This is a genomic window from Arthrobacter sp. E44 (assembly GCF_041877125.1).
Taxonomy (GTDB): Bacteria; Actinomycetota; Actinomycetes; order Actinomycetales; family Micrococcaceae; genus Arthrobacter.
This window is the reverse complement of record NZ_JBHDJA010000005.1, coordinates 114,675-208,187: the sequence shown is the minus strand read 5'-3', so window position 1 is coordinate 208,187 and position 93,513 is coordinate 114,675. Positions and strand designations below refer to the sequence as shown.

The window sequence follows — 93,513 nt, the reverse complement described above, 5'->3', positions numbered from 1 at the left end:
AGACACAACCACAACCACCGGAAATAACGGCGACCACGGCTGCACAAAATTTGAAACCAGCCAAAAACACCATGCACACCACGGGGTGGCGGCACAGCACAATCAACCAATCACATTACATAATCGGTATCAACAAACTTGGCACACTATTGAGTTCTCAAACAACAGACACACCCGGCACCACCCAAACCAACGTTCAGGATCGCTCCGGAGCAACTTTTCAAACTTACCCGATCCGGCCCGGCTTTGCAAACCACGTTCCCGCGTCCAAAACCACCAGAATCAGCCCCCACCCACACAGCACGCCACAAAAGCGAACCATTTCCAGGCCGTTCAAAAAAGGGGGGTTGGCCGCTATCTTTCCGCTTCAGCGGCGGCGACTCAGAAAACAATACCCCCACACAACCCCCACCGCAAATCGGCCGTTTCATCCGCAGGATCCGCGGAATCCAGGGGCAGGAAGGGTCATTGGCGCACCCAGGCCGCGCGCCGCCGTCGTAATTCCCCTGTGTGGTCTCCGGCACAGGTGGCGTACCCCGCCGTCTATGCCCACGACCAAGTAGCCCTCCCAGGGGAAACACGTAGTGATTACTCGAGCCGTTGGAAACGGTTCGAACCTAAAGTGATGACTGGAGCTGGCGGCGAAGGTGTTCGCCCGAGACCACGAACGCCTCCCCCAGCCGCCGCCAGCTCCGCACATGACACGGGAACAGGAAAGACGTCCGGCCAGAGCGAACCTCAAGATTGCGGCAATTAGTCCCGATATCGGACAGAGTGCCTTTCGCGTCATCCCTGACGTTCCTAGAGTGTCACTACGGCAATGGCCAGGGGACCGTCCCCAATGGACCAAGCCAAGGGGGACATATGGGCGCAGGTATTCCGAACGCCAACGCGGAAGCCTCCGTCGTGCCGCGTGCGAGGGGTGGAGTTCCTCTTCCTGCCCCGCCGAGGAAGCCCTTGGCAAGACCTCGCGCCATCCAGCAGAATTCCGCTTCCATGCGCAGGGAACATGAAGTACAGCGGCTGATCCGTGACCTCGGCGCCCTCGCAGCCTCGCATAGTCCCCAGACCCCCTAGGACCAAGTCCCGTACGACGCTTCCAACGCGATGGAGGCTGATAAGACCTGCCCGTCCGCCGTGTCCCGGTTCCAAAGACCCTGTTTCCCCACTTTCGCCCGCCCTAGTCTGGCGTCATCGATCACATCAAGGAGGCATTCATGCGCACAGCAGAACCAATGACCGACACCGAGCGGATCCATCGTCTCTCCGAGAACCTCCTGACTCAGTTGTCGAGGGGCAGGGAATGGGCCACGCCGGGCGTCCAGGCTGCGCTCCAGAGAGCAGTGGCCGGGCTGGATACTGGCATTGAGACTGCCTCCCCGCGCCTCCAAGCCATGTTGCGGCGGCTGGCGGATGAGCTGGCCGGAGGAGTAGAGACTCTCACGCCCCGGGTGCAGGAACAGCTGAAGCGCGTCGGCCCGAAAGTGTCTGTGCCGGCGCCAGTACAGACACGACGGCCCGCCGCCAAGGTGTGGTTGTGGATTCTCGGGCTCGCTGCCCTGGCGGCAGGGGCGGCCGTCTGGCGCTCGGCCCAGGCGTCAAAGCAGAAGCCAGCCCCGTCGAGTGAGCAGGAAGCCGGCGGCAACGATCCTAATGTCGACGCGGACCTGACCCCGGGACGAATGTAGGAGCGCCTGTTGGGGAGCCCGCAGGCGAAACCTCCGCGGGCCGCGAGGCGGGTGCCGAGGGCAACGGGTCACTGCCCACACGGACCAAGGTCGCCGGGGATGACCCTCTAACGAGACGAGCCGCGGATGTTCCCACCAGAACAGGAAGCATCCACGGCTCGTCCCTGGGGTAACTACTGACGCCAGCGCGAACGTGAATCTGTAGCCGACGGTTTGCAGGTGTACGTGGCTCCCTTGGCACTCAGCCCGACTGCACCCGCGGGTGAACAAAAAGCACCGGGTGTAACGCCCCCTGCCGGGGCGGGTGCCTGAGCAGGTCCCTGTGCGGCCTTCTGCGCCGCAGCCGCTTGCTCGGCGGCTGCCCTTGCAGCTGCGTCCCGTGCGGCTTGATCCGCTGCGGCTTTTGCCGCGGCAGCCTGGTCGGCCGCGGCCTTGTCGGCGGCCGCCTTGTCTGCAATAGCTTTGTCCGCAGCAGCCTTATTAGCTGCAGCCTTCGCGGCTGCTGCCTGTTCCGCAGCGGCCTTATCAGCCTCAGCCTTTTCGCTGGTGGCTTTCTCCGCGGCAACGTCGTCCAGGCTCTTGACGCCCAAGTGCACTGTGGATCCCTTTTCCGCCTGCGCACCGTTGGCAGGATCCTGGGTAACCACCTGCCAATTGCTCTTGACGATGATCGACTTACCCTTGACGCTGTCCACGGCCTCAACCTTGAAACCAAGCTTTTCCAACTGGTCCTTGGCCTTGTCCAGGGTCAGGTTCACCACGGCCGGGACCACGACTGTCTCCGTTGTTTGCGAAACGGCCGTTGCCGTTGCCGTTGCTGTCGGCTGCGTAGCCGCCTGCTTGCCGCCGCAACCGGTCAGCATGAGACCGGCCAGCACGGCAAGGGCCAGCGTCTTCTTCAACCTGCCAACTGCAGGAACTGTACTTGCTTTCACTTTTCCCCCTAGGAATGCGTGTGATGGTGATGAAAATTTCGCCCGGGTATTCCGGGAAAGACTGGCTTACTCGCAGGCGACACCGTCGGAGTCGCGATCCAGCGCGGGGCGGTAGCCCGGCTGGCCGGCGTAGATCGGTGCAGCTCCTGCGGCCCTCGCCGCACTGCAGTTCGCGTAGTAGGCAGCAGCAGGTGCCGGAGCAGGCGCAGCAGGTGCCGGAGCGGCCGGGGCCGGTGCAGGCGCAACGGCCGCCGGCGCGGGAACCGGGGCAACAGGCGCAGGTGCCGGCGCAACTGCCGCAGGTGCAGGTTCAGCCGCAACAGGGGCCGGAGCCGCAGCCTGCTGGTTTGTCGGGGCCAACTGGCCAGCGCAGTCGCCCAGGATCCGGGCCATAGCGTCGTGTTCGGCCTGGGTGACCCACAGCGAGTACGTCGCCTTCACGGAGATCTGGCGCGCCACGTACTCGCACCGGAAGCCCTTGTTCGGTGGCAGCCAGGTGGCCGCGTCGCCGTCGCCCTTCTTGATGTTGGTGGGCCCATCGGTGGCCTGCAGGTTCAGCGGGTCATTCGCAAACGCCGTCCGCTGTTCCGGGGTCAGCTGCTGGGCGCCCTTTTGCCACGCATCGCTGAGCGCCACTACGTGATCGATCTGCACGGCGCTGCTGGTGCCGGAGCCCCGAACAAAGCTGATGGTGGTGCCCGTGTAGGGATCCGCGAGGGTGCCGGACTGCACCTTGCACGGCACACTGTTCGTGTACGTGATGCCGGTGAGGTCGCGCTTGAGGATGTCGTTGCGGGTATCGCAGCCGTTGCGGTCAACGTCCGCCCACGCTTGGCCGAACCGCGCCCTGTCATACCCCGTCTTTGGGGCCCGGCCCTTGATGGGAAGGGTCGCCAGCACATCCATTGCTTTGGTGGCATAGGCCGGCTGCGCGTTCGGCGCCGTGGCAGTGACGCCGGCGGCAAGGACGTACGGATTCTCCGGGTCCAGCGGTTCCCCGGTTTCCTGCGCGGTGGGAGTTGGCGCGGACGACGGCGACACCTTGGGTGTTGCGGTGGGGCTTGCCTTCGCCGGGGCTGCCTTGGCCGTGCTCTCCGACGATGCCGCCTCAAGGTCCGCGCTGGCAACACGCGGCAGGGCGACGGCACCACCAATGAAGAGTGCCAGCGACGCAACGACAGCGACAGCGCCGGCCTTCCGGTTCGCTGGAAGCCAAGCCCACGAGCGGCGTCCCGTGAGGAGGACATACAGGCCGGTGAGTGCGAGTGAAATGGCCAGGACGACCAAGGCAGCGCCGAATCCGCCGCTTGCTGCTCCGAGGAGCATGAACAAGGCGGTAATAGCGCCAACAATAAAAGTTGAAGCGCGGGGTTTCCGCGGCGGCTTCGGTGCCGGCGCGAAAGAGGCAAACCCGGGAAGGGTTTCGTAGTCGGACATTCATTCCCCGTTTATGAGGGGCGACAATTGCTGATGCCCCTTCATTTGCCGGGCCTGCTGCTAAGCCTGGCAAAACTCATCACCGAGGAGCCTATGCGTCCTGCGAGGCTGGAAAGCTGCGCGGCTGCGATACTCGGCGAACATTCAGCCAGTCTTGATGCGACCTTGAGGAAAGGTGTCGCAATTGGCATTCGGGGCTTAACAATTAACCGCGATGTTCACGACGGCGATGCCCCACATGTGGCTGCCATTCCCCGCAGCAAAAAGCAGGGATAAAGTGGCCCGCATGCAAATGCGCCTTGAAGTTGTCCAGGTCCCGGTGTCCGACGTCGACAGGTCCAAAGCGTTCTACACAGAAAAGCTGGGCTTCATCCTGGACCACGACGTGGAGCACATCCCCGGCATGCGCGTGGTCCAACTGACTCCCCCGGGCTCGGCCGCATCGGTGGTCATCGGCACCGGGATGACCACCATGACGCCGGGCAGCCTGGAAGGACTGCAGCTGGTGGTTCCCGACATCGCTGCAGTCCGAAGCGAGCTGGTCCGGCGCGGCGCAGATATCAGTGAGATCCAGGACCTCGGCGGCGTCCTCTTCGCCTACTTCAGCGACCCGGATGGCAACCGTTGGGTGATGCAGGGACAGACGCAGCAGCACATCCGGGACGCCCACAAGGCCTAGGAAGAATCCGCCCCAGCCTCCCGCACGTCCTGGACGACTTCGTTGTGGCGCAGGAACCACGGCTTGAACGGCGGGTCGAAGCGGGCGAACCGGGGCGGCCCCACCGGCGTCAGTCCCGCCAGCGTAAGGGCGGCCTGCAGACCTTTGTTGCGCTTCTCAAACGCAGAGTCGGAGCCGCCGCCAGAGAATCCCACTACTGCGGCGAGGGAACCCGGCACCCCGCGCACCCTGACCTTTGGGTCGGTGGGTGCAGGGGCGGTTTCAGCCGTCACGCCCGCCGGGAGCACAAAGGCCACCGTGAATTCAGCAGGCTGTCCGGAACCGGGCAGCGGACCGCTTTGGAGCACCGGGGCGGTCATGGCCAGCTTCTGCGGGCCCAACCGCGGCTCCTGCAACACGGGGGCGGTCATGGCCAGTTTCTGCCGGGCAGTGTTGTTGCCGCTGATGTAGTTGAAGAGATACCGGAAGGCGGCGTTGCCGGCGCGGTCAAAGCTGGCTGTCACCGTCACCTCGGCCACGACATAGTCCGGGTAACGGCGCAGTTCAAAGTGCGGATAGCGCCGGACCAACTCATAGGGCTGCTGCTCGGTCATAGTGGAGCCGAGCTTACGCCGGTCGGACGGGCGCGGCCAGGCCGAAGGGCACTACCAGGCCGGGGTCACCCGACTCCCTTCGTTGCCCGCCTCCGGAAACGGCCGCGCACGGCGGAAACTCCACGCAGGACGGCAGCCAGGACCCCAATGGCACCGAAGATCATCGTCAGGAGAACGCCCACACCACGGAACCACACACCGTCACTCTCGTACCCCGCCACAATGGCCTGGCTCGGATCGTCTTCGGCATAAAGCACCGTTGCGTCGCCGCCAACTACGGGGTGTTGGTCATGTTCCACGGCCGCGAATGTCCGGTGAGGCGACCCATCCGCCGTCGTAAAATCCACGGTGATCCGCCGCTGGGAAGCCTTGGTGACATCGTCGAAATCCACGATCGTTCCGGTCGCCTGCGAACCCGTCCGCGCGAGCTCCTCATCAGCGTTGATCATCAGGCTGCCCACGACGATGAGGATTGGACCCAGGCAGAGGACCAGGACGGTCACCGCCAGGTTCACTATCCCTTTCCACGACAACTTCGATCCGCGGCCCGCGTCAGTTCTTCCCCCAGTCACGGGTCCCATTCTGCCGGAATATGTTGCCAAGCCCACGCTGCCCCCTATTGCCCTTTGGTAAGCAAGCGAAGCATAATAGTTAGCAGAACTAATTAGCATTGCTAAGGAACGTCCCGCAGGAGGCGCACCCGCTTACATGCCACCCACCCAAAGCAAAAACACCGCAACCGTCGACCCCACCGCTCCCGACACGCTCGCCATCGATCTCCGCACCGCCGTGATGCGCACTTCGCGCCGGCTCCGCGTCGAGGCCACCGGCGACGCCATCACCCCCGGCCAGTACACCGTCCTCGCCCTCCTGAACGGCAACGGCCCCAGCACGCTGCGGGACCTGGCCAAAAGCGAGCACGTCCAGGCACCATCCATGACCAGGATCGTCAACGCGCTGGCGGACCAGGGCTTCGTCACCAGAAGCGCCGATCCCGACGACGGCAGGCAGGTCCGTGTGGACATCACCGACGCCGGCAGGACAGTTTTGGAAGAGGCACGGAGCCAGCGGACCGCCTGGCTGGCCCAACGCGTGGCGGGCCTCAGCGAGGAAGACCGGCTCATCCTCAGCCGCGCAGCCCGCATCATGCAGGAAATGAGCGGCAAGTGAGCGCAATGTTCCGGGCCCTCGAAAACCCCAACTACCGCATTTGGGCCAGCGGTGCGATTGTCTCCAACATCGGCACCTGGATGCAGCGGGTGGCACAGGACTGGCTGGTGCTGACCGTCCTCACCGACCACTCGGGTGCCGCCGTCGGCCTCACCACGGGCCTGCAGTTCCTGCCCATGCTGCTGTTCGGCCCCTACGGCGGCGTGCTGGCGGACCGCTACCGCAAGCGCATTATTCTCATGTGGACGCAGCTGGCCATGGGGTTCACCGGCCTCGCCATCGGGCTCCTGGTGGTCACCGGCACCGCCCAGCTGTGGCATGCCTATGTGGCGGCGTTCTGCCTCGGCCTGGCCAGCGCGGTGGATGCCCCCGCGCGGCAGGCCTTTGTTTCCGAACTGGTGGGCCAGGAAAACATCTCCAACGCGGTGGCCCTGAACTCGGCATCATTCAACACCGCCAGGCTCACAGGCCCGGCTATCGCCGGCGTCCTCATCGCTTGGGTGGGCACCGGCCCGGTGTTCCTGCTCAACGCCGCCAGCTTCGCTGCCGTCCTGGTTTCGCTGTTCCGGATCCGTGTCACCCAACCCGCCCCCGCCCCAAAGGGAGAGCGCAACAAGCACCAGGTGGCCGAAGGCGTCAGGTACGTGCGCCGCAGGCCGGACCTGATGCTGATCATGGTCCTGGTGGGCATCCTGGGCGCGTTCGGCATGAATTTTCCCGTCATCAACTCGTTGATGGCCACCACTGAATTCAGCATGGGCCCAAGTGAATTCGGGCTCCTCGGCTCGATCATGGCCGTGGGCACGCTGGCCGGAGCCCTCCTGGCGGCACGCCGCTCCGGACCCCGGCTGCGGTTCCTGCTGGGCGGGGCACTGGGACTGGGAATCTTCACCATCCTGGGCAGCATTGCGCCAACGTTCTGGGTTTACGCCGCCATCCTGATTCCCGTGGGCTTGGCGTCCATTACCTTCCTGAACAGCTGCAACACCAGCATTCAACTCTCGGTGGAGCCGCGATTCCGCGGCCGTGTACTGGCCCTGTACCTGGCCATCCTCCAGGGCGGCACCGCCATAGGTTCACCGCTGGTCGGCTGGATCGGAAGCCAGTTCGGGGCCCGTTGGTCCGTCGCGGTGGGCGGCATCGTGGTGCTGCTCGCAGGCATCGCCGCCGTTGTCGCGGTCACCAGGCGGAACCGGCTCACCCTTCGGGGCGCGCTCCGCCTGGCCTTGGGTCGGCGCGAGCCCGCGGTGCAAGGGCCGGGCAGCTGACCGACCTTAGTCCCCCGATGCCGGCAGGAGCGCTGCGCGGCGGGCGATTTCCTCGTTGACAGAAAGCAGGAGTTGATTAGCGGGGCCGGGTCCATCCGAAGGGGTGGACTGCTCCAGTGCATGCCGCAGCAGGAGCAGGTCGGCGGCCGGAACGAGCGGCCAACGCCGGAAGGCATGGAATCCCCTGCCTTTTGCGGTGGTAGCGGGTCGGATTTTTCCGGTAGGCGGTTGGCCTGCAGCGTTCATCAGCAGCTCTCATGAGTGACTTGCCAGCTGACTGCTCAACCACGGGTAGGGACAAGATAACGAGAAGAGGGCGGTCACGCCACCCATTTCTACAAGCCGTGGATTTATGACGGGCTCTTCCCCACGATGTCCACCGAGATTTCGACCACCGGGGTTGTTCCCTTGTTCTCCAACCAGTGGGTAGTGTGCCGGTCCTCCTTCCAGCCCACACCGGGCCCATACTCGTTGACAGCGCCGTCCCGGTGCTCCGTGACAGTCCCCTGCAGGACGTAGACGGTCCCGGGCCGGCCCTTATGGTCATGGAGCGGGCCGAAGACGCCCCCCGGTTCGATGGTTATCATCCTCATCCGCAACTGACGGCCTTCCATGCCATCGATCTCGCCGCCAAGGTCGACAGTTGCCAGCAACTCCACCGCAACGCCCTTCGCATCAGGCACCGCTTCGTCCCCGCCCATTGCCCTTCCTTTCCTTTGCACCGCTTACGACGGCGGCGCCGGCCTGCCGCTGCCACGCACCCGGGTGCGGGTGCTTGGGCGGCACGTGCCGGCGTCGTACTTCTCTGGGCTGAGCCTGCAACTGCAGGCCCCGGCCGTCAAGACGGAATCGAGGAAATGTTGAGGATATTGCCCTCGCTGTCCATGAACCAGGCACCCTTGCCCATGCCTTCCATGGTGGCGATGCCGTTCTCGGTCTTCAGGCCCGGCATGTCGTAGTCCTCAAAGACCACGCCGCGAGCCCGCAGTTCTTCCACTTCCTTTTCCACATCATCGACGCCCCAGGACATCTGGGTGTTCTTGGCGGAACCTGCGTTGTCCGTCCGGTACAGCAGGAACCCCGTTCCCTTGCCGCACCGGTAGATCAGATTCTCGTTTTCGATGGTCTGTGCCGGTTCAAGGCCCAGCTTGTCCCGGTAAAACTCCCTGGCCCGGTCAATGTCCTTGGCAGGCAGAACAGCCATGAGTTCCTTATCTTTGAGCATGACAACAAACCTCCTTGCGGTGTGATGGCGTTGCTCTCCCCCGAAGACGGCCCGGCCCTCGCCGGACCTCGTGGCCGTCCTTCCCGCCGACTGCCGGGCGGCCACCCGAAACCCCGCTTTGAAGCGGTGGCAGCAGCCATCGAACGCGGGGTCCCCGAAGTCTACGAAGCCATTATGGAACCGAAAACCGCGGGGCGAAATAGGGGATTTTTTTGGGGCTGCAGCCGGGTCCGGCGGCTATTTTCGTGCCGCGCGGACGGCCTTGCGCACCGCAGAACCCGCCGCCGAGACAAGGGGAACCAGGCATACCAGGGCAGCTATGGTGTTGGGGCGGAAGGCCGGTTTTCCGTTCACCGTGCGGTAGACGCCGAGCGGCACAACGAAGCCGCCACCTCCTCCCCCGGACGCCCCTTCTTCTGATTCCGTGCCACCGCCGAAGCCGAAGGACACCAGCGCGACGGGCACGATTTCCTCGCCACCCAGGTTCACAGGGGTTCCATAGGCGCGGGTAACGCCCATGTTCTTAAAGGACTCGGCAAGGGATGCAAGAGTGTCAGCCATGGCCTTACCTTAGGAACTGCCAAGTCCGGGGAGAAGGTCCATAAGTCCCGCCGACGCTGTCAGCTCTTCCCCTACTTGCGGATTTCGGCGATTCGAAGCCGCACGATGTCCTTCACCACGTCCTCAGGAACAGGGTGGCCGGCGGAGAAGCGGATGGTGCCTTTGGACAGCGAAAAGCCTTCAAGCCGGTCCGCCACCGCCTCAACGACGTTGCCCGAGAACGGAAAGATGGAAAGGTGCGTTGCGGCAACCGCCACCGCGAAAAGCGGCTTTCCGTCCAACTTCAGGGCGGGCATCCCGTAGCTCATGCCCTCAGTAGCGTCAGGAGCCAGGGACCGGGCAACGCCGACCATGTGTTGCAGGCAGCCGCGGTCAGGTTCGTGCATCCCGGCCAGTGCGTCGTCCACCACGCCCATCGAAAGCGTCAGCCCTTCCTGGCCGCCACCGCAGATGCCAGCGCTGCCAGCCCCCGCTCATAGTCGGCACCCACCATCTTGTCCATGTCCATGAACAGGGCGAACACCTTGCCCAGGCCCTTGTTCTCCCCCGTCATCCGCCAGGTCACCTCCGTACCCGTGTCCACGGGGGTGAAGCTGAACGTCGTGGGATTCAGTGCCTTGAACGGCCTGGTGAACTGGAGCCGGATCCGGATCAGGCTGGCGGGTATGGATTCGGTGATCTCCATGGTGCCGCTGCCCGCCTTACGGTTGCCCCGCCACTCATACCCCGCGCCCTCTCCGGCCTGGCTGCCGAAGTAACGCCGGTTCATGGAGGGATCAATCGTTTCCCACGGGGACCAGGCCGCCCATTCATGGAAGTTGTTGACCAGCGGAAAGACCTCCTCCGGAGCAGCAGGAATCACAGCAGTACGGCGGACTTCAAAAGCGGACATGGCCCCAGCATAGGATCGGGAGCCACCACACTGAAGACCTTCGTTACGGAAGGACGACGTTTACCGGGTCCTTGCCTTCGAGCAGCAGCCCGATCTGCTTCCGGAGCAGCCGGACCATCCGGGGGAACATGGCAGAGCTGGCGCCGCCCACGTGCGGGGTGATGAGCACGCCGGGGGTGGTCCACAGCGGATGGTCGGCCGGCAGCGGTTCCGGATCGGTCACGTCCAAAGCAACCCGGAGGCGGCCGGTCGAGGCCTCGGCGAGCAGGGCATCGGTGTCCGCTACGGGACCGCGGGCCACGTTGACCAGCAAGGCCCCGTCCGGCATGGCCGCCAGGAACTTGGCGTCCACCAGCTTTTCGGTCTGCTCACTCAGGGGAACACTGACCACCACGATCTCGTGCAGGGGCAACTGCTCGTAGAGCGCATCGATCCCGTAAATGGTTCCGCGTTCGTCTTCCCGCTCCCGGCTGGCCACGCGGGTGACCTCGGTTTCGAACGGCAGGAGCCTTGCCTCGACGGCCTTGCCGACTCCCCCGTAGCCAACCAGCAGCACGCGCCGGTCTGCCAGGCTGGGGCGCTGGCTATTGTCCCAGGTCCCGGTCTCCTGGTTCCGGACAAAGTCCGGGATCCCACGCTGGGAGGCCACCATCATGCCCACGGCGAGCTCCGCCGTCGACGTCTCATGCACTCCGGCCGCGTTGGCGAACGTGACGCCTGCCGGCAAGACCGAGGCGACGCCGTCGTACCCGATGGACTGGCTCTGCACCAGGCCGACGTCGACTCCTTCCAATGCGGCGAGCGCCATCGGCTTGCCCATATAGGCCGGAACCAGCAGGTCAAACCGCCCTTCCGGTGCCGGCTCCGTCAGGTCCCAGCGGACAAACTCGACGCCGTCAATCGGCTCGAGCGCGTCAATGAGCCTTTGATCGGGCAGGCACACGCGCAACCGGGCGCTCATGCGGCGACCATCAGCTTGGTGTTTTGTGCAGGGCGACGGGTGCTCATGCGGCCTCCAGGGTTCCGGGCCCGGCTTCTCGTATCGGGCGTTGAAGTTCCACAAACTAACCTACCGGCAGATGCTCCAAGCTCCGTCTCCTTCACCATAAAACAGGGCCGCGTGAAGCAGTGACGGGGTACCGTGTCACGTCTGTGACAGGCCTTTTGGTCCGGTAAATTTAATGGAGGAATTGTCCGGCGAGCCGAGCCGCATTCCAAGCCCTCCCCCTTGAATGGACCGCACCCCCATGTCTTCCGCGATTTCCGCGCCGTCCCCTACCCGTTTTCCCTACGCCGCGATGGTGGTCCTTGCCACCATCGCGTTTACTGCCATCACCACCGAGCTCCTCCCGTCCGGGCTGCTGCCACAGATCAGCACCGGCTTGGGCGTGTCCGAGCCGGTAGCCGGATACCTGGCTGCGGCCTACGCCGCCGTCATTGTGGTCACGGTGGTACCGGCGGCGCGTCTGCTGGGGAAGATCCCGCGGCACGCCCTGCTGGTGGGTCTGGTCCTGACATTCGCGCTCAGCAACGCACTGGTGGGACTGGCGCCGGACTTCACCTCCGCGATGATCGCCAGACTGGTGGGTGGCCTGGCGCACGGATTGCTCTGGACCACCATGGCACCGTTCGTGTCACGGGTGGTGCCGGCGGACAAGGTAGGCAAGGCCCTGGCCATCGTGTTCAGCGGCAACAGCCTGGGCCTGGCCATCGGAGCACCGGTGGGGACGGCGCTGGGCGGGTTCCTGGGCTGGCGTGCCGCGTTCATGGTGCTCGCCGGGTTCGGCGTGGTCCTGACCGTTCTGGCATTCTGGCTGCTCCCCCGCGTCCAACGCATCAGCGACGCCGCCCGCCCCTCCCTGCGTAAGGCGATCGGCCAGCCCGGCGTGAAATCAGTGGCGGTCGCCTGGCCGCTGCTGGTGCTGGCCCACTTTGCCCTGTTCACGTACATCGCGCCGTTCATCCGTGAAGCGAACCTGCCGGACTACGCCACCAGCCTCTCCCTCACCGTTCTGGGCGGGTCCGGCCTGCTGGGCATCTGGATCGCCGGGCTCACGGTGGATTCCCGTCCCCGGCGTTCGCTGTTGCTGACGACGGCGGCAATCGCCGCATCGATGTTCCTCCTGCCCCTGGCCGTGGGGAACCTTCCCGTCGCCCTGGTGTTGATGACTGTCTGGGGTGCCGGCCTGGGCGCCATCGGTATCTACAACCAGTCCGCGATCCTGCGTGCAGGCGGCGAGTACAGCGAGGCAGCCAACGGACTCACTGTCCTCACCATCCAGTTGGGCATCACCGTCGGCGCCCTCTACGGTTCGGCCGCCCTGGTGGTTGGCGGACCGCTGCTGGTTCCGGCCGCCGCGGCGATCCCGGTGGTGGCGGCGTTCGTCATCACCCTTGCCGGGAAGAGGTACGCCTACCCTCCGGGCCCGCGGGAGCGGATCTGGCTGGAGCCCCGCCCCATCAACGACAAAGTCGAGGATCCCGCCTAGCCCCCGCATCGACTGCTCCCCAGGGTCTCCTGGCCTTCGCAAGCTTGCCCGGGCACCTGCATCGACTGCTCCGTAGATGTCGTTTTCAGCCTTCAGAACGACAAGTACGGAGCAATCGATGGTAAGAATTATGACAAATTAGTCACGAGATTCTTGGAAACCCGTAACCTCCATGACCTGGATTTCGATTCATTAAGTGCGGGGGCAACTCCGCGGAAGTTGAACGCAATCGCAAAATTCGTCAACGGAGGGTCTCATGTCTTTCTTCACCTTTTCAGGCAACAAGCTCGCCATGACCGTGCTGGCGGCAGGCGCGCTCGCGGTCGGCGGAACGGGAGTTGCCGCGATGGCAGAATCATCGCCGGACACGCCGTCCGTCCTTGCGGAAACGGAATCGCCGTCGCCGAGCCCCACGGCAACCGAAACTGAATCACCGTCGCCAAGCCCCACCGCGACGGAAACCGAATCCCCGGAGCCGACTCCCACGGAAACCGAGACGGAGGCTCCGGACCCGACACCAACGGCGACGGAAACGGAGTCGCCGGAGCCCGCCCCTACGGAAACGGCAGACCCTGAACCGTCACAGACATCCACGCCGGCAGGACCTGACGCTTTCGGCCCTGCCGCCTTTGGCCTGTGCAACGCGTTCACCAATGGCGGCCTCGGAACGACGTCCACGGCCTACGCAGCCCTGGTCCAGGCAGCCGGCGGGGAAGGCAGCGTTGGCGCCTATTGCGCCACTGTTGCTGCTCCCCGAGGCGGCGAGGACGGCAGCGATGAGACTGCAACCACCGAGCAGGGCCAGGTGCAACAACAGCAGGTAAAGGAGCAGCGCCAGGCTGCACCCGCCTGGAACGGCGGCGGCCACCAGGCCGCCGGCAATGGCGCCAAGCACGGCGGACATCGGTAGCCTGCCGGCGATGTGCGGTTGCGCCGGGACTTTGAATGTTCCGGCGCAACCACCCATCCGGCGATTGCTGCAAGCGAATCTGCCGCAGGGGGGCGGATGCAGAGGATTGAGCACGAGGCAGAGCGGACCGGCCAGACGGACGAAAGCCGTTTCTGTGCTGCCTACCGTGAATTTTCACCCGGGGTGCTCAGCTACCTCCGTGCCCGCGGCGTCGAGGATCCCGAGGGCCTGACCCAGGAGGTCTTCCTTGCCCTCTATCCGCAGCTCGGCGATGTCCACGGCGGGGTGAAGGGAGTCAAATCCCTGGTCTTCTCCATCGCGCACGCACGCTATGTGGACGAGCACCGGCGGAGGCTCAAAGCGCCCCAGACCACCGATTACGACCCCGCCCAGGACCCGCGGTGCAGCAGCTCGGCAGAAGATGAACTTCTGGCGGTGGAAAACTCAGGCAACGTCAAAGCACTGCTAAACGATTTGCAGCAGGACCAGCAGGAGGTGATTGCGCTGAGGATCGTGGCTGACCTTTCGGTGGAAACGACGGCGGAAATCATGGGCAAGACACCGGGGGCCATCAAACAACTGCAGCGCCGGGCGCTCTGCCGGCTGCGCAAGCTCCGCACCTCATTACGGGAGGACCGGTCATGACAGGGAAAGAGCACTCAAGGCAGGAACGCAGGCTGGATGACGAACGCGCTGTCCAGGAACTGCTGGAAGAGGCTGGCCTCACCGACGATCCGTATCTCCGGGATGTGCTGCTTCAGGTCCGGGAGCTCAAGGTTTCCGATGTCCCCGCGCCGTCCCCACGGCTCATGGCACTACTGGCTGCGTCGGAAACGACAGGCGTGGTCCGCCTGGAAACTGGCAAGCTCCGAAAGAAAAAGCGGGTGGTGCTCACCACGCTGGCGGTGGCCGCGTCGTTTGGTATCGCGGGCGGCGCCGCGGCGGGAGACGGGGATCTCCGGCGTGGAGCTGAGGGAAGCATCAGCACCGTATTGGGGTGGTTCACCCCACCGTCGCCCGCCGCTCCCTTGCCCGTTCCGGGACCGGAACCGGAGGCAACCAGCCCGCCACCCGCCGTCGTACGTGTTTTCCCGCAAGCCCCTACGCCCAGCACTCCGCCCGTTTACGTGCCTGGCCAGGCACCGGAAACTTACCCTTCGCAGGCGGGACCCGGGGAGGTTGAAGGGCCAGCCGACCCGGCTGCAACCGGCCAACCCGACCCCGGCGCCCAGGAGGCCGTTCCCCTGCCCGGTGTGGCAAAAGGCCCTGCCAAGGGACCGGCGTCAGACGCGCCGGGACCACCAGCACAACCTCCAGCAGCAGGAGAGCCGGGAGCCGCGAGGCCGGATCCCCCTGGCCGGGCAGCAAGCGGAGGACCGGCTGGAGGCAACACCGTGGACAAGCCGGCCCCAGCCGCCGGACCCGGAAATAAACGGGCTCCAGCGCGCTAACAGCACGTGGTGGGAGCTGCCGGACCGGGTCAGTCGCGGTACTTTGCCACCGTGAACAGGAAGGTGCAGTCCTCTTCGGCGTGCAGGCTGTGCAGGCCGGGCGGGACAATCAGCAGGTCGCCGGTCTTGCCCTGCCAGGACTCCCCGGAGGCCTTGAGGCTCACGCAGCCCTGGATCACGAAGACCGTGGCGTCCCCGGGGTTCTGGTGCTCGCTGAGCTGTGTTCCGGCTTTCATGGCCATGACGGTCTGCCGGAGGATCTTCTCATGCCCGCCGTAGACGGTGTCAGCAGCACGGCCGTTGGTGGAGGCGAGAGCAGCCTCGAGCTGCTGCCGGGCCAGCGCGTCGATCGATATCTTCTGCATGCGCCCAAGGGTACCCGCGTTCTTCCCGAAGGGGACTCGGTTGGGGCCCCTGCGGTCGGCACCGCTGAGCGGCAGTGCCCGGCAATCCCCTTCCGTGGGGATGGAGCAACAGCGGCGCCGCTCCTAATCTTCGAAGCATGAACACCGCAGCACAGATCTTCGCGGTACTCGCCGCACTCATCTATATCTTCGTGTTTCCGGTGGAGAGCTTCCTTCTTCGACGCAGCCGGTGGGCGCAGAAGTTCCTGAGCACACCGCCCGAGAATGTGTCCGCCGTGATGATGTGGGCCATTCCCACCGGGTACAAAAACCTGGTGATCGCGCTGGGCGTCATCGCCGGGGTGGTCGCCGCCAACTCGGGCCAGCTCGTGGTGGGTTACACACTGGTGGCCTACTGCTGCGCCAACATGGTCCTCACCGCGCCCACCATGCTGCTGGCAGACCTCCAGGGGCATTACCCCAGGAAGTGGGAGAGCGTTCCGGGGACCCTCGCCGCCACGGTTCCAGCCCTGCTGGCCCTGCTCCTCCTGCCCCTGGGGCCCTAGCGGCGGCAGTGGACACGCCACGGCAGTCCCCCGATTTCGACGGCCCGGCAACGGCTTGATAAACGTTAAGAGATGCTAGATGTCCTGAACCCCGCCCTGCCCTTTATCGCCGTGGCCTTGGCGGTGCTGGCCGGACTCGCACTGTCCTGGCTGCTCCGCAAGGTGGTCCTCCGCCTGAACCGGAAACGGCCTGAGCTGCAGGCCACCTCCCGGGTGGCCCGCCAGCCGCTGCGGCTGGCGCTGTGCCTTGTGGGCGTCCGCACTGCGCTGGGCCTGACGGTGGGAAGCGAAAGCTGGCACGCCGCCGTCGACCATTTCCTGCTGATTGCCCTCATCGGTGCCCTCGCCTGGCTGGTCATTGCGGTGCTGCTGATCGTTGAGGCCGTGGTGCTGAACCGGCACAGCGTGGACGTGGCGGACAACCGGCGGGCGCGGCGGCTTCGCACGCAGATGATCCTGGCCCGCCGGATTGCCGTGGCGCTGGTGGTGGTGCTCGCCCTCGGCAGTACCATGCTGACCTTCCCCGCCATCCAGGCGCTCGGTGCCGGACTGCTGGCATCCGCCGGCGTGATCTCCATCGTCGCCGGCCTGGCCGCACAGACGTCCCTGGTGAACGTCTTCGCCGGTATGCAGCTGGCCTTCACCGACGCCATCCGCGTGGACGACGTGGTGGTGGTGCAGAAGGAATGGGGCCGGATCGAGGAAATCACGCTCACCTACGTGGTGGTGCATCTTTGGGATGACCGCCGGCTGATCCTGCCCTCGACCTACTTCACCACCACGCCGTTCGAGAACTGGACCCGCCGCCAGTCCGAGGTGATGGGAACCGTGGAGTTCGACCTCGACTGGCTCCCCCCGTGGAGGACATGCGCACCGAGCTTCGCCGGGCCCTGGCCGGCACCGAGCTGTGGGACGAACGCGTGGGAGTCCTGCAGATTACCGATGCCACCGGCGGGTTCGTCCGCGTCCGGATCCTGGTGAGCGCCGGGGACAGCGCCGCGCTCTTCGACCTGCGCTGCCTGGTGCGCGAAACCATGGTCACCTTCCTCCAGCAGAACCACCCGGAGGCCCTGCCGCACCAGCGCTGGGAGCAGGCAGCGGACAGGAATCCAGCGGACGACGGCGGCACGGGCAACCGGCGCCGGTCACCACTGCGCGGGCTGGGGTCCCCCGCTGCCGCGGGTTCCCGCGCAGCCGATCCGCACGAGTCGCAGCTGTTCACCGGTTCCATTGAGGCGGTGGAGCGGTCGCGCGCCTTCTCCGGACCGGGTGAGGAGGTCTTCGAGGAGCGCGACAGGAACCTGGCCTCCCGAAACTGAGTTCGCCTCGAAAAACCCTTGATAGGTGACCAATTGGTCACCTATCATTGCTGCCATGGACGACGTGTTCAAGGCACTCTCCGACCCCACCCGCCGGGACCTGCTCGATGAGCTGTTCCGCGAGGACGGCCAGACCCTGAGCGCACTTGAGGCACGGTTCGACATGACCCGGTTCGGGATCGCCAAGCACCTCCGCATCCTGGAGGACGCCGGGCTTGTGGTGACCCGTCGTCGCGGACGGGAGAAGCTGCACTTCCTGAATCCGGTTCCCATCCGGCTGGTCCACGACCGCTGGGTCAGCAAATATGCAGAACCATGGGCCGCTGCCCTCAGCGACCTCAAATCCAGATTGGAAAGTCCCATGGAAAAGATCTTTGAGATTTACATCAAGACCACGCCCGAACGGCTCTGGGAAGCCATCACGGACAGCGACATCCGCAGCAAGTACCAGTTCGGCAACACCCTTGAGGCCGACTGGTCCCCCGGCGGCCGGTTTGTCATGGGCAACCCGAAGGCAGGGGCAGCGCTGGGCGAAGGCGAGAACCTTGAGGTGGACCCGCCCCGCCGACTGGTCCAGACCATGCGGGCGCTATGGGGCGAGGACGTTAAGGCTGAGGGCACGTCCAAAATCACCTGGGAAATCGAGCCGGTGGGCGATTCCTGCCACCTCACCGTCACCCACAGCGACTTGCGAGAAGGCGCCAACGAACAGCTCTACGGCGGTTGGCCGATGATCCTGTCCGGCCTGAAGACGTGGCTGGAGACCGGCGAGAAGCTCACCACGCCCGGCTCGCTGATGTACACGTAAAAGGCACGGGCATACGTGGAAGGCGCGACGGCGGCGGCCGCCCCGAGGTGGGACGGCCGCCGTCGTGGAGGTACTTCCGGGACTACGTCCGGGGAATGCGGACGATGGCAGGGCCGGGCCGGTCGGGTGACAGGGTGACTTTGAGTCCATCTGCAGCGGCCTCGACAGTTCCGCCGGGCCCCTCCACCGATGCCCGCGCCACGTCGAACCCGCCCGCGTCCAGCTTCAAGGCGGCTTCCGTTCCGTCGTCCAGCGAGTCAACGAAGGCCACCACCTCCGTTCCGCGGTCCACCCAGCGGATCCAGGAGTCACCGCCGCTTGCCCCCGGACCGTCCTGAAGCGGGCGGGCCCCCACGAGGTACTGCTTGGCGGTGGCCATCCACTTTCCGAGGTCGGTCAGGGCATTGCGCTGGATTTCGGGGATGGTGCCGTCAGCCCGCGGACCGACATTCAACAGGAAGTGGCCGCCACGGGATACGACGTCCGTCAGGTGGCGGGCCAACTGTTGGCCCGTCAACGACTGCTCCGGGCCTTCCACCTGGTTGTAGCCGAAGGAGAATCCGATGCCCCTGCAGTTCTCCCACTCGGATTCGGACTCGTTTTCCCTGGCGGCTTCGTACTCGCTGGTGCCGTAATCCTGGTGGGTAGCGCCCCAACGGTCGTTGACGACCCCGTCCGGAACAGCGGAGTAGAAGTGCTCAAACAGCGTTCCCAGCCCATGCTCGCCAAAGTGCTTGCCGGCGTCGGGCCATTCAATGTCGTTCCACAGGACGTGGGGACGGTACTTGTCCACCAGGTCCACTACGTGGTTGTAGGCGTACTCCGCGTAGCCGGCGTCCTTGGGGCGGGACGTATCGTGGACGCTTTCGCTGGTGGTGTGCGGCGGGAAGGGGCGCACGTGCCAGTCCAGGCCACCGGAGTAGTACAGGCCCAGCTTCAGCCCCTTGTCCTCCACGGCACGGGCAATCTCGCCGATCAGGTCCTTGCGGGGACCACGGTGGACCGTGTTCCGCTCCCCCGTGCCCGGGGCGTCCCAGAGGGCAATGCCATCGTGGTGCTTCGTGGTGGGAACCACGTAATCAGCTCCGGCGGATTTGAACAGCTCCACCCAGTCCGCCGGATCGAACTGTTCGGCCTTCCACTGGTCCAGGAAGGCGTCATAGTCCTCGCCCCCAAACTCTTCCTGGTGGTGCTGCTGGGCAGGGCTGCCGTGAATGCGGATGGTGTTGTAGTACCACTCGGCGTAAGGGTTGTGCTTGAACCACTCGTGATCATCTATGGTGCCAAGGGCGCCGATCGGCTCCGCCCAGGCGGGGACGGAGTAGGCGCCCCAGTGAATGAAGATGCCGAAGGGGGAATTCTGGAACCACTCCGGGACTGGCCGGGATAGGTTGTCCCACTCTTCAGGCGTGGCCGTGCTGTCAGTCATTTTTCACTCCAACTCTTGGTGTGCTGTGGACATTCGTCGTGACGGCAGGATTCTGGAGTTCGCGGTCCGGGATGGCCGTGACGTAGTCCTCCACGGCATACAGATGGTTAGCCATTCTGGTCCGGGCACGGTCAGCATCGTGCCGCCTCAGTGCTTCCAAAATGCCCAGATGCTCGCCATGGGTAGTCCGCAGTCCGGCAGCATCATGGATTGACCGCCACATCCGTCCGCGGACTGTCGTGGTGGAGACCGTTTCAATTAGGGCGGACAGCACATGGTTCCTGGATGACTCCGCGATCAGCCGATGAAACTCAAGATCGCATTGCATGGCTACGTCATGATCGACGGGTTTGGCATGAATGGCGGCGTGTGCCCGATCCAGGATGTGCCCAGCCTGCTCCAGTTGCTGCTCGGTAATGGAAACGGCGGCTGCAGCAGCGGCCTCGGTCTCAAGCGCGCGTCGCACTGTATGCACCTGGTTGGCCCGTTCTCCATCCTGTAGGCCCACCCAGAATTCCAGGGCGGACAGTAGGGCAGAGGGCTCCAGGGTGGTGACGAAAGTACCGGCACCCTGTCTGGTTTCCAGGATCCCCATGGTGGACAGGGCACGGACCCCTTCACGCAGGGACCCACGAGACACCTGCAACTCCGCAGCAAGGTCTTTTTCAACGGGCAGCCGGTCCCCCGGCCGCAGCCGACCGGAAGAGAGCATGTGCTTTACACCGGTGATCACGACGTCGGTTTGCGACATAGGGCCGCCGGACACGAGGTCCACTGCCCCGACGCCTCCTGCGGATCTATCATTCATACACTTTCATCCGATCTATTGGTTGGAAAACCGGGCTGCGTCCTATAGTGTCACGGAAAAGACCAAAATTCATCAGATGTAAAGGTGACCGCGGGGAAGTCACCTGGACTTTCTGGACCGGAGGGAATCGCTTGCCAAAGATCACCGGATTCGATGTGTTTGACGTACGGTTTCCCACGTCGCTGTCGGCGGACGGCTCGGATGCCATGAACCATGATGCCGACTATTCCGCCGCCTACATCGTGCTGAGGACAGACGACCCCACACTGTACGGCTGCGGGTTCACGTTCACCATCGGCCGCGGCAACGAAATCTGCGCCGCCGCCATCGAACTGAGGGCCCGGCTCCTCATGGGACGTGACGCCGACCAGATCGGACTCCACCTCGGGGAGACATACCGGGAGCTCAAGCGCGATTCCCAGCTGCGCTGGCTGGGACCAGACAAGGGCGTGGAGCATCTGGCCCTCGGCGCAGTGATGAACGCCGTCTGGGACCTCGCTGCACGACAGGCAGGGAAGCCCCTGTGGCGGTTCCTGGCGGACATGACCCCGGAGCAAATTGTTGACGCCGCCGACCTGAGCTACCTTTCGGACGCCCTCACCCGGGAAGAAGCGCTGGGCCTCTTGACGCGCCTTGCCCCCACCAGGGACGAGCGCCTCCGGCAACTGACTGAAACCGGCTACCCCTGCTACACCACGTCCGCCGGCTGGCTGGGCTACTCCGACGAGAAGCTCCGACGGCTGTGCCAGGAGGCTGTGGACCAGGGCTACCGCCACATCAAGCTCAAAGTGGGCGCATCCGTGGAGGATGACATCCGCCGCCTCGCAATTGCACGGGAGGTGATCGGTCCCGACGCCAACCTGATGATCGATGCGAACCAGGTGTGGGATGTTCCGCAGGCTATCGACTGGGTGAAGCAACTGGCCGAATTCAGCCCCCTGTGGATCGAGGAGCCAACCAGTCCCGATGATGTCCTGGGGCACGCCGAGATCCGCAGGGCTGTACAGCCCATCGGAGTGGCCACGGGCGAACACGGCATGAACCGCGTGCTCTTCAAGCAGCTCTTCCAGGCCGGCGCGATTGACTACTGCCAGCTCGATGCCTGTCGGCTCGCCAGTGTAAACGAAGTACTCGCAGTCCAGCTGATGGCGGCCAAGTTCGGCATTCCGGTGTGCCCGCACGCCGGCGGGGTGGGTCTGTGTGAGCTGGTCCAGCACCTCTCAATCTTCGACTTCATCGCGGTGTCAGGTGACCTGACGGGGCGGGTGACCGAGTTCGTCGATCATCTGCATGAGCATTTCGTGGACCCGTGCATCATCAAGGACGGCGCCTACGTGATGCCGGCAAATCCTGGATATTCGGCCGAACTCAAGCAGGAGACGCTGCAGGAATATGCCTTTCCCTATGGCAGCTACTGGTCAGGAACCCACAGCGGCCAGGCGGAACAGGCCTGGCGGGCGGGCAACCAACCCGGCCAGGTTGCCTTCGCAAGTGCACGGCTTGGGGCGCAGGCATGATCAACTACACCCTGACCCATCCGGGACTGCTGGCCGCTCTCGCGAAATCCGGCCACGGCTCGCAGATCCTTGTTGCCGACGCCAACTACCCGCACAACACCGGAGCAGCCGCATCGGCCCGTCGCATTGCCCTGAACCTGCGGCCCGGCCTGCTGACGATTGACCAGATCCTCGAAGTCCTGGTCGACGCCGTCCCCCTGGAGGCCGCGGCAGTGATGACCCCGCCGGACGGAAACTGGACGGAGGCCGTCAAGGGCTACGAACGGACGTTGGGCACGGAAGTCCCCATCACGTCCCATCAGCGCTTCGAGTTCTATGACGCCGCACGCTCGCCCAACGTCGCCGTCGTCATTGCCAGCGGCGACACCCGGCACTACGCCAATCTGCTGCTCACCATCGGCGTGCGGCCCGACGGCACGGCCTGATGAAGGTGCCTTCACTGCAGGTGGTTGACTCACACGTCCACGTCTGGGATCCGGCCGTGCTGGACTACGCCTGGCTGGCCGAGGCTCCGGCCCTGAACAAGCCTTTCCTGCCGACGGATCTTCCGTACGACGGTTACAACACGCGGGGCGCCGTCTTCGTGCAGGCCGACTGCCGTGATGACCAGGCACTGAAGGAAGTGGACTGGGTGTCGGGCATTCGGACGGACTGGCCCCAGCTGGCCGGGATCGTGGCGTTTGCCCCCATCAGCAAGGGCGAAGCCGTGGAGAAGGACCTTGGCCAACTTCTGGAACGGCCCCTGGTCCGCGGCGTGCGGCAGCTGTTCCAGGACCGGGACGAACCCTTTATGCTGCACCCTGACACCTTGGCGGGAGCACGGCAGGTTGCCGGCGCCGGGCTGGTTTTCGACGCGTGTGTCCGCTGGTGGCAGCTTGCAGCGCTGGCCGAATTCGCCCGCCGCGTGCCCGGCCTCGCGATCGTGCTGGACCACATGGGCAAGCCGCCCATTGCCAGCGGAGAGCTCACCGCCTGGCGCAACGGCATGCAGGAGCTGGCCCGGTGCGGCAACGTCGTCGTCAAAATCTCCGGTGCCGGCGCAGAAGCTGACCCGGAGCGTGCCCTGGCTCCCCAGGCACTGCCGTTCATCCAGGAAACGCTGGCTCTCTTCGGGGCGGAGCGCTGCATGGTCGGCAGCGACTTCCCTGTCTCCCTGTCACACCCCGGTGCTTACCTTGACTGGATCACCACGGTGGAGCACGCGATGGCGGGCGCGTCGGAGGGCGAACGCAGCAAGGTTGCGCAGGAGACCGCAGTCTGCGTCTACAGGCTGGAAACGGCAGCAGAACAGGCAAGCCCAGAAGAGGAGAAGGACTGACATGCGCGCAGAAACCCGCACCATTCCCGGTACTGACGTCCAGCTGCCGGTGCTCGGCTTCGGCGGGGCACCGATCGGCAATCTCTACCGGGAGGTACCCGAACAGGAAGCGGTCGACGCCGTCACCGCGGCTTGGGAGGGCGGGGTGCGCTATTTCGACACCGCGCCGCACTACGGGCTGGGACTTTCCGAACGGCGCCTGGGTGCCGCGCTGGCAGGGAAGGACCGCGACAGCTATGTGCTCAGCACGAAGATTGGGCGGCTGCTGCGGCCCAACCCGTCGCCCCGAGGCAAGGACACGGAGGGCTTCGACGTGCCTGACAATGTCCACCGGGTCCGCGATTACTCACGGGACGGAGTGCTGCGCTCTATAGAGGAAAGCCTGCAACGGCTGGGCACCGACCGGATCGACATCGTTTACATCCATGACCCGGACGACTACTGGACCGAGGCCGTTGAAGGCGCGGCCCCGGCCCTGTCCGCGCTCCGCGACGAAGGGGTGATCGGCGCCTGGGGTGCCGGCATGAACCAGTCCGAAATGCTCCACCGGTTCGTCACCGAGACGGACATCGACGTGATCATGCTTGCCGGAAGGTACACACTGCTGGAGCAAGGCGCGGCACGGGACCTGCTCCCGGCGTGCGTGGAACGCGGCGTCGGCGTGGTGAATGTCGGCGTCTTCAATTCCGGGCTGCTGTCCAAGGAACGCCCAGCCGCCAACGCCACCTACAACTACGCACCTGCCCCGCAGGAACTGCTGGACAGGGCGAACCTGCTGGCGGACATCTGCGAATCGCACGGGACCACCCTGCCGGCGGCCGCCCTCCACTACCCGTACCAGCACCCCGCCGTGACAAGCGTCGTCCTTGGCATGCGGACGCCGGCGCAGGTGAAGCAAAACCTGGACCTCGCCGCCCAAAGCGTCCCGACAGAGTTGTGGGCTGACCTGCGCGAGCGCGGACTGATCGCCTGAAAGCACAATCACGTACTACCGAGAAAAGAAGAAACGAATGCAATTTGCGCGCATAGGTGCCACCGGCAAGGAAACCCCTGCCGTGCTCCACGACAAGAAGTACTACTCCCTGGAGCGCGTGACGCGCGACATCGACGCCGACTTCTGGGAATCCGATGGGCCAGGACGGGCGGCAGCAGCACTGGCCGCCGGTGAACTGGCGGAACTCGCCGTTGACGGAGCCCGGATCGGTGCCCCGATCGCCAGGCCGTCCTCGGTGATCTGTGTGGGCATGAACTACGCAGCCCACGCCGCGGAGTCCGGCTCCGCACCCCCTTCGGTCCCCATCATCTTCCACAAGGCCCCCAACACCGTGGCCGGGCCGTTCGATGCGGTGGCCATTCCACGCGGTTCCACCAAGACCGACTGGGAAGTGGAACTTGGCGTGGTCATCGGGCGGCGCGCCTCCTACCTGGACTCCCCCTCCCAGGCCCTCGACTACATCGCGGGCTTCGTCACCGTCAACGACCTGTCGGAGCGGACGTTCCAGCTGGAGGTATCCGGCGGCCAGTGGTCCAAGGGAAAGAGCTGCGCGGGTTTTTGCCCCACGGGCCCTTACCTGGTGACCCCCGACGAGGTGGATGCCCGCGACCTGCGGCTTCGCAGCTGGGTGAACGGCGAAATCCGCCAGGACTCCTCCACCCGCGACCTGATCTTCGGCGTGGAGCAGGTGATCTATGACCTCAGCCAGTTCCTGGTCCTGGAGCCGGGGGACCTCATCTGCACCGGCACCCCGGAGGGAGTGGCCCTGTCCGGACGTTTCCCTTACCTAAAGGCTGGGGACGTCGTCGAACTTGAAGTGGCTGGACTGGGCCGCCAGCGCCAGGAATTCTTCCAGGGCTAATCACGAAAGGACCAAACAATGGAGTTTGCGGGAATCAAGGCAATCGTCACCGGCGGAGCGTCGGGGATCGGGGCCGCCACAGCCAAACTGCTCCAGGAGCGCGGGGCTGAGGTCGCGGTACTGGACCTTAACCCTGACCACGCACCGGCGGGAGTCAAAGCCATCCACTGCGACGTCTCCGACGACGCCTCCGTCCGCCGGGCCATCGAAGAGGCTGCGGAGCAGCTTGGCGGGATCGACGTCGTGGCCAACAATGCCGGGGTGGGTGCCCAGGGCACCATCGAGGACAACGACGACGACGAGTGGCACCGGGTGTTCGACATTAACGTGCTGGGCATGGCCCGCGTGTCAAGGGCTGCCCTGCCGCACCTGCGCCGGTCCAGCCACGCGGCGATCGTCAACACCTGCTCTGTTGCAGCCACCGCCGGGCTCCCCCAGCGGGCCCTCTACAGCGCAACCAAGGGGGCCGTGTTGTCACTCACCCTGGCCATGGCCGCCGACCACCTGCAGGAGGGCATCCGGGTCAACTGCGTGAACCCGGGGACTGCGGACACTCCGTGGATCGGACGGCTCCTCGCCAGCGCACCGGATCCCGCCGCGGAACGGGCGGCGCTGGAAGCACGCCAGCCGCACGGCCGGCTGGTCTCCCCGGAGGAAGTCGCGGGAGCTGTGGTCTACCTTGCCAGCCCGCTCTCCGGGTCCACCACCGGAGTTGACCTGGCAGTGGACGGAGGGATGCAGGCACTTCGGCTTCGGCCCCGCCCTGCCGTTTCCTGAGCAGCACGGCAACAGGCACGCGCCACCGGGCCCGTAGCTCGGTAAGGTCGTGTCATGGACAGCGGTGCCCTGGTCAATATCGCGTTGGTTCTCGGTTTCGTGTTGCTGGGCGGGGTATTCGCCGCGGCGGAGATGGCCCTGGTGTCCCTGCGCGAAAGCCAGGTGCGCCGCATCGAAAAGTCGGGCGACACCGGGGCCCGGACAGCAGCCCTGGCCCGCAACCCCAACCGGTTCCTCTCCACGGTCCAGATCGGGGTGACCCTGTCCGGGTTCTTCTCGGCAGCCTACGGCGCCTCGGCGATCGCACCCGGCGTCGTCCCCCTCCTGGAAGCCCTGGGACTGGGTGCGGCGGCCGGGCCCGTGTCCTTCATCGGCATGACCCTGCTGGTGGCCTACCTGTCCCTGGTGCTGGGCGAACTGGCGCCCAAACGGCTGGCGCTGCAAAGCCCCGTCGCCTTCACCAGGGTCCTGGCCCCGCCGCTCATCAGCCTTTCAAGGATCATGCGGCCCGCCATCTGGCTCCTGTCCGTCTCCACCGACGCCGCCGTCCGGCTCTTCGGCGGGGACCCACGCGCCAAGCGGCCGGGCATCACTTCCGAGGAACTGTGGGACATGGTGGCAGAGAACGAAATGCTCGAAGAGAGCAGCCGGCGCATCCTGGCCGACGTGTTCGGTGCCGGAGACCGCACCCTGCAGGAGGTGATGCGTCCCCGCACGGAGGTCATCTTCATCGACGGCGCCATGACCATCGCCGATGCCCGCAAAATGGTACGCGACGGCCCCTATTCCCGATTCCCGGTCATTGGCAGCAGTCCCGACGACGTCCTGGGCTTTGTGCACATCCGCGATTTGATGCCGGGCGGCGAAGTGCAGGACCAGGCGCCGGTGCGCGACATCGTCCGGGAGATCCTTGCCATGCCGGGGACCAACCGGGTACTGCCGTCGCTGTCCCGGATGCGCAGGACGAACCAGCACATCGTGCTGGTGGTGGACGAATACGGCGGCACGGACGGCGTGGTGACGCTCGAAGACCTGGTGGAGGAACTGGTCGGCGAAATTTACGACGAGTACGACACCGGCGCAGAGCATGAGGACCGCGTCAGCATGGCCAACGGCACCATCGACGTGGACGGGGGCCTGATCCTCCAGGAGTTCACCGCGGCGTCCGGCATTGCCCTGCCGGAGGGCCACTACGAGACAGTGGCCGGGTTCATGATGGACCGACTGGGCCGCCTCCCCACTGCAGGCGACAGGGTCCAGATCCCCGGCTACGTCCTGACGGTCCTCAGCATGGACCGGCTGCGGATAGCCCGGGTCCGCGTCACGCCAACCCCAAACCAGTCCGGCTGACTGGTTGAAAGGAGTACGACGGCGGCCCAAAGGTTTTTGCTCCCAGCGGCCCGGGGTGGCTCCGCCGCTCCTAAGCCGCACCGGCTCCCTCATGGGACCAATGGCCCTACGGCCGGGAGCGGGCGGCACCCACAGTTAAGGGGCGGCTGGCCGTTGGGGCCAGGAGCGGCTGGGGGCCTGTTTCCGCTGCACCATCGGGGCACAGGGCACGTGCTCCCTTACCCCGGCAGGACACATGGCCATGTTCACGAAACGTACCACCCTCATCGGCGCCGCCCTGGCCCTTGGCGCTGCGGCCTTCGCAGCCCCCGCGCAGGCCGCGGGCAGCAACGGCGCGGACGTCACCAAGTTCAACGAGTGCACGGTCTACGGCAGCTACCAGGACTGCCGCACTGGGACCGCGCTCACCCACCAGGTTTCGACCCGCAGCGGCATCCAGTCCACCTCGTCCGCCAGCAACTACACGGACACCCTGACCGCCACCAACGGCGGAACTGTTCTCACCGCCATCAGGACCCAGACGCACTCGCACACACTCGTACGGGACGGGCAGCTCATCGAGAGGGGCCAGCACTACCGGGAGCAGACCACGGACGGTAGCCGGCAGTGCTGGGAACGGGAGGACTCCCACCAGACAGGTGACAAGGTCCAATACGACCGTGAGGCACACCACTGCCACTGATCCGGGTTTCGGCAAACCCTGCTGGTAGGGCTCGTGGCCGGGCGTCAGCGCAAGCAGCCGCCGCTCCTACTCCTCCAGGCTCCGCTCCAGGAAAGCGAGCGTGCGGGTCCAGGAGTCGGCGGCGGCTTCCGCGTTGTAGGTGTATTTGTTGGTGTCCTTGAAGAAGGCGTGGCCGGCGCCCGGGTACACCACCGCTTCGAAGTCCACCCCGGCTGCCCGCATCCGTACTTTCAGCCCGGGCAGCTCCTCCATGAGGGCTGCATCCTGCTGCCCGTAAAAGGCCAGGACGGGGCAGTTGATCGCGCGCAGCTCTGCGTCCTTGAATTCGGCGTGCCCGTAGAAGGGGACGGCGGCGCGCAGCCGGGGTTCGGCAACGGCCAACGAGAACGTGTACGTCCCACCCAGGCAGAAGCCCGTTGCGGCGACGCGGCCGGTCAGTCCGGCCACGCCTTCCAGGTGGTCGAAACACACGTGCAGCGCAGCGACGGCGTGCTTGGCGTACTCAGGGGAACGGATGGGCGCCATGTGCTTGCGCAGGCGCGGCTGGGCATTGCTGCGTTGTTGGGGATCAAAGGCGGCCTCCTGCAGTTCCCCGCTGAGATCCGGCACACCCCCGGCTCCGGACAGCAGGTCCGGGGCGACCGCCAGGTAGCCTTCCGCAGCAAAACGGTCTGCCACGTCCCTGGTGTGCCCCACCAGGCCCCACACTTCGTGGACCACCACCAGCCCGCCCTTGGGCGTCCCGGCCGGTTCACTGACGTACGCCTGGACCGAGGTTTCGGCGTTGCCAAGAGTCATCATGTTTCCCATGGGCTGTAAGTCTTTACCCGGTTGCTCAGTGAGCGGCTGGCAGGCTGGTGCTGTGGCCGGGCTGGGGTGTGACTCACCCATGGGTTTGCCTCCGAGCTCAGTATTTCGGAGTGCGCTTTCTTGGATATGTCCGCCCTGGCCGGGCCCAGCATCGGTTGTGTCTACAGCGCTGGCCTGATTAGAAGCATGCCCACCCGTGCACCGGGTGTGGCCCATTACAGACCTGCCACGCCGTAACCCACCGACGCGTTTCCATTCTCGGAACTCAGGAGGAAAAGATGATTGTGGCAGAGCACTTCGGTTTCGTCGTCGGCATCGATACCCACGCCAAAACGCATACATTCGCCATCATCGAAACCGGCAGCGGTGGAGAAGTCGCGAACGAAACATTCCCGGCCACCGCAGCCGCAGGCAGTCGCGCACTGTCCTGGGTCCTGCGCCGCACCGAAGCTTCTCCTGGACAGGTTCTACTCTCTATGGAGGGAACGGGTTCGTACGGTGCCAAACTCCGGCAGCAGGCCACAGACGCCGGATTTCAAGTCACCGAAGCGCCCGTCCCGAACCAACGGCTCGGGAGATATCAGGGAAAATCCGATTCCATCGACGCAGCGCGGGCAGCACGAGGGACGCTGAGCATACCTATGGACCGCCTCCGAGAACCCCGGTCCGGGCAGAACCACATGGCACTACGGATCCTCTCCAACGCACGCCGCACCATGGCACGAGAACGCACCGCAGCCATCAACGCACTCACGGCTCTCCTACGCGTCGTAGACCTCGGCATGGACGCCCGGAAACCATTGACCGTCACCCAGACCCGTACCATCGCAGGATGGCGGGAAAGAGACGAAGAATTCGGAGTCCAAACCTGCCGCCGCGAAGCAATACGCCTCGCAAAGCAGATCCTCACACTGCAGGAGCAAATGACCAGGAATCACGCAGAACTTGAGATCCTTGTGAAGCAAGTCCAGCCGTGTCTCCTCGATGTCTACGGCGTTGGTCCGGTCCTGGCCGCAATCATCCTCACAGCCTGGTCACACACCGGAAGAGTGCGCTCCGAAGCCGCATTCGCAGCTCTTGCCGGCACCTGCCCGGTCCCGGCCTCATCAGGCGGCACCACACGATTCCGACTAAACCGCAGCGGCGACCGCCAACTCAACAAAGCGATCTACACTATCGCCCTCATCAGAATGAACCGGGACCCTGCCACCAGAGGTTACGTGACGAAGCGAACAAGCCAAGGCAGAACTAAGAAGGAAATCATCCGAAGCCTCAAGCGCTACATAACGCGGCAAATCTATCGAACCCTAAATGCCGCACAGGAATCCTTACCTGCAGCGGGATGCCCGCGGCAGGGAGTCTCTTAGATCTGCTAAAGGTCTAAAAGAAAAGGGGTCCTCGCCGCTTTCCTGAGTTGTGTCCGTCTCGACTTGAAGCCGGCGGCTTAGCCTTCGAAGCGACCGCAGCTGCAAGCCCAACGAAAGCGGCGATCAGCAGTAGATTAAAAAGTAATTCAGTAACCTCCGAACCGCGACCAAGCGCCACCAATGTGACTATAATAAAGATGACGCCACATGCAAGGCAGGAAAGACATAGAATCTTCGCCCAAACAGGCAAAAGGTTAATTCGACTTAGCATTTCTCCCCCTATTTAGTAAATAGATCTTAGCCCCCAATGGACGAGAAATCTAGGTTTACCTGGGACTGTCCGCGGGTTTGTCGCACATCGGACTGGCCCAAGTTCTCCACTCCCCTAGCCGCGGAAAGGGCTGACAGAAGCCAAGTTGGGAGCCACGCGGCAGGCGGCCCCCAACCATGGATCCTCCTCGGGCTACGTCATCCGGAACTGCAGGTAATACTCTCCGAAGGCACCGCCCACATGGGTACAGGGCGTGACGATCACCGCGTAATTGTTGAGCAACTGCTGGTACCGATCCTGACAATTGCGCTCGGCCCTGAATCTTTCGGTTTGGAGAACCCCTACCACATCAGGGGAAGGCGAAGCGGCGCTGGCGACTGCCATACCGGAGAACGCGGACCCTCCTATAATCGTGACTATGGCAGCGGCGCGCGTGATTGCATTTCTCATGATTCCCCCCAGGGTTGTTCACCGATATGGCAATGAGTTTTTGTCCGTAAGACTTCTCCGTCAAAAAATGAGACCTATATCGGAGCCCTTTGAAGGGTTTGTCCTGCGAAGTGATAAAAGCCTATCGGTAGAACACCTTAAGTCAAGAGGGATTTCGTCCCTTTTCTTGGCATTTCGGGATTGTTATTGAGCAAGGAACTTCGCCTCGTGGTCGGTCTGCCCTCGCCGTGTTCGATCTGAATACTTTGGAATGCGAGCCTGGTTTCCCCCGCGCAGGGCTGCTTGATCACCTGCCGATATCTAGAGGCCAGGCCCCACTAACCTTGTCCTCGTTGCCACCGCCAAGCGTGCCAGAACATGAGTGCGATAACGGTAGTGACGCCGATGAAGACACTTTGCGGTGCGAAGGTGAAGAGGATGTCGGCCATACTGACCCGCTGGGTCATGCTCACCTCCAAAGAGCCATTCAGAAGTGCCAACAATCCGCCCAGGATCAATACTCCTGACAACGCCCACAGGATGATGATGAAAGGATTTTTTGTCCGGGGCGAAGGCCCGATCTCTTCGGCCGCTGCCGCGGTCATGGTCGCCGGTACCGTACCGTCCCCATTGCTCACCTCACGGAAACCAATGCCTTCATGCTGCCCGCTTCCCAAGCCCGTCCCCCTATTGTTTGGCCGCAGTTCCTTTGACTGCTCGAAGCCCAAGCCTAGCTCCACAGGATGCACGGGGTGCTGGGCGCACGTTCCGGTCCTTCCCCTGCGCGTTGGGACTCCTCGGATGGAATCCAGCCGCTGCTTGACGAATATAGAAGCATCCCAGCATGGCACCCTCCCCCGGGCGCTTCCTAGGGGCCCCGGCCCCTTCCCAGGGATAGGGCTACGCCTTCTGCTGCCGCCAGAACACGGAGATCCCGAACGTCAGGGCGCAGAGCACCAGCATGGCCAGCACCATTCGCATCCAACTCTCCTGGTGCACCCCGCCGGCGGCGAACACGCCGATCATCACCGTGGCGGTAATCGCGCCCACGTAGCGGCAGGTCTGGTAGATGCCGGCAGCGACGCCGCGGTCCTGGGGCCGGGTGGATAGGAACATGCCCTGGTTGGAGGCGATGCTCACGGTGCCGTAGGGCACGCCCATCAGCGCGGTCAGGACCACCACGAACGGGATCGCCAGTGTCCCGGTCAGCAGCCACATCAGCGCCGCCACCACGGTCAAAAGGACGACGCCGGCCAGCAGCACCCGCCGAACCCCGAACCTTCCCATCGCGGAGACGGCCCACGGGGTGGCGATCACGGACATGCCCGCCAGCGGCAACATCAGCAGGCCCACGACGCCGGGATCGTAGCCGCCGGCTTCCTGCAGCAGCTGGGGCAGGCCGAAGAAGACAAAGTAGTAGACGCTGCTGAACACGGCGAAGGCCAGGTAGATCAGCATCAAAGGCCGGTTCCGGCCCAGCAGCCGCAGGTCCAGGAACGGCTTGGCAAAGCGCAACTCCCGCCAGGCAAACAGTGCCGCGAGGACGGTTCCGGCGGCCAGCATCAGCCAGCGATAGTCCGGCGCCACGTTCAGTGCCGCCATCATGACCAGCAGCAGGGCACCGATGAAGCCAGCGATGCCGGGAACGTCCGAGTCCCGCACCAGCTCTGCCACGCTGCCGTGCTCCCGGACCTTGTCGGGTGGCGCGGCCTTCCGCACGATCAGCAGCGCTGCCAGTGCCAGCGGAACGTTGATGAGGAACAGCGATTCCCAGCCCACGAAGCCCACCAGCAGGCCGCCGACGACCGGACCCACCGCGGCTGCGGACGTGTTGGCCATTTGCAGCCGGCCCAGCGGACGTGCCGTATCAACCTTTGCCTCGTGGGCCAGCGCCCCCACCATCACCACGGCGCTGGGATAGGCCGTGGCGGTGCCCAGCGCCATGACCGCCCGCGCGACGCAGAGCAGCGCGAAGTTCGGGGCCAGCGGAGCCAGGGCACACGTGATAGCCACCAGCGCCATGCCCAGCATGAACATCCGGCGCGGGCCGAACCGGTCTGCCAGCCTGCCCATGACCGGCTGGCCGGCGGCGGAGGCCAGGTAGAAGGAGGTAATAACCCAGGTAACGGCAGCAACGTCGAGCCCGAAGTCCGCGCGCAGCACCACCAGGGCGACAGCGATCATGGACGAATTGAGCGGGTTCAGTGCCGTACCCAGGCTGAGGCCGGCGACGGCCAGGGCAGTCCGGGGTTTGTTGCTCACGGTAACAGTCTGGCCCACAGCGCCCGCCGGGGACGACTCGGCGGCCTCCCGGCGCGGTGTGGCGTTCGCTACTTGCCGGCCAGGCCCACCGGGAACAGCGCGTCCTCCACCGCCCGGGTCAGGTCGCGGATGACCTCCGCCTGGTCCTCATCCGCCACGCCGTCCGGGTTCTCCGTGTAGATCACCAGCGCGAATGTGGACCCGCCGTAACTGAGCAGGGCTGCGTCATGCAGTTCGCCGGACACCTCCCCGTACTTGTGGTGGACGTCCACTCCCGCCCGTGAACCAGCGGGAATGAGGTCTTCGTCATTGGTGTCCTGCATGTAGCTCAGCAACTGGTCCGTGTTGTCCTTGTCCAGCAGCTCCCCCGCGTACAGCTTCTTCAGGATCAACGCCATGTCCGCGGCGGTGAGGAGGTTTTGTTCGGGGTCATACGTGACACCGATGGAGTCCGCGTAGGCGATCAGCTGCGGGTAACCCACGGCGTCCATCAGCAGCAGCCAGGAATCGTTGTTGCTGTCATTGACCATGGCCTTGAGCTGGAAAGCGGCGTCGTAGTCGCCCATGGGTGCGTCCAGGCTGGCCTGCCCTTCCTCCACCAGGTGGTAAAAGGCGGCGGCGGTCAGGATCTTCGCCGTGCTGGCTGCCGTGAAGGTGCTTTGATCCCCGAATGTCCGTTCTGCGCCGCCGGACACGTCGGCGAGCGCCAGCCCGATCCTGTATTCGTCCGCTTCACTGAGGATGTTGTCCACGCTGTCCTGCAACGAGGGCGGGGCTGCCGCCACCGGCGCCGCGGGCACGGCCGGCGGGGTGGGGAGCACTGCACCCGACCGCGGTTCCGACCGGACCACCGCCAGGGTGATGGTGCCGACGATCACCAGGACCACGATGAGCGCCAGGATCAGCAGCCGTCGGTTGCCCTGGGCCTTGCTGGAACCGGGCTTGCCGGGACCGGGTTTGCGCGGTGCGGGCGGCGGAGCATCGCGGCCTGGTGTGGGCACCAAGGGGTGCTCGGACATACAAGGGCTCCTGTCCCGCCTCGATAAATACAAACAACGTCAGCGCGGCCATGAGCCGCGCTGACGTTGCCGATTAAATCACCGGAGGTTGGGAGCTTCCTGAAGGCCTGCAGGTGTTCCGCGCCACCTTGCTGAGACCCAGAGGAATCCTCAGCGACGGGCGAAATCCATGTCGACGCGCCAGTTACTCTGCGCGCACCAAATTGTGGGCGCGCCAGGGAAGATGCGCGTCGATTGCGGCTTTGCGCGCCGAAATCCGGCTATCCGCGGGTGCGGGCAGCGAGCGCTGTCTCCAGGAACTCCAGGTGCGCCGGGGTAACCGCAGCCACGCTGCCCAGGTATTCAGGGTGCTTGGCCAGGAACTTCTTGATGAACGGGCACACGGGAACGACGGCGATGCCCGACTCCACGGTGCTGTCCAGGGCAGCCGTGGCCAGGCGGCCGGCCAGTCCCTGCCCGCCGTATTCCTCGTTGACCACCGTGTGGTAGAAAATCCGCTGCGGCGACTCCCCGCCGTCGTACTCCTTGTACGCCGCCTTGCCAATGACGTTGCCGGCGTCCAGGAGCTCGAAGCGCTCGCGCTCGGGGCTGTGGCGGATGGTGATGTCGCTCAAGGGAACTCCTTTGTTTGCGGGTGGTGCTGCCCGTGCAAAGCCTAACCCTGCACGGGCAGCACCTATTTCCGCAAGCGGTGTTCCCTGAAGGCACTACCGCCGGATCAGCTCAAGTAGCCGTTCGGATTGAGGACGTACTTGGTGGCTGCGCCGGCGTCGAACTCTGCGTAGCCCCTGGGTGCATCCTCCAGCGGGATCGCCTTCGCGTTGACGTTCTTGGCGATGTTGACCTTGTCATTCAGGATGGCCATCATCAGCTGACGGTTGTACTTCATCACCGGGCACTGGCCCGTGGTGAAGCTCAGCGACTTCGCCCAGCCGGTGCCGAGGCTCAGGCTCAGGGAGCCCTTCTTGGCTGCCTCGTCGATGCCGCCCGGATCGCCCGTGACGTACAGGCCGGGAATGCCCAGCGCACCGCCCGCCGCCGTGATGTCCATCAGGGTGTTCAGCACGGTTGCAGGTGCTTCCTGCGCGCCCTTGCCATGGCCGCGGGCTTCGAAGCCCACCGCGTCAACGGCGCAGTCGACTTCCGGCACGCCCAGGATCTGTTCGATCTGGTCCTTCGGCTCGCCCTGGGTGAGGTCCACGGTTTCGCAGCCGAAGCTGCGCGCCTGTGCCAGCCGGCCCTCGTTCATGTCGCCCACAATCACGACGGCGGCGCCCAGCAGGTGTGCGCTGGTGGCCGCTGCGAGGCCCACTGGACCAGCGCCGGCGATGTACACGGTGGAGCCAACGCCCACCCCGGCCGTGGTTGCACCATGGAACCCGGTGGGGAAGATGTCCGAGAGCATGGCCAGGTCCATGATTTTCTCCATGGCACGGTCCTTGTCCGGGAACTTCAGCAGGTTCCAGTCCGCGTAGGGCACCAGGACGTAGTTGGCCTGGCCGCCCACCCAGCCGCCCATGTCCACGTAGCCGTAGGCGCTGCCCGGGCGGTCCGGGTTCACGTTCAGGCAGATGCCGGTTTTGCGTTCCTTGCAGTTCCGGCAGCGGCCGCAGGCGATGTTGAACGGCACCGAGCACAGGTCGCCCACCTTGATGAACTCGACGTCCCGGCCCACTTCCACCACTTCGCCAGTGATTTCATGGCCGAGCACCAGATTGGGCGGGGCCGTGGTGCGGCCGCGGACCATGTGCTGGTCCGAGCCGCAGATGTTGGTGGCCACCGTCTTCAGGATCACCCCGTGGTTCACCGGGCGTCCCACGTTCGCGGGGTTGACCCCTGGCCCGTCCTTGAGCTCGAACGTTGGGTAGTCAATGTCGATTACTTCTACCTTGCCCGCTTCTTTGTAGGCAACGGCTTTGTTCCCTGTCATCTATCACTCCTATAGTCAGGCGTCCGGTGGGACGGCCATGATCTGGGTAGGTGGGACACCCCTCGGGGAAACAGCCCTGGCCCGTTGGTGCTTACTGATCCTTGGCGTGGTCAGATACCGGTTCCCGGGTGGGGATTCGCCCAGTCTAGGCACGGCCCCCTAACCGGTCTAGGGGTAGGAAGCCTCTTGTTTACCGGAGTATTCACAGGGGAAGTGCCTATAGTGGCCTTCGCTGCACCAACCGGCCTCCAAGAACGCCGGCTGGCCGGTTCCCAAGCAAGTTCCACCTTGAGGAGAACGGCATGAAAACACGCACCATTGGACAACTGACAGTTTCCGCCCTGGGCCTTGGCTGCATGGGCATGAGCGAGTTCTACGGCGACGGCGACGAGCAGGAATCGATCGCCACCATCCACGAGTTCCTGGACGCCGGCGGGTCGCTGCTGGACACCGCCGACATGTACGGCCCCTTCACCAACGAAAAGCTGGTGGGCCGTGCCATCGCCGGGCGCCGCGAAAGTGTTGTGCTGGCCACCAAATTCGGCAATGAGCGCCGCGAGGACGGCTCGTGGGTGGGCATCAACGGCCGCCCCGAATACGTCCGGGCAGCATGCGATGCCAGCCTCCAGCGGCTGGGGGTGGACCACATCGACCTCTATTACCAGCACCGGGTGGACAAGACCGTTCCCATCGAGGACACGGTGGGCGCCATGGCGGAACTGGTCCAGGCCGGAAAGGTCCGGCACCTGGGCTTGTCCGAAGCGTCGGCAGAGACCATCCGCCGGGCCCACGCGGTGCACCCCATCACGGCACTGCAAACCGAGTATTCACTGTGGGAGCGTGAGCCGGAGACCAAGGTCTTTCCCGTGCTCGCGGAGCTCGGCATCGGTTTCGTCCCCTACAGCCCGTTGGGCCGCGGCTTCCTCACGGGGCAGATCCGCAGCGTGGATGACTTTGCCGAGGACGACTTCCGCAAACACTCCCCGCGCTTCCAGGGCGAAAACTTCACCCGCAACCTGGAGCTGGTGGACCGGGTCAAGGAGCTGGCCGACCGGAAGGGCTGTACACCGGGCCAGCTTGCGCTCGCCTGGCTGCTGGCGCAGGGCGAGCACGTGGTCCCGATCCCCGGCACGAAGAAACGGGAACGGTTGCGCGAAAACCTTGGCGCCGTGGACGTCGAACTTGGTGTGGAGGACCTCCAGTTGCTGGACCAACTGGCGCCCGCAGGGGCAACGGCCGGTGCCCGCTACCCGAACATGTCCACCATCGACACGTAACCATCCAGGACCCCGCTGCTGGCGGCCCGGACCCGCATCCCCTTTGAAGGCCGGCAACGATTATGCGGGTCCGGGCCGCCCACACTGGAAGGGCGCCACTGGCGGGAATTTACGACGGCGGGGCGGGGCTGGCGTAGGGTGGTTGCTACGGCTGAAGCAAGCGGCCGCTCTCTCTTCTTGCCTGCGGAGCCCGTTTCATGTCCGACAAACCTGCCCTCCGGGCCCTTGCTGAATCAGCCTTCTCCCTCCCCCACCTCCGGGACGGCCAATTGACCGGCATGGCGGCCCTCGTGGACGGCCGCGATGTCCTGGCTGTGATGCCCACCGGCTACGGGAAATCCGCGATCTACCAGGTCGCGGCACTGCACCTGCACCAGCAGACCGGACGTCCCGCCGTCGTGGTTTCACCGCTGATTGCCCTACAGGAAGACCAGCTGGACGGGCTGTCCCAAGATCTGGGCACCGATGCGGCAGTGGCAATCAACTCCTCGCACAGCGACGCCGACGTCGAAGCTTCGTGGAACGCCGTTGAGGACGGCAAGGCCGTGTTCGTGTTCCTTGCCCCGGAGCAGCTGGCTAAACAATCAACTGTGGACCGGATCAAGGCCCTGGACATTTCGCTGTTCGTGGTGGACGAAGCGCATTGTGTTTCGTCCTGGGGCCATGACTTCCGACCGGACTACCTTGCCCTGGGCAATGTCCGCGAGCAACTGGGTAACCCGCCCGTGGCAGCCCTGACCGCCACGGCTTCCCCGCCGGTGCGGGACGAGATCGTGGAGAGGCTGGGGATGAAGGACCCGCTGGTCCTGGTCCGCGGCTTCGACCGGCCCAACATCCGCCTTGACGTTGTCCGGCACCACGAGGACAAGGGCAAGCGCAAAGCGGTGCTGGAGGAGGTTGCGGACCTGGCCAGGAAAGGACAGGGGCTGCTGTACGCCGCCACCCGCAAGGACACGGAGAAGTACGCCGCCAAGCTGGCCAAGGAGGGGCTCCGCGCCGAGGCCTACCACGCGGGCCGTTCGGCCGGGGACCGCGAACACATCCACGAGCTGTTCCTGGACGACAAGCTGGACGTGGTGGTGGCCACCACTGCCTTCGGGATGGGTATCGACAAACCGAACGTCCGCTTTGTGGTCCACGCCGACATCCCGGAATCGCTGGATTCCTACTACCAGGAGATCGGCCGGGCAGGCAGGGACGGCGAGCCTGCCTCCGCCGTCCTGCACTACCGCTCTGAGGACCTGGGGCTGCGCAAATTCTTCGGCACCCACTCCCCCGACCCCGACTCCCTCCTCGCGGTGCTGAAGGCACTCAAGGCTGCGCACGCCGCCACGCCAAAGTCCTCCCTCGCGGAGCTGACGGGGTTCAAGCCCCGCCGCGTCACGGGCCTGGTGAACCAGCTGGAGGAGATCGGTGCGGTGGCTGTTGGCAAGCGCGGCGTCCGGCTGACGTCCAAAGCCAAGCTGCCCACCTTGGTGAGTGACGCCGTCGAACTCGCCGAAGCCCGCCAGCGGGTGGACCAGTCCCGCCTCACCATGATGCGCGCGTACGCGGAGACGGACGGCTGCCGCCGGCAGTTCCTGCTGGGCTACTTCGGCGAGGACCTGCCCGAGCCCTGCGGCAACTGTGACGGCTGCGCTGCCGCTGCCGCCGCTCCCGTTGACGCAGCGAAGGAAGGCAAGCCGGACAAGAAGCAGGCGAACAAGAAGGCCGGCAGGAAACAGCAGGGCGCAGCGTCCGACGGCGGCGCACCGGCTTCCGGTGCCGGCGATGAGCCGTTCCCGCTCCAGTCAGCAGTGGTCCACAAGGAATGGGGGCCAGGCCTGGTCATGCGGCACGAGGACGATGTGATCACCGTGCTCTTCGAGCAGGAAGGGTACAAGACCCTGTCCCGGTCCGCCGTCGTGGAAAACCAACTCCTGAAGCCCGCTTAGGTAGGCTGGGGGGACCCTCCAACGAAAGGCCCCCCGCGTGGAAGTACCTGCGTTTGCCTGGACCCTGACCATTGCGGGAATCGTGGGGCTGCTGGCCTTCGACTTCTTCTTCCACGTCCGGAAGGCCCACACCCCCACTATCAAGGAATCGGCCACCTGGTCGGCGATCTATGTGGGAATTGCCGTGCTGTTCGGGCTGGGGGTACTGCTGTTTGGCGGCCCCGACATGGGCACCGAGTACTTTGCCGGCTATGTCACGGAGAAGGCGTTGTCCGTGGACAACCTCTTCGTTTTCCTCATCATCATGGCCAGCTTCAAAGTACCGCGGGCCGACCAGCAAAAGGTGCTGCTGTTCGGCATTGTGTTCTCCCTGATCGCGCGCACGGCGTTCATCTTCCTGGGTGCGGCACTGATCAACAGCTTCGCCTGGGTGTTCTACATCTTCGGGCTCATCCTGCTGGTAACTGCGGGCAACCTGCTCAAGCCGGACAGCCACGACGACGACGACTCCGAAGGCCTGGTGGTCCGGCTCGCCCGGAAGTTCCTGCCGGCGTCGCAGCACTACGACGGCGACAAGCTCTTCACTGTGGAGAACGGCAAGCGGGTCCTGACTCCGATGCTCTTGGTGATGGTGGCCATCGGCGGCACGGACATCCTGTTCGCCCTGGACTCCATTCCGGCGATCTTCGGCCTCACCCAGAACGTGTTCGTCGTCTTCACCGCCACGGCGTTCTCGCTGATGGGCCTGCGCCAACTGTTCTTCCTGATCGACGGCCTGCTGGACCGGCTGATCTTCCTCTCCTACGGGCTGGCGGTCATCCTCGGCTTTATTGGCGTGAAGCTCATCCTGCACGCCCTGCACGAAAACACCCTCCCGTTCATCAACGACGGCGAACACGTCAACGTGGTGGAAGTCAGCACCGGAGTCTCCCTGGGCGTCATCCTGGGTGTCCTGGTGGTGACCATCCTCGCGTCCATCTTCAGCCCCAAGGGCAAGGCCAAGAACGCCGTATCCGGGGCCAGGCGGCACGCCACCGAATACCTGGACCTCAATTACGAAACAGACATGGCCGAACGCGACAAGATCTTCGCCAGGATGTGCCGGGAGGAGACCCAGATCCGCAAGCTCCCGGAAAAGTACAAGCGCCTGGTCCGCAACGAGACCGAGTTCATGGACTTGATCCGCAAGGCCCACGCGGAACATGACAAGGCCCAGGTCCGGGCAGCCGCAGCTGAAAGCTGACCTGCCGGCTTTTGCCAAGACGGGCCTGGCGTTCACGCCCGGGTCCGTTGTTGTTGAGGGCCTGCCCGGTCTTTGTCAGTCCCTCTTGCTACGTTTGTTCCAGCCACGAAAACAGGGCCACGGAAACCGTCTCCGGGTCCGGCTGTCATTGGGGAGGCCCCGTGTTTCTGCTCCACGCTGCCGGTGTTGAAACTGACTCCGGTTCGCCACCGGACCTGGTCTTTTCGGCCAGTGACTTGGTGGCTGCCTCCGAGTGTGAGTACCGCACGCTCCGGATCCTGGACGAAAAACTGGGCCGTGCACCCAAGGCAGAGTTCGCCGTTGACGAGATGCAAAAGCGCGCGGGTGAGCTGGGCGACCGGCACGAGCAGACGGTGCTTGCCAGCCTGGTGGCGAAGTACGGCGAGTGGGACGCCAGCCGGGGCTCGGGCGTCTACTCGCTGGAGCGCGGCGAAAACCTCCGCGGCGAGCTGCAGGCAAAGCACGCGGAAACCGAACTGGCGCTCCGGTCCGGTGCGGACGTGGTGTTCCAGGCCACCTTCTTCGACGGCGAATTCCTGGGGTACGCAGACTTCCTGGTCAACGAGGCCGCCGGAACGGGAAACCCTGGGCGGTACGAGGTCTGGGACACCAAACTCGCCCGGCACGCCAAGGCAGGGGCCCTCCTTCAGCTTGCCGCGTACGGCGCCCAACTCCTGGGCATGGGGCTGGAACCGTCGCCGGTGGTCACCCTCGTCCTGGGCACCCGGGTGGGCGACGACTGGCTGCGCAGCAGCCACTCACTGCCCGACCTGCTGCCGCTGTTCCGGGAGCGGCGCCGGCGCTTCCGCCAGCTCACCTCAGACCACCGCGCGGGCGATACCCCGGTGCAGTGGCAGCAGCCCGGCATCGTGCACTGCGGACGCTGCGACTACTGCGCCGAGCAGGTCAAGCTGCACAGGGACCTGCTGATGGTGGCAGGCATGTCCGTTGTCCAGCGGCGGAAACTTCACGAAGCCAACGTCAGCACCGTCGATGAACTGGCGGCCATGCCGGCCGCGGACGCAAAGAACTCCGTGGTCCGGCTCCGCGCCCAGGCCCGGATGCAGCTGGGCCTGGATGAGCCGGCGGGGTCCCGCACCTACGTTAAGGATGGTGAACCGCACACGGTCTCCTACACCGTTCTTCAGGAGAATGTGATCGGGTCCCTTCCGACACCAAGCGCCGGCGACATCTTCTTCGACTTCGAAGGCGATCCGCTGTGGCAGGATCCTGCCACCGGCGCCTGGGGCATCGAGTACCTCTTTGGCGTCATCGAGGCCCCGGTAGCGGGGGCTGAAGACCATCCAGTGTTCCGTCCGTTTTGGGCGCACTCCCGCTCCGGCGAACGCCGCGCCTTCCTCGACTTCCTGGAGTATGTGGAGAAACGCCGCGCCACCTACCCGGACATGCACGTGTACCACTACGCCCCGTACGAAAAGACTGCGCTAAGGAACCTTTCCCTCGCCCACCAGGCCGGCGAGGAGACGGTGGATGACTGGCTGCGGCAGGGGCTGCTGGTGGACCTCTACGCCACGGTGCGGCATTCCATCCGAATCTCGGAGGCGTCGTATTCCATCAAGAAGCTTGAGCCGCTTTACATGGGAGACAACCTGCGCTCGGGGGACGTCAAGGACGCTGGAGCCTCGGTGGTTGCCTACGCCGCCTATTGCGCCGCCCGTGAAGAAGGGCGCCAGGACGATGCGGCCGCCATCCTGGCTTCCATCTCCGACTACAACCAGTACGACTGCCTCTCCACACTGCGGCTGCGGGACTGGCTGCTCCAGCTGGGAGAGGAAGCCGGTGCTGCTTCCCTGAAGCGCGGCCGGACGGCAGGAGCGGTGGATAAAGGCGAGCTTGGTGCAGGCGCCAGTGGTCCCGAAGCCGGTCCGGCCGAACTAGCGGGCATTGCCGGTAATGCGGAGGGTGACGCTACGCCGGTTGAGGAGACACCGGAGGAGGGCAAGCTGCGTGCATACCTGGCTGCCCTGCCGGACAATCGCCCCTGGACTAATGACGAACGTGCCATTGCCATGGTGGCCGCCGCCACGGGGTACCACCGGCGCGAACGCAAGCAGTTCTGGTGGCAGCACTTCGACCGGGTCGAGGCACCGATGGATAACTGGTCCGACCAACGGAACGTCTTCGTGGTTGATTCTGCCGAAGTCGTTTCGGACTGGGCCCTGGCAAAGCCAAGGGAACGGATGCGCACCCGGCTTCTGAAGCTGCGCGGCACCATGACCGAGGGCTCTGATTTCCGCGCCGACTCCAACTGGTGCCGGCTGTACGACCCGCCGGGGCCCGACGGAATGCTTGCCCCCGATGCGCTTCCCGGCACCAGGGCCTACACCTTCGGAACCAGGATCCATGAGCTGGAGGCCGCGCCTGACAATCCCGGGCACACCCTGATCACCATCGCCGAGCGTGAGACCGGAAAAGTTGCTGCCTACGCGCACCTTCCAGTGGCCCTCACCGAGGACAAACCCATCGCCACGGACAACATCGAGGCCGCCATCGCGGAAATTGCGCGCGCCGTCGGCTCCTCAGTCCCGTCCCTCCCCGCGCAGCCGGGACTGGATATCCTGCGCAAGCTCCCGCCGCGGTTCCGCTCCCTCAAGGGACCGGCCGACGTACTGCATGGCAGTGATGGTGCGGCCGATTACGCGGGGGCCATTACTGAATCCCTGCGGGACCTGGACAACTCCTACCTGGCGGTACAGGGGCCGCCGGGGACGGGCAAGACCTTCGTCGGGGCCCATGTGATCGGCAGGCTCATCGCTGAAGGCTGGAAGATCGGCGTCGTTGCCCAGTCACACAACGTCGTGGAAAACCTTCTGTGCCGCTCCATCGAGACCGGCGGAGTGGATCCTCACGTGGTGGCCAAGAAACTGGCGTCCCCCCACGATGTTCCCTGGACGCTCACCTCCGAAGGCGACGTAGCCCGCCTGCTGTCGTCACCTGGCGGATGTTTGGTGGGTGGCACCGCATGGACCATGACCGGCAAGGAGGTCCCCGCCGGCTCGCTCGATCTCCTGGTCATTGATGAGGCCGGCCAGTTCTCGTTGGCCAACACACTTGCGGTCAGCCGCGCGGGTAATCGACTGCTCCTGCTGGGTGACCCCCAGCAGCTCCCGCAGGTTTCCCAAGGAGCCCACCCCGAACCCGTGGATGAGTCCGCCCTCGGCTGGCTCGCCGCCGGGCACGCCACCCTTCCCGCGGCCCTGGGCTACTTCCTCGCCGACAGCTGGCGCATGCACCCGGAGCTGTGCCGCGCCGTGTCCATCCTCAGCTACGAGGGAAAGCTGAAGTCGGCTCCGGCCGCGGCCCACCGCGAACTGGAGGGGATGGCACCGGGGGTGGAGACCGTCTTCGCCAACCACACCGGCAACACCGCGGCGTCCAAGGAAGAGGCCGACGAAGTGGTGCGGCAGGTCCAACGCCATCTCGGCCTCAAGTGGACTGCCGGTGCCGGCAGCGAGGCCCGCCCCCTGGAGCAGCAGGACCTGCTGGTGGTGGCCGCGTACAACGCCCAGGTTCACCTAATCCGAAGGCACCTGGCAGAGGCCGCACTGCCGGAGGTTCGGGTGGGCACCGTGGACAAGTTCCAGGGCCAAGAGGCACCCGTGGTGTTGGTTTCGATGGCCTGCTCGGCGGTGGCCGAGGCACCTCGGGGCGCAGAATTCCTGCTGAACCGGAACCGCATGAACGTGGCTGTATCCCGTGGCCAGTGGCGGGCAGTCATCGTCCGGTCCCCGGAGCTCACCAGCTACATGCCGCACAAGCCTGCGGCCGTGGAGGAGCTGGGAGCGTTCATCGGCCTGAGCCCGCGGGAATAGCCATCGGAGTCCCGTGGGCCCATCGACGAGCGCTCGGCAAGGGCACGGAATTGGCGGGACCAAGGTTGAGCGAGCCGCCTTGTTGGAGCGAGGCCGGTTCAGTCAGCCCACCCGGAAGCCGCGGAAATTCCCCTTGGCTTCGGAGATGGCATCATCCACCCGCTCCACCCGGCCGGGAGTCCGGCCCGAGTTCAGCCAGTCCAGCAGTTTGTGGACTTGTGGCCGGGGACCCTCGGCAACCACGGATACCGAACCGTCGTTGAGGTTCTTTACCTCACCTGATAATCCAAGGTCCTCCGCCGTACCCATCGTCCAGTAACGGAAGCCCACGCCTTGGACCATGCCGAACACGCGGGCGTCCAGCCGCACGCTATCCTGCGTTGGGCCGTCCTGCGTGCGTTCGTGCCTGCCCATGCCGGGCCTCCTATGGAAACATCGGCGTGCCCAACCAGGCAGCGGCAGGTGCCGTTTGAATCGGCAGTAACCGCTGCCCGGTTGGGCACACGAGGCTTAGTTGATGGTGATGTCGCGGGTGGCGTGGTTGTAGCGGATGGTTACGGTGCCACCGGCGTGGTGCAGTTCGTGGTTGGGGCCGTCGAACGTGCCGAAGGCGCCGTAGTTCTCATCCCACGAACGGTTGAGGGCAATTTTGAAGGTGTAGTAACCGGCGGGAAGCTCGGCGCTCTTCTTCCACAGCTGGTCCAGGAAGTCGAACTCCATCTGGGCTTCGTCGTACTGCGGTGCCCAGTCCTCGGGCGCACCCAAGATGGTGTTGAAGTCACCGGCCACCGCGACAGCCTCGGGCTGCGGCAGGGTTTCAACATCAGGGCCCTCGAACGGCTCAGCCGCTCCGGTCGCCGTGGAGGTTTCGGCAGGGGCAGCAACAGCTTCGGTCTTGTCCTTGGGCGCAGACTTGCCCTTGCGGACGGCCTTCACCACGGGCTCCACGGCCTCTTCGAGTGCCTTGGCTGCCTTGCCCACAGCGGAAGCTGCCTTCTTCGCCGGTGCCTTCTTGGCGGCCTTCTTGGGAGCTTCCTCCTTGGCCGGAACCTCCAACGTTGCCGCAGCGGCTGAAACCGGGCGGACAAAGCCCTCGGGAGCCGTGGGAACGGGAGTGTCCGCAGGGACCGGAGTGCCGGCGTCGAGCGCTGCCGCAAAGGAGTCCACATCCGGGAAGGCAACGGTGGCCCGCATGCCATCCTCGGTGATGGTCCAGCCCGAGCGGCCCTTGATCAGCCAGCCCGCCTTGACCAGCTTGGCGGTTGCCGAGGTGAGGGTCTTGTGGCCACGCGGGATGCCGCCACTGAGGAGTTCGGCCTCATGCTCGTTGAACGGCACGCGGGCGGTTGCTTCCGCCAGGACCTGGCCAGCATTCAGTGCATCGCCGGACCACACGCCTTCGGTCAGGACATCCAGCACGGTCTTGAGCCGAAGGTAAGTGTTTTCTGCGGTGGACTTGGCCATGATTCCCCTTATATAAAAGCGATCGGTCTTAGGCATCTTGCCAACTACCCATTAAATCGCGCGACTTTAATTGGTTAACTCTGCGTGTCGTGACCGTCTGTGAAGCGGATGGTGCCGCAAGTGAGGCGGAGGTCTCGGGTAAGGGCTGGCTGCATAACCCTGAAGCGCCGACATGGGTGCTGCCTTGCACTCCCCAGACACGCCTGCGGCACCTAGTTTACCGGGCAGAAAGCCCGGCTGTTGCGCCCGACACAGCAGCCGTCAGTCGGACAGCTCCCTGCCGTTAAGTTCGGCCAGCAGTTCCGCCTTACGCTCGTCGGAAGCAAAGGAGGAGTGGATCGAGTTCGCTGCCAACCGCGCCTTGTCAAAATCGGAGAGGTCGAACACGGCGGTCAGCTGCGCGAAGTTGTCATCCACGTAGCCGCCGAAGTAGGCGGGATCGTCCGAGTTGACCGAAACATTGAGTCCCGCCGCGAGCATGGCCGGCAACGGATGGTCCGCCAGGGTGTCAACGGCGCGGAGCCGGACGTTGGACAAGGGGCAAACGGTCAGGGGAATACGCTCGTCCACGAGGCGCTCTACGAGGTCGGGGTCGTCCATGCAGCGGATGCCGTGATCGATCCGTTCCACACCCAGGAGGTCCAGGGCTTCGGTGATGTACGACGCCGGGCCCTCCTCCCCCGCGTGCGCCGTCAACCGCAGGCCCACTTCACGCGCCTTCGCGTACAGCCGCTCGAACTTGGACGGCGGGTTTCCCACTTCGGCCGAGTCCAGGCCGATGGCACCGATGGGTGCGTTCATGGCCAACAGCCGACCCAGGACCTCCAGTGCCGAGTCCTCCGGCAGGTCGCGCAGGAAGGCCGCGATGAGCATGGTGGAGATCCCGTACTCCTCCTCGGAGGTTGCCAGCACCGAGGCCACGCCGTTGACGCATGCCTCCAGGGGGATGCCGCGCGAGAGGTGCGCCTGCGGGTCCATCATGATTTCGGCGTGCCGGACGCCCGCGGCAGCGGCGCGCTCCAGGTAGGCGCGCGTCATGTCCGCAAAGTCCTGCTCGGTTTGGAGCACCGCCATGTTGGCGTAGTAGAGGTCCAGGAAGGACTGCAGGTCGGTGAACTCGTACTTCTGGCGCAGCTCATCCAGTCCGGAGTAGGGCAGGGAAATGCCGTTGCGTTCGGCCAGGGCAAAGATGAGCTCGGGCTGCAGCGTGCCCTCGATGTGCAGGTGCAGTTCGGCCACCGGAAGGGGCTTGGCAGGGACCGCGGATTCCGCGGGTTCCGTTTCGGTTTCGGGCATGGTGCTGCCACCGGGAAAGTTGTCCATCCGGTCAGGATAGTGCCCGTCCCGCTTTCGCGCCTGCGCGAAAGCTTGCACCGGGTGTTAGGCACAGCATCGACGTGCTTGGCGCCACAGCCAACACGCCCGCTTCAATCTCGATTTGATAACGGCCGGGCGATGTCCTAGCGTGAAACACATGCCCGCCTGGCGGGCTCTTTGATTGCCCGGTGCTGCCTCCACCAGAACTGCCCAGCGGCAGCCACCGACAGTGACCTCGATATCGTCAGGGGTGGGCAGTGTCGCGATAACCTCCGGGGACGGAGCCAGCGTTGGTGGCCTTCAGGAGCATCACCATCATGAAAAACACCAAATTCCGTACTGCCGCGCGCCGCGGAGTCACCTTGGCCGCCGTCTCCGCGGCAGGTTTGGCCCTTTCAGCCACAGCGGCCAACGCAGCCACACCCACCTCCACCTGGGACGCGCTAGCCCAGTGCGAGAGCGGCGGTAACTGGTCTATCAACACGGGCAACGGTTTCTCCGGCGGCCTGCAGTTCACTTCCAGCACCTGGTCGGCCTACGGCGGAACGGGATCTCCCGAGAACGCCAGCCGCGAACAGCAGATAGCAGTAGCCGAGCGGGTCCAGGCTTCCCAGGGCTGGGGCGCCTGGCCGTCCTGCTCGTCCCAGCTCGGACTGAGCGGTGGCGGCGGAGCCCCGGTCCAGAGTGCACCTGTCCAAAGCGCTCCCGTTCAGAGCGCCCCGGTCCAGAGTGCACCCGTCCAGGCCACGCAGGTCCAGAGCGCTACGGTCCAGCAAGCACCGGCGCCGCGGCACGCCACCTCCGTTGCCCTCAGCGGCGAGACGTACACCCTCCAGGCCGGAGATACCCTGAGCATCGTTGCCCAGAAGCTGGGCATCCAGGGCGGATGGCAGCACCTTGCCGACGCCAACCTGGACACCATTGCAGACCCGAACCTCGTGTTCGCGGGCCAGGTCATCCAGCTTCCCGCCTAACAGCGGACGCAGCACCACAAGCGCCCCTGGGCGCCCCGCCTTCCCAAGGCGACACAGACAGGTCGGCGATAGACAAATTCCGTTGACCAAACCACGACGCCGGCACACCCCCACAAGGGATGTGCCGGCGTCGTTCTTTTAATTCCTCAGCCGCTGCCGTGATGGGCGGCCGTCGGCTGGCGGTCAGCTGGCGGGCAACTCGCGGACGATGCGCACCTTCCAGGCGGAGTCGTCGCTGGTGTCCAGCAGCGCCACGGTGCCGTGCGCCAGGTTCAGTGCGACCCGCTTGACGGCGAGCAACTCCAGGTAAAGGTGCTCGTTCATGCGGCTGGGGGTATCGATCATGTACTTCACGGCGTCGCGCACCTTGCGGTAGTTGGCGCTGCGCTCGCGGTGCATGTGAAGCTCCAAGGCGGACTGCTGCTTGAGTCGCGGCTCGTGCCGGTTGAGCAGTGTCACTGCGGTGTGGACTGCAACTACCAGCGCGAGCGAAACGCCGTAGATCCACCAGCCGCTGGAGAGAAGGAACAGGGGCAGGTTGGCGATGGCTACCAGTGCGATGACCACGCGAAGGGCGGCAATGCGGCGCATCGTCCGGGCGACGGCGGCCATGCCGTCGCGGAAGCGGTGCTGGTCTTTGCGTGCAGCGGCGGGATCGATGATGAATTCGTCCAGAACCAGGATGCCCTGGGCTTCCGGACCGAGCATTTGTCCATAGCGGGGAAGGGCAGCGGGGGCAGGGGTGACGGCTTTGTCAGGTGTAAATGTCATGAGAGGGCTTCCAAAACGCGGGGGTGGTTGCGGTGATCTTAGTGGTTTAACCTGGGACACGTATGCAGCCGTCCATTATTTGGACACATGCACTCTCTGCCTGTGGCCGCCGGCACTCCAATTGGCACTTCCGGCTGGGACCGTCAGACTGAATGGATGCAAACCTTTCTCCCGTACCCTGACTTCCGCCAAAGCGCCGCAGCCCTGGACACCGCGCGGTTGGGCAAGCAGCGGGTCGAAGCGCTGCAAACCCTCCGCGCCCTGGTGATTCCGGGCTACGGCTGGCAGACCCACCCGGCGATCCGGATGTGGATGGGCCACGTGCCTGCCCTCACCATGTACGGACTGGCGATGGTGGACGAATGGATTGAGCGCGGCCACCCGGACAACACCCGCGCCAACATTGCCGAGTTCGCACCGCAGGCAGCCCACCCGGACTATGCCGCGAAGATCATCATGCCGCCGTGGCTCGGTGATCCGGACTTCCACCTAAGCCACCGTTCCAAGCTGGTCCACAAGGAACCGAAGTTTTACTCCTCAGTGTTCCCGGACGCCATTCCGGACATGGACTACGTCTGGCCGGAACCCCGGCACGAATTCCTGCCGGAGGAGCCGGAAGGGGACATCCTGTGGATCCTGCGGGAACCGTATGAGGACGTGGATCCGCAGTCCCTCACCACGGTGGCACTTCCTCCGGTGAACCGAGCCGCTGCTGCCGCGGCCGCCATGTCCGCGGACGACCACGGCTACTCCCCCGTTTACGTGGACGACGGCTCCCGCCGTCCGTCCCGCACGCCCAAGAAGGCCCCGCCCAAGCCCCAGGCGAAGAAGCCCACCCGCAAACGGCTGGCACAGGAGGAAGCGTTCCGGACCCTCCCGGGAAAGACGCCGGTAGCGGTTCCGTTCGAGAACGGGGCCAGGTTCGCGGTGGGACAGGTGGTGGGCCGGCCCATCACCCTCGACGACGGCCGCTTCGGCAGGAATTTCGAGGTCACGGAAATCATCGACCGCTCCGCGTTTACATACCCGGCCCTGCTGCAGGACCCCCGCGTGTTCTTCCCGGTGGAGGCCCCGTAGGCCATGACGATTCTCCTGGCAGGATGCGGCGACCTGGGCACCGAGGCGGGTTTGCGGTTCGCGGCTTTGGGCCACCGCGTTGTGGGGTGGCGCCGTTCCCCTGCAAAACTGCCGGCAGCCATCGAAGGTGCCGCGGCTGACCTCGCGTCTACGCAACTGCCGGCCGTCCCCGCAGACACCTCCGCCGTCGTCATTGCCGTGGCGGCCGACTCCCCGACGGAAGAGGCATACCGCTCTGCGTATGTACGCGGAATAGCAAACGTCCTGGATGCACTCGAACGCGACGGAGTGGCACCTCGCCGCATCATCTTCGTCTCCTCCACCGCGGTCTACGGTGATGCGGATGGTGGCTGGGTGGACGAGTCCACGCCACCCAACCCCGGTGGTTTCTCCGGCCGGGTGCTGGTGGAGGCCGAAGACCTTCTGCAGGCCAGGCTTGCCGGAACCACCACTGCCGGCATCTCGCTCAGGCTGGGTGGCATCTATGGGCCGGGACGGGCTCGGCTGATCGACCAGGTGAAGTCGGGGTCGGCTGTCATTCCTGAAGACGTGCGCTACACCAATCGGATCCACCGGGACGACGCCGCGGCGGCCCTGGTGCATTTGGCAACAATGGATGCCGCGCCAGCGCCCGTATACGTGGGTGTGGACAACGAACCAGCCGATCTGGGAACGGTGTTGCGCTTCCTGGCGGACGAACTCGGCCTTCCTTCACCCCGCCTGGGTGACGCCGGACCTGCCCGCGGGGGAAACAAACGCTGCGGTAACCATCTCCTTCGCAGCACGGGCTTTGCCTTCACGTTTCCCACATTCAGGGAAGGGTACAGGGATGTTATAGCGGGGAACGGCGTACGCCATCCGTGAGTAAGTCCGCCGTTCTTTTGATCGATGCCAGGCTGGCCATGGGGACACCTGGCCTGAGTTGAGGCAGGGCATGGAATTTCGGCAAATTATTGAGACGGTTGGGCAGCTGGTCGACTTCGCAGGCGTTGCGGTCATGGTGATCGGGGCGGTGGCCTCCCTCCCGATGGCAATCCGCGGCCACCAGCCGCGGCGGCTTCCAGCGGGGGCGGAGAAACTGAGCTTCTACCGCTCCTATCGACAGCTGCTGGGCCGGTCCATCCTGCTGGGCCTTGAACTACTCGTGGCTGCCGACATCATCCGTACCGTTGCCGTAACGCCCACCTTCTCCAGCGTCGGGGTGCTGGCCATCATCGTGCTGATCCGGACGTTCCTCAGCTTCTCATTGGAGCTGGAAATTACGGGGCGGTGGCCATGGCAAAAGGAAGCACCGCCAGCCCGTTCCGACTCCACCGCAACAGCAACCTAAGGCTCTTGACTGGGTTTTCCACATAGGGGTTTTGGGGTCTCTTGATTGTCGGTGGTGGCTGGCAGAGTGGGGTCATGGAGGCCATTGGGGAAGATCTTGGGAGGGCGTACGACGCCGGCAGCCGGCTGCCGCGCCCGGCCCACCTTCACCCGGTCCCCAGCGAGGAACCTTTACAGCCATCAGACTCGGGGCCCGGCCAGCAGGACGTGTTGGACGGGCTCGGCGCACAGCTGGCAGCCGCCGCCTTGGCCGCCCCCGGCCTGCTGGCAACCGCCAGCCATGCCGAAGCTGCAGATTTCGCCGCCCGGGTCGAGGGCCTTGCCCGCTCCATCGAGTACCTCCAACTCCTCGCAGCCGGGGCTGTGGACCGCACCCGAACCCAAGCCATCAACGACGCCGCAGCCGCCAAAACCCGGGCAGGCCGGTCCCGCGCAGCCCAGTCCCGCGCAGCCTCGTCCTCCGCAGGCCGGTCCACGGGCTGGATCACCGGGTGGGACGCCAACAGTGTTGGAACCCTCAACACCACCGAAACCCCGCACACCTCCCCTGCCGATGACGGGTGCCGGAACACCGCAGAGTTCCTCCGCCTGCGCCTGCAGATCCCCATCCGCGAAGCCCGCCGCCGCCTCACCCTCGCCCACCACGTCCTGCCCGGCACCAGCATCACCGGCGAACCACTCCCACCAACCCGGCCACACCTCGCCGCCGCCCTCACCCCCACCAACGGGAACACCACCACCGGGAACAACACCGAAACCGCAACCACCGTCGAGGGGACCACCATCGAAACCGGGCCGGGACCGGCGGTGTCCTCGCACGCAGCGACCATCATCACCGCCACCCTGGACCGGCTCCGCCACCACACCACCGAAGAGACCCTGGACCGGATCGAACACCACCTCACCACAGCCGCCACAACCACCGACCCCGACTTCCTCACCCGCCTGGCCCAACGCTGGACCGACACCATCGACGCCGACGGCACCGAACCCACCGAAGAAGCCCTCCGCCACACCCAAGGCGCCTTCATCCGCAAACCCCGCCACGGCCTGCACCACCTCGAAATCTTCGCCACCACCGACCAATACGAACACCTCCTCACCGTCATGAACACCGCCACCAACCCCCGCACCACCACCGGCAACACCAGCCCAAGCACAGGGAATGACACAGCCGACAGGGCGGGCACGGGAACTGAAGGCTGCACAGGCACGGGCACAGGCACCGAGGGGAGCACGGCAACGGGCAGCGCAACATGGCACACCAACCTGCCGGACCTGGACCGGCGCACCCGCGCCCAAAAACAACTCGACGGCCTGGTCACCGCCGCCAAAGCCGCCCTCACCACCAACACCCTGCCCACCACCGGCGGCAACCGCCCCCAAATCATCGCCACGATCCACTACCAAGACCTATTCCCAGCCAACGCCACCACCCCCGCCGGAAAATCAGGACCGACAACAGCAGAACCCGGAACGAACACAACCACCAGGACAGCGCCACGTACAGGCGCCGGGACAGGAACCGGGACCGGCACGTTCATGTTCACCGGGCCCGTCGCCGCCGCCACCCTGCGCAAAACCGCATGCGACGCCGACATCATCCCCGCCCTCCTGGGCACCAACAGCGAAATCCTCGACCTCGGCCGCAAAACCCGCCTCTTCACCCCCGCCCAACGCCTGGCCCTCACCGCCCGCGACCAAGGCTGCGCCTTCCCCAACTGCACCATCCCCGCCCCCTGGTGCGAAGCCCACCACATCACCTACTGGTCACACGAAGGACCCACCACCACCAACAACGGCGTCCTGCTCTGCAGCCACCACCACCACCTCATCCACAAAGAACAATGGACCATCACCACCACCCACCACACACCCACCTTCATCCCCCCACCCCACCTCGACCCCCACCAAACACCCCAACAAAACCACTACTTCAAACCACCACCACCCCACCCACACAAATGAAACCTGCCCAAAGCAGTCGGGTTAGGCTTCACCCATGACTGAAACCAGCAGCGCCAAAGCCACCGAACTGCTCCGTCTGCACCAAGCCCCGGAAATTCTTCAAATGGTCAATGTGTGGGATGCCATCACTGCCAAAGTCATTACGGAGGTTCCGGGAACCACTGCCCTTGCAACGGCCAGCCACTCCATCGCCGCCACCCTTGGCTACGAGGACGGTGAGAACATTCCCGTCGACGAAATGATCAGCTTCGTCGGCCGCATAGCTGCGGCCACCCATCTGCCCGTGAGCGCCGACCTTGAATCCGGTTACGGCAATCCGGGCGAGACCACGCGCAAGGCAATTGGCGTCGGAATTGTCGGGGCCAACATCGAGGACCAGATGCGGCCGCTGACGGAGGCCGTGAACCAGATGGCAGCCGTTGTTCATGCCGGTGCTGCAGAAGGAATCGATTTCGTCCTGAATGCGCGGACCGACGCGTTCCTGAAGGGCAAGGACCGTGCGCCTGAAGATGTACTTTTGGATGCCATCGAACGCGGCAGGGCGTTCCTGGACGTAGGCGCCACCACGGTCTTTGTCCCGGGGCTGCTGGACCAGCCAACGATCACAGCGCTGGTAGAAGGCATCGGCTGGAACAAGATCTCGGTCATCAACGTCCCGGGTTCGCTTCCGCCGGCCAAGCTGCAGGAACTGGGCGTTGCGCGCATCTCGTACGGTCCATGGACACAGAGAGTGGCCCTGACAGCCCTCGCCGACGCAGCCGCAGAGCTCCTCGCAGGTGGCCAGCTTCCCGAGGACACGCGGCCTTTGAACTAGCTGAAACCGCAGCCATCGAACTTCAAGCGCCAGCGGCTGATTGGAGGAAGGAGTGGTGGAACCTTGACGGAGAACTTGAGCGCCGCAGAACTGTGGCCGCGCCCGACAGAATTACCAAGGCCGGTATTCTCCGACCAGCGGTGGCTTGATGCCGTGTTCCTCCACTGGCGAATTCCGGAGGCAGTGGCGGCCAAGTTCATGCCATGTGGGGTTCAACCGGATATATTCGACGGCAGTTCCTGGGTTGGGCTCATTGGATTTCGCATGGTGCAGGCGGGACTCGGCCACGGCCCCGGCATTCCCTACCTGGGAAGCTTCAATGAGGTCAACGTCCGGCTCTACTCCCGCGAGCCGGACGGGACCCGTGGGGTGGTGTTCCTGAGCCTGGACGCGAACCGCCTCCCAGTCGTTGTCGCGACGCGGACGGCCGGAATTCCCTACGTGTGGTCGCAGATCCGGCAATGGCCAGCCTTTCCGGGCAGCGATAACAGGCGCCAGCATGACGGCTCCAGGACCGATGCCGGCAGCACAGGTGAACTTCCTATCGGATACTCCGTCCACCGGTTTGGCAGCAGCGCTGCACAAAGCGACTTCGGGGTCGTCCCAAAGCTGCACGTCGCAGCCAGCGATCCACTATCGATCTTCCTGACTGCAAGGTTCGGCATGCACGGCCGCTTCCGCGGCAAATCCATATACGTTCCGAACAGCCACCACGATTGGCCGCTTTTTGAGGCAGACATCCACCAGCTCAGCGATGGATTGGTTGCGGCAGCCGGCATCAACGTGAACGGGCCGCCGGAATCGGTCCTCTACTCGCCGGGAGTCAGGACACGGTTTGGACGACCCCGCCTGCTGGGCGCCGGCGGCTAGAAGGTTGCGTCCTGGGGATCCGGCGCTCCCTGGGCGTCCTGCCAACCTTGGCCTTCGGTAAACGTGCTCACCAAGGTACCGACGCCCGCCTGCAGGGAGTTGGACGGGTCGAAGTAGAGGGATGCTTCCGATGCCCGGCTGTGGGTGATCAACTGCTCAGCTTCCAGCTTCGCCTCGGGCACCGTTGCGCCGATGATGCCGGTGCGGGCCGGAAGATCCGGTGTGTGCACCACTTCGGCCTTCGTCTGGGTCAGCGGGACCGTGTCGCCGGAATTGATCTCGTCGTGAGGGAACTCGAACTCGTCATCGCCGGGGGCGGCAGGAACGGTGTACTCCAGGAAATAGGTCATACCCCACCCTTGCAGAAAAGCCACCCCTGCCAAAGTCCCTCAGAAGCTACTTGCCCAACCCGGCCTTCCTCAAAGCCTCGGCCATTGCAGTGTCAATGGGCTGCGGCTTCGGGGTCGCACGGTTATTACCGCCTGCTGCACGCGGGGACTGCCTGCCTTGCTGTTGCCGGTCCTGGCGTCCGCCGCGATCAACCTTTTGGCCGCCTGCTCCCCCGCGGTTGCCTCGCCCTTCTTGTCCCGCACCGCCACGTCCTGCACCGCCCTGTCCACCGCTGCCATCTCCCTTGCGCCGCCCGGAACCTGCGCCGCCGCCGGCTGGTTCGTCGTCGAGCCTCAACGTCAACGAAATGCGTTTCCGCTCCGGATCAGCCTCCACGACCTTCACACGGACCACCTGGCCAGACTTCACCACCTCGCGCGGATCGGACACAAAGCGGTTGGCCAGGGCAGAGACATGCACCAGCCCGTCCTGGTGGACGCCCACATCCACGAAGGCACCGAAAGCGGCAACGTTGGTCACCGTTCCCTCAAGGATCATGCCCGGCCGCAGGTCCGAGATCTTTTCGATCCCCTCCGAGAAGGTGGCGGCAGCAAAGGCGGGCCGGGGGTCTCGGCCTGGTTTGTCCAGCTCTATGAGGATGTCCTGGACCGTTGGCAGGCCGAACGTGTCATCCACGAACTTTTGCGGGTCCAAGGACGATGCCGGCGCCGACCCGGCAGCCGCCCGGATCTTCCTGGCCACCGCGTACGCCTCCGGGTGGACGCTGGATGCATCAAGGGGCTCCGCTCCCCCGGTGATTCGAAGGAAGCCGGCGCACTGCTCGAATGCCTTGGCGCCCAGCCGCGGCACCTTCTTGAGGTCGGTCCGCTTGTTGAAGGGGCCATGTTCGTTCCGATAGGCCACAATGTTTTCGCTCAGCAGGGGCCCGACACCGGCCACCCGACTCAACAGTGCGGGCGATGCGGTGTTCACATCCACTCCCACGGCGTTTACGCAATCCTCCACCACTGCATCAAGGCTCCGATCCAGTTTCGAGGCCGTGACGTCGTGCTGGTACTGGCCCACGCCGATGGACTTGGGATCGATCTTGACGAGTTCGGCGAGCGGATCCTGCAGGCGGCGCGCAATGGAGACGGCACCGCGAAGCGAAACGTCCATTCCCGGCAGTTCGGCGGCGGCGAGCGCCGAGGCGGAGTAGACGGAGGCGCCGGCCTCGGACACCACCAGTTTCTGCGGTTTCCGGTCCACCTCCGGCAGCAGTTTGATCAATTCGGCAGCCAACTTATCCGTCTCACGCGATGCCGTCCCGTTGCCAATCGCCACAAGTTCGACGGCGTGCTGCCGCGCCAAACGCACCAGGGTGGCCAGGGCTTCGTCCCACTTGCGGGCGGGAGCGTGCGGGTAGACAGTGTCAGTGGCTACGACCTTCCCGGTGCCGTCCACCACTGCGACCTTCACCCCGGTGCGCAGCCCGGGGTCGAGGCCAAGGGTGGCGCGATTTCCGGCCGGTGCGGCCAGCAGCACGTCGCGAAGGTTGGCGGCGAACACCCGGACCGCTTCGTCCTCCGCCGCCGCAAACAGCCTGGCGCGAAGGTCAGAAGTAAGGCGGGCCAGCACGCGGGAGCGCCAAGCAACCTGGGCTGTCTGCATCAGCCATGCGTCGGCGGGACGGCCGCGGTCGGCGACGCCGAGGAACCTGGCCACCGCGGACTCGTAGCGGGCGCGGGCGGCGGTAAGGGCGGCGTCGTCCGCTGGATCTGCTTCTGCAAGATCCAACTCAAGAATGCCGTCCTTCTCCCCGCGGAACAGCGCCAGCACGCGGTGCGACGGCATCCGTTCCGGCGCCTGCGCGAACTCGAAGTAGTCGGCGAACTTCTGCCCTTCAGCCTCCTTGCCCTTCTTGACGCGTGAGACCATCCGGCCCTGCGTCCACATCCGGTCCCGCAGGTTGGCTGCGAGGTCGGGATCCTGAGCCACCCGCTCCACCAGGATGGCCCGGGCACCGGCCAACGCCGTGGCGGCGTCGGCTACGGAGTGCTCGTTGTTGAGGTACTTTGCGGCTTCGCGTTCGGGGTCCAGGTCCGGCCGCTTCAGCAGCACGTCCGCGAGCGGCTCCAGGCCCGCCTCACGCGCCATCTGGGCCTTGGTCCGGCGCTTGGACTTGAACGGCAGGTAGATGTCTTCGAGCCGTGACTTGGTATCGGCAGCCAGGACTGCCTTGCGCAGTTCCGGCGTCAGCTGCCCTTGCGCTTCAATCGCTTCGAGGACGGAACGACGGCGGTCCGCCAGCTCGCGGAGGTAGCGGAGCCGCTCGTCGAGGTTCCGGAGCTGGGTGTCGTCCAGCGTCCCGGTGGCTTCCTTGCGGTACCTTGCGATGAACGGAACGGTGGAGCCGCCGTCGAGCAGGTCGACGGCCGCCTTCACCTGCCACGCCTTGACCCCCAGCTCGGCGGCAATTTGGGCAAAGACCGCGTCCTCCCCTGACGCGTGGGAGGGTGCGGGAATCGGGGAAGGCGCAGGCAGTTGGGTCACCAGAACATCTTGCCTTACCGACCTGCCGGGCTCCACCGGAGGGCGTCTTCATGTGGATATCGGGGTTTGCAGAGGGTATTCCGTTGGAGCCGACGAAGTGCTGTAGTGGACATGCCGTTAGTGGCGCCGATGCTTGAGGAAGAGGCCATCATGCGGGAACTGCTTGTTGTTTTCCAGGAGGGGTTCGACGAGGCCAACATCACCGTGACCGTGAACGGCAAGGAGGTGCGCAGGGAACTGGGTGTCTCCACCAATCCACTGCTCGGCATCGCGTCGGAGGTGTCCGTGGATCTGCCGGCCAAGGGGGCGCAGGTGGGAGTGGAGGTGACCAACCGGGGGCTCAAGGCGATCACCAAGGTCAGCGGCAAACCCAAAAGCGTGCTGGTCTCTATCGAGGACGGACGGCTGCGGATGCGGGAAGGCACGGGCCGGGAGGCAGTACTTTAGCGGGTTTGGCAGCCTTGCCTTGGCGCGGTTGTCGGTTGCAAAACTGGCTCTGGTAAGAGTCCATTCGTTGGAGTAGCATCTGATCACCGCCGGCTTCCCGATGGAGTCCGGCGGGCCACATAAGTCGTCAGCCGGAGGTCGTCGGATGGCCTTACGGCGACGCTGCCCGGGACCAGCACCCCAGACAGCCAACGACGGCGGCACCCAACTTGGGTGCCGCCGTCGTCGTTTTTCCGGGCTGGCCGGTCAGGTGCTTTAGCCCTGGTACATCGGGTAATCCGTGTAGCCAGTGGCGCCTTCTGCGTAGAACGTGGACGCATCAGGCTCGTTGAGCGGGAGGCTTTCCTTCCAGCGGCGGGCAAGATCCGGGTTGGCGATCGCAGGCCGGCCCACAACCACCGCGTCGGCGTGGCCCTCGGCCACGAGGTTCACGGCTTCTTCCCGGGTGGTGATGACGCCGAAGCCGGTGTTGACCAGGAAGGTGCCGCCGAAGCGCGTGCGGAGGTCCTGGACGAGTTCACCCGTGGGTTCGTGGTGCAGGATGCTCAGGTAGGCGAGGCTGAGCGGCGCGATGCTGTCCACGAGGACTTCGTAGGTGGCGCGGACGTCAGCGGCGTCGGTCTCGGCGATGCCCTGGACGTTGTGCTCGGGGGAAATCCGCAGGCCCACGCGGTTCGCGCCGAGGGCTGCCACCACTGCGTTGACGGTTTCGATCACGAAGCGTGCGCGGTTTTCGGGGGACCCGCCGTAGCTGTCCGTCCGGATGTTGGAGTTCGGCGCCAGGAATTCGTGCAGGAGGTAGCCGTTGGCCGAGTGCAACTCCACGCCGTCGAACCCTGCCTCGATGGCGTTCAGCGAAGCGTTGACGATTTCCTGGATGACCAGGGGGAGCTCGTCGGTGGTCAGGGCGTGCGGGACCGGGTACGGCTGCTTGCCGGCAGGCGTCCTGACAATGCCGTCAATGGCTACGGCACTGGGCCCGACGATGGGCAGGCCACCGGTGATGTCAGGGTGGGAAACCCTGCCGCCATGCATGATCTGGGCAAACATGCGCCCGCCTTCGGCGTGCACTGCGTCAGTAACCTTCTTCCACCCGGCGACCTGTTCCGGAGTGACGATCCCGGGCTGTCCCGGGTAAGCCTGCCCGACGGGGGTGGGGTAGGTGCCCTCGCTGACGATGAGGCCCAGGGAAGCGCGCTGGCGGTAGTGCTCGACGAGGAGCGGTCCCGGAATGCCCTTCTCACCCGCGCGGAGGCGGGTCAGCGGTGCCATCACCAGACGGTTGGGAAGTTCAAGTTCGCCGAGGGTGAGCGGGGAAAACAGCATGCGCAGTTCCTTTCGAAGGCTGAAGACGTACTGCCTCTGCCAACTGTGGGGCGCATGCAACTATTCCGGCACAGCACCGAATGCGACGGGGATCACAATCCTGCCTTAACCTGGGTCCGGCCTTACCGGGTGCCGGCACCCGGGCAACCCTGCCCCTGTGGATTGGTGTTGCAGTCGTCCGCGTAGTTGCGGGTGAGCGAGCGCCAAACGCTGATGGTTTGCGGCGGTGCACTGAACTGCCCTTGCCCTGGAATGGGCAACGGCGGGCCGGAGTTCACCGAATAGGTGCCCTGGAAGGTGGTAGTCATGACCACCTGGAAATCCCCGGTGGATGCGTAGGCGTGGCTGGTCCGGGTCTTTTCACCCCAGCGGTCCTGCGGCAAGGGCCCTCCCATGGACGGTTGAGGGCCGAAGACAGTGCCGTCACCGTAGTTCCACGTGTACTGCACGGGCGTAGCCACCACGTGGACTTTTTGGGCGAACATGGTGATGTCGAACTGCTGCTCCACCGCCTCCGCGTAGAAGTTTGTCTCGGCGCCGCGGATGGTGTTCGGGCTCGGCTGCGCCGTAACTTTCCCGGCGTTTACCGGAAGGTTCTGGAACTGCCACTGGATATCCGCGGCGATGCGAGGCAGGAGGTCCTCGGGCTTCGGATCGTAAAGGCAGGTTGGGCCGGAATGGTGTGCCCAGACCGCACCCGGCACGCCTCGTGGCCGGGACAGCCACATCACGGGTATGCCCTTGGCGCCGTCTTCCCGGTCCTTGCAGTCGAGCTGGCGGGCAAGGCAAGGGGTGTCGAAGTCGCCCCCGCCGAGGTGGCATTGAAGTTCGTACTTGTACTCGTTGGGGTCCGTGCTTACGGTGCCGGGCTCAGCACGAACAAATTGGCCCGACTCACCAGGTACCCAATCATCAGCTCCCATTTTGAGGCCGGAGTCCACAAATCCGCCACCGATACGCGGCTTCGGTTTTGACCCATCTTCGGCAGAGGCCGACAGGAGAGACGCTGTCAAAAACACCAGACAGCAGGCGAGGATTCCGAGGACCCTACCTAAGTAAGCCACGATTACCGGATCAGCCCTAGATCATTGACCACCCATCCCGAGTCGGCAAATCTCACCATCGCCACGCTGCCGGAATTCGTAGCTGCCGTCTTCTCTTGATACGGGCTTCCGTCTGGATTATGAATTACCAGTTCCTTCTGCAGTACCTGAAGAACCACCTGCGTGCTGCCGTCAGTAGAAGGTTTTGCGGTCGCGACCGGAATTTCTATTTGGCCGCCAGAAATCCACTTGCCCTCACCCCAAGCGGCTTCAATGTCAGCGACGAGACCTTGACAAAAGGTGCACTCAGTTTTCGAAAGCTTTGAAAGTGCAGCAGTGTCTCCCGTCTCGTATGCGTAGCTCAGGACCGAGAACCAATGCTTCATAAACGCTTCCGCCCCTTCCTTCGTCTCCGTCTTAGCCACCTCGGGCAGGACGGGAACCGGGACGTTCTGGGCTGGGCCGGATGCGTCGGCCGGCTTGTAGACAGCACTCGATGTCGGGGTGGGAGTGGGCGTGGCGGTGGGTGTCTCGGCGGCCACGGGGGAAGAAGTGCCGCCCGGACCAGGAGAACCGCCCGAGTTGCAGCCAGACAAAGCCAGAGCAAGTCCAACAACGAGGGCGGCCGCACCGGACTGCACCGTGCGTGGCGAAACGAGAGCGCGGGACGAAAAGAAGTTCTGCGATGTCATGGGCCGCTATTCCCCCAGTAGTTTCAAGACGGCTTGCTCCGGACAGTGAGTTAAGGGTAGCCCACGTCATAATTCGCTGAGGAAGTTATCCACAGGCAGAAGGCCCCCCGATGCATTGTCTACCATCCGGAACACGACAAAAGAAGTCATAAAGGAAGCCGGCGCACAAAGGTGCGCCGGCTCCCAATCAATAAACTTCTACTTCTGGGCGGGAAGCACCAGCTCCCCCGTCTTATCAGTCGACAAGGCGAGCGAAGAAACATACTGCGCGCCGCCGTCGGACGCGTCTTGTGCGGAACGCACCATGTCCGGACGCTCGAACTCCAGGCCGGTTACGTGGCACAGGAGTTTGCCGTCGCTGGGGTTCCCGTCGGCGTCGAACATTGGCAGGTCGATCCCGTCGTCAACACGCCGCAGGTAGAACCGCCCGCGGGTCAGCACGGCCAGGACCGGCGGCAGCACGAGCGCCAGGCCCACCGCGAAGATCGGCGAGTAGGGCTGGATGGCGGCACCGAACGCCCCGAAGAACACCGCGATGGAAACGCCTGCGGACACCAGCATGGACACAAACCCCACCGGGTTCACGGCATACAGCATGCCGCGGCGGAACTCCGGCACCTTGGGCGAAATCTTGAGCAGGTACTTGTTGATGGCGATATCGGACGCCACCGTGACCACCCAGGCCATGGCGCAGTTGGCGTAGAACCCGAGGATGGTGTTCAGGAAGTCGAACATGTTGGCTTCCATCAGAACCAGTGCGATCAGCAGATTCACCACCACGAACACCATCCGCCCCGGGTACGTCTTGGTGATGCGCGTAAAGGAGTTGGTCCACGCCAGCGAACCGGAGTACGCGTTGGTGACGTTGATCTTGATCTGGGAGATGACCACCAGCACCACCGCCAGCGTCATGGCCAGCCACGCCGGCATCATCTCCTGATACACGCCCAGGAACTGGTGCACCGGCTCGTTGGCGGTGGCCGAGGCGGCGGGATCCAGGGAAGCGATCAGGTAGATGGCGATGAACAGGCCCACGATCTGCTTGATGGCCCCGAAAATCACCCAGCCCGGCCCGGCCAGGATTACGGCCCGCCACCAGGCGCCCCGGTTGGCGGCGGTGCGCGGCGGCATGAACCGGAGGTAGTCGATCTGCTCGGCGATCTGCGCCATCAGGGACAGGCACACGCCGGCGGCCAGCATCACGGATGCAAGGTTGGGGCCGCTGTCACCGGACTCGCCGGTGTAGGCAAAGAAGCTGTTGATGCTCTCGGGGTGCGAGATCAGCAGGTAACCCACGGGCACCACCATCAGGAGCAGCCACAGCGGAGTGGTCCAGACCTGCAGTTTGGCCAGGGTGTTCATCCCGTAGATCACCAGCGGAATGATGATGACGGTGGACGCGGCGTACCCCAGCCACTGCGGAATCCCCAGTCCCAGCTCCAGCCCCTGCGCCATGATGGAGCCTTCCAGCGCGAAGAAGATGAAGGTGAAGGTGGCAAAGATGACGTTGGTGACCACCGATCCGTAGTAGCCGAAGCCGGAGCCGCGGGTGATCAGGTCCAGGTCGATGTTGTAGCGGGCCGCGTAGTAAGCCAAGGGAAAGCCTGTTGCGAAGATGACGACGGCGGCCACCAGGATTCCCAGCAGCGCGTTGACCGTGCCGTAGGAGATGCCGATGTTGGCTCCGATGGAGAAGTCCGCCAGGTAGGCGATGCCGCCCAGCGCGCTGGTGGCCACCACCCCGGCGCTCCATTTGCGGTAGGAGCGCGGCGCGAACCGCAGCGTGTAATCCTCAAGGCTTTCCTTGGTGGCGTTCAGTGCCGCGCTATTGCCCGCTGTCGGGGTTGCCGGAGAACGTCCGACGACGGCGGCATCAGCAGGTGCCGCAGGTTCCAGCAGTTGCGTTGTTTCTGTGTCGTTGCCCATTGGGTGCGTCGCTTTCTTTCGCATTCAGCCGTGATGACTCTGCATGCGACGCTATCCAGCCGGAAAGACAACGCGGTCACAGGCCTGTTTCCGAAGTGTTAAGCCTTGACGGAGGTGTCACAAAGGGGCGGGAATTGCGGGTCCAAAGCCTCTGGCGCATTTCTACTTGAGGTAGAACAATGGCCGCATGATGTTTGAACACGCGGACGGCAATCCCGTCCTGGAACTCGATGATGAGCAATCGTGGCGTCTTCTGGCTGCGACGCAGCACGGGCGGCTGGTGGTCTCTGTAGCGGGGGAACCCGACATCTTCCCCGTGAACTACGTGACCTCGAACCGGAAGGTCTATTTGCGGACCGCCCCCGGGAACAAGCTCGCGCAGCTGACCATCAACTCCAAGGTGCTGTTCGAAACTGACGGCATCCTGTCGCAGGAGGCATGGTCCGTGATCCTCCGCGGGACCGCACGGGTGCTCAGCAACTCGGCTGAGCTTGCGGCCATCGAGGAACTCGGCCTGAAGACCTGGGTTCCCACCCTGAAGGACTTTTACGTGGAGATTGAGCCGAAGTCCGTCAGCGGCCGCCACTTCGTGTTCGGCGAACAACCGGAACGGGATATCTAGGGACTCCTAGACTGGAGGAATGGCGGACAAGCCCACTGCAGACAAGCTCACCCCCGAGCAGCGCAGCTGGAACATGTCCCGGATCCGGGGCAAGAACACCAAGCCCGAACTACTGGTGCGCGGGATCCTGCATGCCAAGGGCTACCGGTATCGCCTGCACGGCAGGTCCGGCGGCACCAAACTGCCGGGCAACCCGGACCTTGTCTTCGCCGGGCGGCACAAGGTGATCTTCGTGAACGGCTGCTTCTGGCATTTCCACGACTGCCGGGTGGGCCTGCACGCACCGAAAGCCAACGCGGAGTTCTGGGATGCAAAGCGGACCCGGACCCGCGAGCGCGACGCCGGCCAGCGCCGGCAACTGGAAGACGCCGGCTGGGAAGTGTTGACCGTCTGGGAGTGTGAGCTGAAGGATCGTTCAGCCCTCGAGTCCCAGTTGGTGCACTTCCTCGAAGCCGGCGCCTGACAGATAGCTGGCGGAGCCTGACAGTTGAATGGCGCCTGACGGCTGGATCTTGAGCCAATCTTTAGCTGTTTCCGTCACCGTCCTTGATCCTGGACAGGCAGGATGGACGGGTTGCCGCGATCAGGCAGCCCACACTGGCGGTTTCGGAGCAGCTATCCCCTATCCCCTAGCTTCTCCGGGCCAGCAGTGCGGACTTGAAGGCGGACGCCGACGAGTCGCTGCTGTTGATGCGCCAGTCTGTTTCCTTCTGCATATGGAACCAGACGAAGCCCATCACGTCCGGCTGGGCAGCCAGATAGGACACCAGGTCCGTGTTCCAGGAGGCCTTGGAACCACCCAGCTCGCTGGAGGCCGTCTCGGCAATCAGGACCGGCTTGCCCGGTGCCAGGCTGCGGAGCTGGGAGATGCCGGGGGCAAGGAGATCCACTGGGGAAACCCAGCTGCTCCAGGTTTGCGAGGTGCCCCAGTTGTAGCCGTCCAGGGCCACAATGTCCACGTAGCCTGCGCCCGGGTACAGGCCGGCCAGGTCAGTCGAGCCCCAGTAGGGCACGTTCGGCGACCACACCCACTGGACGTTACTGGCACCCGTAGCGGCAACAACATCGTGAACATGCCGCCATGCAGCCACGTACTCTCCCGCCTGGTTGCCATTGACGCCTTCGGCCCACGGATACCAGTTGCCATTCATTTCGTGCGCGAAACGCAGCATGACCGGCTTGCCCCAGCCCGCCAGGGACTGGCCCCACTGGCTGATGTACGCATCAAAGTCCCCTGCGGTAATCCGTGCCAACGAGTAGGCGGGCTGATCCACTCCGCCTCCCCATGCCCACGGCTCCCAAGTGACCAAGGGTGTGGCTCCGCGCGAGCGGACGGCATCCAACTCAGTGATCGGCGGGGCCTGCAGGAAATCCTTGTAGCTCATCACCACGGAAGGGATTTCCCCTGCCAGGCTGGCCACCTCGTCCAGCTCAGTACTGGCCAGCGGTCCTCCCGGCGTTGCCACCCCGAAGCGCAGAGGGGCTGAACTGATGGTTGGCGCAGGTGCGGCCGCTGGAGCGGGAGCCGCCTGCACCACAAACGTTGCTGACGCCTTGATGGACGATGTCTTGGCAGTAATGGTGAGGTTTCCGGTGGATGCGGCCGGAATGGTGATGCCGGTGCTGAAAGCGCCGGTCGATGTGGTTTGGAACGCGAAAGTGGTGGAACCCACGATCACTGTGCCCGTGGTGGCGGCTTTGAACCCGGTTCCGGTGACAGTGACGGCGGAACCGGCGGGACCGGACGCCGGATTGAGCGTGATTTGCGGTGTGGTCGCTGCGCTGGCCGGCTGGACGATGGACAAAGCCAGCCCGGCCCCGATTATGAGCGCGACAAATAAGGTCCTAAGTGTTCGGAACACGGCAATCTATCCCCAGATTGAAAAGGCGGCTATGGCCGCTGATGACGTCAATGCGAAAAAGCACTGGCATCGATCCTATGGCCCAAAAACCGCAGTCCCATCAAGAAAACCACAATTCTTCCCGAGTCTTCTGCGAGGTTGCGGGAACGGTCCTAACCTGAAACAGAACAAGATCCCCCGCCTAAACACCCTGTTTTCGGGTCCCCAAATCCAGCAGAAAGGAGTGTCGTGAGCACGTCGGATGATGCGCCAAGGCCGCTGGTGGACCAGTCCGTCCTGGACCGGCTACGGGAAGAACTCGAGGAGGAAGAAGGCTACAGCCGGATCTTCGTTGGGAATTTCATCGAGTTCCTGCCGCAACGGCTGGGCCGGTTGCGGCTTGCCCTGACTACCGGCGACCTGGACGGCTCCATGGACGCAGTCCTGAGCCTTAAGACCTCAAGCCAAATGGTGGGCGCCGAGCGCTTGGCCGGCCTGGCCCTGGAACTCGAGAACGAGATCCGCGCCGAAGCCCGCCACGCTGACATGGCGGTGGCGTTGCCCAGGCTGGCCGCCACCTACTTGCGACCCATCACCCAGTGCAGCAGGCAAACCATGCATCGGTTGCAGGCTCAGTGCTGTCCCGGCGCCAAACGGTAGCCCACCCCGCGGACCGTCTGCAGCCACCGCGGCTGCTGCGGCGAGTCACCCAGCTTCTTGCGCAGGTTTCCCATGTGGACCTCCACGGACCGTTCGTCGGCCTCGCTGATGTAGCTGCCGACGTCGTAATCCTCATCCCGGAGCCGCCGCACCAGGTCCGATTTGGTGCGGACTGTCCGGCCCGCTTCCAGCAGCGCGTACAGCAGTTCGAACTCGGTGCGCGTCAGGTTCATCTCTTTGCCGTCGACGGCGACGGTCCGCGAGGCGTAGCTGAGCTCCAGGCCATTGTGGCTGAAGTTTCCACGCTCCGGGTGGGCCGCGCTGTCCGGGGAAGCATCAACGGCAACGTCGCCGGGGTCGGGAACAGACCGCGGACGGCGCATCATGGCCGCAACCCGGGCCCGCAGTTCCCGCGGGCGGAACGGCTTGGTGAGGTAGTCGTCCGCGCCTGATTCCAGCCCGATGAGGGTGTCCAGTTCCTCGGTCCGCGCCGTGAGCATCACGATGTAGGCGTCCGAAAACTCGCGGATCTGCCGGGACACCTCAAAACCGTCGATGTCCGGCAAGCCCAGGTCCAGGGTGATGACATCAGGATTCAAGCTTTTGGCCATCAGGACGCCCTCGGCGCCGCCACTGGCGACAGTGACGTCAAATCCAGCCTGGGTCAGCACAGTGCGAACCAGCTCCCGAATGTCGTGGTCATCCTCGATGACCAGACCCACACGTGCCTCACTCATAGAGCCCCCTCAGTGCCAACGTCAGAAGTATAGCTGGCTGCGGATATCCTGCTGGTATGGTCTCGCACAGCCCGACGTCCGCGTCTTCCGCGCCATGAGCAACCCCACGGCCTGGTCTTCCGGACGGCTGCGTTTTTTCAAGCGGCCCTTCCATGAATACCGGCTGTCCGACCGGGTGGCCCTGAGCCAAATGCCGCTGTTCGTGACCACGATCCTGACCGCCCTGCTGGTGTGGGCGTTCTTCCCGGTCACCATGAACAACCCCTTGTTCGTCGCGTTCCTCATCTCGCAGCTGGCCATCATGGCGCTTTGCTACGTCATTCCATGGGAACGGCTGCCCTACACCAGCTTCCTGGCCATCCCACTGCTGGACTTCGTTTCCATCGCGGCGGGCAGGGAGGGCGGCCAGGAAAGCCTCACGGGGATCAGTCTGCTGGCGGTGTTTCCGGTGATTTGGCTCTGCGCCTCCGGATACTACCCTCGGGCTTCCTTGTGGCTGTCCTTCCTGGGGCCGCTGGCCATCATCTGGGTTCCGTTGCTCCTGAAAGGCGACTACACCCCGCAGGACTTTGCCCGCTCCCTGCTCCTGCCCGTCATGATGCTGGGCATCGGAGTGTCGGTCAGCGTCCTGACCTTGAGCATGATGCGCCAGCAGCAGGAGCTGGAGGACAAGGACGAGCAACTTCGGGCCAGCCTGCGCACCAGCAAGCGCCAGGAATCGCTGCTGAACACCATCCTGGACACCGTGCACCTGGGCGTCCTGGCGGTTGACGCCGACGGCCATGACATCCTGATGAACCGCAAGCAGCGCGCCAATCACGAACTGGCCCGGCCAAAGAACATCGCGGATCCCAACGAGTCGCAGCTCTTGGTCTTTGGGGCAGACCGAAAAACCCTGATCCCCGTCCAGGAGCGTCCGGTACGGCGCGCCGTCCTGGGAGAGACCTTCACCGATTTCCTGGTCTGGCTCGGCGAAGGGAACGACCAGCGGGCACTGGTAACCACGGCACGCGCCATGAGGGACTCCGACGGCAAGTTCACCGGCTCAGTGATCGTCTTCAGCGACGTAACTGACCTGGTCAACGCGCTCACCGCCAAGGATGACTTTGTCTCCAGCGTCTCCCATGAATTCCGCACCCCGCTGACCTCCATCCTTGGCTATGTGGAGATTCTGCTCGCCGACGAACCGGAGGAACCGCAGCGCGAAATGCTGGAAATCATCCGCCGCAATTCCGAGCGGCTCCTGACCCTGGTTTCGGACCTGCTGTCCAGCCGGAACGGCCAGCTGATCGTCACGCCGCACGCCGTGGATGTCGCCGACCTCGTCCGGAACAGCGTGTCCTCGGCAATGCCCCGGGCGGCAGCGGCCGGCGTCGAACTGCGGGCCGAAACCCCGGAGCAGCTGGAGGCCCACGTGGACAGCGCGCGCATCTCGCAGGTCCTGGACAACTTGGTGTCCAACGCCATCAAGTACTCCCCGGACGGCGGCAAAGTGGTGGTGTCGCTGGCGCGGGAGGACGGGCACCTGGCCTGCCGCGTCGCGGACACCGGTATGGGAATGACCCCGGAGGACGCCTCCGAGGTGTTTGCCAAGTTCTTCCGCACCAGCAGCGTCCGGCGCACCGCCATCCCCGGCGTGGGCCTGGGGCTGCCCATCAGCAAGGCGATCGTCGAGGCACACGGCGGCACCATCGACGTGGAGAGCACCCTGGGCAAGGGAACAACCTTTACGTTCCGCGTGCCGGTCTGATCCCCGCCTGCACCCTAACCTCGCAGGCTCGGCCAGGGAGCCCGGCAGGCGTGGGCCGACCGACGGCGGACTGCCGGGCGCATCAGCCGTTCCGGGCTTGGCGGACCACTTCGCCCCATGACTGGCGGGCGAGTTCCTGGACTGAGGCAAGGATGCCCGACGGCGGCTGGCTGAGGTCCAGCGGGAACTCCACGATGTCGATGTCGGTGTTCAGGATGCGGCGGAGTTTCACTTCGCCCTTGCCTGCATAGATCAGCCAGGCGGTGGGCACGGCCAGCGCGGTGCAGTGGGCCAGCATCTGGTAATGGTCGGCCGTCAGCGACGCCCCTGCATCAGATGCCGCCCGGTACTTCGTGTTGTAGGCCACCACGGGGCGCCCGCCCAGCAGGTGGACCGCATCCGGTCTCACGGAGAGCCGGTCGGAATCGCGCACTGCCTCGCTGAGGAGGGTGTTGTAGCGCAGCCGGAGCTCACCAGGGTAGGCCGCCATGGCGCTGCGCAGTGCGGTTCCCACGAAGTCCTCGAACACCTGCGCCATGTCCACCACGAACGAAGCCGTCCGCTGCCTGCCCTCACCGGCTTCCGCGGACGCGTTGCGCAGGATCAGGTCGGCCAGGCGCAGCACGGCGTGATAGCGCAGGTTCATCCTTGTTGGCTTCCACGGCGGCACCGGGGCGCCGGCTGGAAGGCGCGTGACGCCGTCGAGCTTTCCCTTCAGCTGGCGCAGCCGGCCCAGCACTTCGGGCCGCACCCCCGGCACCTGCCCCATCCGCTCAAGCGCGGCGCGCAGGATCCGGTTTTCGGCGATGTCCTCGGTGAACTCGTCATAGGAGACCTCCAAGGGAACCAGCATGCCCGGGCGCCGGGAGATCTGGTCCGAAATCCGGATCCGCCCCTTCACGGTCCGCAGGGACTCATCCACAGTGAGGTAGCCCTGCAGGAGGCCGCGACCCAGGGCGCGTTCAGCCAGCTGCGCCAGCGACTCGGCCAGCGCGCTCCACAGGTCCCGGTCCTCGGTTGCCGCCACCAAATCCGGCCGGAAGCCCTGCTCCCCCGCGTAACTGAGCAGGAACAGGAGCCGGCTCAGTCCCAGCCGGTCCTTGGGCCGGACGTCGAGCTGGACCGTGGCAGTGCGAACGGAGCCCACCTTGCCCACCGGCTCGATCCGGTACAACCCCATGCCCATCGGGGAAGTTTTGGCCAGGCCGCTGGAGTTCAGGACGGAAGCGCTTGGTGCGTCCAGCCGTTCCACCAGGCCGCTGGACAGCTCATCGAGGACCAGGTGGCGCACCGCACCGGTTGAAATGCCGGCCGCCCGCGGATCAGCGCGCTGCAATGCGTCCCAGCAGCTGGTCCAGCCCGAACCGTTCTTCCAGCTGCGCGCGCGTCAGCTGGCCGTGGTAGTGCTCCTCCAGCAGCGGCATCAGCTCGTACTTGAAGATCCGTCGCAGCCCGGCAGGGGTCTGGGCCGCGGGCTTCATGAAGTACGACGGCCCGATCATCAGGTCCCGGTCCCACTCATCGATGGCCCCGTTCAGCGCGTCCAGCAGCAGCGCCGGGGCGGTGTCCAGCTGGCGGGCCTCAAGGAACCTCAGCAGCGACCCCTTCACCGGTTCCGTCTGCGGATGCAGTTCGATGAAGGAGAACCGGCGGCGGATGGCGGCGTCCATCATGGCGATGGACCGGTCCGCCGTGTTCATGGTGCCGATGATGTACAGGTTGTCCGGCAGCGTGAACGGCTCGTTGGGGCTGTACTGCAGGTAGATCCGGTCATCCCGGTACTCCAGCAGGAAGTACAGCTCGCCGAACACCTTGGCCAGGTTGGCGCGGTTCATCTCATCGATGATCAGGAAGTACGGCTTTTTCTCGTTCCCGGGCTTGGCGGCTTCCTCAGCCAGCCGCCGCAGCGGACCCGCCACCAGTTTGAAGGACACCTGCCCGTCGTCGGTCTTGTCCGGCCGGTAGCCCTCGAAGAAATCCTCGTAGGCGTAGGACGGATGGAACTGGACCAGCTTGACGCGTTCGTCCGTGGTGTCGTCCGCCAGCTCGGCCGCCAGGTGCTTGGCCAGGTAGGTCTTGCCGGTGCCGGGCGGGCCGTAAAGGACCAGCTGCCGGTTCTCCTCCAGCAGATCGGCGATCTCCTGCAGAGGTTCCAGCTCCATGTGCAGCGACGCGGCGAATTCCTGCGTCAGCGGACGGAAGCCCTCCTGCACAGGGAGGACGACGGCGGCAGCGTCGGTATCGCCGTCGGGCTCGGTTTCCGCCTCGGCGGGGAGCAGTGCCTGCAGTGCCTGCACCACCCGGGTGGCGTCAACCACGATGCCGGGGGTGGCCAGCTGCCGCTGGACGTGCCGGGGAAGGCTGGTGGTGGCGTGCCCGTCGTCGAACCAGCGCACCTTGCGCCGCAGCCGGCGGTTGTCGTCGTTGTACTCGGGCTCCCCCAGCACCCCGCCCAGCCGCACCGTTCCGGCGTGCTGGTAGAGCACCAGGTCGCCGGGCTTCATGACGGTCAGGAACGCAAACACGGCGGTCTTGGTGTCCTCTCGCTCCACGTAGCCGAGGTGCTTGTAGTCCTCGTCAACGGCGTGCTGCACCACGCCGGCGGTGACGCCGGGCTCCAGCAGGCGGAGGTGTTCGACGTCGAGCGTCACCTTCTCCTCGCCATGCCAGGCGGTAAGCAGCTCGGCGTTGTCGCTGTGCGTCCGGAGCAGCCAGGCACGCCGCCCGGGGTCGCCCACCTTGCGCCACTGGCTGACCAGTTGGCGGGAGTACCAGTCGATGCGCTGGCCCGCCTGTTCGTCCAGGTGCAGCCGGATACGGTGGATATCGGCGGTTATGTCCTCTTCGCTGTCTCCCCTGGCGCCGCCCACGAGCGACGCAAAGGCATCCCGGATTTCCTGCCGTTCCACGTCCGCCACCACCGGCTCGAAGTAGCTGGGCCAGGCCAGGAACTCGATGCTGCGCCGGATGGCCGGCTGGTCATCCGGCGTGGATGCGGCGAGGCGGTGGAACTGCAGCGGGTCCTTGAGGGCTGCCTGCACTACGCTGGCCGGCCGCTGCGCGACGTTCCGGACGAACCGGCACAACCACCTGAGGTGGTCCCAGATGGTCCAGTTGAATTCGGCGGTGCGGTCGCGGATGACACCGTGGTCCGTCATCCCGGCGTACAGCTCTTCGGGTAGTTCCAGCGGTGGCTCCAGCCAGCCTGCGGCCTCCGCCACCCGGGCGCGCTTGACCTTCAGCGACTTCACCTCGTGTGCCAGCGGAAGGGACTGCAGGAAGAGCAGCTCCACGGCCAACTGCTTGGCCCCGCGGGTGGCACCCTCCAGGTTCTCGCGGAGGTTGGTCATCATCGGCGCCTTGGAGTCAACGATGCCCCGTTCCAGCCGGTCAAGCAGCTCGGCGGCAGCCGGAACGGACCACGTCCTGGTGCGGCCGTCCAGGGGTGACGCCTTGCCCTGCAGGCCCGGCCCCAGCACGAACCACGCCGCATCCTCGATCTCCTTGGAGATGCCGAGGGCGCGGGTCATGGCAACAGTGGCAGTGGGGGTCATGCCCCCAAATTTACAGGGTCTGGCTGGGCGCACGCTCCACGGTGGCTGAACCGGGCACCGCCAGGCCGGCTATTTTCCGGTGGCGGAGTGCTTCCTTCCGAAGATGAAGTAGCCCATGGGCCCGATGAAGTTAACGAAGGACGCTGCCCGCCACGCAGCCTTCGGCCCGTTGATCTGGTCGGCAGGGCGGTGGGAAATGTCCCGCTGGGCCGCAACCAGCAGGGATACCTGGACGATCGCGGTGAGGATGGTGCCCACCTTCCTGCCCGGCGACATCTCCTTCCAGGTCTTCTTCTTCCCTGAGGCGCGGGTCTTGTTCTTGGCCATCGGGCTTCCTTTCGCTGTAGGTAATGGTCCAGTTCAGTGTTTCCAGTCCACTGGTTTCCGGGCAGTCCTGACCAGAGTCTTAGTGCCTGTAGGGAGCCATCCGTTCTTTTTGCTCCTGGGTGAGCCGTTGCACGCGACCCGTGGCTTCATCAACGAAGGCCAGGTGGCTGCTCGCCTTCACGCAGTCCTCCCCGGTCACGGGGTCCTGGACCACGTAATGGATGTCAAAGCTGGCTCCCTTGACGGCGCCGATCCAGACCTGGACCAGGGCCGGAACGTTGCGGTACTCCAGGGTCCGGACATAGCGGATCTTGTGGTCAACGATCAAAGCAAGCGTGCCCTCCGGGACATCGTTGAACAGCGACACCGGGGGCTCGATACCGGGACGACCCGTACCCCGCGGTGGCCCAAAGGCTGCGATCCGCGCTTCCTCCAGCATCCGCACGATCTGGACGTTGTTGATGTGGCCGTAGGCGTCCATGTCGCCCCAGCGCATCGGGACAAGGACCTCGATGCGCTGGCCACCGTGCGCGCTCAGCTGCGCACCGCCGTCGAATCATCCAACAGCATTTCCCCGGCGTCCGCACCCGCGAACTGTGACATGTAGAGGCGGTGGTAGGCGCCGCCGGCTGCGAGCAGCACCTGGTGGTTGCCCTGTTCCACGATTCGTCCGTTTTCCATGACCAGGATCGTATCTGCATCGCGGATGGTGGAGAGCCGGTGCGCGATCACAAAGCTGGTCCGGTCGGAGCGCAGCGCCGCCATGGCCTTCTGCACCAGCAGTTCGGTGCGGGTGTCCACGGAACTGGTGGCCTCATCCAGGATCAGCAGCGAGGGGTTGGCCACGAAGGCGCGGGCGATGGTGATCAGCTGCTTTTCGCCCGCGCTGACGTTGTTGCCTTCTTCATCGATCACGGTGTCGTAGCCTTCCGGCAGGGCGCGGACGAAGCGGTCCACGAAGGTGGCCCTGGCAGCTGCGATGACCTGCTCCTCTGTGGCGTTGAGGTTGCCGTAGCGGATGTTGTCGTAAATGGACCCGCCGAAGAGCCAGGCATCCTGCAGCACCATGCCCACCTTGGAGCGTAGCTCGGAGCGGCTGAGGTGGGTGACATCCACGCCGTCCAGCATGATGGAGCCGGAGTTGAGCTCGTAGAAGCGCATCACCAGGTTCACCAGGGTGGTCTTTCCGGCTCCTGTGGGGCCCACGATCGCCACCGTGTTGCCCGGCTCTGCCGTGAAGGAGAGGTTCTCGATGAGCGGCTTGTCCGGGGTGTAGCTGAAGGTAACGTTCTTGATGTCCACGTGTCCGTCGGTCTTGGCCGGCAGGTGTTCGGTGGCGGTTTCGGCGTCCTGTTCGTCGGCGTCAAGGAACTCGAAGACACGCTCCGAGGACGCCACCCCGGACTGGAGCATGTTGGCCATGCCGGCCATCTGGCCCAGCGGCTGGGTGAACTCGCGGGAGTACTGGATGAATGCGGTGGCATCGCCCAGGGACATGGCGCCGGAGGCCACGCGGAGTCCGCCCACCACCGCGATGCCCACGTAGCTGAGGTAGGACACGAACTGCATGACGGGGAAGATGATCCCGGAGACGAACTGCGCGCCGAAGCTTGCCTTGTAGAGGGCTTCGTTGCGTTCTTCGAACCGTGCCAGCATGTCCGCATCCCGGCCGAAGACGCGCACCAGGTCGTGCCCGGAGAAGGACTCCTCGATCTGGCCGTTCAGCGACCCGGTGTTCTTCCATTGGGCGGCGAACAGTTTTTGGCTCCGGGCTCCGATCAGGCCGGCGGCCACGCCGGACAACGGGAGGGCGATCAGGGCAATCAGGGCAAGCTGCCAGGAGACGATGAACATCATGATCACGATGCCCAGGACGGTCAGCACGGAGTTGACCAGCTGGGCGAAAGCCTGTTGGAGTGCCTGCTGGATGTTGTCGACGTCGTTGGTCACCCGGGACAGCACATCGCCGCGCTGCCGGGTATCGAAGTAGTTCAGCGGCAGGCGGTTGAGCTTGTTCTCGGTATCGTCACGCAGGCGGCGGATGACCTTCATGACGATGCGGTTCAGGACGTAGCCCTGCAGCCACATGAAGATATTCGCGACGAAGTACATCAGCAGGACAATGGCGATGAGCATGGTGAGCTTGTCGAAGTTGATGCCCGTGCCGGGCACCAGCTCCATGCGGGCCACCATGTCGGCGAAGTTGTCCTGGCCCTGTTGGCGCAGCCCGGCAACGAACTGCTCCTTGCTGGCTCCGGCGGGCAGCTGCTTTCCCACTACCCCGGCGAAGATGACATCCATGGCCTGGCCCAGGATCTTGGGCGCAATGACGTTGAGGACCACGGAGACCACCACCAGGCCCACCACCGCGTAGATACCCAGGGCTTCGGGCTTCAGCAGGCCCATCAGCCGTTTCGCAGATGGCCAGAAGTGCTCGGCTTTCTTGGCGGGCATGCCGCCGAACATGTCCCCGTCCGCTTCGGAGGGGGTGAACTCCTCCTCGAGGAAGTCGTCGTCTTCATGCCCGGCGCCGGCAGCCACCGCGGATTCGGGGGCGGCCTCTTCCACGGGGGCGGAGTCCTTCTTGCGGGGGCTCATGCCACTTCCTCCACACTCAGCTGGGATTCGACAATTTCCTGGTACGTGGGCGAGGTTTCCAGGAGTTCCTCGTGCGTGCCACGGTCCACGATGCGTCCGTTGTCCAGCACCAGGATCTGGTCGGCCTCGGTGATGGTGGAGATCCGCTGGGCCACGATGATGACGGTGGCATCCCTGGTAATGGCCTTGAGGGCGGCCCGGAGCCGGGCGTCAGTGGCCACGTCCAGGGCCGAGAACGAGTCGTCAAAGAGGTAGACGCGGGGTTTGGTCACGAGCGCACGCGCAATGCACAGGCGCTGGCGCTGTCCGCCGGAGACGTTGGTGCCGCCCTGCGAAATCCTTGCGTCCAGCCCGTTCTTCTTCTCGCGGACAAAGGACTCGCCTTGGGCTACCCGAAGGGCATCCCAGAGTTCCTGGTCCGTCGCCTCGGTCTTGCCGAACCGGAGGTTGTGTTCGATGGTGCCGGAGAACAGGTATGGACGCTGCGGCACCAACGCAACCCTCTTGGTGATCTCGGCGCGGTCCAGCCTGTCCACCGGGACACCGTCCAGCAGCACCTGCCCTTCCACGGGGTCATACAGCCGCGGCAGGAGGGACAACAGGGAGGTTTTCCCGGCGCCCGTGGACCCGATGATGGCGATGGTCTGCCCCGGGTGGGCGGTGAAGCTGATGTTGCTGAGCACCGGAGACTCGGCGCCCGGGTAGGCGAACGTGACGTTTCGGTATTCCACCGCTCCGGTGAGAGTGGCCGGAGCCTGAGGCTGCTGGGGATCGTGGATGGAGGGCTCGACGCCGAGCACCTCGCCGATGCGGTCAGCACAAACGGAGGCGCGCGGGATCATCATGGCCATGAAGGTGCCCATCATGACCGCCATCAGGATTTGCAGCAGGTACTGCAGGAACGCGGTGAGCGAGCCCACCTGCATGGCGCCGGCATCCACCCGCTGCCCGCCAAACCAGAGCACTGCCGCCGTGGACAGGTGCAGGATCATGCTGATGGCCGGAAACATCAGGACGAACAGGGCTCCGATGCGGAGCGAGACGTCCGTCAGTTCCTTATTGGCCCCGCCGAAGCGTTCGGTCTCGAACGGCTCACGCACGAAGGCCCGGACCACCCGGATACCGATGATCTGCTCGCGCAGCACGGCGTTGATGCGGTCGATCTTCCGCTGCATGGACCGGAACAGCGGCATGAGCCGGACCACCAGGTAGCCCACCACCACGGCCAGCAGGGGAACGGAGACCCAGACCAGCCAGGACAGATTAATGTCCTCGCGCAGCGCCATGATGATGCCGCCGATGCACATGATGGGGGTGGCCACCATGAAGTTCAGCCCCATGAGGAGGAGCATCTGCACCTGCTGGACATCGTTGGTGCCCCGGGTAATCAGTGTGGGCGCGCCGAACGCGTTGACATCCTTGGCGGAGAAGCTGGTGACCTTGCGGAACACCGCATGGCGCAGGTCCCGGCCCACCGCCATGGCCGTCCTCGAGCCGAAGTAGACGCCGGCGATGGCCGCTGCCACCTGGGCGAAGGCCACCAGGAGCATCACCGCGCCGGTGCGCCAGATGAAATCGGTGTCGCCGCGTGCCACGCCCTCGTCAATGATTTGCGCGTTCAGGCTGGGCAGGTACAGCGCAGCGATGGTGGCCGCGAGCTGGAAAATGACGACAGCCAGGATGTACGGCGAATACGGTTTGGAGTAGCGCCGTATGAGGGTGAGGAGCATGGACTCAACTCTAGTGATGGGCACCGACATTTGGTCCCTCGCCGGCATCTTTTCCGCCGGTGAACAGCCGGCCGAAACCGGGTTTACGGGGAGGGCGGCACCAGGCAGAGGAAGACATCACATGCAGCAAAGCCGCCGCCCGCTCCCGGAGGTCTTCCGGGTGCGGGCTGCGGCTTTGGCGTTGCCATGGCTCCAACCATGGCGGGGAGGAACTGCTGTCCTGGCCTTACTGTCCTTGGCCCGGCTCAGAACCGGCACCGGCAGACGGCGCATCCGGCGGGGTGGCGGCGCTGTGCTTGCCACGCCCGGCCAGGTACAGCGCGGCTGCTGCCTGGATCTTGCGTTCCTTCAGGAGCTTGCGCTGCAGCCTGCTGAGCTCCGCCGCAGTGGCGGCCTGCTTGGCGGCAACGTCCTGCTGGGAGCGAAGCTGCTCCTGGATGTCCAGGACCAGGCCGCCCAGTTCCACCTGCTGGCGGGCCAGCAGGTGCTGGGTTTCCTGCAGTTTCTGCAGGGTGGCAGCGGCGCTGGCAACGGCATCGGCGATTTTATCCGCGTTATCCGCAGACCGCAGGTCCAGTCCGTCCGAACTGAAGCTCCGGGCGAAGACTTCCTCGAAGTCCTCCGTGGCTACCCGGCCGGACGCTGCTGCCGCAGCGGCAGCACCGCCGTCGTACCTCTTGGCCGCCGCAGCGGGCACTGCGGCACGTGATGCACTGCGCGTGGCCATTCCGGTCCCGGCGAGGGCGTCACCGGCGAGGGCGTCACCGGCGGGGGCATCCCCGTTCGGAGCGTCCGCGGAGACCATGGGCAGCTGGCCGGTCATGGTCGCGGTCATGCCTGCTTCACCGGCGGCGTTGGCTTCAAGCGCCTTTTCAGGGGTGATGTCAACGGTCTTGCGCAGCGGCACTTCCTTGATGAAGATGACGGCGATGAGGGCAACCACACTGACCGCGGCGGAGATCATGAAAATGCCTGCCGTGGCGTCACCGTAGGCGGCGCGCATGATGTCAGCGATCGGGGCGGGCAGGTCCTTGAGGTCCAGCGTTGCACCGCTGTTTCCGGAAGCCTGAATGCCGAGTTTCGCGAGGCCGTCCGTGGCCAGGTCCTTCACGTGGTTGGCCATGACCGCGCCCAGGACGGACACGCCGATGGCACCGCCCACGGAGCGGAAGAAGGCCACGGAGGCGCTGGCGGAGCCGATGTCCTTGGCCTGTACGGTGTTCTGGACGGCCAGGACCAGGTTCTGCATGAGCATGCCCAGTCCGATGCCGAAAATGCCCGTGTAGAGGCCGGTCTGCCAGAGTTCGGTGGTGTGGTCCATGGTGCCGGCGAGTGCCAGGCCGCCGATCAGCAGGACGGTGCCGCCGACCAGGAATCGCTTCCACTTGCCATAGCGGCTGATCAGCTGGCCGGAGACGACCGAACCGATGAGGTTGCCGGCGATCATGGGCAGGGTCAGCAGGCCGGCTTCGGTGGGCGTGGCGCCGCGAGCCACCTGGTAGTACTGGCCCAGGAAGGTGGAGGAACCGAACATCGCCACGCCGACGGCAACGGAAGCCACGATGGCCAGGGCGGTGGTGCGTTCGGAGATGATCTTCAGCGGGATGATCGGCTGGGACACCTTGGACTCAACCAGCACCAGCAGTGCGAGCAGGAGGACGCCGCCGCCCACCATCACTGCGGTCTGCCAGGACCACCAGTCGTAGTAGTCGGCCTTACCGGCGAAGGAAACCCAGATCAGGAGCAGGCTGACGCCGGAGGTGAGCAGGATGGCACCGAGCCAGTCGATCTTGGCGGGCCGCTTGACGTGCGGAACCTTCAGCGTCACCTGGAGCAGGATCAGGGCGACGACGGCGAGCGGGACGCAGACAAAGAAGGTCCACCGCCAGCCAAGGGAGCTGTCCACGATGAAGCCGCCCAGCAGCGGGCCGCCGGCAGTGCCGACCGCCATGACCGCGCCCATGTAGCCGGAGTACTTGCCGCGTTCACGCGGCGGAATGATGGAGCCGATGATGGCCTGTGCCAGGGCGGTGAGGCCACCCATGGCGATGCCCTGGATCACACGGGCGGTGAGCAGGAACGGGATGCTCTCGGAGAAGCCGGCCATGACCGAGCCGGCCACGAAGATCACGATGCTGAGCTGGACCAGGACCTTCTTGTCAAAGAGGTCGGCGAGCTTGCCCCAGATGGGGGTGGTGGCGGCGTTCGCCAGCAGCGCGGCCGTGATGACCCACGCGAAGTCCGTCTGGGTGCCCTTGAGCTCGGACATGATGGTCGGCAGCGCGTTGGCCACGATGGTGCTGCTGAGGATCGCGGTGAAGAAGGCAGCCAGAAGGCCGGTCAGGGCCTCCATGATCTGCCGGTGGTTCATGGGCGCGCCGGGTTCGTGGCGTTTGGATTGCCGCGACTCCTGTTTAGCGGTCCGCTGGCGCTGGCGCTCCTGCTCCTGGTCCGCGGCGGCGGTGACGTTAGCCATTAATGGACTCCTGCTTTTCATGTTCAGTGGTGGTTCCGGCCGCCCTTGCCCGGATGGAATTCTTCAGGGATGCGGTGAGCTTGTTCAGCATCGCGGCTGTTGCAGTGGCGTCGTCCTCGTTCCAGTCGGCGAGGTATGCCTGCAGCGTCTCCGCCCGGTGCTGCACCAGCTCTGCCAGCTTCGCTTTCCCCTGCGGGGAGAGTGCCAGCAGCTGTGCCCGGCCATCCTCCGGATCCGGGGTGCGGACCACCAGGCCCGCATCCGCCAGCTCGGCAACGTGCCGGCTGAGCACCGGCGCACTGACCCCCAGGCGCTCTGCAAGGTGCGCGGCCCGGGTCTCCCCTTCGCCGATGAACCTGAGCACGCCCTGGAGGGCGATGCCGGTGTCCTGGCCTTTGGCGTTGATCATAGTGACGCAGCGCAGCGCGCGCTGCAGGTCATAGATGTGGCTGACAAGGTCGGCTGCAGTGGCCGGTGCGACAGACATGATCCTCCCTAAAGGATTAGTTGCTGCAAGCAACTGTATCAGGAAAAGGTTGCTTAGGGAAACGAACTTGTCAGGAGGCAGGTAGAAGCAGAAACTCCCCCACTTCCAGCAGGAAGTGGGGGAGCTCCAGTACGAAAGGGTTGCGGTCAGCCGCCCAGGTGGGTGGGACCAAACATCTTCAGCAGGGTTTCAACCACGACGACGTTGGGCCCGTCGGCAGCGAATCCCGCCTTCAGCGCGTCCCCTACACCCTCCGGCGCCACCCGCGTGGCCGGCACGCCAAAGGATTCAGCGAGCTTCACGAAGTCCGGCCGGGCGAGTTCGGTGGCAGTGGCTTTGCCGAACGCGCCCACCATGTACTCGCGCAGGATGCCGTAGCCGCCGTCGTCCACTATCAGCCAGGTGACCGGGGCATTGTGCTGCCTTGCCGTCGCCAGTTCCGCGATGGAATACATGGACGAACCGTCCCCGGAGACGGCAAGCACCCGTGCTGGCTTGCCCAGTGTTTCCAGCCCCACGGCCGCGCCAATGGCACCGGGGAACGCGAAGCCCAGCCCGCCGGCACCCTGCGCGGAATGGAACTGCCCCTGCCGCGCGTCCCAGCAGGACCAGCCCCAGTACGCGGCGATGGTCATGTCCCAGAAGGTCTGCATGTCCGCCGGAACGGCCTCACGGATATCGGCCATGAACTTCAGTTCCTTGGCCAGGTCCTGCGATTCCAGCCGTGCGCGGACCTTAGCGAGGGATTCCCTGATTAGTTCTTCCGGGGTACTGCCATGCCAGTCCGGCACTGCAGTCCCTCCGGGCTGCAGCGCCTCATCGAGGGCCGCGAGCGCCTGGCCGGCGTCGGCCCGAATACCCAGCCCCGGCCTGTTGGACTCCAGCACGCGGGGCTCAGCGTCGATCTGGATGATCCTGCCCCGGGGCTCGAAGGTGAAGTAGTTGGAGGTGACCTCGCCAAGGGACGAGCCGATCACCACCAGGACATCGGCGTCCTCCAGGACGTCGGTCATGTAGCGGTCCTCAATCCAGGATTGCAGGGACAGCTCATGGTTCCAAGGGAAAGCGCCGTTGCCGCCTGGGGTGCAGATGACCGGTGCGCGCAGCTTCTCTGCGATCGAGAGCAGCGACTTCTCCGCCCTCCCGCGGCGGGTCCCGCCGCCGGCGATGATGGCCGGGCGTTTTGCTGCTTCCAGCCACTTCACGGCCTCGCGCACCAGTTCGATGCGGGGCGGGTTGTCCGCCGCTTCGGCAAGGGCATCCTCCACCGGCGGAACCATGATCGGATCCAGGAGCACATTCTGGGGGATCTCCAGCCACACCGGCCCCTGGGGCGAGGAGATGGCCTCGGTCCAGGCGTCCTGGATCGCGGAGGGGATGCCGGATGCGTGCTGGATGAGCCGCTGGCTCTTGGTGACGTTTGCCGCGGAGGCTTTCTGGTCGTCCAGCTGGTGCAGCATGCCCTTGCGCCGCGCGCCCAGGCCCTCCAAAGGAATCTGGCTGGCCACCACCACCATGGGCACACCCGTGGCGTAGGCCTCCTGCAGGCCGGCGAGCGAGGTCAGCGCGCCGGGGCCGGTGGAGAGGAACAGCACGCCCACTTCGCCGGTGGCGCGGGAGTACCCGTCTGCGGCAAAGGCACTGTTGTTTTCCACCCGGGAGGAGACGAAATGCAGGTTGCCGCGGCCCATGGCGTCGAAAAGGCCCAGGGCGTGTTGGCCCGGGATGCCGAAGACCGTCTTGGCTCCCAGCGCTTCGAGGGTCTCGACGACGAGGTCCCCGCCATTGCGGACGCCGCTCCCCTGTGCCGGGGCGGGCCCGTCCCATGCCGTCACGGCCCTACTCCTTGGTGGCGGCCGCGAAGCCGGCGGGGCGGCGGGCTTCCTGGCCAAGAGCCTGCGCCGCGTATCCGTTTTCCGCGCCAATACGGCTTCCGGGAGCGGCGTTGTCCGCCATGAGGGTCACCAGTTCGTAGGCGACGTGGCTGGCGGCAACGCCGGTGATCTCCGCGTGGTCATAGGCAGGAGAGACTTCGACGACGTCGGCACCCACCAGGTTCATGCCGCGGAAGCCCCGGATGATCTCCAGGAGTTCGCGGCTGGTGATGCCGCCGGCCTCGGGAGTGCCGGTACCCGGAGCGTGGGCGGGGTCCAGGACGTCGATGTCCACGGAGATATAGAGCGGGCGGTTGCCGATCCGGTCCCGGACCTTGGCCACCGTCTCCAGTACGCCCTGGTAGTAGACGTCCGCGGAGGTGACGATGCCGAACCCAAAGCGGTGGTCGTCGTCGAGGTCCTTTTTGCCATAAAGCGGGCCGCGGGTGCCGATGTGGCTGATGGCCTCGGTGTCCAGGATGCCTTCCTCCACCGCCCGGCGGAACGGCGTGCCGTGCGTGTATTCGGCGCCGAAGTAGGTGTCCCAGGTGTCCAGGTGGGCATCAAAGTGGAGCATGGCAATGGGTCCACCCGCACGCTCGGCGGCGGCGCGCAGCAGCGGCAGGGCGATGGTGTGGTCCCCGCCCAGGGTCAGCAGCTTGCTCCCCGCGGCGGTCAGGTCCAGCGCGTTCTGCTGGATGGTCTCGATGGCGTCGTTGATGTTGAACGGGTTGACCGCCATATCCCCGGCATCGGCCACCTGGATGTTTTCGAACGGGCTCACATCCCAGGCGGGGTTGTAGGGACGCAGCAGGCGGCTCGCCTCGCGGACATGATTGGCGCCGAAGCGGGCTCCCGGACGGTAGGAAACGCCTGAGTCAAAGGGGACGCCCACTACCGTGACGTCGGCTTTGTCCACCTGGTCCAGGCGCGGAAGGCGGGCATACGTGGCAGCTCCGGCGTAGCGGGGAATCCGGGATGAATCGATGGGGCCAAGGTTGCCGTTGGCTTCAATGCGCAGCTCTTCCAATGGAGGCCTCTCCTTCGAGGAGTTGAGGGGACTGGTGTGACTGCCATCATACACCCCTGTTTCCCTGTGAGCATCAGGTGTTTACCTCCTGGCGGCGCGAAGAGGTTCCGATCGTACCTTCCTCCCCAGTTGCTTCCGGCGCCGCGCCACCTTGGAATTCGCGCTCCGCGAGTTTCCAGCACGTCCGACGCTGGAGCCAGGCAGGCGGAGAAAGTAAGTGGGCGGGAACGCACCCGGCACCGCACGGGGTTGCCCACATAGGGACGGCGGCGGGTTCCAGATGTCCTCCCACGCGCCTCAAATAGCCTGGTGGACATCATCGAATACCTGCACAAGTGCGGCGGTGTGGCCAGGTCCGGCCAATTCCTGGCGGCAGGATTCCCGCGCCGGGACCTGCTGAAACTCAATGATCTCGGCGTTGCCCAGCCCAAGAGGGGCGTATTCGCCCTGCCGGGCTGCGACCCCCATCTCCTGGTGGCCGTCATGCACAATGCCAGGCTGAGCTGTGCCAGCGCCGCCGCCCATTACGGCCTGTGGCTGCGCAACCCACCCGAACGCCCGCATCTGGCGTGCAATCACGGACACGGCAGCGGCTTCATCCGGCATCGCACGGTCAGGTTCCAGGGCAACCGTTTACTCCCCGTTGCAGCCATCGAGGACGTAGCCCTGCATGCCCTGACGTGCCTGGCGCCACCGGCGTCCACCGCGCTGGCAACCTCAGCGATCAGGCTGCACGGAGTGCCCCGCGAACTGCTGGCGTCCCAGCTGCAGGCAGACCGCTCCGGAACCGCCCGCCGCATCCTGCGCGGGCTGGATCTGCGGGCAGAATCCATTGTTGAGGTCGATGCCCAACACCTGTTCCGCAGCCAGGGCATCGACTACGAACCACAGGTCTTCCTCCCGGGGATCGGTCGCGTGGACTTCCTGATCGCAGGGTTTCTGATTGTGGAGATTGACGGCTTTGCCTTCCACTCCAAACGCACCGATATGCTTCGGGACCGGAAGCGCAATAATGCCGCAGCCGTCAGCGGTTACGCCGTCCTTCGCTTCATGCCGGAGCACATCTGGTTTGATCCCGGCTCGGTCGTCAGGGAAATCAGGACGGTACTGGCGGGAGGCCAGCGGAGCCCGCGCCGATAAGGGGGCAGTCCAGCCCAGTTACCCCGCCCCATGGCCCTGCGCATCAGGGCATTCCGCAGAAACCGGGCAGCACTACTGCGGAGGCACGGCGGCAACCGGGCAGGAGTGCACAGAGATCAGCGGCTGGCCGCGGGGACCAGGACCCAGAGCACCTCGACCGGCTTATCCGTGGGGTTGACCCAGGTGTGGGGTTCGCGGCCGGGGAAGGTAACCGTGTCGCCGGTGCTGAGGTCGTATTCCTCGTTGGTCAGGATCAACTTGATGGACCCCTTGATCACGTGCAGCACATCCACGTCGCAGTCCACGGCGTAGAGCTCGGACTCGCCACGGCCGTGCGGTTCGATGACGGCCTGGATGATCTGGACCCGGCGTTCCGAGCGGGCAGTCAGGAGGCGTTCCACGATGCCCTGGCCGCCCAGCGAAATCCGCGGGCCGTCGTTCCGCTTGGTCAGGTGGGTTTCAGGCGCGGCAAAGAGGTCGCCAATGGAAATGGACAGCACTTGGCACAGCGTCACCAGGGAAGCAACGGAGGGCGAGGTCAGGTCCCGCTCCACCCGGCTCAGGAAACCCTTGGTCAGCCCGGTGGCGTCGGCTACCTGCTCGATGGTGAGCCGCTGGGACTGCCGGGCGGCCCGGATCCTGGAGCCGATGGCAACCGGGACGTTGCTGGGCTCAACTGGCAGTGCCTTCATCTACGAACCTTTCATGGCCGGCAGCCCGGCTCCACTCTCGAGCCATACTAATGGCCGCCGCTTATGTGACGCGCGGATGCCACACGGGCAATCCCCAGCCACTGGCGCCCCTTGACTGTTGCAGCCGTCACACTCTAGTCTGTGGAAACTCCTGTTGCCTATAGGGCAATTCCAGGAGCCGTTTCCGTTCGTCCGCGGCGGTTCCGGGCGCCGTCGCCCCCGGTCCCACACCCGGCGCCCAACTGCTCCAAGGAGCCATCTATGGATGCACGTGCCATCAACATCGCCATCGTGGTGGTGTACCTTCTCGCAATGCTGGCCTTCGGCTGGTGGGGCAAGTCCCGTACCAAAAACAACAGTGACTTCCTGGTGGCAGGCCGCCGCCTTGGCCCGTTCCTCTACACCGGAACCATGGCCGCCGTCGTCCTCGGCGGAGCCTCCACCGTTGGCGGCGTGGGGCTCGGCTACAAGTTCGGCATCTCCGGCATGTGGCTGGTGGTGGCCATTGGCGCGGGCGTCCTGCTGCTGAGCCTCCTCTTCGCTGGCACCATCCAGAAGCTGAAGATCTACACGGTGTCCCAGATGCTCTCCCTCCGCTACGGGAGCAGGGCAACCGAAGCCTCGGGCATCGTCATGCTGGCCTACACGCTGATGCTTTGCGCCACCTCCACCGGCGCCTACGCCACCATCTTCGTGGTGCTGTTCGGCCTGGATCGGGCGCTGGCCATCGCCATCGGCGGCGCCATCGTGCTGGTGTACTCCACCATCGGCGGCATGTGGTCCATCACCTTGGCGGACCAGGTGCAGTTCGTCATCAAGACCGTGGGCATCTTCTTCCTCATGCTCCCGTTCACCCTGAACGCCGCCGGTGGCCTGGACGGGATCCGCAGCCGTGTGGACGCCAGCTTCTTCCAGATGGACGGCATCGGCGTCCAGACGATCATCACCTACTTCGTGGTCTACACCCTTGGCCTGCTGATCGGCCAGGACATCTGGCAGCGCGTGTTCACCGCCAAGACGCCCAAGGTGGCCCGGTGGGGCGGCGCCACGGCCGGCATCTACTGCATCCTCTACGGCGTGGCCGGGGCCCTGATCGGCATGGCCGCCAGCGTGGCCCTGTCCAACGTCAAGATCGCCGCCAAGGACGACGTTTACGCAGAGGTAGCCCAGAACCTGCTCCCGGTCGGCATCGGCGGGCTGGTCCTGGCAGCCGCCGTCGCCGCCATGATGTCCACCGCTTCCGGCGCCCTCATTGCCGCTGCCACCGTTGCCCGCGCCGACGTCCTGCCGTTCGTAGCCGGCTGGTTCGGCAAGACGGTCAACACCGGGGACACCGAGAACCCGGAGCATGACGTCAAGGCCAACCGCATCTGGGTTCTTGCCCTGGGCATTGTGGCCATCGTCATCGCCATCATCACCAAGGACGTGGTGGCGGCCCTGACCATCGCCTACGACATCCTGGTGGGCGGGCTCCTGGTGGCCATCCTGGGCGGACTCGTGTGGAAGCGCGGCACCGGCCTGGCCGCCGCGGCCTCCATGGCCGTCGGCTCCGTCGTGACCCTGGGCACCATGATCATCCTCGAAATCAACGCCAAGGCGCCCCTGGACGGAATTTACGCCAACGAGCCCATCTACTACGGCCTGATTGCCTCCGCCGTTGTCTACATTGCGGCGTCACTGCTCACCCGGCCCACGGACCCCGCAGTTATGCAGGCGTGGCAGCGCCGGGTTTCCGGGCAGGAACCCGAGGACGCCCCGGAGGAAGTCCTCGCCGGCCGCTGACAAATAGAATCCCCGGCAAAGATATAACGCACGACGGCGGCACCTCCTTTCGCTTTACCGCGAAAGGAGGTGCCGCCGTCGTAAGTCCTACTCCCCTATGTCCTAGCTCTCAGTGTCGCGGGGCTCGTCGTCATCCAGCGGGACCTCGCGGTCCTCGGCATCGATGACCACCGGCGGCGACTGGACCACCGGCTCCTCCTCATCAATCAACGCGTCCTCCGCGTCCCAGTCCGCATCGTCTACCGGTGCATCCTCGGCGTAATCGTAAGCGGGGTCCGCTTCCACGGCGTCCAGGTGCGGCATGTCCGGGTGCTGTCCGGTGGTGCTCATGATTCAACCTCCGTAGGTTCGCCTGACGTGCTCTTTCGGGAGGGCGCAGCCTGCGCCACACCTTCATCACAGCACCGGCCGGGCGGACGGGTCAATAGCCGCCGGAGCCCGGGAAGAAGGCCGGGAACGCAAGCGCCAGGGGCCCTTGGTTTAAGGCAAACCGAAACTTTGCAGCGAGGTTTGCCAGCCAAAAAACCGCGGAAATCCGCAGTAGGCTGGCAGGGCAAAGGCGCGAAAACATGCCCTTTCCAGCCCAGGAGTATCAGTGTCGCAGCACGCCCAATCCAATCCGCATGCCATACCCCAGGAGGCCCCGCACACCGTGCAACCCCAGCCCTCGCCGTCGAACATCAAGCGGTGGCGCCAGTACCTGGCCGATGAGCGCGCCGAAGCCGCCGTCTACCGTGACCTGGCCCAGAACCGCGAGGGGGAAGAGCGCGCCATCCTCCTGGCCCTGGCCGAGGCAGAAGGCCGGCACGAGGCACACTGGCTGGCACTGCTCGGTAAGCACGCCGGCAAACCCAGGAGGGCCTCCACACGAAGCCGGTTCCTTGGGTTCCTGGCCCGGCACTTCGGCTCCGTGTTCGTGCTGGCCCTAGCCCAGCGCGCCGAGGGCCGCTCCCCTTACGCCAAGGACCCCAACGCCACCCCGGCCATGGCCGCCGATGAGCAGATCCATGAGGAAGTGGTCCGAGGCCTGGCAACGCGCGGCCGCAACCGCCTGGCCGGTACGTTCCGCGCGGCCGTCTTCGGGGCCAATGACGGTTTGGTCAGCAATTTGTCCCTGGTGATGGGCATGGCCGCATCCGGTGTGGCCAGCAGCGTGGTGCTGCTCAGCGGCATCGCCGGGCTCCTGGCCGGCGCCATGTCCATGGGCGCAGGTGAATTCATCTCCGTCCGGTCCCAGCGCGAATTGCTGGCCGCCACCCGTCCAACGCAGATCACCCTGGCGGCGGCGCCCAAACTGGACCTCGAGAACAACGAACTGCTCCTGGTGTACCTGGCCCGCGGGATGTCCCGGGAAGCGGCGGAACACCGGGTTGCCGAGCGCACGGGCCAGTTGTCCTGCGACTGCGATCCCAGCCTGTCCCTGCAGCCGGAGCTCGCGGAGGAAGACGACCGGCACGAGGCAGTGGGCACGGCGTGGGGAGCCGCATTGTCCAGTTTCTGCTTCTTCGCCTCCGGCGCGGTCATCCCCATCCTGCCCTTCGTGTTTGGCATGACCGGCGTCGCAGCCCTCGTCGTGGCAGGGGCCCTGGTGGGCATTTCCCTCCTGGCGACCGGCGCCGCCGTCGGCCTGCTGTCCGGCACGTCCCCGCTGACCCGCGGGCTGCGGCAGCTGGCCATCGGCCTGGGCGCGGCCGCCATCACGTACCTGCTGGGCATGCTGTTCGGCACGGCGGTGGGCTAGCAGCCAGCAGCGGCTTTTCATGGAGGTCCTTCGGCAACGTTCAGCGTTCCCGGAGGACCTCCACTGCTTCGTCCACCGTGTCCACCAGGAAAATGTAATCCGCCATGGCCCGGCCGGCCGCGAGGCTGCGCAGCATGGGCCAGGCCGGGTATTCCTGCTCCCAATGGCGCCGCCCCACCAGCACCATGGGCGCCACCTTTTCGCGGGCGCCGTAGTAGTTCTCGCAGGCGTCCTGGAAGATCTCCTGCACTGTGCCGGCGGCGCCGGGCAGGAAGACAATCCCGCCGTGGCACAGTTCCAGCAGGATTGCCTCCCGGATGGCGTTGGCAAAGTATTTGGCGATGTGCGTGGCAAAGTAGTTGGGCGGCTCGTGCCCGTAGAACCAGGTGGGGATGCCAAGCGAGGGCGTCCCGTCCGGATGGCGTTCGACGACGGCGGCGGCCGCACGTGCCCACGCCGACACCGAGGGGCGGAACCCGGGAACAACGGCGAGCGTGGCCAGCGCTGCCTGCACGTCGCCGTCGGACGCCTGGCTCAGGTAGGCGCCCAGGTTCGCCGCCTCCATGGCACCCGGCCCACCGCCGGTAGCCACCGAATGGCCGTCGAGGGCCAGCAGCCTCCCCAGCCGCGCCGCCTCCGCGAACTCCCGACTGCCGCGCGGCGCCGCGTGGCCGCCCATGACGCCGACGATGGACCGTCGGGTCCAGGTCCCGGAGCGGGTCAGCTCGTCCAGCGCATCCCCGATGGCATGGTCATGCAGGGCAGAGGCCAGGGTTGAATCAACCCGGTGCCGCTGGCCCGGCTGGATGCTCCAGTGGTAGATGCGCGCGTCCGGCACCTCCTCATACGGGGACGTGGCCAGTCCGGCGTACAGCTCAGCCGGGGAATACAGGGCCGCCCGGTAGGGATCGAACGGGACACCTTCCAGCCTGGGGAAGATCAGGGCTCCGCGGCTCCGGAGGTAGCCCTCCATGCCGTCATCGAAGAGGCAGCCCAGGAACATCGCACCCTCGACGGTCACGCTTTTCAGTGCTGCCGACCGGCCCCGCAGGTCCAGCGACTGCGCATGCCAGCCGTGCAGGTTGACGGCGCCGCCGGCCACCAGGCGGTCGAAGCTGGCCAAGTCCTGGACCTCGAGGGTGCGCGGGCGGGGACCAAGGCTACCGGCAAAATTCATGATTGTTGTCCTGCGGCCCACATCATGGAGCCAGCCTAGCCACCCAACGCAAACGCGGGGCGGGAGGAGGCGTCCTTCTCCCATGCGTCCCTACAACAGGACAACCCTCCGCCCCTGTATCACAGCAGCCGTGGAGCACCCTTGACCGTCCCGGTGCGACTGCTACGATCGAGAAGGGTCTATGTCCTATCAAGAGAACATATGGCGGCAAAGTGCCCCCAGCGCGCCTGTCCCGACCGGGCGGCGCTGCATCCAACCGACACAAGGGACGCATCGTGGCGAACAATCTGGGACTCACCATCGACCGCTCCTCCCCCGTGCCCCTGTACCACCAGGTGGTCCAGGGTATTGAAGCGGCCATCTACAGCGGCGCACTGGAACCCGGCAGCCGACTGGACAACGAAATCGACCTGGCGGCCCAGCTCAACCTGTCCCGGCCCACCATGCGCAAGGCCATGGACGAACTGGTCCGTTCCGGCCTCCTGGTGCGCAAGCGCGGTGTAGGAACCCAGGTGGTCTCCAGCCAGGTCCGCCGCCCGCTGGAACTCTCCAGCCTCTATGACGACCTCACCAACAACGGCAAGAAGCCCACCACCGACGTCCTGAGTTTCTCGCATGTGGAGGCGGATGACGCCACCATCGCCACGCTGCAGCTGCCGGCAGGCTCCAAGGTGTACCACTTCACCCGGCTCCGTAAAGTGGGCGGCAAGCCGCTGGCCCTCATGGAGAACTGGGTGCGCGACGATATCGCTGACATAGATGAGGCCATGCTGCGGGCCGAGGGGCTCTACTCCATCCTGCGCCGCGGCGGTGTGAACTTCCGGCTGGCAACGCAGCGTATCGGCGCCAAAACCGCCGATGATTACCAGGCCTCCATGCTGGACACCGCGGCCGGGTCTGCGCTGGTCACGATGGAGCGCACCGCCGTGGACGATACCGGCCGCAGGGTTGAAACGGGCCACCACGTGTACCGCGCCGATTCCTACAGCTTCGAAATGACACTCGTCCAGCGCTAATCCAAGGAGCCAACTCCATGACCAACTGGGTCTACCCCCTGGGCACTGCCGGCCATGGCAAATGGGACATTTCGATCGGAACCCCCGATTCCTCCCTTACCGTGAACGGCTGGGCACACACCGGACTGAAGGTGGCCACCCTGGCCGCGGGCGCCGCCGTCGAACTTCCCGCCGCAGACGAGGAACGCATCGTGGTGCCCCTTACCGGGTCCTTCACGGTTAGCGTTGACGGCAGGGACTACCCGCTGGCAGGCCGGGCGTCGGTCTTCGCAGGCCCAAGCGACGTGCTCTACTCGGGCACCGGACGTGCGGTAAGCATCAACTCCTCCGACGGCGGCAGGGTTGCCGTGGCCACCGCGCCGGCCAAGGCGTCCTATCCCACCCGACTGGTATCTGCAGCCGAAACCCCCGTCGAACTGCGCGGCGCCGGCAACTGCTCGCGCCAGGTCCACAATTTCGGCACGCCGGCAGCGCTGGAAGCCGACCGCTTCATCGTGTGCGAGGTCCTCACCCCCGCCGGCAACTGGTCCTCCTACCCTCCCCACAAGCACGATGAGGAGAAGGACGGCGAGACCTCCCTCGAGGAGATCTATTACTTCGAGACGCAGGTGGCGGCCGGATCAGGCGCTCCCTCCGACACCGACGCAATCGGCTACCAGCGTGTCTACGCCTCCGACGAGCGGCCCATCGACGTGACGGCCGAGGTGCGCACCGGCGACGTCGTCCTGGTCCCCTACGGCTGGCATGGCCCGGCCATGGCAGCTCCCGGATACGACCTTTACTACCTGAACGTCATGGCGGGACCCGGTCCGGTGCGGGAGTGGCTGATCAGTGACGACCCGCACCACGGCTGGGTCCGGCAAACCTGGGAGAACCAGGACATCGATCCGCGTCTGCCGTTCCGCCCCTGAGCCTGGCTAGGACCGGACAAGCCCAGGCATGTCAGTGGATGCCGCCACTACCTTGTGCTGCTTCTCGCTCCGCTTGGCGCCGGCCGCAGCGAAGGCCATGACGGCAAGGCCCGCAAAGGTAATCACTGCGCCGGCCCAGATGGGCGAGGTGTAGCCGAGCCCGGCGGTGATGGTGACGCCGCCCAGCCAGGCGCCCAGGGCGTTGCCCACATTGAAGGCACCGATATTGGCGCCGGAGGCCAGCGTGGGAGCCCCGGAGGCGTACTTCATCACGCGCATCTGCAGGCCCGGTACGGTGGCAAAGCCGAAGCCTCCCATCAGCACCAGGGAAATGACGGTGAGGACCGGGTCGGCGGCTGCCAGGGCGAAGGCCACGAGAACCGCGGTCAGCGCGGCGAGCACTACCAGGAGCGTGCGGTCCACGTTCCGGTCTGCGGCCTTGCCGCCCACAGTGTTTCCCACGAAAAGACCCACCCCGAAGACGATGAGCAGCCACGGCACGGTTGACACCGCGAAGCCGGAGACCTCCGTGAGCGTGTAGGCGATGTAGGTGAACGCGCCGAACATGCCGCCGTAACCGAGGATGGTAACAACGATGGACAGCCATACCTGACCGGACCGGAAGGCTCGAAGTTCGGAGCGAAGGCTGCCGGCTTGCTCTGCCGCACCTGCCGATTTGGGGACCAGCGCCAGGATCCCGGCGAGCGCGGCCACGCCAATTGCCGTGATGGCCCAGAACGTGGCACGCCACCCTGCGGCCTGGCCCAGCAGCGTTCCAAACGGCACACCCAGGACATTGGCCGCGGTGAGGCCGGTGAACATCAGCGCGATCGCACCGGCCTTCTTGCTGGGCGGGACCATGCCTGCCGCCACCACAGCGCCGATGCCAAAGAAGGCGCCATGTGAGAGGGCGGCAATGACGCGGCCCAACATCATGGGCCAGTATCCCTCCGCAGTGGCCGAGAGCAGGTTTCCTGCGATAAACAGCACCAGCAGTGCGGCCAGGACCGGCTTACGCTGGAAGCGCGTGACGGCAGCAGTCAGACCCAAGGCGCCCACTACCACGGCCAGCGCGTAGCCGGAGATGAACCAACCGGCCGAGGCCTCACTGACGCCGAAGTCCGCCGCGACCTGCGGAAGGAGCCCGGCAATGACGAACTCGGTAAGTCCAATGCCAAACCCGCCGAGGGCGAGTGCTATCAAGCCAACAGGCATGCGAATGCTCCTTTGAGCTATAGGTGTGGTTGTTCCCTTGACGGGATAGCGCCTAAGATAGTTGCAGACGCGGTATTTATTGTTGCACATGCAAATATACCGCGCAAGCAACTATCTTCGACCGCCGCTAGTGGTCGGGTTGCCGACCCTCTTGTAAGGAGTAAAAGCATGGGCATCAAGGACGACGCCGTCGAGGTCCGCGCCCAGGGCTGGCGAACCCTTGCAGCCCTGCACGGGCTGATTGAAACCGAACTGGAGCGCTCGCTGCAGGCAGAGTCGAAACTCTCAGTGGTGGAGTACACGGTGCTGGATGCCCTCAGCCGGCAGGATGGATGGCACATGCGCATGCAGCAACTGGCCCGTGCCACGGCATTAAGCCCCAGCGCCACCACCCGACTGGTCAACCGGCTGGAGGACCGCGGCCTGCTCACCAGGATTTTGTGCGACGACGACCGGCGCGGGATCTACACCGAGTTGACTTCCAGCGGGAGCAGTTTGCTCGCGGAAGCGCGGCCGGTGCACGACGCCACCCTGGAACGTGCCCTCGATGAGGCCATGGCCATCCCGGAACTGGCGCCGCTGGTGGATGCCCTGCCCCGGTTGCACGCCAGCACCTAGGGCCCGCCGCACGCGCCGAAACGCCCCTGGGGATTCCCTCGGGGGGGGCGGTGCGGGGCCGTTGCGGCGTGGAACAGGTGTGCCCGTTTGGGTTAGGAGAGCTGGGCTTCGGTGGTTGGGGCCTTGCTGCGCGCCACGTTCTTGAAGTAGTGCTCCAAGTCCTCGA

Annotated in this window: 88 protein-coding genes (1 of these 88 cut by a window edge); 42 read left to right on the top strand and 46 right to left on the bottom strand. The window is 65.1% G+C overall.

Going from position 1 to position 93,513, the window contains the following annotated elements:
- Nucleotides 1–1,217: 1,217 nt before the first annotated feature.
- Nucleotides 1,218–1,688, top strand: coding sequence for a hypothetical protein (locus ACETK3_RS07020; protein WP_237429955.1), 471 nt, complete (start codon nucleotides 1,218–1,220; stop codon nucleotides 1,686–1,688).
- A 173-nt stretch (nucleotides 1,689–1,861) separates the two neighbouring features.
- Here ACETK3_RS07020 and ACETK3_RS07015 read toward each other — a convergent pair whose 3' ends face one another.
- Together ACETK3_RS07015 and ACETK3_RS07010 are read right to left on the bottom strand one after the other, a co-directional pair.
- Nucleotides 1,862–2,623 (bottom strand): PASTA domain-containing protein, encoded by a 762-nt coding sequence (locus ACETK3_RS07015; RefSeq protein WP_237429954.1) that lies wholly within the window; start codon nucleotides 2,621–2,623, stop codon nucleotides 1,862–1,864.
- Nucleotides 2,624–2,689: 66 nt separating this feature from the next.
- On the bottom strand, nucleotides 2,690–3,949 hold the full coding sequence (locus ACETK3_RS07010; RefSeq protein ID WP_237429953.1) for a DUF1524 domain-containing protein: 1,260 nt from the start codon (nucleotides 3,947–3,949) through the stop codon (nucleotides 2,690–2,692).
- Nucleotides 3,950–4,346: 397 nt separating this feature from the next.
- On the opposite strand from ACETK3_RS07010, the gene ACETK3_RS07005 reads away from it, so the two are divergent.
- On the top strand, nucleotides 4,347–4,739 hold the full coding sequence (locus ACETK3_RS07005) for a VOC family protein (protein WP_236801299.1): 393 nt from the start codon (nucleotides 4,347–4,349) through the stop codon (nucleotides 4,737–4,739).
- Here ACETK3_RS07005 and ACETK3_RS07000 read toward each other — a convergent pair.
- Together ACETK3_RS07000 and ACETK3_RS06995 are read right to left on the bottom strand one after the other, a co-directional pair.
- Nucleotides 4,736–5,332, bottom strand: a complete 597-nt coding sequence (locus tag ACETK3_RS07000) for a heme-binding protein (protein WP_237429952.1) — start codon at nucleotides 5,330–5,332, stop codon at nucleotides 4,736–4,738. The genes ACETK3_RS07005 and ACETK3_RS07000 overlap by 4 nt on opposite strands.
- Nucleotides 5,333–5,397: 65 nt before the next feature.
- Complete coding sequence (locus tag ACETK3_RS06995; RefSeq protein WP_236821410.1) at nucleotides 5,398–5,847, bottom strand: DUF3592 domain-containing protein; 450 nt, start codon at nucleotides 5,845–5,847, stop codon at nucleotides 5,398–5,400.
- A 193-nt stretch (nucleotides 5,848–6,040) separates the two neighbouring features.
- Between ACETK3_RS06995 and ACETK3_RS06990 the strand changes: the two genes are divergently transcribed.
- Both ACETK3_RS06990 and ACETK3_RS06985 read left to right on the top strand, forming a co-directional pair.
- A complete protein-coding gene (locus ACETK3_RS06990; protein WP_237429951.1) occupies nucleotides 6,041–6,502 on the top strand; it encodes a MarR family winged helix-turn-helix transcriptional regulator in 462 nt (153 codons plus the stop codon).
- Nucleotides 6,499–7,770, top strand: coding sequence for an MFS transporter (locus ACETK3_RS06985; RefSeq protein ID WP_237429950.1), 1,272 nt, complete (start codon nucleotides 6,499–6,501; stop codon nucleotides 7,768–7,770). Before ACETK3_RS06990 ends, ACETK3_RS06985 begins: the two co-directional genes overlap by 4 nt.
- 350 nt (nucleotides 7,771–8,120) lie before the next feature.
- Here the strand turns inward: ACETK3_RS06985 and ACETK3_RS06980 are convergent, their stop codons facing one another.
- From ACETK3_RS06980 to ACETK3_RS06955, 6 genes are all read right to left on the bottom strand, one after another.
- Nucleotides 8,121–8,471 (bottom strand): cupin domain-containing protein, encoded by a 351-nt coding sequence (locus ACETK3_RS06980; RefSeq protein WP_237429949.1) that lies wholly within the window; start codon nucleotides 8,469–8,471, stop codon nucleotides 8,121–8,123.
- A 137-nt stretch (nucleotides 8,472–8,608) separates the two neighbouring features.
- Entirely contained in the window at nucleotides 8,609–8,995 is a 387-nt protein-coding gene (locus ACETK3_RS06975) for a VOC family protein (RefSeq protein ID WP_236801293.1), read from the bottom strand.
- Between the two features lie 237 nt (nucleotides 8,996–9,232).
- A complete protein-coding gene (locus ACETK3_RS06970) occupies nucleotides 9,233–9,556 on the bottom strand; it encodes a hypothetical protein (protein WP_236801292.1) in 324 nt (107 codons plus the stop codon).
- Between the two features lie 71 nt (nucleotides 9,557–9,627).
- The gene (locus tag ACETK3_RS06965) at nucleotides 9,628–9,972 is read right to left on the bottom strand and encodes an iron chaperone (RefSeq protein WP_236821406.1); all 345 of its coding nucleotides are present in this window, start codon (nucleotides 9,970–9,972) and stop codon (nucleotides 9,628–9,630) included.
- Nucleotides 9,973–9,980: 8 nt separating this feature from the next.
- Nucleotides 9,981–10,448 (bottom strand): SRPBCC family protein, encoded by a 468-nt coding sequence (locus ACETK3_RS06960; RefSeq protein ID WP_236801290.1) that lies wholly within the window; start codon nucleotides 10,446–10,448, stop codon nucleotides 9,981–9,983.
- Between the two features lie 43 nt (nucleotides 10,449–10,491).
- Complete coding sequence (locus ACETK3_RS06955) at nucleotides 10,492–11,409, bottom strand: 2-hydroxyacid dehydrogenase (RefSeq protein WP_237429948.1); 918 nt, start codon at nucleotides 11,407–11,409, stop codon at nucleotides 10,492–10,494.
- A 286-nt stretch (nucleotides 11,410–11,695) separates the two neighbouring features.
- On the opposite strand from ACETK3_RS06955, the gene ACETK3_RS06950 reads away from it, so the two are divergent.
- The 3 genes from ACETK3_RS06950 (at nucleotide 11,696) to ACETK3_RS06940 (ending at nucleotide 14,492) form a co-directional block, all read left to right on the top strand.
- Nucleotides 11,696–12,937 (top strand): MFS transporter, encoded by a 1,242-nt coding sequence (locus ACETK3_RS06950; RefSeq protein ID WP_236801288.1) that lies wholly within the window; start codon nucleotides 11,696–11,698, stop codon nucleotides 12,935–12,937.
- Nucleotides 12,938–13,193: 256 nt separating this feature from the next.
- Entirely contained in the window at nucleotides 13,194–13,847 is a 654-nt protein-coding gene (locus ACETK3_RS06945; RefSeq protein ID WP_237429947.1) for a hypothetical protein, read from the top strand.
- A 96-nt stretch (nucleotides 13,848–13,943) separates the two neighbouring features.
- A complete protein-coding gene (locus ACETK3_RS06940) occupies nucleotides 13,944–14,492 on the top strand; it encodes an RNA polymerase sigma factor (RefSeq protein WP_237429946.1) in 549 nt (182 codons plus the stop codon).
- A gap of 835 nt (nucleotides 14,493–15,327) precedes the next feature.
- On the opposite strand, the gene ACETK3_RS06935 is transcribed toward ACETK3_RS06940, so the two are convergent.
- Nucleotides 15,328–15,663, bottom strand: a complete 336-nt coding sequence (locus tag ACETK3_RS06935) for a cupin domain-containing protein (RefSeq protein WP_237429945.1) — start codon at nucleotides 15,661–15,663, stop codon at nucleotides 15,328–15,330.
- Between the two features lie 137 nt (nucleotides 15,664–15,800).
- Between ACETK3_RS06935 and ACETK3_RS06930 the strand changes: the two genes are divergently transcribed.
- From ACETK3_RS06930 to ACETK3_RS06915, 4 genes are all read left to right on the top strand, one after another.
- Nucleotides 15,801–16,208 carry a DUF1304 family protein gene (locus tag ACETK3_RS06930; protein ID WP_236801284.1) on the top strand — a complete coding sequence of 136 codons (408 nt, stop codon included), beginning with the start codon at nucleotides 15,801–15,803 and terminating at the stop codon, nucleotides 16,206–16,208.
- 72 nt (nucleotides 16,209–16,280) lie between these two features.
- A complete protein-coding gene (locus ACETK3_RS06925; RefSeq protein WP_237429944.1) occupies nucleotides 16,281–17,189 on the top strand; it encodes a mechanosensitive ion channel family protein in 909 nt (302 codons plus the stop codon).
- A complete protein-coding gene (locus ACETK3_RS06920) occupies nucleotides 17,129–17,527 on the top strand; it encodes a hypothetical protein (protein WP_237429943.1) in 399 nt (132 codons plus the stop codon). The genes ACETK3_RS06925 and ACETK3_RS06920 overlap by 61 nt, the downstream gene beginning before the upstream one ends.
- Before the next feature lie 55 nt (nucleotides 17,528–17,582).
- Nucleotides 17,583–18,335, top strand: coding sequence for a metalloregulator ArsR/SmtB family transcription factor (locus tag ACETK3_RS06915; protein WP_236821390.1), 753 nt, complete (start codon nucleotides 17,583–17,585; stop codon nucleotides 18,333–18,335).
- Nucleotides 18,336–18,417: 82 nt separating this feature from the next.
- Here ACETK3_RS06915 and ACETK3_RS06910 read toward each other — a convergent pair whose 3' ends face one another.
- Together ACETK3_RS06910 and ACETK3_RS06905 are read right to left on the bottom strand one after the other, a co-directional pair.
- Entirely contained in the window at nucleotides 18,418–19,764 is a 1,347-nt protein-coding gene (locus tag ACETK3_RS06910) for an alpha-L-fucosidase (protein WP_237429942.1), read from the bottom strand.
- A complete protein-coding gene (locus tag ACETK3_RS06905; protein WP_237429941.1) occupies nucleotides 19,757–20,572 on the bottom strand; it encodes a FadR/GntR family transcriptional regulator in 816 nt (271 codons plus the stop codon). Before ACETK3_RS06905 ends, ACETK3_RS06910 begins: the two co-directional genes overlap by 8 nt.
- Nucleotides 20,573–20,703: 131 nt before the next feature.
- Between ACETK3_RS06905 and ACETK3_RS06900 the strand changes: the two genes are divergently transcribed.
- The 8 genes from ACETK3_RS06900 (at nucleotide 20,704) to ACETK3_RS06865 (ending at nucleotide 28,072) form a co-directional block, all read left to right on the top strand.
- Nucleotides 20,704–22,089: an L-fuconate dehydratase gene (locus tag ACETK3_RS06900; RefSeq protein ID WP_237429940.1), complete on the top strand. Its 1,386-nt coding sequence runs from the start codon at nucleotides 20,704–20,706 to the stop codon at nucleotides 22,087–22,089.
- Nucleotides 22,086–22,514, top strand: coding sequence for an RbsD/FucU family protein (locus tag ACETK3_RS06895; protein ID WP_237429939.1), 429 nt, complete (start codon nucleotides 22,086–22,088; stop codon nucleotides 22,512–22,514). Before ACETK3_RS06900 ends, ACETK3_RS06895 begins: the two co-directional genes overlap by 4 nt.
- The gene (locus ACETK3_RS06890) at nucleotides 22,514–23,407 is read left to right on the top strand and encodes an amidohydrolase (protein WP_373992692.1); all 894 of its coding nucleotides are present in this window, start codon (nucleotides 22,514–22,516) and stop codon (nucleotides 23,405–23,407) included. Before ACETK3_RS06895 ends, ACETK3_RS06890 begins: the two co-directional genes overlap by 1 nt.
- A 1-nt stretch (nucleotide 23,408) precedes the next feature.
- A complete protein-coding gene (locus ACETK3_RS06885; protein WP_237429937.1) occupies nucleotides 23,409–24,380 on the top strand; it encodes an aldo/keto reductase in 972 nt (323 codons plus the stop codon).
- A 37-nt stretch (nucleotides 24,381–24,417) separates the two neighbouring features.
- Nucleotides 24,418–25,263: a fumarylacetoacetate hydrolase family protein gene (locus ACETK3_RS06880; protein ID WP_236801277.1), complete on the top strand. Its 846-nt coding sequence runs from the start codon at nucleotides 24,418–24,420 to the stop codon at nucleotides 25,261–25,263.
- 18 nt (nucleotides 25,264–25,281) lie between these two features.
- The gene (locus ACETK3_RS06875) at nucleotides 25,282–26,040 is read left to right on the top strand and encodes an SDR family NAD(P)-dependent oxidoreductase (protein ID WP_236801276.1); all 759 of its coding nucleotides are present in this window, start codon (nucleotides 25,282–25,284) and stop codon (nucleotides 26,038–26,040) included.
- Nucleotides 26,041–26,094: 54 nt separating this feature from the next.
- Nucleotides 26,095–27,390 (top strand): hemolysin family protein, encoded by a 1,296-nt coding sequence (locus tag ACETK3_RS06870; RefSeq protein WP_236801275.1) that lies wholly within the window; start codon nucleotides 26,095–26,097, stop codon nucleotides 27,388–27,390.
- A gap of 241 nt (nucleotides 27,391–27,631) precedes the next feature.
- Entirely contained in the window at nucleotides 27,632–28,072 is a 441-nt protein-coding gene (locus ACETK3_RS06865; protein ID WP_236801274.1) for a hypothetical protein, read from the top strand.
- 66 nt (nucleotides 28,073–28,138) lie between these two features.
- Here ACETK3_RS06865 and ACETK3_RS06860 read toward each other — a convergent pair whose 3' ends face one another.
- Complete coding sequence (locus ACETK3_RS06860; protein WP_373992691.1) at nucleotides 28,139–28,882, bottom strand: dienelactone hydrolase family protein; 744 nt, start codon at nucleotides 28,880–28,882, stop codon at nucleotides 28,139–28,141.
- 278 nt (nucleotides 28,883–29,160) lie between these two features.
- On the opposite strand from ACETK3_RS06860, the gene ACETK3_RS06855 reads away from it, so the two are divergent.
- Nucleotides 29,161–30,249, top strand: a complete 1,089-nt coding sequence (locus ACETK3_RS06855) for an IS110 family transposase (protein ID WP_141160439.1) — start codon at nucleotides 29,161–29,163, stop codon at nucleotides 30,247–30,249.
- A gap of 1,038 nt (nucleotides 30,250–31,287) precedes the next feature.
- Here ACETK3_RS06855 and ACETK3_RS06850 read toward each other — a convergent pair.
- The 5 genes from ACETK3_RS06850 to fdhA all read right to left on the bottom strand — a co-directional run bounded on the left by ACETK3_RS06850 (nucleotide 31,288) and on the right by fdhA (nucleotide 36,160).
- Nucleotides 31,288–31,677 carry a hypothetical protein gene (locus tag ACETK3_RS06850; protein WP_141160440.1) on the bottom strand — a complete coding sequence of 130 codons (390 nt, stop codon included), beginning with the start codon at nucleotides 31,675–31,677 and terminating at the stop codon, nucleotides 31,288–31,290.
- Nucleotides 31,678–31,849: 172 nt separating this feature from the next.
- Nucleotides 31,850–33,211 (bottom strand): MFS transporter, encoded by a 1,362-nt coding sequence (locus ACETK3_RS06845; RefSeq protein WP_236801272.1) that lies wholly within the window; start codon nucleotides 33,209–33,211, stop codon nucleotides 31,850–31,852.
- Between the two features lie 68 nt (nucleotides 33,212–33,279).
- On the bottom strand, nucleotides 33,280–34,230 hold the full coding sequence (locus ACETK3_RS06840; protein ID WP_236801271.1) for a serine hydrolase: 951 nt from the start codon (nucleotides 34,228–34,230) through the stop codon (nucleotides 33,280–33,282).
- A 260-nt stretch (nucleotides 34,231–34,490) separates the two neighbouring features.
- On the bottom strand, nucleotides 34,491–34,844 hold the full coding sequence (locus ACETK3_RS06835) for a GNAT family N-acetyltransferase (protein ID WP_237429935.1): 354 nt from the start codon (nucleotides 34,842–34,844) through the stop codon (nucleotides 34,491–34,493).
- Between the two features lie 104 nt (nucleotides 34,845–34,948).
- On the bottom strand, nucleotides 34,949–36,160 hold the full coding sequence (fdhA, locus tag ACETK3_RS06830) for a formaldehyde dehydrogenase, glutathione-independent (RefSeq protein WP_236801269.1): 1,212 nt from the start codon (nucleotides 36,158–36,160) through the stop codon (nucleotides 34,949–34,951).
- A 302-nt stretch (nucleotides 36,161–36,462) separates the two neighbouring features.
- Between fdhA and ACETK3_RS06825 the strand changes: the two genes are divergently transcribed.
- The 4 genes from ACETK3_RS06825 (at nucleotide 36,463) to ACETK3_RS06810 (ending at nucleotide 44,468) form a co-directional block, all read left to right on the top strand.
- Nucleotides 36,463–37,437: an aldo/keto reductase gene (locus ACETK3_RS06825; RefSeq protein ID WP_236801268.1), complete on the top strand. Its 975-nt coding sequence runs from the start codon at nucleotides 36,463–36,465 to the stop codon at nucleotides 37,435–37,437.
- Nucleotides 37,438–37,634: 197 nt separating this feature from the next.
- The gene (locus tag ACETK3_RS06820) at nucleotides 37,635–39,371 is read left to right on the top strand and encodes an ATP-dependent DNA helicase RecQ (protein WP_237429934.1); all 1,737 of its coding nucleotides are present in this window, start codon (nucleotides 37,635–37,637) and stop codon (nucleotides 39,369–39,371) included.
- 37 nt (nucleotides 39,372–39,408) lie between these two features.
- Complete coding sequence (locus ACETK3_RS06815) at nucleotides 39,409–40,614, top strand: TerC family protein (protein WP_236801266.1); 1,206 nt, start codon at nucleotides 39,409–39,411, stop codon at nucleotides 40,612–40,614.
- A 161-nt stretch (nucleotides 40,615–40,775) separates the two neighbouring features.
- Nucleotides 40,776–44,468, top strand: coding sequence for a TM0106 family RecB-like putative nuclease (locus ACETK3_RS06810; protein WP_373992690.1), 3,693 nt, complete (start codon nucleotides 40,776–40,778; stop codon nucleotides 44,466–44,468).
- Between the two features lie 102 nt (nucleotides 44,469–44,570).
- Here ACETK3_RS06810 and ACETK3_RS06805 read toward each other — a convergent pair whose 3' ends face one another.
- The 3 genes from ACETK3_RS06805 to ACETK3_RS06795 form a co-directional block, all read right to left on the bottom strand.
- Nucleotides 44,571–44,882, bottom strand: coding sequence for an acylphosphatase (locus tag ACETK3_RS06805; protein ID WP_236801264.1), 312 nt, complete (start codon nucleotides 44,880–44,882; stop codon nucleotides 44,571–44,573).
- A gap of 96 nt (nucleotides 44,883–44,978) precedes the next feature.
- Nucleotides 44,979–45,932, bottom strand: coding sequence for a glycosidase (locus ACETK3_RS06800; RefSeq protein WP_237429932.1), 954 nt, complete (start codon nucleotides 45,930–45,932; stop codon nucleotides 44,979–44,981).
- A gap of 261 nt (nucleotides 45,933–46,193) precedes the next feature.
- Entirely contained in the window at nucleotides 46,194–47,255 is a 1,062-nt protein-coding gene (locus ACETK3_RS06795) for an adenosine deaminase (protein WP_373992689.1), read from the bottom strand.
- 311 nt (nucleotides 47,256–47,566) lie between these two features.
- Here ACETK3_RS06795 and ACETK3_RS06790 point away from each other — a divergent pair, with 311 nt between their 5' ends.
- Nucleotides 47,567–48,223, top strand: a complete 657-nt coding sequence (locus ACETK3_RS06790) for a transglycosylase family protein (protein ID WP_237429931.1) — start codon at nucleotides 47,567–47,569, stop codon at nucleotides 48,221–48,223.
- Nucleotides 48,224–48,406: 183 nt separating this feature from the next.
- On the opposite strand, the gene ACETK3_RS06785 is transcribed toward ACETK3_RS06790, so the two are convergent.
- On the bottom strand, nucleotides 48,407–48,994 hold the full coding sequence (locus ACETK3_RS06785; RefSeq protein WP_236801260.1) for a hypothetical protein: 588 nt from the start codon (nucleotides 48,992–48,994) through the stop codon (nucleotides 48,407–48,409).
- Nucleotides 48,995–49,150: 156 nt separating this feature from the next.
- On the opposite strand from ACETK3_RS06785, the gene ACETK3_RS06780 reads away from it, so the two are divergent.
- The 6 genes from ACETK3_RS06780 (at nucleotide 49,151) to ACETK3_RS06755 (ending at nucleotide 55,052) form a co-directional block, all read left to right on the top strand.
- Nucleotides 49,151–50,071, top strand: a complete 921-nt coding sequence (locus tag ACETK3_RS06780) for an MSMEG_6728 family protein (RefSeq protein ID WP_237429930.1) — start codon at nucleotides 49,151–49,153, stop codon at nucleotides 50,069–50,071.
- A gap of 3 nt (nucleotides 50,072–50,074) precedes the next feature.
- Nucleotides 50,075–50,935, top strand: coding sequence for an SDR family oxidoreductase (locus ACETK3_RS06775; protein ID WP_237429929.1), 861 nt, complete (start codon nucleotides 50,075–50,077; stop codon nucleotides 50,933–50,935).
- A gap of 70 nt (nucleotides 50,936–51,005) precedes the next feature.
- The gene (locus ACETK3_RS06770) at nucleotides 51,006–51,401 is read left to right on the top strand and encodes a DUF1622 domain-containing protein (protein WP_236801257.1); all 396 of its coding nucleotides are present in this window, start codon (nucleotides 51,006–51,008) and stop codon (nucleotides 51,399–51,401) included.
- A gap of 74 nt (nucleotides 51,402–51,475) precedes the next feature.
- A complete protein-coding gene (locus ACETK3_RS06765) occupies nucleotides 51,476–53,368 on the top strand; it encodes an HNH endonuclease signature motif containing protein (RefSeq protein WP_237429928.1) in 1,893 nt (630 codons plus the stop codon).
- A gap of 34 nt (nucleotides 53,369–53,402) precedes the next feature.
- On the top strand, nucleotides 53,403–54,182 hold the full coding sequence (locus tag ACETK3_RS06760; RefSeq protein ID WP_237429927.1) for an isocitrate lyase/phosphoenolpyruvate mutase family protein: 780 nt from the start codon (nucleotides 53,403–53,405) through the stop codon (nucleotides 54,180–54,182).
- Nucleotides 54,183–54,245: 63 nt separating this feature from the next.
- Nucleotides 54,246–55,052 carry a YqjF family protein gene (locus ACETK3_RS06755; protein ID WP_237429926.1) on the top strand — a complete coding sequence of 269 codons (807 nt, stop codon included), beginning with the start codon at nucleotides 54,246–54,248 and terminating at the stop codon, nucleotides 55,050–55,052.
- On the opposite strand, the gene ACETK3_RS06750 is transcribed toward ACETK3_RS06755, so the two are convergent.
- Together ACETK3_RS06750 and ACETK3_RS06745 are read right to left on the bottom strand one after the other, a co-directional pair.
- Nucleotides 55,049–55,402 (bottom strand): hypothetical protein, encoded by a 354-nt coding sequence (locus tag ACETK3_RS06750; protein WP_236801252.1) that lies wholly within the window; start codon nucleotides 55,400–55,402, stop codon nucleotides 55,049–55,051. The genes ACETK3_RS06755 and ACETK3_RS06750 overlap by 4 nt on opposite strands.
- A gap of 46 nt (nucleotides 55,403–55,448) precedes the next feature.
- Nucleotides 55,449–57,935, bottom strand: a complete 2,487-nt coding sequence (locus ACETK3_RS06745) for a Tex family protein (RefSeq protein WP_373992688.1) — start codon at nucleotides 57,933–57,935, stop codon at nucleotides 55,449–55,451.
- Nucleotides 57,936–58,064: 129 nt separating this feature from the next.
- Between ACETK3_RS06745 and ACETK3_RS06740 the strand changes: the two genes are divergently transcribed.
- The gene (locus tag ACETK3_RS06740; RefSeq protein WP_236802795.1) at nucleotides 58,065–58,382 is read left to right on the top strand and encodes a hypothetical protein; all 318 of its coding nucleotides are present in this window, start codon (nucleotides 58,065–58,067) and stop codon (nucleotides 58,380–58,382) included.
- A 255-nt stretch (nucleotides 58,383–58,637) separates the two neighbouring features.
- Here ACETK3_RS06740 and ACETK3_RS06735 read toward each other — a convergent pair whose 3' ends face one another.
- From ACETK3_RS06735 to ACETK3_RS06720, 4 genes are all read right to left on the bottom strand, one after another.
- Nucleotides 58,638–59,708 carry an alkene reductase gene (locus ACETK3_RS06735; protein ID WP_236801250.1) on the bottom strand — a complete coding sequence of 357 codons (1,071 nt, stop codon included), beginning with the start codon at nucleotides 59,706–59,708 and terminating at the stop codon, nucleotides 58,638–58,640.
- 122 nt (nucleotides 59,709–59,830) lie between these two features.
- Complete coding sequence (locus ACETK3_RS06730) at nucleotides 59,831–60,631, bottom strand: hypothetical protein (protein WP_373992687.1); 801 nt, start codon at nucleotides 60,629–60,631, stop codon at nucleotides 59,831–59,833.
- A 143-nt stretch (nucleotides 60,632–60,774) separates the two neighbouring features.
- Nucleotides 60,775–61,443: a DUF6318 family protein gene (locus ACETK3_RS06725; RefSeq protein WP_373992686.1), complete on the bottom strand. Its 669-nt coding sequence runs from the start codon at nucleotides 61,441–61,443 to the stop codon at nucleotides 60,775–60,777.
- Between the two features lie 198 nt (nucleotides 61,444–61,641).
- A complete protein-coding gene (locus ACETK3_RS06720; protein ID WP_236821364.1) occupies nucleotides 61,642–63,369 on the bottom strand; it encodes a cytosine permease in 1,728 nt (575 codons plus the stop codon).
- A gap of 187 nt (nucleotides 63,370–63,556) precedes the next feature.
- Between ACETK3_RS06720 and ACETK3_RS06715 the strand changes: the two genes are divergently transcribed.
- Both ACETK3_RS06715 and ACETK3_RS06710 read left to right on the top strand, forming a co-directional pair.
- On the top strand, nucleotides 63,557–63,991 hold the full coding sequence (locus ACETK3_RS06715) for a pyridoxamine 5'-phosphate oxidase family protein (protein ID WP_373992685.1): 435 nt from the start codon (nucleotides 63,557–63,559) through the stop codon (nucleotides 63,989–63,991).
- 19 nt (nucleotides 63,992–64,010) lie between these two features.
- A complete protein-coding gene (locus ACETK3_RS06710) occupies nucleotides 64,011–64,454 on the top strand; it encodes a very short patch repair endonuclease (RefSeq protein ID WP_236801246.1) in 444 nt (147 codons plus the stop codon).
- A gap of 166 nt (nucleotides 64,455–64,620) precedes the next feature.
- Here ACETK3_RS06710 and ACETK3_RS06705 read toward each other — a convergent pair whose 3' ends face one another.
- Entirely contained in the window at nucleotides 64,621–65,802 is a 1,182-nt protein-coding gene (locus tag ACETK3_RS06705; protein WP_373992693.1) for a glycosyl hydrolase, read from the bottom strand.
- A gap of 279 nt (nucleotides 65,803–66,081) precedes the next feature.
- Between ACETK3_RS06705 and ACETK3_RS06700 the strand changes: the two genes are divergently transcribed.
- Complete coding sequence (locus tag ACETK3_RS06700) at nucleotides 66,082–66,492, top strand: Hpt domain-containing protein (RefSeq protein WP_236801244.1); 411 nt, start codon at nucleotides 66,082–66,084, stop codon at nucleotides 66,490–66,492.
- Here ACETK3_RS06700 and ACETK3_RS06695 read toward each other — a convergent pair.
- Nucleotides 66,465–67,229, bottom strand: a complete 765-nt coding sequence (locus tag ACETK3_RS06695; RefSeq protein WP_236801243.1) for a response regulator transcription factor — start codon at nucleotides 67,227–67,229, stop codon at nucleotides 66,465–66,467. The genes ACETK3_RS06700 and ACETK3_RS06695 overlap by 28 nt on opposite strands.
- Nucleotides 67,230–67,323: 94 nt before the next feature.
- On the opposite strand from ACETK3_RS06695, the gene ACETK3_RS06690 reads away from it, so the two are divergent.
- Nucleotides 67,324–68,979 (top strand): sensor histidine kinase, encoded by a 1,656-nt coding sequence (locus ACETK3_RS06690; protein ID WP_373992684.1) that lies wholly within the window; start codon nucleotides 67,324–67,326, stop codon nucleotides 68,977–68,979.
- A gap of 82 nt (nucleotides 68,980–69,061) precedes the next feature.
- On the opposite strand, the gene ACETK3_RS06685 is transcribed toward ACETK3_RS06690, so the two are convergent.
- The 10 genes from ACETK3_RS06685 to speB form a co-directional block, all read right to left on the bottom strand.
- Nucleotides 69,062–70,315 (bottom strand): McrC family protein, encoded by a 1,254-nt coding sequence (locus ACETK3_RS06685; protein WP_237429917.1) that lies wholly within the window; start codon nucleotides 70,313–70,315, stop codon nucleotides 69,062–69,064.
- Nucleotides 70,302–72,533: an McrB family protein gene (locus ACETK3_RS06680; RefSeq protein ID WP_237429916.1), complete on the bottom strand. Its 2,232-nt coding sequence runs from the start codon at nucleotides 72,531–72,533 to the stop codon at nucleotides 70,302–70,304. The genes ACETK3_RS06685 and ACETK3_RS06680 overlap by 14 nt, the downstream gene beginning before the upstream one ends.
- Before the next feature lie 69 nt (nucleotides 72,534–72,602).
- Nucleotides 72,603–72,860: a PLD nuclease N-terminal domain-containing protein gene (locus tag ACETK3_RS06675; RefSeq protein WP_237429915.1), complete on the bottom strand. Its 258-nt coding sequence runs from the start codon at nucleotides 72,858–72,860 to the stop codon at nucleotides 72,603–72,605.
- 79 nt (nucleotides 72,861–72,939) lie between these two features.
- Nucleotides 72,940–73,356 (bottom strand): thioesterase family protein, encoded by a 417-nt coding sequence (locus ACETK3_RS06670; RefSeq protein ID WP_236801238.1) that lies wholly within the window; start codon nucleotides 73,354–73,356, stop codon nucleotides 72,940–72,942.
- Between the two features lie 38 nt (nucleotides 73,357–73,394).
- Nucleotides 73,395–75,458, bottom strand: coding sequence for an ABC transporter ATP-binding protein (locus ACETK3_RS06665; protein WP_272912544.1), 2,064 nt, complete (start codon nucleotides 75,456–75,458; stop codon nucleotides 73,395–73,397).
- The gene (locus ACETK3_RS06660) at nucleotides 75,455–77,188 is read right to left on the bottom strand and encodes an ABC transporter ATP-binding protein (RefSeq protein ID WP_237429914.1); all 1,734 of its coding nucleotides are present in this window, start codon (nucleotides 77,186–77,188) and stop codon (nucleotides 75,455–75,457) included. Before ACETK3_RS06660 ends, ACETK3_RS06665 begins: the two co-directional genes overlap by 4 nt.
- Before the next feature lie 226 nt (nucleotides 77,189–77,414).
- The gene (locus ACETK3_RS06655) at nucleotides 77,415–79,664 is read right to left on the bottom strand and encodes an MDR family MFS transporter (protein ID WP_236801236.1); all 2,250 of its coding nucleotides are present in this window, start codon (nucleotides 79,662–79,664) and stop codon (nucleotides 77,415–77,417) included.
- Nucleotides 79,657–80,151 (bottom strand): MarR family winged helix-turn-helix transcriptional regulator, encoded by a 495-nt coding sequence (locus ACETK3_RS06650; protein ID WP_236801235.1) that lies wholly within the window; start codon nucleotides 80,149–80,151, stop codon nucleotides 79,657–79,659. Before ACETK3_RS06650 ends, ACETK3_RS06655 begins: the two co-directional genes overlap by 8 nt.
- 146 nt (nucleotides 80,152–80,297) lie before the next feature.
- Complete coding sequence (locus ACETK3_RS06645) at nucleotides 80,298–81,986, bottom strand: thiamine pyrophosphate-binding protein (RefSeq protein WP_237429913.1); 1,689 nt, start codon at nucleotides 81,984–81,986, stop codon at nucleotides 80,298–80,300.
- Between the two features lie 4 nt (nucleotides 81,987–81,990).
- Nucleotides 81,991–83,055, bottom strand: coding sequence for an agmatinase (gene speB, locus ACETK3_RS06640; RefSeq protein ID WP_236801233.1), 1,065 nt, complete (start codon nucleotides 83,053–83,055; stop codon nucleotides 81,991–81,993).
- Nucleotides 83,056–83,364: 309 nt separating this feature from the next.
- On the opposite strand from speB, the gene ACETK3_RS06635 reads away from it, so the two are divergent.
- Nucleotides 83,365–84,195, top strand: a complete 831-nt coding sequence (locus ACETK3_RS06635) for a DUF559 domain-containing protein (RefSeq protein ID WP_237429912.1) — start codon at nucleotides 83,365–83,367, stop codon at nucleotides 84,193–84,195.
- Between the two features lie 116 nt (nucleotides 84,196–84,311).
- On the opposite strand, the gene ACETK3_RS06630 is transcribed toward ACETK3_RS06635, so the two are convergent.
- On the bottom strand, nucleotides 84,312–84,887 hold the full coding sequence (locus ACETK3_RS06630; RefSeq protein ID WP_018769601.1) for a cupin domain-containing protein: 576 nt from the start codon (nucleotides 84,885–84,887) through the stop codon (nucleotides 84,312–84,314).
- A gap of 261 nt (nucleotides 84,888–85,148) precedes the next feature.
- Between ACETK3_RS06630 and ACETK3_RS06625 the strand changes: the two genes are divergently transcribed.
- Nucleotides 85,149–86,669 (top strand): sodium:solute symporter, encoded by a 1,521-nt coding sequence (locus ACETK3_RS06625; RefSeq protein ID WP_237429911.1) that lies wholly within the window; start codon nucleotides 85,149–85,151, stop codon nucleotides 86,667–86,669.
- A gap of 102 nt (nucleotides 86,670–86,771) precedes the next feature.
- On the opposite strand, the gene ACETK3_RS06620 is transcribed toward ACETK3_RS06625, so the two are convergent.
- Entirely contained in the window at nucleotides 86,772–86,999 is a 228-nt protein-coding gene (locus ACETK3_RS06620; protein WP_236801230.1) for a hypothetical protein, read from the bottom strand.
- A 265-nt stretch (nucleotides 87,000–87,264) separates the two neighbouring features.
- On the opposite strand from ACETK3_RS06620, the gene ACETK3_RS06615 reads away from it, so the two are divergent.
- Nucleotides 87,265–88,410 carry a VIT1/CCC1 family protein gene (locus ACETK3_RS06615; RefSeq protein WP_373992683.1) on the top strand — a complete coding sequence of 382 codons (1,146 nt, stop codon included), beginning with the start codon at nucleotides 87,265–87,267 and terminating at the stop codon, nucleotides 88,408–88,410.
- Nucleotides 88,411–88,450: 40 nt separating this feature from the next.
- Here the strand turns inward: ACETK3_RS06615 and ACETK3_RS06610 are convergent, their stop codons facing one another.
- Nucleotides 88,451–89,587, bottom strand: a complete 1,137-nt coding sequence (locus tag ACETK3_RS06610) for an LOG family protein (protein ID WP_373992682.1) — start codon at nucleotides 89,585–89,587, stop codon at nucleotides 88,451–88,453.
- Between the two features lie 275 nt (nucleotides 89,588–89,862).
- On the opposite strand from ACETK3_RS06610, the gene ACETK3_RS06605 reads away from it, so the two are divergent.
- Nucleotides 89,863–90,603 (top strand): GntR family transcriptional regulator, encoded by a 741-nt coding sequence (locus ACETK3_RS06605; RefSeq protein ID WP_236821354.1) that lies wholly within the window; start codon nucleotides 89,863–89,865, stop codon nucleotides 90,601–90,603.
- Between the two features lie 17 nt (nucleotides 90,604–90,620).
- Complete coding sequence (gene iolB / locus ACETK3_RS06600; protein ID WP_373992681.1) at nucleotides 90,621–91,514, top strand: 5-deoxy-glucuronate isomerase; 894 nt, start codon at nucleotides 90,621–90,623, stop codon at nucleotides 91,512–91,514.
- A gap of 6 nt (nucleotides 91,515–91,520) precedes the next feature.
- Here the strand turns inward: iolB and ACETK3_RS06595 are convergent, their stop codons facing one another.
- Complete coding sequence (locus ACETK3_RS06595) at nucleotides 91,521–92,729, bottom strand: MFS transporter (protein ID WP_237429908.1); 1,209 nt, start codon at nucleotides 92,727–92,729, stop codon at nucleotides 91,521–91,523.
- Between the two features lie 168 nt (nucleotides 92,730–92,897).
- Between ACETK3_RS06595 and ACETK3_RS06590 the strand changes: the two genes are divergently transcribed.
- Nucleotides 92,898–93,347 (top strand): MarR family winged helix-turn-helix transcriptional regulator, encoded by a 450-nt coding sequence (locus ACETK3_RS06590; protein WP_236801223.1) that lies wholly within the window; start codon nucleotides 92,898–92,900, stop codon nucleotides 93,345–93,347.
- Nucleotides 93,348–93,439: 92 nt separating this feature from the next.
- On the opposite strand, the gene ACETK3_RS06585 is transcribed toward ACETK3_RS06590, so the two are convergent.
- Nucleotides 93,440–93,513, bottom strand: partial view of a sugar porter family MFS transporter gene (locus ACETK3_RS06585; RefSeq protein ID WP_373462188.1) — the 3' portion only. The gene runs 1,363 nt beyond the window's last position; the window shows 74 of its 1,437 coding nt (coding positions 1,364–1,437); its start codon lies beyond the right edge, outside the window; its stop codon occupies nucleotides 93,440–93,442.

Bases quoted from the DNA above. Each gene is read 5' to 3' on its own strand.
- ACETK3_RS07020 (WP_237429955.1), top strand. From the start codon at position 1,218: ATGCGCACAGCAGAACCAATGACCGACACCGAGCGGATCCATCGTCTC.
- ACETK3_RS07010 (WP_237429953.1), bottom strand. From the start codon at position 3,949: ATGCTCCTCGGAGCAGCAAGCGGCGGATTCGGCGCTGCCTTGGTCGTC.
- ACETK3_RS07005 (WP_236801299.1), top strand. From the start codon at position 4,347: ATGCAAATGCGCCTTGAAGTTGTCCAGGTCCCGGTGTCCGACGTCGAC.
- ACETK3_RS07000 (WP_237429952.1), bottom strand. From the start codon at position 5,332: ATGACCGAGCAGCAGCCCTATGAGTTGGTCCGGCGCTATCCGCACTTT.
- ACETK3_RS06990 (WP_237429951.1), top strand. From the start codon at position 6,041: ATGCCACCCACCCAAAGCAAAAACACCGCAACCGTCGACCCCACCGCT.
- ACETK3_RS06980 (WP_237429949.1), bottom strand. From the start codon at position 8,471: ATGGGCGGGGACGAAGCGGTGCCTGATGCGAAGGGCGTTGCGGTGGAG.
- ACETK3_RS06975 (WP_236801293.1), bottom strand. From the start codon at position 8,995: ATGCTCAAAGATAAGGAACTCATGGCTGTTCTGCCTGCCAAGGACATT.
- ACETK3_RS06970 (WP_236801292.1), bottom strand. From the start codon at position 9,556: ATGGCTGACACTCTTGCATCCCTTGCCGAGTCCTTTAAGAACATGGGC.
- ACETK3_RS06965 (WP_236821406.1), bottom strand. From the start codon at position 9,972: ATGGGCGTGGTGGACGACGCACTGGCCGGGATGCACGAACCTGACCGC.
- ACETK3_RS06960 (WP_236801290.1), bottom strand. From the start codon at position 10,448: ATGTCCGCTTTTGAAGTCCGCCGTACTGCTGTGATTCCTGCTGCTCCG.
- ACETK3_RS06955 (WP_237429948.1), bottom strand. From the start codon at position 11,409: ATGAGCGCCCGGTTGCGCGTGTGCCTGCCCGATCAAAGGCTCATTGAC.
- ACETK3_RS06950 (WP_236801288.1), top strand. From the start codon at position 11,696: ATGTCTTCCGCGATTTCCGCGCCGTCCCCTACCCGTTTTCCCTACGCC.
- ACETK3_RS06945 (WP_237429947.1), top strand. From the start codon at position 13,194: ATGTCTTTCTTCACCTTTTCAGGCAACAAGCTCGCCATGACCGTGCTG.
- ACETK3_RS06940 (WP_237429946.1), top strand. From the start codon at position 13,944: ATGCAGAGGATTGAGCACGAGGCAGAGCGGACCGGCCAGACGGACGAA.
- ACETK3_RS06935 (WP_237429945.1), bottom strand. From the start codon at position 15,663: ATGCAGAAGATATCGATCGACGCGCTGGCCCGGCAGCAGCTCGAGGCT.
- ACETK3_RS06930 (WP_236801284.1), top strand. From the start codon at position 15,801: ATGAACACCGCAGCACAGATCTTCGCGGTACTCGCCGCACTCATCTAT.
- ACETK3_RS06925 (WP_237429944.1), top strand. From the start codon at position 16,281: ATGCTAGATGTCCTGAACCCCGCCCTGCCCTTTATCGCCGTGGCCTTG.
- ACETK3_RS06915 (WP_236821390.1), top strand. From the start codon at position 17,583: ATGGACGACGTGTTCAAGGCACTCTCCGACCCCACCCGCCGGGACCTG.
- ACETK3_RS06910 (WP_237429942.1), bottom strand. From the start codon at position 19,764: ATGACTGACAGCACGGCCACGCCTGAAGAGTGGGACAACCTATCCCGG.
- ACETK3_RS06905 (WP_237429941.1), bottom strand. From the start codon at position 20,572: ATGAATGATAGATCCGCAGGAGGCGTCGGGGCAGTGGACCTCGTGTCC.
- ACETK3_RS06895 (WP_237429939.1), top strand. From the start codon at position 22,086: ATGATCAACTACACCCTGACCCATCCGGGACTGCTGGCCGCTCTCGCG.
- ACETK3_RS06890 (WP_373992692.1), top strand. From the start codon at position 22,514: ATGAAGGTGCCTTCACTGCAGGTGGTTGACTCACACGTCCACGTCTGG.
- ACETK3_RS06885 (WP_237429937.1), top strand. From the start codon at position 23,409: ATGCGCGCAGAAACCCGCACCATTCCCGGTACTGACGTCCAGCTGCCG.
- ACETK3_RS06880 (WP_236801277.1), top strand. From the start codon at position 24,418: ATGCAATTTGCGCGCATAGGTGCCACCGGCAAGGAAACCCCTGCCGTG.
- ACETK3_RS06875 (WP_236801276.1), top strand. From the start codon at position 25,282: ATGGAGTTTGCGGGAATCAAGGCAATCGTCACCGGCGGAGCGTCGGGG.
- ACETK3_RS06870 (WP_236801275.1), top strand. From the start codon at position 26,095: ATGGACAGCGGTGCCCTGGTCAATATCGCGTTGGTTCTCGGTTTCGTG.
- ACETK3_RS06865 (WP_236801274.1), top strand. From the start codon at position 27,632: ATGTTCACGAAACGTACCACCCTCATCGGCGCCGCCCTGGCCCTTGGC.
- ACETK3_RS06860 (WP_373992691.1), bottom strand. From the start codon at position 28,882: ATGGGAAACATGATGACTCTTGGCAACGCCGAAACCTCGGTCCAGGCG.
- ACETK3_RS06855 (WP_141160439.1), top strand. From the start codon at position 29,161: ATGATTGTGGCAGAGCACTTCGGTTTCGTCGTCGGCATCGATACCCAC.
- ACETK3_RS06840 (WP_236801271.1), bottom strand. From the start codon at position 34,230: ATGTCCGAGCACCCCTTGGTGCCCACACCAGGCCGCGATGCTCCGCCG.
- fdhA (WP_236801269.1), bottom strand. From the start codon at position 36,160: ATGACAGGGAACAAAGCCGTTGCCTACAAAGAAGCGGGCAAGGTAGAA.
- ACETK3_RS06825 (WP_236801268.1), top strand. From the start codon at position 36,463: ATGAAAACACGCACCATTGGACAACTGACAGTTTCCGCCCTGGGCCTT.
- ACETK3_RS06820 (WP_237429934.1), top strand. From the start codon at position 37,635: ATGTCCGACAAACCTGCCCTCCGGGCCCTTGCTGAATCAGCCTTCTCC.
- ACETK3_RS06805 (WP_236801264.1), bottom strand. From the start codon at position 44,882: ATGGGCAGGCACGAACGCACGCAGGACGGCCCAACGCAGGATAGCGTG.
- ACETK3_RS06800 (WP_237429932.1), bottom strand. From the start codon at position 45,932: ATGGCCAAGTCCACCGCAGAAAACACTTACCTTCGGCTCAAGACCGTG.
- ACETK3_RS06795 (WP_373992689.1), bottom strand. From the start codon at position 47,255: ATGGACAACTTTCCCGGTGGCAGCACCATGCCCGAAACCGAAACGGAA.
- ACETK3_RS06790 (WP_237429931.1), top strand. From the start codon at position 47,567: ATGAAAAACACCAAATTCCGTACTGCCGCGCGCCGCGGAGTCACCTTG.
- ACETK3_RS06785 (WP_236801260.1), bottom strand. From the start codon at position 48,994: ATGACATTTACACCTGACAAAGCCGTCACCCCTGCCCCCGCTGCCCTT.
- ACETK3_RS06780 (WP_237429930.1), top strand. From the start codon at position 49,151: ATGCAAACCTTTCTCCCGTACCCTGACTTCCGCCAAAGCGCCGCAGCC.
- ACETK3_RS06775 (WP_237429929.1), top strand. From the start codon at position 50,075: ATGACGATTCTCCTGGCAGGATGCGGCGACCTGGGCACCGAGGCGGGT.
- ACETK3_RS06770 (WP_236801257.1), top strand. From the start codon at position 51,006: ATGGAATTTCGGCAAATTATTGAGACGGTTGGGCAGCTGGTCGACTTC.
- ACETK3_RS06765 (WP_237429928.1), top strand. From the start codon at position 51,476: ATGGAGGCCATTGGGGAAGATCTTGGGAGGGCGTACGACGCCGGCAGC.
- ACETK3_RS06760 (WP_237429927.1), top strand. From the start codon at position 53,403: ATGACTGAAACCAGCAGCGCCAAAGCCACCGAACTGCTCCGTCTGCAC.
- ACETK3_RS06750 (WP_236801252.1), bottom strand. From the start codon at position 55,402: ATGACCTATTTCCTGGAGTACACCGTTCCTGCCGCCCCCGGCGATGAC.
- ACETK3_RS06740 (WP_236802795.1), top strand. From the start codon at position 58,065: ATGCTTGAGGAAGAGGCCATCATGCGGGAACTGCTTGTTGTTTTCCAG.
- ACETK3_RS06735 (WP_236801250.1), bottom strand. From the start codon at position 59,708: ATGCTGTTTTCCCCGCTCACCCTCGGCGAACTTGAACTTCCCAACCGT.
- ACETK3_RS06730 (WP_373992687.1), bottom strand. From the start codon at position 60,631: ATGGGAGCTGATGATTGGGTACCTGGTGAGTCGGGCCAATTTGTTCGT.
- ACETK3_RS06725 (WP_373992686.1), bottom strand. From the start codon at position 61,443: ATGACATCGCAGAACTTCTTTTCGTCCCGCGCTCTCGTTTCGCCACGC.
- ACETK3_RS06720 (WP_236821364.1), bottom strand. From the start codon at position 63,369: ATGGGCAACGACACAGAAACAACGCAACTGCTGGAACCTGCGGCACCT.
- ACETK3_RS06715 (WP_373992685.1), top strand. From the start codon at position 63,557: ATGATGTTTGAACACGCGGACGGCAATCCCGTCCTGGAACTCGATGAT.
- ACETK3_RS06710 (WP_236801246.1), top strand. From the start codon at position 64,011: ATGGCGGACAAGCCCACTGCAGACAAGCTCACCCCCGAGCAGCGCAGC.
- ACETK3_RS06695 (WP_236801243.1), bottom strand. From the start codon at position 67,229: ATGAGTGAGGCACGTGTGGGTCTGGTCATCGAGGATGACCACGACATT.
- ACETK3_RS06690 (WP_373992684.1), top strand. From the start codon at position 67,324: ATGAGCAACCCCACGGCCTGGTCTTCCGGACGGCTGCGTTTTTTCAAG.
- ACETK3_RS06680 (WP_237429916.1), bottom strand. From the start codon at position 72,533: ATGACCCCCACTGCCACTGTTGCCATGACCCGCGCCCTCGGCATCTCC.
- ACETK3_RS06675 (WP_237429915.1), bottom strand. From the start codon at position 72,860: ATGGCCAAGAACAAGACCCGCGCCTCAGGGAAGAAGAAGACCTGGAAG.
- ACETK3_RS06670 (WP_236801238.1), bottom strand. From the start codon at position 73,356: ATGCGCTGGGGCGACATGGACGCCTACGGCCACATCAACAACGTCCAG.
- ACETK3_RS06665 (WP_272912544.1), bottom strand. From the start codon at position 75,458: ATGAGCCCCCGCAAGAAGGACTCCGCCCCCGTGGAAGAGGCCGCCCCC.
- ACETK3_RS06660 (WP_237429914.1), bottom strand. From the start codon at position 77,188: ATGCTCCTCACCCTCATACGGCGCTACTCCAAACCGTATTCGCCGTAC.
- ACETK3_RS06655 (WP_236801236.1), bottom strand. From the start codon at position 79,664: ATGGCTAACGTCACCGCCGCCGCGGACCAGGAGCAGGAGCGCCAGCGC.
- ACETK3_RS06650 (WP_236801235.1), bottom strand. From the start codon at position 80,151: ATGTCTGTCGCACCGGCCACTGCAGCCGACCTTGTCAGCCACATCTAT.
- ACETK3_RS06630 (WP_018769601.1), bottom strand. From the start codon at position 84,887: ATGAAGGCACTGCCAGTTGAGCCCAGCAACGTCCCGGTTGCCATCGGC.
- ACETK3_RS06625 (WP_237429911.1), top strand. From the start codon at position 85,149: ATGGATGCACGTGCCATCAACATCGCCATCGTGGTGGTGTACCTTCTC.
- ACETK3_RS06620 (WP_236801230.1), bottom strand. From the start codon at position 86,999: ATGAGCACCACCGGACAGCACCCGGACATGCCGCACCTGGACGCCGTG.
- ACETK3_RS06610 (WP_373992682.1), bottom strand. From the start codon at position 89,587: ATGAATTTTGCCGGTAGCCTTGGTCCCCGCCCGCGCACCCTCGAGGTC.
- iolB (WP_373992681.1), top strand. From the start codon at position 90,621: ATGACCAACTGGGTCTACCCCCTGGGCACTGCCGGCCATGGCAAATGG.
- ACETK3_RS06595 (WP_237429908.1), bottom strand. From the start codon at position 92,729: ATGCCTGTTGGCTTGATAGCACTCGCCCTCGGCGGGTTTGGCATTGGA.
- ACETK3_RS06590 (WP_236801223.1), top strand. From the start codon at position 92,898: ATGGGCATCAAGGACGACGCCGTCGAGGTCCGCGCCCAGGGCTGGCGA.